This is a genomic window from Actinomadura barringtoniae, from assembly GCF_017573505.1.
GTDB lineage: Bacteria > Actinomycetota > Actinomycetes > Streptosporangiales > Streptosporangiaceae > Spirillospora > Spirillospora barringtoniae.
The window spans coordinates 1-114,010 of sequence record NZ_JAGEOJ010000004.1 but is presented as its reverse complement, the minus strand read 5'-3'; the positions used below and the strand labels follow the sequence as shown (position 1 = coordinate 114,010).

Here is a 114,010-nt window from a genome sequence, read left to right as displayed (position 1 = left end):
CGGCGTCGGCGGCGCGTTCGGCGGGCGCGAGGACCTGTCGTTCCACATCCACGCCTGCATGCTCGCGCTGCGCACCGGCCGTCCGGTGAAGATGTCCTACAACCGCGAGGAGTCGTTCTTCGGGCACGTGCACCGGCACCCCGCCCAGATGAGGATCGAGCACGGCGCCACCCGCGACGGCCGCATCGTCTACATGACCGCGCGGCTGGTGCTGGACGGCGGCGCCTACACCTCGACGTCCCAGGTGGTCATCGCCAACGCCTGCTACTTCGCGGCCGGCGCGTACGAGGTGCCGCACGCCCAGATCGACGGCTACGCGGTCTTCACCAACAACCCGCCCTGCGGCGCGATGCGCGGCTTCGGCGCCGTGCAGTCCTGCTACGCCGTCGAGTCCAACATGGACAGGCTCGCCCGCGAGCTGGGCATGGACCCGCTCCGGCTGCGCGTCCGCAACGCCATGAGCCCCGGCACGATCCTGCCCACCGGCCAGGAGGTCGACGGCCCGGCGCCGGTCGCCGAGCTGCTCGAACGCCTCGCCGCGATGCCGATGCCCGACGACCCCGGCCACCACCGCGACCCGCGTTCCTGGCCCGGCGGGCTCGGCAACGTCACGCGCGGCGAGTCGCTGCGGCGCGGCGTCGGCTACGCGGTCGGCGTCAAGGCGATCGGCTACTCAGGCGGCGTCGAGGACTACTGCACGGCCCGCGTGACCGTGACCATCCGCGACGGGCGGCCGCACGCCGAGGTCTACTGCGCCGCGTCCGAGTGCGGGCAGGGCGTCGTGACCGTTCAGGCGCAGGTCGTCCGCACCGAGCTCGGCGTCGAGGACGTCGAGGTCCGCAACGCCGACACCCTGATCGGCGACTCCGGCTCGTCGTCGGCCTCACGTCAGACCTGGATGACCGCTGGCGCCGTGCAGGGGGCCTGCCGGGCGCTGGCCGCGCGCGTTCCCGACTTCGCGCTGCTGTCCGAGGGCGAGCAGGTCAGCGAGACCTTCGAATACCACCACCGGCCCACCCGGCGCATCGACGTAGAGACCGGCCAGGGCGACGCCCACATCGCCTTCGCGTTCGCCGCCCACCGCGCGGTCGTGGAGGTCGACACCGAGCTCGGCCTGGTCCGAGTCCTGGAGCTGGCCACCACCGAGGACGTCGGCAAGGCCATCAACCCGCGCGCCGTCGAGGGCCAGATCGAGGGCGGCAGCGCGCAGGGCCTCGGGCTCGCGCTGATGGAGGAGGTCCAGGTCACCGGCGGGGTGGTGCGCAACCCCTCGTTCACCGACTACCTCATCCCGACGATCCTCGACATGCCGCCCGTGCGGATCGAGCTCCTGGAGCTCCCGCACCCCGACTCCCCGTACGGCCTGAACGGCGTCGGCGAGCCGCCCACCCTCTCGTCCACCCCGGCCATCGTGAACGCCTTGCGCGACGCGACCGGGCTGGACCTGCCCCGCGTTCCCGTACGGCCGGACACGCTCGCCGGCCTGGAGGAGGTGACCGGTTCCTGACCTGGCGTAGGTACGGTCCGGGCGTCTAGGCGACACCTCAGGCGAAGGCGCGGACCGTGGCCGGCCACTGACATCTGCCCGAACGTCACGTGGCAAGAAGGGTCACCACATGATCATCGATACTCACATGCACCCGACCAACATCGTCGACCAGGCCTGGCGGCACGACGGAGACCCGTTCACCGGCGAGCGCACCCTGGCGATGATGGACGGCCCGTACATGATCAACGGCAAGCCGCGCCGCATCGACTACGGCTGCATCATGCCGCCGCCCGGCAACAGCGTCTGGCAGGACGGGATGCGGTCGGGCCGCGAGGGCATCCGCGACTACATGGCCTACATCACCGAGCTGGTCCAGCGGTACCCGGACCGGTTCATCGGCAACTTCATGTACAACCCGCGGTTCGGCCCGGAAAACGGCGCCAAGGAGCTGGAGTTCCACGTCAAGGAACACGGCTACAAGATGGTGAAGCTCCACGCCAACATGCACGCCTACCGCCCCGACCGGGCCCTGGACTGGCTGCGGCCGGTCCTGCGGGTCTGCGACGAGCTCGGCGTGGTGGTGCTGATCCACACCGGCGACGGGCCGTACTCCATCCCGACGCAGTTCTACCCGATCATCCGCGAGTTCCGGGACGTCAACTTCATCCTGGCGCACTTCGGCGTCCAGACCGGCGGCGTGTACTGCTTCGAGGCGCTCTACATGATCCTCGACAGCCCGAACGTCTACGGAGAGTCGGGCTGGCTGCTCCAGTCGCGGATCGTGGAGTTCGCCCAGCAGATGGAGAAGCACCAGCTGGTGTTCGGCACCGACTCCCCGCCGAACGAGCCCGGCATGTGGGCGCGCGAGCTGGAGGTCCTGTGCGGTCCGCCGCCCCAGGGCATGAACCTCAGCGAGGAGCACCTCGAGGGTTACCTGGGCAACAACATGGCCAAGCTCCTCGGCCTGAAGCCCACCCCGCCCCCGCGCACGCAAGAGGAGGCGCAGGCGCGCCTCAAGGACACCTACGCCGTCGTCGAGCCGTCGGCAGTCTCCACTCGATAGTCCGTTCGCCCGGCCGGGCCTCCCTCACCGGAGGCTCGGCCGGGTGGGGCGGACCCTATTCGGGGGACCGGAGGTGGCCGACGTGCGTGCGACGTCTGGCAATGAAGAATCCCTGTCCGCGACCAAGCCCGTGACCAAGCATCCCGTCGACGAGATGCCGCCGCCCCGGCGCCTCGTCCCGCTGGCGATCCAGCACGTGCTGGTCATGTACGCCAGCACCATCGCCGTCCCGCTCATCGTCGCCGCCGGCCTCGGCCTGCCCGCGCGCGACGTCGTCCACCTGGTCGCGGCCGACCTGCTGCTGTGCGGGATCGGCACGCTGCTCCAGTCGGTCGGCGTCTGGCGGATCGGCGCCCGGCTGCCGCTGGTGATCGGCGCCGCCTACAACGGCGTGGTCCCGATGGTGCTGATCGGCACCGAGTACGGCCTGCCGGTCATGTACGGCTCCATCATGATCGCCGGGGTCTTCATGGCCCTGTGCGCGCCGCTGTTCGGCCGGCTGCTGCGCTTCTTCCCGCCGGTCGTCGTGGGCACCACGATCACCCTGATCGGGATCACGCTGGTACCGGCCGGCGCCCGCATGATCTTCGGCGGCAAGCCGGGCGACCCCGGCTTCGGCGCCCCGTCCGGCATCGCGCTCGGCGGCCTGACCCTGCTGACCGTGGTGCTGCTCTACCGGTTCCTGCCGCCGCTGCTGGCGCAGCTGTCGATCCTGGCCGCGATGGTGATCGTCACCGTCGTCGCGGTGTTCACCGGCCATGCCGACTTCGGCGGGGTCGGGCACGGCGCCATCGCCGGGTTCCCCGAGGCGTTCCACTTCGGCGCGCCCTCGTTCAACCTGGTCGCCTGCCTGTCGCTCGTCCTCATCCAGTTCGTGCTGATGGTGGAGACGTCCGGGCAGGTGCTGGCCGTGGGGGAGGCGGTGCAGCGGCCCGCCTCCACTCGCGACGTCGCCGCCGCTCTGCGCGCGGACGGCCTGGTCAGCGCGCTCGGCGGGGTGTTCCAGTCGTTCGTCTACATCACGTTCACGCAGAACATCGGCGTCGTCACGCTCACCCGCGTGCGGAGCCGCTGGGTGACCGCGGGCGCCGGGGCGATCCTCGTGCTGATGAGCGTGTTCCCGGTGTTCGGCCGGGTGGTGGCCTCGGTGCCGAAGCCGGTGCTCGGCGGCGCCACGCTCGCGATGTTCGCCACGGTCGCGGTGATCGGCCTGCGGATCCTCGCCGACGTCAAGCGCGACACCTCCAACCTGGTGATCATCGCCGTCTCGCTGGCCGTCGGGCTGGTGCCGATGGCGCTGCCCGGCGCGTACGGCGAGCTGCCCGAGTCGGTGCGGATGTTCCTCGACAGCGGTGTCGCCGCCGGGACCATCACCGCCGTCCTGCTCAACCTGCTCTTCCATCATCTGCCGGTGCTGCGCTGGGAGCCCGCCGACGAGGAGGCCGCATGAACCGGCGACGGCTGGTGGTGGGGATCTCCGGGTCCAGCGCGCCGCAGTACGGCATCGGGTTGCTGGAGGCGCTGGCCAAGCTCGGCACGGTCGAGACGCACCTGGTCGTGTCCGCGGGGGCGCGCCGCACGATCGAGCTGGAGGCGCGCCGCGACCCGGACGAGATCTGCGCCCTGGCCGACGTCGTGCACGACGCGCGCGACCTGGCCGCGGCCGTGTCGTCCGGCTCGTTCCTCACGCTCGGCATGGCGGTCGTGCCGTGCTCGATGAAGACGCTCGCCGCCGTCGCGCACGGCCACACCGACGATCTGCTCAGCCGGGCCGCCGACGTGACGCTGAAGGAGCGGCGGCGGCTCGTGCTGGTCACCCGGGAGACCCCGCTCAGCCTGATCCACCTGCGCAACATGACCGCCGTGACCGAGGCCGGGGCGGTGGTGCTGCCGCCCGTCCCCGGCTTCTACGCCCGGCCGCGCACCATCGACGACCTGATCGCCCACACGGTCGGCAAGGTGCTCGACCAGTTCGGCGTCGAGCACCACCTGTTCCACCGGTGGGCCGGAGTCCCCGAGGAGTCCACGTGACCACACCGTCCGAACGCCAGGACCTGCACTCCTTCCTGGCCTACTACGGCGCGCGGCGCCCCGGCGACGTGCTGGTCGTCGATGAGGAGATCTCGGCGGAGGAGGACGTGACCGCGCTGGCGTTCGGCCTGGCCGCGCGCGGCCGGCACGAGATGATCCGCTGCCCCAAGGTGGCCGGGCTGGGCGTCGAGCTGGTCACCAACGTGTTCGCCTCGCGCGCCCGCGTCGCCTCGCTGTTCGGCGTCGGTGAACGCGGGCTGCACGCCGCCTACCAGGAACGGGCCCGGCGCGCGTGCGAGCCGCGGGTGCTGGCGGACGGGCCGGTGCTGGAGGAGATCCTGGAGCCCGACCTGGCGGCGGTGCCGATGATCCGGCACTTCGCCTCCGACCTCGGCCGCTACATCACCAGCGGCATCGTGGTCGCCGAGGACCCGGCCGGCGGCGCGGGCAACATGAGCTACCACCGGGCCACCCCGCACGCGCCGGACGAGCTGGCCCTCAGCCTGCACTCGCGCGGCGACCTGTGGCGGCTGCTCCAGCGTTCGGACGGGCCGCTGCCGGTCGCGATGGTGATCGGCGGGCATCCGCTGTTCATGCTGGCCGCGTCCGCCCGGGTCGGCGCCGACGTGGACGAGCGCGACATCGCCGGGGGACTGTTCGGCGAGCCGCTGCAGGTCGTACGGACGCCCCGGCACGGCATCCGCGTCCCGGCGACCGCCGAGTACGTCATCGAGGGTGTCATCGACCCCGGCGACCACGCGCCCGAAGGGCCGTTCGGCGAGTTCTCCGGCTACTCCTCGCATCGCTCCACCAACAACGTGCTGCGCGTCGACACGATCTGCCGGCGCCGCGACCCGGTGCTGCTGGACGTCGTCGCGGGCAACTCCGCCGAGCACCTCAACCTCGCCCGGATCCCGCGCGAATCGGAGATGGCCGAGCAGCTCATCACCCGCTTCCCCGACGTCACCGCGTTGCACTACCCCAACTCCGGCACGCACTTCCACGCCTATGTCTCGCTGCGGCAGCGCCGCCCCGGCCAGGCCCGCCAGGTGATGCTCGGCCTGCTCGGCTGGGACCCCTACCTCAAGACCGTCATCGCGGTGGACGAGGACATCGACGTCACCGACGACGCGGCCGTGCTGTGGGCGCTCGCCGCGCACTTCCAGCCGCACCGGGACCTGTTCCTGGTGGACGGCCTGCCCGGGAGCCCGCTCGATCCGTCCTCGGGCAGCGACGGCACCACGTCCCGGCTGGCCTTGGACGCCACGCGGGGGCCCGGCTTCGACGGCGAGCCCATCGAGCTGAGCGAGGCCGCCCGCACCCGCGCGGCACGCCTGCTCGACCAGATCGGAAAGGACTGACGCCCATGGAACGGCCCATCGAACACCTGCAGCCCACCAGCTGGGCCGAGGCGCTGGCCCTGCGGGCCGAACGGCCCGACGCCCGCCCCGTCGCAGGCGGCACGGACGTGATGGTCGAGCTCAACTTCGGGCGCACCCGGCCGCCCGCGCTGCTGGACCTGTCGCGCGTCCCCCAGCTCACCGGCTGGGAACGCGGCGACGGCGTCATCCGGCTGGGCGCCGCCGAGCCGTACAGCAGGATCGTCTCGGCGCTGAGCGGCCCGCTGCCCGGGCTGGCGGCGGCGTCCCGCACGGTCGGCTCGCCGCAGATCCGCAACCGGGGCTCGGTCGGCGGCAACCTCGGCTCGGCCTCGCCCGCCGGTGACGCGCACCCGCCGCTGCTGGCCTGCGGCGCCTCCGTCGAGGTCGCGTCGGTGCGGGGGAGCAGGCTCATCCCGGTCGAGGACTTCTTCACCGGCGTGAAGCGCAACGCGCTGGACCCCGACGAGCTGATCGGCGCCGTGCACGTTCCGGTCGCGCGCGGCCCGCAGCAGTTCGCCAAGATAGGCACCCGCAACGCCATGGTCATCGCGGTCTGCTCGTTCGGCGTCGCGATCGACCTGGAGGAGGAGACGGTCGGCACCGGCGTCGGCTCGGCCGCGCCGACCCCGCGCCGCGCTGGAGCGGCCGAACGGTTCATCACCGGGGAACTCGCGGCGGCCGGCCTCTGGCACACGCGCGCCCCGCTGCCCGAATCCCTCGCCCGCAAGTTCGGCGCGCTCGTCGCGTCCGCCGCCGTGCCCATCGACGACGTCCGGGGCACGGCCGCCTACCGCACGCACGCCCTGGCCGTCATCGCCCGGCGCACGCTCACCTGGGCGTGGAACGACCTTCGGAAGGAGACCCGCGGATGCGGATGTCATGCAATGTGAACGGTGAGGACCGGACCGCCGACGAGGTCCAGGTCCACGAGAGCCTGCTGTTCGTGCTCCGCGAGCGGATGGGCCTGCCGGGCAGCAAGAACGCCTGCGAGCAGGGCGAGTGCGGCTCGTGCACGGTCTATCTCGACGGCACCCCGGCCTGCGCGTGCCTGGTCCCCGCCGGGCAGGCGGCCGGACGCTCGGTCGTCACGGTCGAGGGGCTCGGCGACGACGGCGAGCTGGACCTGGTCCAGCAGGCGTTCGTCGAGGCCGGGGCGGTGCAGTGCGGCTTCTGCACGCCGGGGTTCGTCATCGCCGCGCACGCCCTCGTCCGCCGCGGCTACCAGCCGACCGACGAGGAGATCCGCGAGGCGCTGGCGGGCAACCTGTGCCGCTGCACCGGTTACGAGAAGATCCTCGACGCCGTACGGCTGGCGGCCTCCCGGTGGTGGTCCCGGGAGGCGGCGGAGACGTGAGCGGCCGGGGCGGGCCGACGCTGCGCCGCCTCGCCGGGCATCTCGGCCTGCGGGTGCTCACCGGCGACGACCTGCTCGACCGCCCGATCCGCTGGGTCTTCACCACCGACCTGCCCGATCCCGGCCGCTACCTGGCGGGCGGCGAGCTGGTCCTCACCGGGCTGATGTGGCGGCGCCGCGCCGCCGACTCCGAGGCGTTCGTCGCCGCCGTCGCCGCGCGCGGCGCGGTCGGCGTCGCGGCGGGCACAGCGGCGCTCGGCGAGGTGCCGCACGACCTGGTGACCGCCTGCGCCCGGCATGACCTGCCGCTGCTGGAGGTGCCCGCCGAGCTCTCGTTCGCGGTCCTGGCCAGACGCGTGCTGGCCGAACGGCCCCCGGACCCGGCCGGGCGCAGGCAGGAACTGCTCGCGGCGGTCGCGGGCAGCGGCGGCCTCGCCGCGCCGGTGGCGCTGGTCGCCGAGGAGCTGGAACGGCCGTGCTGGCTGCTCAGCCCGACCGGCCGCACGATGGCCGCGAGCGGTCCGCCGCTGCCGGCCGCGACCGCTGAGGCGATCACGACGCTGTTCCACGGCGGCGGGCGCCAGGCGCACCGGGCCAGGCTGGACGGCCAGAGGTTCGCGCTGTGCCCGCTGCCCTGCGACCTGCGGACGCCGCCGTGCTTCCTCGCCGTCGAGTCCGACGAGGACCTGGAGCTGGCAGACATCGCCGGTGACCTGGCGGTCGCGCTGGAGCACGACCGGGCCAGGTGCGACGACGGGTCGGCCATGTCCCGGGCGCTGGCCGAACGGCTGGTCGGCGGCCTGCTCGACGACGACCGTTCGCGCCGCGAGATCGGCGACCTGATGACCGACCTCGGCCTGCCCGCCGACCGGACCCCGGCCGCCGTCGCGATCGAGGTCACCGGCCCCGGTGGCTCGGCCGTCGCGAGGTTCCTCATCGAGGAGGCGGCCGGGCCCGCAACGGCCGTGGCCATCGGCGACCGTGAGGCCGAGACGCTCGCGCTGGCCGGTGCCGCGCCGCGCGAGCTCGCCGAGCACCTGCGCACCGCCGTACGGCTGCTCGGCGGCGCGCTGACCGGCCATCGCATCAGCGTCGGCGTGAGCGGTACCGCCTCCAGCGGGCTCGGCCCGCGCGAGGCGCTCCAGGAGGCCCGCAACGCCCGGCGCCTCGCCGCACTCGGCAGAGCGCCCGTCGCGGTCACGGCCGGCGACGAGATCGACTCGGTGGACCTCCTCATCGCCGCGATGCCGCGCGGCGTCCGGGACCGTTTCAGGAAGGGGCTCATCGGCGAGCTGGAGGCCTACGACGAAAGCCACGGCGCCCGGCTCCGCGAGACGCTGGCGGCCTTCCTCGCCCTCTCCGGTTCGTGGCAGCGCTGTGCCGCCGAGCTGCACGTCCACGTCAACACCGTGCGCTACCGGCTGCGCCGCGTGGAGGAGTTCACCGGGCGCGACCTCAGCCGCTTCCCCGACCGGGTGGACCTGTTCCTCGCCCTGCGCCTGGCCGACTGGGAGCGGGCCATATGATCACTTGGGTGAACGATGCCGACGCGCTGAAGACGCATCTGCCGCATTCCGCGCGCGTGTGGAACTACCTGCTGGGCGGCAAGGACAACTACCCGGCCGACCGCGCCGCCGCCGACAAGGTCCTCGAGGCCAACCCGCGGATGCTCGCCCAGGCGCGCGGCGACCGCGCGTTCCTCGGACGGGCGGTACGCGTGATGGCGGGCGAGGGCATCCGCCAGTTCCTCGATATCGGCACCGGCCTGCCGACCGCGGAGAACACCCACGAGGTGGCGCAGGCCATCGCACCCGAGTCGCGCATCCTCTACGTCGACAACGACCCGCTCGTCCTGGTCCACGCCCGCGCGCTGCTCACCAGCAGCCCGCAGGGCACCTGCGACTACATCCAGGCCGACCTGAACGACCCCGGGCACATCCTGGACGAGGCCGGCGCCCGGCTGGACTTCACGCGCCCCATCGCCGTCATGCTCGTCGGCATCCTGCACCACCTCGAAGACACCCGCGGCGAGGACACGCTCGCCATCGTCGAGCGGCTCAAGGCGGCGGTGCCCGCCGGCAGCATGCTCGCGATCAACCATCCGACCAGCGCCATCTACGGCGAGATCGCCGAGCGCAGCGCCCGGGAGTGGAACGAGTCCGGCGGGCGCCCGCCGGTCATCCTGCGCAGTCCCGAGGAGATCACCCGCTACTTCACCGGCTGGGAGCTCCTCGACCCCGGCGTGATGTCCTGCACGCACTGGCGCCCCGAGGCGCCGCCGGCCGAGCAGGTCGACGCCTTCGCCGGGGTCGCCCGCAAGATCTAGAACACGTCGATCTCGGCGCGGTCCCGCTTGGTGTGCAGCTCCCAGTAGAGCTCGGCGAGCTCGTCGGGGTCGCGGCGCGGCGGGGTCAGCCCGCGCCCGGCCGCGGCGTCGGCGTCGAAGAATCGCGCGGCGTCGCTGCGCTCGATCAGGACCCCGATGGTCAGCATGGCGACGTGGACGTTCGCCGCCGACAGCTCGGCGTTCATGGTGAGCAGGTAGTTGCGCAGGCCCGCTCCCGCGATGCCGTAGCCGCCGAGCGCGGACATCGGGACCTTGGCGGACGCCCCCAGGCCGAACAGCAGCGTCCCGGTTCCGCGCTCGCGCATCCCGGCGAGGACGGGCCGGATCAGCGAGAGCGGCGTGACCAGGGCGCCGTCCAGGATCTCGGCCAGGTTGGCCTCGTCGACATCGGCCATCGGCCTGATCAGCTCATGGTCGATCAGGTTGCTGAAGACGGCGACGTCGACCGGGCCGACGCGGCCCAGCAGCTCGGCATGGTGGTCGCGGTCGGCGAGGTCGGCGGTCACCGCCGTCACGGTGATGCCTTCGGCGGCCAGTTCGTCCCGCCAGCGGCCCAGCCGGTCGGAGCTGCGCGCGATCAGCGTCACGTCGAAGCCCTCGCGGCCGAACCTGCGGGCGGTGGACAGCCCGAGGCCCGGGCCGGTCCCGAAGACGGCAATGGTGGTCATGGCAACCACCTCCATAACTTGAGGAGAACCTCAACTTAGCCGAACTTGAGGGATGCCTCAAGTTGCTATCCTGTCCGCATGGCCACGACCGCCCGGCCGCTGCGACGGGACGCGCAGCGCAATCGCGAACTGCTGGTGACGGCCGCGCGCGAGATTTTCGGGCGCGAGGGCGTGGACGCCTCCCTGGAGGAGATCGCCCGTACCGCCGGCGTCTCGATCGGCACGCTCTACAACCGGTTCCCGACGCGCGGGGCACTCATCGAGGCGGCATTCCTGGGCACGCTGGAGCAGGTGGAGGCGGCCGGTGCGAAGGCCCTGGAGGAGCCGGAGGCCTGGGACGGGTTCGTCTACTTCGTGACCCAGTTCGGCGGGCTGCTGTCCACCGACCGCGGATCCGTCGACGTCTGCACCCGCGCTCTCCCGGACGCTCCCGCGCTGGGGGAGCTGAAAGGGCGGATCGGGGAGCTGATCGAGGCCGTCATCGGCAGGGCGAAGGACGCCGGCGCGCTGCGCGCGGACTTCGTCACCGAGGACCTCGGCCTGTTCGCGCGCGTCGCCAACGGTTCCTCTCCCGAGGAGTGGCGCCGCCAGCTGGGGTTCCTGCTGGACGGCCTGCGCGCCTAGGAGAGGTCGGCCACCAGGCCCACCAGCCGTTCGAGCGTCGCCAGCCGCCCCTCGGCTGGCCCGTCCAGCTTGACCAGCAGCGTCGTGGTGCCCGCCTCACGATGCAGCCGGAGCCGCTCGGCGATCATCTTCTCGGTGCCGAGCAGGTTGGTGCACAGCCCGATCTCCATGGGCACGGCGGCGGCCGCGGCGGCGCGGTCGCCCGCCAGCCACAGCCGCTGCACCTCGGCGACCGCGTCGCCGAAGCCCTGGCGGGCGAACGCCTCGTTGTAGAAGTTGCGCTTGCGCGAGCCCATGGCGCCGATCGTGAACGCGTAGCCGCCCGCGTGCCGGCGCCCCGCCTCCTCCACGTCGTCGGTGAACTCGACCGCCACCGGGATCGCCAGGTCGATGTCGGCGAGCGACCGCTTTGCCCGTTCGGCGCCCTCACGCAACGGCTTCAGGAACGCCCCGGCCTCCTCCGGCATGAACGCGTTGCCGATCCAGCCGTCGGCGAGCTCGCCGGTGAGCGCCAGATTGCGCGGGCCCATCGCGGCGACGTAGGCGGGCACCCGCACCGGCGGGGCGAAGGAGCGCAGCGCGCGCCCTTGGCTGTCGGGCAGGGGCAGCGTGTAGACCGTCCCGTCGTGCTCCAGACGTTCCCCGGACGCGACCTTGCGGACGATCTCGATCGTCTCCCGGGTCGCCTGCACCGGAGCCTCGAACCGCGTACCGTGCCAGCCCTCCATCACCTGCGGGCCGCTCACGCCGAGCCCGAGCAGGAACCGCCCGCCCGACAGCGCCTGCAGCGACATCGCCGACATGGCGAGCATCGCCGGGGTGCGCGCGCCGATCTGAGCGATCGCCGTACCGAGCCGGATCGTGGACGTCTGAGCGGCCAGGTAGGCGAGCGGTGTCAGGGCGTCGTACCCCCACGCCTCGGCCGTCCAGACCGAGTCGATGCCGAGCCGCTCGGCCTCCTGGATGAACGCGGTGTCGGCCGGGCCGAAGAACCCCTGGAACAGGCCGACCTTCATCGCGCGGCCTCCGCCAGGCCCTTGATGCCGGTGACGGTGGCCGTCATGTTCGCGCGGTGCTCCTTGAGCCGCCGGGCGACGATGCGGACCTCCTTGTCGGGCATGGCCTCGATGGCGAAGCTCAGCCCCGACCGCCCCGGGCCCATCCGCATCCACTGCGTCAGGCGCGTACCGCCGCCCTCCGGCGCCAGCGTGAACCGCCAGGCCGACGACGAGACGCCGGGCCCGTCGAAGCTCTCGACCTCGTAGCCGAAGACCTTCGCGACCTCGTAGTCGGTCAGCGTGCAGCGCGTCTCCCACGTGCCGATGGCCGGATGCTCGTTGCGGCCGACGAAGCAGACGCCCACGGCGGGCTCGGCCTCCTTGGCCTCCTCGGCCGCCCACCGTGCGCCGCGGAACTCGGAGCTGAACCGGGCCGGCATCGAGATGTCGGAGACCAGATCCCACACCGCGGCGGGCGGCGCGTCGATCAGGATGTCCACCTCGACGGTGGGGCAGTCGGCGTAGCGGGGCGCGTCCTCGGTCATGCCTCACACCGTAGAGAGGGTCAGTTCACTAGCGCAACTAATGCGGCCGCGCACCAGTTTTCACTCTGACCCCGGCTTTACCTTTTCTTCGCGTGATCTCTGGGAAAGTCGAGGACATGCAGAAGATGTCGCTGGACGCGCTGGCCCGGGAGCACCTGAAGAAGGCGGAGGCCGAGTCCACCGGACGCAGCTCCGCAACCGTCTACGGCGGGCACGAGTGCGTGCTCAGGCAGACCGTCATCGCCCTGGTCTCCGGCCGCAAGCTGGCCGAGCACGAGAACCCCGGCGAGGCGACCGTGCACGTGCTGCGCGGACGGGTGCGTCTGGCCTCCGGCGACGACGCCTGGGAGGGCCGCGCCGGCGACCTCATCGTGGTGCCGGACGCCAGGCACGGCCTGGAGGCGCTGGAGGACTCGGTCGTGCTGCTGACGGTGGCCAAGCGTCCCTAGGAGAGCGGCAGGTCGAGTCGCTTGCGGATCTCGGTCTGGATGGTCTGCTTGTCGGGGCGCGCGTCCACGGTGACCACGTACTCCTTGCGCCGGAACAGGTCCAGCACCGGGTCGGTCTTCTCGTGGTAGATGCGCAGCCGCTCGGCCAGTGCCTCCTCGGTGTCGTCCTCCCGGGCGACCAGCTCGCCGCCGCAGACGTCGCAGCGGCCCTCCTTCTTGGGCCGGTGCGCCATCAGGTTGTAGTCCAGGCCGCAGCGTGAGCACAGCCGCCGCGCGAGCACCCGGCGGCGCACCTCGCCGTCGGGCAGGTCCAGATGGATCACGCCGTCGATGTCGTAGCTCTCCAGGAAGAACTCGGCCTGCCGCCGGTTGCGGGGGAAGCCGTCGATGACGAACCCGTAGTTCCAGTCGTGCTGGTGCAGCCGGTCCTGGACGACGCTCTCGACGTGATCGTCGTTCACCAGCTCACCGGCCGCCACGGTCCGGCGCACGTACGCGCCGAGCTTGGTGTGGTTCTGCACGTGCCAGCGGAAGATGTCGCCCACGCTGATGTGCACGAGATCGAAATCCCTGGCCAGCATCGTGGCCTGCGTGCCCTTGCCGCTGCCCTGAACTCCGAAGATCACATACTTGCGCATGGCTGATTCCTACCCGATCGAGTGTCCCGGCCGATCAGGGCCCCGGGGCGTCGGTGCGCCACAGGCGCTGGCTCAGCCTCCGAATCCCGAACCGGTCGGTGGGTCTTTCGCCCTCCGTCAGGTTCTCGATGACCGACTGGACGGCCGGTGGGCCGACACAGACGAGCGTCGCCCGGGCGCGCCGGGCGCAGTGCAGCCGCACCGAGGGGCGCAGCAGACGGGAGAACGGGCCGCGCCCGCCGCGGCCCACCACCAGGATGTCGTCCTCGCGCGCCAGCCGCACCAGCGCCGCGCCGGGTTCCCCGACCAGCGCCAGCATCGAGGTCCGCACGCCGTAGGGCGTCCCGTCGGCGACGTCCTCCAGCAGCAGCCTGATCAGCTGCTCGCCCGCGCCCTGCAGGGCGTCGGTCACGCAGCCGAGCTGGCCCGCCGCCGCGACATGGGGCGGCAGCGCCGAGGCGTGCACGACGAGGAGAGGCAGGCTCCGGATCCGGGCCTCGCCGATCGCCCAGGCCAGTGCGCAGCGCGCTCCCGGCGAGTCGTCGACCCCCACGACAACCCGCGGGCCGCCCTCCGGTCTCACGATCACTTTCCCTCCTGGGGGGTGCCAACCGGGGTTGTGGCATCCAGGGTGCAGGCAACGGGCCCAGGATGGAAGTGTTTCGGCGGGTGGGTTGGCTGGTCAGCCGGTCGGCCGCCGGGGACGACTCTGACAGACTGCACCTATGACCACTTCGGACGAAACCGACCCCGCGTGCGCCGTCGCCCACGGCGACGTGCGGCCCGGGACCGGAGACCGGACGCTCGTCGCGGTGTTCGCCTCGCCGGTGGCGGAGTTCCTCGTGCGCTACGGCGCCGATCTCGGCTTCCGGACGATCCTGGTGGAGCCCGACAAGGACCGCGCCGAGGGCGACGCGGTGACCGTCGTTCCCGAGCTGGACGGGACGGCCGACGTCGTGGTGACCGACCACCACCGCGAGGAACTCGGCACGGTGCTGCGCGACGTTCTGGCCCAGCCGGTGCGGTGGGTCGGCGTGATGGGCAACCCGCGCCACCCGGCGCCGCACGTTCCGGCGCTGACCGCGCTGGGCGTGGCCGGGGAGGACATCGAACGGGTCCACCGCCCGATCGGCCTCAACATCGGCTCGCGGACGCCGGCCGAGATCGCCGTCGCCACGCTCGCCGGCCTGCTCGCCGAGCGCAACGGGCGGCCCGGCGGCTTCGAGTTCTGATGCGGGCTTGTTGATGCGGGCGGTCGTCTACGAGGCGTTCGGCGAGCCCCTGGAGCTGCGCGACGTCCCGGAACCGGCGGTGCCGCGTGGCGGCGTGGTGATTCACGTCGAGGCCACCGGCCTGTGCCGCAGCGACTGGCACGGCTGGATGGGGCACGACGCCGACATCACCGTTCTGCCGCACGTACCCGGGCACGAGCTCGCCGGGACCGTCGCGGAGACCGGGCCCGGCGTGACCCGCTGGAAGGTCGGCGACCGGGTCACCGTCCCGTTCGTGTGCGCCTGCGGGGTCTGCGGGCCGTGCGCGGCGGGCGACCAGCAGGTCTGCGAGAACCAGACCCAGCCGGGCTTCACGCACTGGGGCTCCTACGCCGAGTACGTCGCGATCGAGAACGCCGACGTCAACCTGGTCGGCCTGCCCGAGGACATGACGTACGAGACCGCCGCCGCGCTCGGCTGCCGGTTCGCGACCGCCTTCCGCGCCGTCCTGGCGCAGGGCCGGGCGTCGGCCGGCCAGTGGGTCGCGGTGCACGGCTGCGGGGGAGTGGGGCTGTCGGCCGTCATGGTCGCGGCCGCCGCCGGTGCCCGCGTGGTGGCGATCGACATCGCTCCCGCCGCGCTGGACCTCGCCCGGCAGTGCGGCGCGGCGGTGACCTTGGACGGGCGCGAGGCCGGGGACGTCGCCGAGGCGGTCCGGGACGTCACGGGCGGCGGTGCGCACGTGTCGCTGGACGCCCTCGGCAGCCCGGCGACCGCCGCCGCCTCGATCGGCGGCCTGCGCCGCCGCGGCCGACACGTTCAGGTGGGCCTGCTGCCGCCCGCGGCCGGGCGCGCCGACCTGCCGATGGAGCGGGTCATCGCCCAGGAGCTGGAGATCGTCGGCAGCCACGGCATGGCCGCGCACGCCTACGGCCCGATGATGGACATGGTGCAGGCCGGGACGTTGCGTCCCGGCCTGCTGGTGAGCCGGACGATCGGACTGGCGGACGTGCCGCGGGCTCTGGCGGCGATGAGCGGGGCCGGATTCACGATGATCCGGCCGCGCGGCTGATCAGCGATCCTGGAGCACCGGCTGCAGCTCGGCCTCGGCGTGCCCGGCCTCCTCGGTCTCGGCCGAAACGTTCTCGGTGGCCTGCGCCTCGCCGCCCGGCCGCTCGTGCCGCAGGGTGACGGCGGCCAGGATCGCCAGCCCGACGAACATCAGGCCACTGATCGCGGCGATGCTGTGCAGGCCGGAGGTGAACGCGCAGCGCGCGGCGTCGAGCAGGTCGGCGGCCTGGGCGCTCGGCAGCGTGCCTGCGACCCGCGTGGCGCCGGTGATGCCCTCCTTGGCGGCGTGCGCCGTATCGGCCGGAACGCCTGCGGGCATCGAGTCGCTCAGGTGGCCGCGGTAGAGCGCCGTGCCGAGGCTGCCGAGCGCGGCGACGCCCAGCGAGATGCCGAGCTCGGCGCCGGTCTCGGAGACCGCGGAGGCCGACCCGGCCTTCTCCGGCGGGACCGAGCCGAGGATCAGGCCGGTCCCGAGCGCCGCCGCCAGGCCGACCCCGAACAGGGAGACGATCAACCCGGTGACCAGCACGCCCTCGTTGCCGCCCGTGCCGACGCCGGTGAGGATGAAGAAGCCGAGGGCGGCGATGCCCATCCCGGTCGCGATGATCGTGCTCGGCCGGAACCGCTGCGCGAGCCCTGGGGCGATCTGGGAGGAGGCCACCATCGCCAGCGAGGAGGGCAGCAGCCACAGGCCCGCCTTCATCGGCGAGAAGCCCGCGACGACCTGCAGGTGCAGGGCGAAGAACAGGTAGCTGCCGCCCTGGATCAGGCCGAAGAGGATCCAGATGACCAGCGCGGACCGGAACGTGCGGTTGGCGAACAGGCGCAGGTCCAGCAGCGGGTCGGCGAGGCGGCGCTGGCGCCGGGCGAACAGCGCGCCGAAGGCCAGGCCGACCGCGATGGCGGCGGTCGGGACCGGCTCGAAGCCCTGCTTGGCCAGCTCCTTCAGCCCGTACACCACGGGAAGGATGGCGACCAGCGACAGCGCCACGCTCAGCGGGTCGAGCCTGCCGGCCTTCGGCGTGCGGTACTCCGGCAGCAGGAACGGGCCGGTCGCCAGCAGCAGGACCATGACCGGCACGCCGAGCAGGAACGCCGAGCCCCACCAGAAGTTGTCCAGGAGCGCCCCGCCGATCACCGGGCCGAGCGCGACGCCGCCCATGAACGCGCTCATCCAGACCGCGATCGCCCGGCCGCGCTGGCGCCCGTCGGTGAACATGTTGCTGATCAGCGCCAGCGTGGAGGGCATCAGGGTCGAGCCCGCGATCCCCATCACCGCCCGCGTGGCGATCAGCATCTCGGGGCTGGTCGAGTAGGCGGCGGCGACCGAGGCCACGCTGAACGCGCTCGCCCCGATCAGCAGCAGCCGGCGGCGGCCGATACGGTCGCCGAGCGTGCCCATCGTGACCAGGAAGCCCGCGATCATGAACCCGTAGATGTCCATGATCCAGAGCTGCTGGGTGGAGCTCGCGCCGAGGTCCTCACTGAGCCTCGGGAGCGCGAGATAAAGAACGCTCATGTCGAGCGAGAGCAAAAGGGTGGGGAGCGTGAGCACCGCCAGCCCGATCCATTCGCGCCGTCCTGCCCGGCCGTCCTTCTTCATGATCGTTCTCCGTCCGCATCCTTGTTCGTCAGTCGGAGGAGTAGACCGCAGGGCCGTCGAAAACTCATCGGCGAGGGGAAATTCGCAGGTAGAAGACGGTTCAAGTAATTGACAGCTGTTCTGTCGTAGGTGTGGCATACGTTCTTAGGCCAGAGCAGTTGAAGCGTTTCAGACACCGTGCCGTGCAGTGAGGTAAAGGATCATGGCGAACACCACCGCCGACGCCGAATTCGAGACGATCATCGACCCGTACCGGCGCGAGCTTCTGGCGCACTGCTACCGGATGCTGGGCTCGATCCACGACGCCGAGGATCTGCTGCAGGAGACCTACCTGCGCGCCTGGAACTCCTACGAGCGGTTCGAGGGGCGCTCCTCCCTGCGCACCTGGCTCTACCGCATCGCGACCAACGTGTGCCTGACCGCGATCGACCAGCGCGGCAAGCGGCCGATGCCGTCGGGCCTCGGCGGGCCGAGCGACCCCGACCGGCCCGTCGTCGCGCTCGACGACGTGCCCTGGCTGGAGCCCGCGCCCGACAGCGTGTTCGGCTCCGACGCCGTCGACCCGGCCTCGATCGTCACCTCGCGCGAGAGCACCCGGCTGGCCTTCATCGCCGCCCTCCAGCACCTGCCCGCCAAGCAGCGCGTCGTGCTGATCCTGCGCGACGTCCTCAAGTGGAAGGCCGCGGAGGTCGCCGAGCTGCTGGAGACCTCCACCGCCGCCGTCAACAGCGCGCTGCAGCGCGCCAAGGCGCAGCTGGAGCAGGTCGCCCCCGACCAGGACGCGCTCGCCGAGCCGAGCGACCCCGAGCAGCGGGAGCTGCTGGAACGCTACGCCACCCTCTTCGAGAAGGCCGACATCGAAGGGCTCGTCAAGCTCTTCAAGGAGGACGCGCACTGGGAGATGCCCCCGTTCCCCGAGTGGTTCGTCGGCGCGGAGAACATCGGCCGCCTCATCAGCAGGCAGTGCAACCCCGCCCCGGGCGAGCTCGTCCTGGTGCCGACGCTGGCCAACGGCCAGCCCGCCTTCGGCATGTACCGGCGCGACGAGGACGGCGTGCACCGCCCGTTCCAGCTCCAGGTGCTCAGCATCGACGACCGCGGCGAGATCGCCCACGTCGGCGCGTTCTTCGACACCACGCTGTTCGCGGTGTTCGGGCTGCCCGAGGTGTACGAGGGCTGAGCGGGCTCGCCCTGAGCAGGTCGGCCCTGGGCATGGGCGGGCCCGAGCAGGGTCAGCGCAGCGCCTGCTGGACGAAGAAGATGATCAGGGAGGCGAGGATCCCGGTCACGTACTGCAGGATCGCCCAGGTACGGATCGGGAGGGCGCGCTGCGAGCGGACGTTCCGGTAGACGTCGGCCGCCTCCTTGAGGCCCTTGTCGAGCATCAGGCGCGGCGGGGGCTGGGCGATCTGGGTCAGCAGCGGGCCCAGCGCCTCGGCCTGGTAGGCGCGCACCAGGCGCGACAGCGTCATGAACGGGAGGACGGCCGCGTACAGCGCCAGCAGGGCGGCCACGACCGGGAAGCCGTAGACGAAGAAGAGCAGCGGCAGCGGCGGGTCCTTCGCCGCCGCCGCGACGCCCGCGAGCTCGATGGTGATGACGCCGAAGCCGACCCCGGCCGCGATGAGGGCGAAGCATGCGCAGAGCCGCACCAGGCCCGGCGTGCTCGCCGGGTCCATCCAGGTGAGCCGCAGGTTCGAGCAGCGCCGCAGCCGGTGCGGCGTCCAGGCGGCGACCACGACCCAGTAGAGCACCCCGCCGCCCAGGAACCCGGTCCACGTCGCGGGCAGGTAGGCCAGCACCAGGTCCGCGTGATGACCGGCCGGGCGGCTCAGGTCCACGTACGCCCCGGTGACGCCGACCAGGAGCCCCAGCAGGCCGCACGCGACCTGCCAGCGCGCCCGCAGGCGGCGTTCGAGCCAGCCGCTGAAGCTGTCGCGTTCCGGCGAGGCGCACACCAGGTCGGCGACTCGGTCCGCGCTCCGCTCGGCGTACCGCCAGCCCGCCCACGCCATCGCGAGCATCAGCGCGCAGGCGAGGCTGAGCAGCGCCCCGTAGAGGTGGGCGCGGGGGCCGTGCATCGACACGTCGCGCGCCGCCAGCCCCGCGACCACGTTGACCAGGTAGGGCCACGAGGCGACCAGGCCCAGCGCCGCCATCGTCGCGATCGCCCCCGGCATCGGCCCCTGCCGGATGGGCACCGGCCGGACGAGCCGCAGCAGCAGCACCCGCTCGTACCCGAGCCGCATGACCGAGGCCAGCTCGTGCCGGAACTCGGCTCGCTGCTCGGGCGGGCACGACGCCTGGTCCGCCGCGACCAGCACGGTCCACGGCGGTTCTTCAGCCGCGGTTGTAAGGACGGACGCGCCGTCAGGCGTCTTCTGCTGCGAGACGGTCATGAGTCCCCCTGCGGCCCCCGATACCGGCCACTACATGGTGATGGGGTCCGGGCGGAGAGTCCACCGGTGACGGCGACGGGTTTCCGGTGAACGGAAACCCGCCATGATCGGTGTGAGGGGTCGCTGAGAGAGTGAGGGCATGGACAAGGTCGTGGCGTCGGCGGCGGAGGCCGTCGCGGGCATCGGAGACGGCGCCTCCCTCGCCGTCGGGGGCTTCGGCCTCTGCGGGGTGCCGGCGGTGCTGATCGGTGCGCTGTACGAGCTCGGACCCGGTGACCTCACCGTGGTCTCCAACAACTGCGGGCTGGACGGGCGCGGGCTCGGGCGGCTGCTGGCCGCCGGGCGGATCGCGCGGGCGATGGGCTCCTACGTCGGTGACAACAAGGAGTTCGCCCGCCAGTACCTGGCCGGTGAGCTGGAGGTCGAGCTGATGCCGCAGGGCACGCTGGCCGAGCGGCTGCGCGCAGGGGGAGCGGGCATCCCGGCGTTCTACACCCCGGCGGGCGTCGGCACGCTGGTCAGTGAGGGCGGCCTGCCGTGGCGGTACGCGCCGGACGGCAGCGTCGCGGTCGCCTCCCCGGCCAAGGAGGTCCGCGAGTTCGGCGGCCGCCACTACGTGCTGGAGGAGTCCATCACCACCGACTTCGCGCTGGTCAGGGCAGCCAAGGGCGACCGCCACGGGAACCTGGTCTTCGACAAGTCGGCGCGCAACTTCAACCCGCTCGCCGCGATGGCGGGCCGGGTGACGCTCGCCGAGGTGGAGGAGCTGGTCGAGCCGGGCGAGCTGGATCCCGACCATGTGCACCTGCCGGGGGTGTTCGTCCAGCGCGTCGTGCGCTTGACTCCGGAACAGGCGGCCGACAAGCCGATCGAGAAGAGAACGGTGCGCTGATGGCCTGGTCGAGAGACGAGATCGCGGCCCGAGCCGCGCAGGAACTGCCCGATGGGGCGTATGTGAACCTGGGGATCGGCCTGCCCACCCTCATCCCGGGCTTCGTCCCGGAGGGGCGCGAGGTCGTGCTGCACGCGGAGAACGGGGTGCTCGGCGTCGGCCCCTACCCGGACGTGGACGGCGTGGACCCGGACCTGATCAACGCCGGGAAGGAGACCGTCACGGCGCTGCCGGGCGCCGCCTACTTCGACTCGGCGCTGTCGTTCGGCATGATCCGCGGCGGTCACATCGACATCGCGGTGCTCGGCGCCATGCAGGTGTCGGCCCGCGGGGACCTGGCCAACTGGTCGGTCCCCGGCAAGATGATCAAGGGCATGGGCGGGGCCATGGACCTGGTGCACGGCGCCGGGCGGGTGATCGTGGTGATGGGCCACACCGACCGGTCCGGCACGCCGAAGATCGTGGACGAGTGCTCCCTGCCGCTCACCGGGGCGCGCTGCGTGGACCGGATCATCACCGATCTGGCCGTGCTGGACGTGACGGGGGAGGGACTCGTCCTGGTGGAGACCGCGCCCGGCGTGACCGCCGAACAGGTCAGGGCGGCCACCGAGCCGCCCGTGGCCGGCGTTCAGGAGAAGAGGGCACACGCATGACCCATCCCCCGTACATGTATCCCGAGTACAAGAGCACCGTGCTGCGCGCGCCCGCCCAGCCCCCGGTCATCCCCAAGCTCGGCCCGGACTCCGTCGAGCTCACCGCGCCCGTCTTCGGGCACGCCGAGCTCGGCGCGCTGGACGCCGACCTCACCCGGCAGAGCACCGGCGAGCCGCTCGGCGAGCGGATCATCGTGACCGGGCGAGTGCTGGACGCCCACGGCAGGCCGGTCCCCGGCACGCTGCTGGAGGTGTGGCAGGCCAACGCCTCGGGGCGGTACGCGCACGCCGGCGACCAGCATCCGGCGCCGCTGGACCCGCACTTCGCCGGGGCGGGCCGTTGCCTGACCGACGATCGCGGGTACTACCGGTTCGTGACGATCAAGCCCGGGGCCTACCCGTGGCGCAACCACCACAACGCCTGGCGGCCCGCGCACATCCACTTCTCGGTGTTCGGCAGGGCGTTCACCCAGCGGCTGGTCACCCAGATGTACTTCCCGGGCGACCCGCTGTTCCCCTACGACCCGATCTTCCAGTCGGTGCCGGACCGGCACGCCAGGGAACGGATGATCGCCCGGTTCGACATGGACGTGACCGAGCCGGAGTGGGCGCTCGGCTACACCTGGGACATCGTGCTCGGCGACACCCCGATGGAGGCGTGATGACCTGCTCATGGTCGCGGCTCCGCCGCTCCGGGTCATGGCGCATCGACGCCTCGTCTTCCCTCGTCGGTCGTTCCTCCCTCCTCAGTCCAGACAAGGCGGCGCCATGACCACCCCCTCGCAGACGGTCGGGCCGTTCTTCGGCGACGCGCTGCCGTACGAGGGCGGCCCCGAGATCGTGTTCGGCTGGCGGCCGGAGGCCATCAAGGTGCAGGGCCGGGTGTTCGACGGCGCGGGCGTCACCGTTCCCGACGCGCTGGTGGAGGTCTGGCAGGCCGACGAGGACGGCCGGATCCCGGCCAGGCCGGGCGGCCTGCGGCGCGACGGCCACGGCTTCTCGGGGTTCGGCCGGTGCGCGACCGACGTGGCCGGGGCCTACTGGTTCCGTACGGTGAAGCCCGGCTCGACCGGCCCGGGCTGCGCGCCGTACCTGTCGGTGCTGATCTTCGCGCGCGGCCTGCTGAAGCCGGTCTTCACCCGCATGTACTTCCCCGAGGACACCGCCGCGCACGAGAGCGACGTGCTGCTGAACGGGGTCCCGGTCGAACGGCGCGACACCCTGATCGCCGACGAGGGCTCCGACGGCTCCTACCGCTTCGACATCTACCTGCAGGGTGAACGGGAGACGGTCTTCCTTGCCTTCTGAGGCCGACGAAGTCGGGCCGGGGGGTGCGGGAGGTCGTCCCCCCTCGGGAAACGCTGAGCAGCCGGACGCCGGTCTGCTGTCGCCGGTGCGCGCCGGGACGGCGGCCGAGGCCGCCACCGGCGACCGGTCCTGGCTGCAGGCGCTGCTCGACGCCGAGGCCGCGCTGGCCCGCGCCCAGGCGCGCCTCGGCATGATCCCGCAGGACTCGGCCGACGCGATCGCCTCAGCGGCGCGGGCGGAGAACTTCGACCTGCCAGAGCTGGCGCGGCGCGCGCGGGGAGCGGGCAACCCGGTCGTTCCACTGGTCGCCGACCTGCGCGGCCTGGTGGGCGAGGCGGGGGAGGACGTTCATCGCGGCGCGACCAGCCAGGACATCGTCGACACGGCCGCCATGCTGGTCGCCGACCGTACGCGCGGCGGCATCCTGACCGCGCTCGATCGCGCGCTCGCGGCCCTGGCCGAGCTGGCCGAGACGCATCGCGACGTCCCCATGGTGGGCCGCACGCTCGGCCGCCAGGCGCTGCCCATCACGTTCGGGCTCAAGGCCGCCGGGTGGCTGATGGGCGTCCTGGAGGCGCGTGAACGGCTGGCCGCGGTACGCCTGCCCGTGCAGCTCGGCGGGGCGGCGGGCACGCTCAGCGACTACGGCGCGCAGGGCCTGGACCTGGTCGCCGCCTTCGCCGCCGAGAACGGCCTGGCCCAGCCGGATCTGCCCTGGCACACGCGCCGCACGCCGATCATCGACCTGGCCTCCGCCCTCGGCCTGGCCTCGGGAGCGCTCGGGAAGATCGCCACGGACGTCGTCCTGCTGGCGCAGAGCGAGGTGGACGAGGTGGCCGAGCCCGCCGCGCCCGGACGCGGCGGATCGTCGGCGATGCCGCACAAGCGCAACCCCGCGCTCGCGACGATGATCCGCGCCGCCGCGCTTCAGGTCCCGGCGCACGTGCAGATCCTGCTCGCCGCGCAGGCCACGCCGCACGAACGGCCGGCGGGGGAGTGGCACGCCGAGTGGGAGCCGCTGCGCGAGTGCCTGCGGCTGACCGGCGGCGCCGCCGAGACCGCCGCCGAACTGCTGGACGGCCTGGAGGTCGCCCCGGACCGGATGCGGGCCAACCTCGACGACCTGCTGAAGACCGTCGGCGCCGATCCCGGTCCCGGCGCGGCCCCGGAACTGGTGGACCGGGCGCTGGCCGCCTACCGAAGGAGCCTCGGATGATCCTCGCGCACCGCCTCGACGGGGCCGAGGACGCGCCCGTCCTGGTGCTCGGCCCCTCCCTCGGCACGACCACCGACCTTTGGCGGCACGAGATGCCAGCGCTCACCGAGCGCTGGCGCGTGCTGCGCTACGACCTGCCCGGGCACGGCGAGTCACCCGCGCCCGCCGAGCCGTTCACCATCGAGGACCTGGCGGCGGCGATCGCGGATCTGCTTGACCGGCTCGGCATCGGCCGCGTCGCCTACGCGGGCGTCTCGATCGGCGGCGCGGTGGGGACCGCGCTCGCGCTGAGCGAGCCCGACCGCGTCGCGAGCCTGATCCTGTGCTGCACCTCGCCGCGTTTCGGCCCGCCCGAGGGCTGGCACGAACGGGCCTCGCTCGTCCGCCGCGAGGGGACGGCGGCCCTGACGGGCGGCGCCGCCGCTCGCTGGTTCACCGCGGGCTTCGACGATTCCGCGCCGTACGTGGCGATGCTCGCCGCCGCCGACCCCGAGGGGTACGCGGCGTGCTGCGATGCGCTCGCCCGCTTCGACGCGACCGGGCGGCTCGGCGAGGTCGCCGCGCCGACCCTGGTCATCGCGGGCGCGGAGGACGGGCCGACCCCGCCCGCCGGGCACGCCGAGGTCCTGGCGGCCGGCATCCCCGGCGCCGGGCTGCTGGTTCTCGAGCGCGCGGGCCACCTCGCCGTCGCCGAACGCCCCGGCCCGGTCACCGCCGCCATCACCGCCCACCTGGACCGCACCTGGAAGGGACAGCCCGGATGAACGACGAGCAGCGGCACGCCGAGGGCATGAAGACCCGCCGCGAGGTGCTCGGCGACGCCCACGTCGACCGGGCCGTCGCGGGCACCGACGAGTTCACCGCCGACTTCCAGGACATGATCACCCGCTACGCGTGGGGCGAGATCTGGACCCGGCCCGGCCTGGACCGCCGGACCCGCAGCTGCATCACGCTCACCGCGCTCGTCGCGCGCGGCCACCTGGACGAGCTCGCCATGCACGTACGGGCCGCGCGCCGCAACGGCCTGACGCCGGAGGAGATCAAGGAGGTCCTCCTCCAGACGGCGATCTACTGCGGGGTGCCCGCCGCCAACGCCGCCTTCGCGGTGGCGCGGAGCGTGCTGGCCGAAGAATGAAGACCGTCGCGCAGAAGGTCATGGCGATCCTGGACGCGTTCGCGGCCGGGGACGTCCGCCTGAACCTGACCGAGCTGTGCCGCCGCACCGGATTGCCGCTGGCGACCGGGCACCGGCTCGTCGGCGAGCTCGTGCAGGGCGGGTTCCTGGACCGGGGCCCGGACGGCACGTACCGCATCGGCACCCGGCTCTGGCGGATCGGCAGCCAGGCCACGGCGGTGACCGGGCTGCGCGAGCTGGCGCTGCCGCACATGGAGGACCTGTACGAGGCGACGCACGATAACGTGCAGCTCGCGGTCCTGCGCGACGGGCGCGCGCTGTTCGTCGAGCGGCTGCGCGGCACCCGGTCCGTGCCGACCGTGACGCAGGTCGGCGCGGCGCTGCCGCTGCACGCGACCGGCGTGGGCAAGGTCTTGCTGGCGTACGCGCCCGACGCGGTCGCCGACCAGCTGATCGGCGGCGGCCTCACCAAGCACGCGGCCCGCACGATCACCGACCCCGACGAGCTGCGCCGCTGCCTGGCCGAGGTCCGCGCGAACGGCTACGCGGTCACCAAGGACGAGATGACGCTCGGCGCCGCCTCGGTCGGCGCGCCCGTGCGCGCGGCGGGCGGCTCGGTGATCGCCGCCCTCTCCCTAGTCGTACGGAGCCGTACGGTCGACGTCCGCAGGCTCCTCCCGCCGCTGCTCACGGCGGCCCGCGCACTTTCCCGCGACGTCACCGCGCACTGGCGCGGCGAGTCGGCGGGTCCCCCCGAAGAGGTCTAGGAGGCACCATGCGTACCCAGGTGGCGATCGTGGGCGGCGGCCCCGCGGGGCTCCTGCTCTCCCACCTGCTGCATCGGCAGGGGATCGCGTCCGTGGTGCTGGAGAGCCGCGACCGCGCCTACGTCGAGCACCGGCAGCGCGCCGGGATGCTGGAGCAGGGCACCACCGACGTGCTGCGCGAGAGCGGCGTCGGCGAGCGCCTGGACCGTGAGGGGCTGGTCCATCACGGCCTGGAGCTGCGGTTCGGCGGGGCCTCGCACCGGATCCCGCTGACCGACCTGACCGGCCGTACGGTGACCGTCTACGCGCAGACCGAGATCGTGAAGGACCTGGTCGCGCGGCGGCTGGCCGACGGCGGCGACGTGCGCTTCGAAGCCGAGGTGGTCGAGATCGACCCGATCGCGCCGAGCGTGACCTTCCGGCACGAGGGCGCGGTACGGACGCTGGAGTGCGACTACGTCGCCGGATGCGACGGCTTCCACGGCGTGAGCCGGCCCGCGGTGCCGGGCCTGCGCACGTTCGAACGCGAGTACTCGTTCGCCTGGCTGGGCGTGCTCGCCGACGTCGCGCCGTCCACCGACGAGCTGATCTACGCCGGCCACGAGCGCGGGTTCGCCCTGCACAGCCTCCGTTCGCCCAAGGTCAGCCGCCTCTACCTGCAGGTCGCGCCGGACGAGGACCTGGCCGCCTGGCCGGACGAGCGGATCTGGTCCGAACTGGCCGCCCGCTTCGCGACCGACGACGGCTGGAAGCTGCACGAGGGGCCGATCACCGACAAGGCGGTCACGCCGATGCGCAGCTTCGTCGCCGAGCCGATGCGCCACGACCGGCTGTTCCTGGCCGGGGACGCGGCCCACATCGTGCCGCCGACCGGGGCCAAGGGGCTGAACCTCGCGGTGTCGGACGTGACGATCCTGGCCCGCGCGCTGATCGAACGGTACGAGTTGGGCTCGGAGACACTGCTGGACGGCTACTCGGCGACCTGCCTGCGCCGGGTCTGGCGCGCCGAGCACTTCTCGTACTGGATGACCACCCTGCTGCACGCCGATCCGGCCGCCGACGACTTCGCCCGCCGCCTCCAGCGCTCCCACCTGGACTATGTCGGCGGCTCGGTCGCCGCCAAGACCTCGCTGGCGGAGAACTACGTCGGGCTGCCCCTGGAGTGACCAGGGATGATCGTCACTGAGGTGCAGATCACGCAATCTGGCAGCCCCTGAAACTTTGCGGGATGTGCAAGATTGACCTACGGTTGACCCATGACCGTTGAGATGGGCCTGCGCGAGCGCAAGAAGGCCCTCACCCGTGAGGCGCTCAGCCGTGCCGCCATGCGGCTGGCCGTGGAGCACGGCGTGGAGGGCGTGACGGTCGAGGCGATCGCGGCGGCGGCCGGGGTCTCACCCCGGACGTTCCACAACTATTTCCCCGGCAAGGAAGAGGCGATCGTCGCCACCCTCACCGACGGCGCGCAGTCGGTGATCGACGGCCTGCGGGTCCGGCCGGACGAGGAGCCGGTCTGGGACTCGCTGCGGCAGGTGCTGATCGAGGTGCTCCTGCCGTCGGAGTCACGGGACGAGACCATCGCGCTGATGCGGCTGGTCAAGCAGAACCCGGGACTCATCGCCCAGCAGCTGGGCGGGCTCGGCGAGATGCAGCGGCAGATCGCCGAGATCGTCGCGGCGCGTACCGGCACCGACGTGGCGCGGGACCTCTACCCGCACCTGCTCGCCGGTGCCGCCGGAACGGCCATGCGCGCGGCCGTCGACCTGTGGACCGAGGGCAAGGCCGACACCGACCTGCCCGACCTGGTCCGCGACGCCTTCGACCAGATGCGCGCCGGTCTGCCGCCTCCTGAGCGGCGTTAACACCCGCACCACCCCACCCCCCACCACCCCCCTGTTAGATCCGCCTGACGGCCGGCCCGTCGTGAGGCGATGTCCGCATGCCCTCGTGATCGATGGGATCTCCGTTTTGGCCACGTTCCTCTACCGGCTCGGCCGGTTCTCCTTCCGGCGCCGAAAGCTGGTCGCCGCGCTCTGGGTGGGGCTGCTCCTGCTGTTCGGCGTCGGCGCCGCGACCCTGTCCGGCCCGACCTCCAACGACTTCTCCATCCCCGGCACCGAGTCCCAGAAGGCGATCGACCTCCTGAAGGACCGGATGCCGCAGGCCTCCGCCGACGGCGCGACCGCACGCGTGGTGATCGCCGCCCCGAACGGTGGAACGCTCACCGAACCGGCGAACAAGGCCGCCGTCGAGCAGGTGGTCGGCAAGCTCAAGGCCCTGCCCGACGTCGCCGGCGTCGTCGACCCGTACCAGGCCAAGGGGGTCTCGCCGGACGGCAGGATCGCCTACACCCAGGTCACCTACAAGGTCTCGCCGATCGACCTCGAGCAGTCCGACCGCGACGCGCTGACCGCCGCCGGCCGGCCCGGCGAGGCCGCCGGGCTGACGGTCGAGATGGGCGGCAACGCGACCGAGGGCATGCCCGAGCAGAGCGCGACCGAGGTCATCGGCGTCGCGGTCGCCGCGATCGTGCTGGTCATCACGTTCGGCTCGCTGGTCGCGGCCGGGCTGCCGCTGCTGAACGCCATTCTCGGCGTCGGCATCGCCATGTCGGGCATCACCGCCGCGACGGGCCTGGTGAAGATGAGTTCCACGACCTCCACGCTGGCGCTGATGCTGGGCCTGGCGGTCGCGATCGACTACGCGCTGTTCATCGTCTCCCGCTACCGGCACGAGCTCGAGGAGGGCAGAACCGGCGAGGAGGCCGCCGGGAGGGCGGTCGGCACCGCCGGATCGGCGGTGGTGTTCGCGGGCCTCACCGTGGTCATCGCACTCGCCGGGCTCGGCGTGGTCGGCATCCCGATGCTCACCGAGATGGGCCTGGCCGCCGCGTTCGCCGTGGTCGTCGCCGTCCTGATCGCCCTCAGCCTGCTGCCCGCGCTGCTCGGCTTCGCCGGGCGCAAGGTGCTGGGCGGCTGGATCCCGGGCCTGCGCGGCGGCCGGAGCAAGAACGGCAAGCCGCCGGTGGGGGAGCGGTGGGCCCGCTTCATCGTCCGCCGCCCGCTGCCGGTGCTGCTGCTCGCCGTCGTCGGCCTCGGCGTGCTGGCCGCCCCGGCACTGGACCTGCGGCTGGGCCTGCCCGGCGACGAGGTCAAGGCGTCCGACACCACCCAGCGCAAGGCCTACGACATGCTGGAGAAGGGCTTCGGCCCCGGCTTCAACGGCCCGCTCATGGTGGTCGTCGACACCGGCGACGAGAACGGCGCCAAGGCCGCCGCGCAGCGGTTCAGCGGACGGGTCAAGGGGCTCGGCGACGTCGCGGCCGTGACCCAGCCGGTGGCCAACAAGGACGGCAACACCGCGCTGCTGTCGGTCGTGCCCAAGAGCGGGCCGAGCAGCAAGGCCACCGAGGACCTGGTGTCCAATATCCGGCATCTGCCCGCCTCAGGCGGCGCCGACGTCTCGGTGACCGGCAGCACGGCGATGAACATCGACATCTCGGCCAAGCTCAGCGGCGCGCTGCTGCCCTACCTCGGTGTGGTCGTCGGGCTGGCGTTCATCCTGCTCATGCTGGTGTTCCGGTCGATCCTGGTGCCGCTCACGGCGACGCTGGGGTTCCTGCTGACCGTCGCCGCGACGTTCGGGGCGGTGGTCGCGGTCTTCCAGTGGGGCTGGCTGGCCTCGCTGCTCGGCGTCGCCGAGACCGGGCCGATCATGAGCATGATGCCGATCTTCCTGATCGGCGTGGTCTTCGGGCTGGCGATGGACTACCAGGTCTTCCTGGTCACCCGGATGCGCGAGGAGTACGTGCATGGCGCCGAGCCGCGCGCGGCGGTGGTCACCGGGTTCCGGCACGGCGCCCGGGTGGTCACCGCGGCCGCCGTGATCATGATGGCGGTCTTCTCCGGGTTCATCTTCTCCGGCGAGTCGATGATCAAGATGATGGGCTTCGCGCTGGCCGCGGGCGTCCTTTTCGACGCGTTCGTGGTAAGGATGACGATCGTTCCGGCGTTGATGGCAGTGCTCGGCCGGTCGGCCTGGTGGCTGCCGCGCTGGTTGGACCGGATCCTGCCCAACGTGGACGTCGAGGGTGAGAAGCTTCGGCACGCCCTCGGTGACGACGCCGCGCCGCCCGCGGGCGAACGCGAGCTGGAGACGGCCCGCACCTGAGTCATCCCCCGGGCCGCCGGTCATCCAGATCGGCGGCCCGGGGGCTTCGTCCCGCCGGCACCGTGGCCGGCGGGCCGCCCACCCCCCGAAGGACCTGCTGCGATGAATCTGTTGGACACCCCTCGCCGGGGCCGGACCGCCGCCGCGACGCGGCGCGGCCTGGCGCTGCGCGGCCGGGTGCTGCGCCCGAACGGGGGACGGCCGCGGCCCGTCCCCGAGCTCGTGCTGATCGCCGTGCTGTTCGGCCTCTACAAGCTGGCGCGGCTGGCGGCCGACGGGCGGGTCGCCGAGGCGTTCGGCAACGCGCACCGGGTCTGGGACCTGGAACGCACGCTCGACCTGCCGAGCGAGGTCGACGTCCAGCACGGGCTGCTGCAGAGCCACGCCCTGATCCACGTGGCCAACTCCTACTACGCCTACGTGCACTTTCCCGCGACTGCGCTGTTCCTGCTGTGGGTCTACCTGCGGCGGCCCGGCCACTACCGGTGGGTTCGCTGGGTGCTCGTCGCCCTCACCGCCGCCGGGCTCGTGTTGCACCTGCTCCTGCCGCTCGCGCCGCCGCGGATGCTCGGCGTCACCGGCCTGGTGGACACCGCCAGGCTGTACGGGCCCTCGGTGTACGGCTCGCCACAGACCGACACGATCTCCAACCAGTACGCGGCGATGCCGTCCCTGCACATCGGCTGGGCGCTCATCATCGCGATCGGGATCATCGTCTGCGCCCGCACCCGGTGGCGCTGGCTGGCGCTGATCCATCCGCTGCTGACGATCGCCGTGGTGGTCGGCACCGCCAACCACTACTGGCTGGACGGCATCGCCGTGGGGGCCATGCTCGCCGTCATCCTGCTGGTGATCAGACCGCCTTCGCGCGCTCCGCTGGCCGCTTCCGACCCTGTGGCCGTTCCTGAACCTGTGGCGGCTCCTGAGCGTTCGTGACCTGGCGGGCGACGACCCTGGCGCGCTTGGCCGGGACCAGCGTCACATGCCTGACCTTGGGCCGTTCCGGAGCCGGGTCGACCGCGCGCAGATCGACGGCGCGCAGCACCTCGCGGGTGATGACGCGCATCTCCATCAGCGCGAGCTGCGCGCCGACGCAGTAGCGGCGGCCGCCGCCGAACGGCATCCAGGCCTTGTTGGCGCGGGCGGCGTCCGGGCCCAGGAAGCGTTCGGGCCGGAAGGCGTCCGGGTCGGGGAACGCCTCGGGATCGCGGTGGATGAGCATGATCAGCGGGGAGACCATCCAGCCAGCCTCGGCCCGGTGCCCGTTCAGCTCCAGGGGCTTGTCCAGCAGCCGGGGCACGTCGTAGACCACCGGCCGTGACCGCAGTGACTCCTTGACCACGGCCTCCAGGTAGGTCTCCTCCTCGCCCTCGGCCACCTCCGCGCGCAGGCGGTCCAGGACCGGCCGGTTGCGCAGCAGCCGCTCGAACGTCCAGGCCAGCGCGGTCGCCGTCGTCTCGTGCCCGGCCTCCAGGAGGGTGATCAGCTCGTCGCGCAACTCCTGGTCGGTGAGGCCGTTGCCGTTCTCGTCGCGGGCCGCCAGCAGCATTGACAGCACGTCGGTCGCGTCCGGGTCGGGCGCCATCCGGCGGGCGGCGATCTCGGCGAACAGGATGTCGTCCACCTCGGCCCGCACCTCGGCGAACCGGGTCGTCGGCAGGAACGGCACGCCGCGCGGGGCCCGCGCGGTGAGCATCCACTCCAGCGCGCGCGGCGGCATGAACAGCAGGGTCGGCCGCCCGGCGATCTCGATCAGCTCCGGGATCGCCGCGCGCAGCCGCGCGCCGCGCGGCGACTCGCGCATCCCGAAGACCAGCCGGACGATCACCTCCAGCGTGATCCGCTGCATCCGGTCGCGGAGCGGGAACGGCCGGTTCAGCGGCCAGCCGGCGATCTCGTCGGCGGCGATCTGGCCGATCTCGGCCTTCCAGCGGGCGATGGCGCGGCCGTGCAGCGGCGGGCTGATGAGCCTGCGGTGCCGCCACCAGGGCTCGTGGTCGAGGGTGAGCAGCGAGTGCCGGCCGACCAGCTGCTCCAGGAACTGGCGGCGGATCTCGCCGGCCCGCCCGCCCTCGGCGTCGGTGGCGTAGGCGCGTTCGGCCAGGTCGGCGGTGGTGAGGAACACCTCGGCGGGGAAGCCGGGGAACTTGATCATGAAGACCGGGCCGTACCGGCGCCGGGCGGCCTCCATCCCCTTCACCGGCTGGGCGAAGAAGCGGGCGGTGGAGAGGAGACCGAGTCCGCGGGGGCCTGGGGGAGGAGTCATGCGACGCTCCTGATCTATACGCTTGTGTAAGACGTACGTATATCTGTATAGCATGGGGTCCGTGCCAACGGAACGGCCCTCGGACGGGCATCGCGAAAAGCTGCTGGCGGCCGCACTGGTGTGCCTGCGCGACAAGGGCTACGCCCGCACGACCGCACGGGATCTGGTGGCGGTCTCGGGGACCAACCTCGCCTCCATCGGCTACCACTTCGGCGGCAAGGAGGCCCTGCTCAACGAGGCCATGGCCACCTGCATCCGGGACTGGACGGTCCGGGTCGAGAAGGCGATCTTCGAGACGCCCGCCGCGAGCCCGCGCGAGCAGCTCGAACGGGCGCTGGTCGCGCTGATCGACGTGTTCGAGGAGATGCGGCCGTATCTGGTCGCCGGGGTCGAGGTGTACGCGCCCGCGCTCCGCTCGGAGTCGCTGCGCGCCAAGCTCGCCGAGGCCTACGCCCAGGCCCGGCGCGAGGGCGCCGAGATGATCCGCCGCGCCGCGGCGGGCTTCGACATGGAGCTCCCGGTCGACCCCGAGGCCGTCGTCTCGGTGCTGATGGCCCTGTCCGACGGCCTGATGCTCCAGTGGCTGGCCGATCCGGCGAGCATCCCCGACGCCCGCGGCGTCCTGGACGTCCTGGCCGCCATGACGGTGATCGCGGCCGAGTGACACGCGGCCTGACCTGGCCGTCCGTTAGCGGTCGGCGCGGTCAGGGTAGATCATGTGAACGGAGCCCGCGAATCGAGGGCGGGCCGGACGCTCGGTCGGGGGACGGGGTGCTTGCCAAAAAGGTGATCCGCGCCGTCCCGACGGCGCTGTTCTGGTATCTGCGCCTGTCGGGCGTGGTCTCGATCCTGGCCTGGCTGTCGGCCGACCTGATCGAACGGCTGATCGACGTCTGGGCGCTGCGCTGGATCGGCTACTTCGGCTGGATCCCGAGCCTGCCGTACGGCGTGCTGCTGATCCTGCTGTCGTTCGGTATCCGGCGGCGCAAGCGGGCGGCCTGGCGGATCACCCTGGTGCTGCTCGCGCTGTTCTTCCTGTTCGGCGTGCTGGTCATGATCAGCCTGGCGACCGACCCCGAGGAGACCGTCGGGGCGGGCGAGTGGATCGCGGTGATCGGCTACGGCCTGGCGCTGGTCCTGCTCGCCCTGTCGCGCCGCGAGTTCGACATGCTGCCCGACCGGGCCAACCGGCGGCTGGCGCTGCGGGTCTTCGTGGCGCTGCTGGTGGTCAGCGGCGTCATCGGCACGACGCTGGTCTACTTCACCGATTCCAAACCGCGCGCCGAGCTGTGGGCCTACCCGCTGTACGTGGGCCTGCAGACGGTGCTCGGGGCGGGCGTCACCGGCCACACCCTGAGCATCAACGTGCCCACGTGGGTGGACCTGGTCCTCGGCGTGATCGGCACCGGCCTGCTGGTCGTGACGATGTGGGCGCTCTTCCGGCCCGGCCGCGGCGACGCCCGGCTGCGCTTCGACGAGGAGACGCAGGCGCGGCGCCTGCTGGCCGAGTACGGCGACGAGGACTCGCTCGGCTACTTCGCGCTCCGCCGCGACAAGGACCTGCTGTCGGCCCCGAACGGCAAGGCCGCCATCGCCTACCGCGCGCAGGGCTCGGTGTGCCTGGCGAGCGGCGACCCGCTCGGCGACCCCGAATCGTGGGGCATGGCCATCGACGCCTGGCTCGCCGAGTGCCAGGCGCACGCGTGGACGCCGGGCGCGGTGAGCGTGGGGGAGCGCGCCGCGACCGAGTACCGGCGGCGCGGGCTGAGCGTTCTGGAGCTCGGCGACGAGGCGATCCTCGACCTCGCCGACTTCAACCTGGACGGCCGGGAGATGCGCCAGGTCCGCCAGGCCGTGCGGCGCGTCGAACGGGCGGGCTACACCGTCCGGATCCGGCGTCACGCGCAGATCGACGAGCAGGAGATGGCCGGCATAATCCAGCGCGCCGACCAGTGGCGCGAGGGCGAGACCGAACGCGGCTTCTCGATGGCCCTCGGCCGCCTCGGCGACCCGACCGACGGCCGCTGCGTGATGGTGGAGGCGTTCGACGCGCAGGGCGAGCTGCGCGGCCTGCTCAGCTTCGTGCCCTGGGGCCGTACGGGACTGTCGCTGGACCTCATGCGCCGTGACCGCGACGCCGAGAACGGCCTCAACGAGTTCATGGTCGCCAAGCTCGCGGAGAAGGCGGCCTCGGTCGGCGCCAAGCGGATCTCGCTGAACTTCGCCATGCTGCGCGGCGTCTTCGAACGCGGCTCGCAGATCGGCGCCGGCCCCATCGTGCGGCTCGCCTACAGCGTGCTGTCGTTCGCCTCGCGCTTCTGGCAGCTGGAGTCGCTCTACCTCGCCAACGCCAAGTACCACCCCGAATGGGAGCCGCGGTACATCTGCTTCCACAGCGGCGGCAGCCTGATCCGGATCGGGCTCGCCTACGCCAGCGCCGAGGGCTTCGTGCCGAGCTTCAACCGCCGCCGCCTGGACCGCGCGGCGAACGCGGCCCCCGGGCCCGAGCTGGTCGCGGCGGTCGCCGAGATCGACGCGACGGCCGACAACGGGCGGGCGCCGCTGCGCCGCCTGTCGGAACAGGAACGCGTGCGGCACGACAAGCTGGAGCTCATCCGCGAGGCGGGCGTCGAACCGTACCCGCTCGGGTTCGACCGCAGCGATCTCGCCGCCGACCTGCGCGCGCTCTTCGGCATGCTGCCGCCCGACACCCGGACCGGCAAGCGCGCCGCGATCGCGGGCCGCGTGATGCTGGTCCGCGCGCACGGGAAGCTGATCTTCGCGACGCTGCGGGACGAGACCGGCGACCTGCAGGTGATGCTGACCGCCGACTCGGTCGGCACGGACTCGCTGGACCGCTGGCGCACGATGATCGACCTCGGCGACCTGGTCGGCGTCGAGGGCGAGGTCATCACCACCCGCCGGGGCGAGCTGTCGGTGCTCGCCTCCACCTGGAAGCTCACGTCCAAGTGCCTGCACCCGCTGCCCGACAAGCGTTCGGGGCTGGCCGACCCGGAGACCCGGGTTCGCCGCCGCGCGGTCGACCTGATCGTGAACGACGAGTCGCGCGGGCTGCTGCGGATGCGCGGCGACGCGGTGAACGCCGTCCGCGACGTGCTGCGCGACGGCGGCTACCTCGAGGTCGAGACGCCGATGCTGCAGCCGATCCACGGCGGCGCGACGGCCCGGCCGTTCACCACCCGCATCAACGCCTACAACATGCGCCTCTACCTGCGCATCGCGCCCGAGCTCTACCTGAAGCGCCTGCTGGTCGGCGGGCTCGGGAAGGTGTTCGAGCTGGGCCGCGACTTCCGGAACGAGGGCGTGGACGCCACCCACAACCCCGAGTTCACGATGCTGGAGGCCTACGAGCCCTACGGCGACTACGACACGATGGCCGCGCTCACCCGCGACCTGGTGCTCGCGGCGACGCGGGCGGCGCTCGGCACGACGATCGTCGTGCGGGACGGCGTCGAGATGGACCTCGGCGAGCCGTGGACCGACATCACCGTCTACGGCTCGGTGTCGTCCGCCCTCGGCGAGGAGATCACGCCCGACACCCCGATCGGCGTCGTCCGCGAGCACGCGGAACGGGCGGACATCGAGCCCGACCCCGAGTGGGGCCAGGGCCGCCTCGTTCAGGAGCTGTACGAGGCACTGGTCGAGGACCACATCAGGACCCCGACGTTCGTCCGCGACTACCCGGCCGAGACCTCGCCGCTGACCAGGCCGCATCGCAAGGACCCGCGGCTGGCCGAGAAGTGGGACCTCATCGTGTGCGGGATGGAGCTCGGCACGGCCTACTCGGAGCTGATCGACCCCGTGCTGCAGCGCCAACGGCTCACCGAGCAGTCGCTGCTGGCCGCCGGGGGAGACCCGGAGGCGATGGAACTGGACGAGGACTTCCTGCGGGCCCTGGAGTACGGCATGCCCCCGGCGGGCGGCATGGGCATGGGCATCGACCGCCTGCTGATCACCCTCACCGGCCGCAGCATCCGCGAGACGATCGCCTTCCCGCTGGTGCGTCCCGGTCGCTGAACTCGGCGTCGGTGCTGAACTCGGTGTCAATAGCGCCTGCGACGCGGCGTCAGGACTGTGCGATGCTGTGGTCGTGACTGCGCTCGGGCCCGCCGACGCGCTCGAAGCCGCGTCCGCGCACTACCTCGATGGCGAGCCGATCGACATGTCGGCGCTGGCCGCCGAGCTCGGCGTCGGGCGCGCCACCCTCTACCGCTGGGTCGGCAGCCGCGAGCAGCTGCTCGGGATGGTGCTGGCGGAGATGACCGAGCGCACCTACCGGACCGCGGTACGCGGGGTCGACGGTGAGGGTCCGGAGCGGATCATCATTGTCCTGGACCGCTTCATGCGCGCCGTGGTGAACGCCGTACCGCTGAAGGCCTTCACCGAGCGCGAGCCCCGGCTGTTCGTCCGGCTGGCCACCATGACCGGCCCGATCGAGGCGCGCGCCATCGCGCTGCTCACCGCCGAGCTGGAGGGCGAGATCGAGCGCGGCGCGATGCGCGCTCCACTGCCGACCCGCACGCTGGCCCAGGCGATCGTCCGGATCTGCGACTCGTTCATGTACGCCCATTACCTGGGCGCCAGCCGGCCGGAGATCGAGACGGCGCTGGAGGTGATCGAGCTGCTGCTGCGCTCGTGCGCCCCGGACGGCTCGATCGGCGCGACCGGTGACGCGACCGGGATGGGCGAAGCCGACAAAAGTGTTGTAACGAGGGAATGATGTCCCCATGAACAACGTCCCGCACCCCCATGAGTAAGGTGCGGTTGTTGGACATGGCGTCGAACACAGTGGAACGACAGTAGGGACGGTCAGGCCTTGAGCGACATCCCCCGTCGTGCGGTCACCCGCACCGCCAAACTGGCGACCCTGCCCCTCGGGTTCGCCGGGCGCACCGCGGTAGGCCTCGGCAAGCGCACGATCGGGCGCCCCGCCGAGGCGGTCGCGCTGGAGGTCCAGCAGCGCACCGCCGAGCAGCTGTTCAAGGTCCTGGGCGAGCTCAAGGGCGGCGCCATGAAGGTCGGGCAGCTGCTGTCGATCTTCGAGGCGGGTCTGCCCGAGGAGATCGCCGCGCCGTTTCGCGCGAGCCTGACCAAGCTCCAGGAGGCGGCGCCGCCGATGCCCGCCGCGACCATGCACAAGGTGCTGGCGGAGGGGCTGGGCGAGGACTGGCGGGACCTGTTCGAGGAGTTCGACGACCGGCCCGCCGCGGCCGCCTCGATCGGCCAGGTGCACAAGGCCGTCTGGCACGACGGCCGCACGGTCGCGGTCAAGGCCCAGTACCCGGGCGCCGGCAAGGCGCTGATGAGCGACTTCAACCAGATCGCGCGCGTGAGCCGGCTGATGACCCCGCTGTTTCCCGGGGTCGAGGTCAAGCCGCTCATCGCCGACCTGAAGCGGCGCCTGGAGAAGGAGCTCGACTACGTCGACGAGGCCCGCGCCCAGACCGCGTTCCATGAGGCCTTCGACGACGACCCCGAATTCCTCATCCCGGCCGTGGTCGCCCAGTCCGGCAACGTGCTGGTCACCGAGTGGATCGACGGCACGCCGCTCTCCAAGGTCATCGCCGAGGCCGACCAGGAGGAGCGCGACCGCGTCGGCATGCTCATGCTCCGCTTCATGCACTCGGGCCCGCGCCGCTGCGGCATGATCCACATCGATCCGCACCCCGGAAACTTCCGGGTGCTGGACGACGGCAGGCTCGGCATCCTGGACTTCGGCGGCGCCGCCCACGTGGCGCCCGAGCTGCACTGGACGATCGGCCGCCTGCTGCGCATCGGCACCCTGGGCAGCGGCGAGGAGATGGTCCAGGCGGCCAAGGAGGAGGGCTTCCTGGCCCCCGACGCGCGCGTCGACCCCGACGAGGTCGCCGCGATCGTCGCGCCGCAGGCCGAGCCGTTCATCGAGGAGCGCTTCAAGTTCAGCCGCGAGTGGATGCGGCAGGAGACCAACCGCGGCATCGGCCTCGCCACCGACATGCGCCCCGGGAGCCTCGTACGGCAGATCAGGCTCCCGGCCCAGTTCCTCGCGGTCAGCCGCGCCCTCGGCGGATGCGGCGGAGTCCTCTGCCAGCTGGAGGCCGAGGGCGAGTTCCGCGCACTGGCCGAAGAGCTGCTCCCCGGCTTCGTCGAGGACGACGACCCCGACGAAGCCGAGAGCGCCTAGGCGAGGGCCTTGGCCTCTTCCTCCTCGACCTGGCGGTTCCAGTCGCGCTTGGACGACTGCCAGCCGTCCTCGTTGCGCCCGCGCCGCCAGTAACCGGAGATCGACAGCTGGTCCATCGGCAGCCCGCGCTCGACCCGCAGGTGGCGCCGCAGCTCCTTCACGAAGTTGGCCTCGCCGTGCACGAAGGCGTGCACCGTGCCCTTGGGGAACTCCAGATCCCGTACGGCCCGCACCAGGGAGTCGCCCACCTCGCCGCCGTTGCGGTGCAGCCAGACGATCTCGGCGTCTCCCGGGGTCTCCAGCGGCTGCTCCTCCTCGGGCCCGGAGACCTCGACGAAGACGCGCGTGGGCGCGCCCGCGGGCACCCGCTCCAGCGAAGCCCCGATCGCCGGCAGGGCACTCTCATCGCCCACCAGCAGGTGCCAGTCCGCCTCGGCCTTGGGCGCGTACGCGCCGCCGGGCCCTTGGAAAAGGATCTCGTCACCGGGCTCGGCGTTGGCCGCCCACGGCCCGGCCAGGCCCTCGTCGCCGTGGTAGACGAAGTCCAGGGTCAGCTCGACCGCCTCGGGGTCCCAGGCGCGCACCGTGTACGTCCGGGTGGTCGGCCACTGGTCGCGCGGCATCTCCTCCCGGATCCGGTCCATGTCGAACGGCTCCGGATAGCTCACGCCCGGCAGCGGGAAAAGGATCTTCACATAGTGATCAGTGAACGCGCCCGCGCCGAACCCGGCCAGGGACTCGCCCCCGACCACCACCCGGATCATGTGCGGGGTGATCTGTTCCTTGCGCAGGACCCGCCCCCGGTTGAGGGGCCTGGACCTGCGAGCCGGTTGTGGAGCCGCTTCCTCCGCCATTCGATCCCCTTCGAAGACATGAGTTAATTAGGTAACCCTAACCTCTCCGAAGCCGATCCTGTTCCACGATCTTGGAAAATCAGTGGGCCGCGGCCCGCCGGGTGCGGGCGACCTCGGCGGCCACGGCGTCGAAGGCGGCGTCGCTCTCCTCGTCGCCGACGACGGTCGCGAGGGTCGACTTGACGATCACCACGCCGTACCTGGGGGAGACGTAGATGTGCTGGCCCGCCAGGCCCTGGGCGGAGAAGGCGCCGTCGCTGTCGAGCCACCACTGGAAGCCGTAGTTCTGGTTGAACGGGGCGGAGGGCCTGGTGGACTGCTTGACCCACGAGGCGGGCACGACCTGGTGGCCGTTGGCCTTGCCGCCGCGCAGGTAGAGCAGGCCGAAACGGGCGAAGTCGCGGTCGGTGGCGTAGAAGCAGCAGTAGCCCATGTTGTCGCCGTTGGAGTCGTTGCCCAGGTAGACGGTCGACTCCATGCCGCCGGGCTTCCACAGCTTCTCCTGGACGAAGCGGTGGAAGGGCATCTTGGCGACGCGGCTGACCACCCAGGAGAGCACGAAGCTGTTCATCGACGTGTACTCGAACTTGCTGCCCGGCTTCCAGCCGCGCTTCTGCTGCGCGGCGAGCTTGGTGAGCGGGTAGCCGAGGCTCGCGGCGACGTGCACCGGCGGGACGCTGAACGTCTCGGTCCAGGCGATGCCCGAGGACATGCGCAGCAGGTTGCGGAGCGAGACGCCGTCGTAGCCCGAGCCGCGCAGCTCGGGGAGGTACCTGGTGACCGGGTCGTCGATGGAGTGGATGAGGCCCTCGTTGAGGGCGATCCCGAACGCGGCGGAGGTGAACGACTTGGCCATCGACCACGACTGGAAGCGGGTGTCGCGGGCGGCGAAGTTGTACTTCTCCATGACGACCTTCTGGCCGTCCAGGACGACGAAGCCCTGGGTGTTGGTGCGCGCGAGGAAGTCGTCGAGCGTGTGCTTCTTGCCCTCGTAGGTGTAGGTCACCGAGAGCTTGCGCGGGGCGTTGCGCAGGACCACCGGGTGGCCGGACGGCTTGACCAGGTCGAAGGAGCGGGTGTTGTCCTTCAGCGGGGCCTGCGGCGGGGAGGGGGCGGGGTCCGCGCCGGCCGGGAGCGCCCCGGTGGTGAGAGTCGCCGTCGCGACGATGGCGCCGGCGGCGAGGTTACGGCTGCGCATGGGGACCTCCGCGGGGGTGGGGCTGCACGGGGTGGCCCCCAGATCGTGAACGCCCGGCGCGGCGGTGTAAATGTATAAATAGACAATGTTGTCTTCAAAAATCCGCGCCTGGTCACAGATGGCCTGTCTGGATACGTTCGGGGCATCGTGCGGGGGTGTTCCCCTGCCTCGCCGCCCGGAGGAGCCATGTCCCTGCTCGCGTCCCTGACCGCCGCCCTCTCCGACGGGTCGATCGAGGTGGTCGACCTGACCGCGCCGCTGTCGGAGGCGACGCCGATCCTGCAGCTCCCCGAGCCGTTCGCCAACACCCGGCCGTTCGCGCTGCGCGAGATCAGCCGCTACGACGACCGCGGTCCCGGCTGGTACTGGAATGACATCGAGACCGGCGAGCACGTCGGCACCCACTTCGACGCGCCGGTGCACTGGGCGACCGGGCGCGAGGGGGAGGACGTCTCGGAGGTGGCGCCGCGCAGGTTGGTCGCGCCTGCGGTCGTGCTGGACTTCGCCGCCGAGGCCGCCGCCGATCCCGACTTCCTGCTGGAGATCGACCATGTCCGGGAGTGGGAGAAGAACCACGGCCCGCTGCCCGAGGGTGGCTGGCTGCTCTACCGGACGGGATGGGACGCCCGTTCGGCTGAGAGTGAGGCGTTCCTGAACGCCGATGAGACCGGCCCGCATTCGCCCGGCATCTCGTCTGAATGTGCGCGATGGCTCGCCGAGGAGACGCCGATCCTTGGGCTCGGGGTCGAGACCGTCGGGACCGACGCGGGCGCCGCGCACGGCTTCGACCCGCCGTTCCCGTGCCACTCGTTCTTCCTCGGCGCCGGCAAGTACGGCCTCACGCAGCTGCAGAACCTCGCGAGCCTCCCGGCGCGCGGCGCGGTGCTGCTCGCCTCGCCGCTGCCGATCGTCGGCGGCTCGGGCAGCCCCGCCCGGATGCTGGCCCTGGTCGAGCGATGAACATCGCCGAGGCCGTCGGCGCCACCCTGGCCAGGCTCGGCGTCGACACGGTGTTCGGCGTCGTGGGCAGCGGCAACTTCCACGTCACCAACGCCCTGGTCGCGGGCGGCGCGCGCTTCCTGCCCGCCCGCCACGAGGGCGGCGCGGCGACGATGGCCGACGCCTACGCCCGGGTGAGCGGCGGCCTCGGCGTCGTCTCGGTGCACCAGGGGCCCGGACTCACCAACGCGCTCACCGGCATCACCGAGGCGGCCAAGAGCCGCACGCCGCTGCTGATCCTGGCGGGCGAGGTCGCGGCGTCGGCCGTACGGTCCAACTTCCGCATCGACCAGGCCGCGCTGGCCTCGGCGGTCGGCGCGATCCCCGAACGGATCCACTCGCCGGAGTCGGCGCTGGTGGACGTCGTGCGGGCCTGCCGGACCGCCGTCGCCGAACGCCGGACCGTCCTGCTCGGCCTGCCCCTGGACGTCCAGGCCGCGCCGCACGCGGGACCGGTGACCATCCCGGAGTACGGCGCGCCCGGTTCGCCGCTGCGGCCGTCGGCCGTGCTGCCGCTGCCGGTGCCGCCGCCGAGCGCGATCGCCCGGCTGGTCGAGGCGCTGACCGCCGCCGAACGGCCCGTGTTCGTCGCGGGCCGGGGCGCGCGTGCGCAGGGCGCGGCCGACGCGCTGCGCGTGCTCGCCGACCAGTGCGGCGCGCTGGTCGCCACCTCCGCCGTCGCACGCGGGCTGTTCAAGGACGACCCGTTCGACCTGGACGTGAGCGGCGGCTTCTCCACGCCCGTCGCCGCCGAGCTGATCGCCGACGCGGACCTGCTGGTCGGCTGGGGCTGCGCCCTCAACGGGTGGACGCTGCGGCACGGCGGCCTGGTCGGCAAGAACACCACGGTCGTGCAGATCGACGTGGACGCACAGGCGCTCGGCGCGCACCGCCCGGTCGACCTCAGCCTGATCGGCGACGTGGCCGAGACCGCGCGGGCCACCGGCGCGGCGCTGACGGCCCGCGAGCATGTGGCCGAGGGATACCGTTCACCCGAGGTGGCCGGGCGGCTGGCGCGCGGGCGGCTCTGGCGCGACGTCCCCTACGAGGACGACTCCGAGCGCGACCGCATCGATCCCCGCACCCTCTCGATCGCGCTGAACGACCTGCTCCCGGCCGAGCGCACGATCGCGGTCGACTCGGGCAACTTCATGGGCTACCCGGCGATGTTCCTCGATGTGCCCGACGTGGACGGGCTGGTGTTCACCCAGGCGTTCCAGTCGATCGGGCTGGGGCTGGCGACCGGGATCGGCGCGGCCGTGGCCCGCCCCGACCGGCTGACGGTCGCCGCGCTCGGCGACGGCGGCGCGCTGATGTCGCTCGCCGAGCTGGAGACCGCCGTACGGCTCGGACTGGACCTGCTCGTGGTGATCTACGACGACGAGGCCTACGGGGCCGAGGTGCACCACTTCGGCCCGGACGGGCATCCGCTCGACACCGTGACGTTCCCGCCCGCCGACCTCGCGGCGATCGGCCGCGGCTTCGGCTGCGAGGCGGTCACCGTCCGGCGCGCCGAGGACCTCGGCGCGGTCGCGGAGTGGCTGGCGGGCCCCCGCGACCGGCCGATGGTCGTCGACGCCAAGGTCACCCGGAAACGTCCTGCTTGGTGGCTCGAGGACGCCTTCCGCGGCCACTGACCGAGCCCCGGCCGCCGCCGCCCGCCGGACGGAACTCGATGGCGGTGAACAGCAGCGCCGCCACCGCGCAGCACGCCAGCAGGATCAGCCCGATGAAGTACGAGCCCGTCGAGTCGTACACGGCGCCCATGAGCAGCGGCGGGAAGTAGCCGCCGAGGCCGCCCGCCGCGCCGACCAGGCCCGTCACGCTGCCCACCTTCGACGGCTCGACGGTCTGGCCGATCAGGGCGAACACGCCGCCGGTGCCGAGCCCCAGCGCGAACGCCAGCAGCACGAACGAGGCGCCCGCGCCGAACTCCGGCGCGGGCTTGGCGGACACGATGACCGCCATCACCGCCGCCAGCCCGAACGAGCCCATCAGGACCGTCCGCGGCCCGATCCGGTCAGAGAGGGCGCCGCCGAGCGGCCGGGCGATGACCGCCGCCAGCGAGAACCCGGCCGTCCGCATGCCCGCGTCCACCGCGTCGAAGGAGTAGACGTTCTTGAGGTAGGTCGGCAGATAGGTCGAGAACGCCACGAAACCACCGAAGGCCAGCGCGTACAGCAGCGAGGTCTGCCAGGTCGTCTTGATCTTCAGCGCGGCGGCCAACCGCGGCATGACCGGCTCGGTCGACGGGCTCCACTCGGGCGAGTCCTTGGCCATCATCAGCACCACCACGCCGGTCACCGCCAGCGCCGCCGCGACGATCAGGTAGGTGGGGGTGCGCCCCATCCAGTCGGCCATCCGCGGCGTGAAGAACGCCGACAGCGCCGTGCCGCCCATGCCCGCCCCGAACACGCCGGTCGCGAAACCGCGCCGCGACTTCTCGTACCAGGCGTTGCAGAACGGCACGCCGACCGCGAAGGCCGTGCCCGCGATGCCCAGCACGAACCCACCGACCAGCATCAGCCCGTACGACGAGCCGACCATCGCCACGAACAGCACCGGGATGATCGACAGGAAGCTGACCACGGCGAACATGATCCGCCCGCCGTAGCGGTCGGTGAGCGCGCCCACCGGGATCCGGCCGAGCGACCCGACCAGCACCGGGATCGCGATCAGCATCGAGGTCTGGAACGACGACAGATGCAGGTCCTTGGAGTAGGCCGTGGCCTGCGGGCCGATCAGGTTCCAGGCCCAGAAGTTGATGGCGAACGTCCAGGTGGCCAGCGCCAGGTTGCGCGTTTGGCCGCGTTTCAGCGCGCTCTCGCCCATCGATTCCCCCCGTTGTGAGCGAAACGTCGTTGCTTATGTACCCAGACTCGGGGGAATGATCGCTGTCAGCGATCGCATTGGGGGGTGTGATGAGCGAGGCTTTGCTGCGCACCGGCCGGTTCTTCCAGAGGACCGAAACGTCGTCCGACCTGCGCGCCGTCTACAAGAAGGGCGGCCGCGAAGGTGACGTGTTCTACCGGGACCGCTGGGCTCACGACAAGGTCGTCCGCTCCACCCATGGAGTGAACTGCACCGGGTCGTGCTCCTGGAAGGTCTACGTCAAGGACGGGATCATCACCTGGGAGACCCAGGCCACCGACTACCCCTCGGTCGGCCCGGACCGCCCCGAGTACGAGCCGCGCGGCTGCCCGCGCGGCGCCGCGTTCTCCTGGTACACCTACTCGCCGACCCGGGTGCGCTTCCCGTACGCCCGCGGCGTGCTGCTGGAGATGTACCGCGAGGCCAAGGCCCGGCTCGGCGACCCGGTCGCCGCCTGGGCCGAGATCACCACCGATCCGCAGAAGCGTGCCCGCTACCAGTCGGCGCGCGGCAAGGGCGGCCTGGCCCGGCTGGGCTGGGACGAGGCGGTCGAGATCGTCGCCGCCGCCCACGTTCACACGATCAAGGCCTACGGCCCCGACCGGGTCGCGGGCTTCTCGCCGATTCCGGCCATGTCGATGGTCTCGCACGCGGCCGGCTCGCGGTTCGTGTCGCTGCTCGGCGGCGCGATGCTGTCGTTCTACGACTGGTACGCCGACCTGCCGGTGGCCTCGCCGCAGGTGTTCGGCGACCAGACCGACGTGCCCGAGTCCGCCGACTGGTGGGACGCCGCGTACCTGATCCTGTGGGGCTCGAACGTCCCGGTGACCCGCACTCCCGACGCGCACTGGATGTCGGAGGCGCGCTACCGCGGCCAGAAGGTCGTGGTGATGTCGCCGGACTACTCCGACGCCTCCAAGTTCGCCGACGAGTGGCTCGCGCCGCATCCCGGCACCGACGGCGCGCTCGGCATGGCGATGGGGCACGTGATCCTCAAGGAGTCCTTCGTCGACCGGCAGGTGCCCTACTTCACCGACTACGTGAAGAAGTTCACCGACCTGCCGTTCCTGGTCACGCTGGAGGAACGCGACGGGACCACCGTCCCCGGCCGCTTCCTCACCGCCGCCGACCTGGGCGACCAGGGCGAGGACGCCGCCTGGAAGACCGTGCTGCTCGGCTCGGCGACCGGCGAGCCGGTGGTGCCGAACGGATCGCTGGGCTTCCGCTGGAGCGAGAGCGGCAAGGGCAACTGGAACCTGGACCTGCGCGGCGTCGACCCGCTGCTGACCGTTCAGCGGGACGGCGAGACGGCGGAGGCGACTGAGACCGCCGAGGTGACGCTGCCGCGCTTCGACGCCGCCGACGGCTCGGGCGGAACGCTGCGCCGCGGCGTCCCGGTCCGCGAGGTGCACGGGCACAAGGTCACCACCGTCTTCGACCTGATGCTGGCCCAGTACGGCGTCGCGCGGCCCGGCCTGCCGGGGGAGTGGCCCTCCTCCTACGACGACACCGCCTCGCCCGGCACGCCCGCCTGGCAGGAGGAGATCACCTCGGTCCCGGCGGCCGCCGCCGTACGGATCGCCCGCGAGTTCGCCGCGACGGCCGAGAAGTCCGACGGCCGCTGCATGATCATCCTCGGGGCCGGGACCAACCACTGGTTCCACTCCGACACGATCTACCGCACGTTCCTGTCGCTGCTGATGCTGACCGGCTGCCAGGGCCGCAACGGCGGCGGCTGGGCGCACTACGTCGGCCAGGAGAAGGCGCGGCCGTTCACCGGCTGGGCGCAGCTGGCGTTCGGCCTCGACTGGATCCGGCCCACCCGGCAGATCCCCGGCACGCCCTACTGGTACATGCACACCGACCAGTGGCGCTACGAGAGCCACTCCGCCGACGCGCTGTCGTCCCCGGCGGGCAAGGGGCTGTTCGCCGGGCGCGCCACCAAGGACCTGCTGACCGAGTCGGTGAAGCTCGGCTGGATGCCGTTCGCGCCGGCCTTCGACCGCAACCCGCTCGACCTCGCCGACGAGATCGGCGACGGCGACGCGGGCGCCTACGTGGCCGAGAGGCTCGACGACGGGTCGCTGAAGTTCGCCTGTGAGGATCCCGACGCCCCGGCCAACTGGCCGCGCGTGCTGAGCGTCTGGCGGGCCAACCTGCTCGGCTCGTCCGCCAAGGGCAACGAGTACTTCCTGCGCCACCTGCTCGGCACCGACTCCAACCTGCCCGCCGAGGGCGATCCGGACGCGCCGCGCGGCAAGCTCGACCTGCTGCTGTCGCTGGACTTCCGGATGACCTCGACGACGCTGATGTCCGACATCGTGCTGCCGGCCGCCACCTGGTACGAGAAGCACGACCTGTCCTCCACCGACATGCACCCGTTCGTGCACGCCTTCACCCCGGCGGTCGACCCGCCCTGGGAGGCGCGCAGCGACCTGGCCGCGTTCCAGGCCATCGCCCGCCGCTTCAGCGAGCTCGCCAAGGACCACCTGGGCGTACGGCGCGACCTGGTGGCCTCGGCGCTCCAGCACGACACACCGGGTGAACGCGGCGCCCCGTACGGCACGGCCGGGGGCACCAAGCCCGCGCTGGCCGTCGTCGAACGCGACTACGGGGCCGTCGGCGAACGGATGGCCACCCTCGGCCCGAAGGCCGCCGCGGCCGGTCTGCCGATCAAGGGAGTGTCGTTCAAGCCCGACCGCGAGGTCGCCTGGCTGCGCGAGCGCTGCGGCACCGACGCGCACGGCAACCCCAGGCTCGACACCGACGTGAAGTGGTGCGAGACGATCCTGGCGTTCTCGGGCACCAGCAACGGCCGCCTGGCCGCCGACGGGTTCCGGCAGCTCGGCGAACGCACCGGGACCTCGTTCGAGACCCTGGCCACCGAAGGCATGGAACGCCGCGTGACCTTCGCCGACACCCAGGCCAGGCCCACGGCGGTCGGCCCCTCGCCCGAATGGTCGGGCATCGAGGCGCCGAACCGCCGGTACTCGCCGTTCACCATCAACGTCGAGCACCTGAAGCCGTGGCACACCCTCACCGGCCGCATGCACTTCTTCCTCGACCACGACTGGATGACCGAGGTCGGCGAGCAACTGCCGGTGTTCCGCCCGCCGCTGGACATGAACCGGCTGTTCGGCGAGGCGGCGCCCGGTACCAACAAGGACGGCGCCGAGCTGACCGTCCGCTACCTGACGCCGCACTCCAAGTGGTCGATCCACTCCGAGTACCAGGACAACCTGTTCATGCTGACGCTCTCGCGCGGCGGACCGACCGTGTGGATCAGCGTCCTGGACGCCGCGCGGATCGGCGTGAAGGACAACGACTGGGTCGAGATGGACAACCGCAACGGCGTCGTCGTCGCCCGCGCGATCGTCTCGCACCGCATGCCGCGCGGCACCGTCTACTACCACCACGCACAGGAACGCGTCATCGACGTGCCCAAGACCGAGCGCACCGGCCGCCGCGGCGGCATCCACAACTCGCTGACCAGGCTCCTGGTCAAGCCGACCCACATGATCGGCGGATACGCGCAGCTGTCGTACGGCTTCAACTACCTCGGGCCGACCGGCAACCAGCGCGACGAGGTCACCGTGATCCGCCGCCGCTCCCAGGAGGTGACCTACTGATGAAGGTCATGGCTCAGCTCGCGATGGTGATGAACCTCGACAAGTGCATCGGGTGCCACACCTGCTCGGTGACGTGCAAGCAGACCTGGACCAACCGGTCGGGCATGGAGTACGTCTGGTTCAACAACGTCGAGACCCGGCCCGGCCAGGGCTATCCCAAGCGCTACGAGGACCAGGAGCGCTGGCAGGGCGGCTGGACGCTGGACCGCAAGGGACGGCTGAAGCCCAAGGCGGGCGGCCGGGTGCGCAAGATGTTCACCATCTTCTCCAACCCGCTGCTGCCCAACATCAAGGACTACTACGAGCCCTGGACCTACGACTACGAGACGCTGACGACCGCTCCGCTGCAGGACGACTTCCCGGTGGCCAAGCCGTACTCGCTGATCAGCGGCGAGCCGATGAAGGTCGAGTGGAGCGCCAACTGGGACGACGACCTCGGCGGCGGTCCCGACGCGGCCGGCCACGACCCGATCGTGCAGAAGATCTCCAGCTCGATCCGGCTGGACTTCGAGCGGGCCTTCATGTTCTACCTGCCGCGGATCTGCAACCACTGCCTCAACCCGACCTGCGTCGCGTCCTGCCCGTCCGGCGCGATCTACAAGCGGGCCGAGGACGGCATCGTGCTGGTCGACCAGGACGGCTGCCGCGGCTGGCGGATGTGCGTCACCGGCTGCCCGTACAAGAAGATCTACTTCAACCACAAGACGGGCAAGGCCGAGAAGTGCACGTTCTGCTACCCGCGCGTCGAGGTGGGCCTGCCGACGGTCTGCTCGGAGACGTGCGTCGGGCGGCTGCGCTACATCGGCGTGCTGCTCTATGACGCCGACAAGGTGACCGAGGCCGCCAGCGTCGAGGACGACCAGGACCTCTATGAGGCCCAGCTGAGCGTGCTGCTGGACCCCGATGAGCCCGAGGTCCGCGAGGCGGCCCGGCGCGATGGCGTCCCGGACGCCTGGATCGACGCCGCGCAGCGGTCGCCCGTACGGGCCCTGATCAGCCGCTACAAGGTGGCGCTGCCGCTGCATCCCGAGTACCGCACGATGCCGATGGTCTGGTACATCCCGCCGCTGTCGCCGGTCGTGGACGCGCTGCGCGACACCGGCCACGACGCCGAGGACTCGGGCAACCTCTTCGGCGCCATCGACACCCTGCGCATCCCTGTCGAGTACCTCGCCGAGCTGTTCACCGCCGGGGACACCGCACCGGTCGTGCGCTCTCTGCGCCGGTTGGCCGCGATGCGCTCGTACATGCGCGACAAGAACCTCGGTGACACGCCCGACGTCGGCAAGGCGTCGGTGGTCGGGATGGCTTCGGGCGACCTGGAGGACATGTACCGGCTGCTCGCCCTCGCCAAGTACGACGAGCGGTACGTGATCCCCACTCAGGCCGCCGCCGAGGCGGCCGCGCTGGAGGAGACCGTCTGCCCGGTCGACTACGACGACCACGACGAGGACGGCCCGTTCGGGGAATCGTCCGGACGCCACCAGGAGCCCGCCTCCGTGGAGAGCTTCCACGCGCTCAAACAGCGCCAGACCAGCGGCGCCCTGACCGACCCCAAGGACCGCAAGGGCCGCGTCAACCTGCTCAACTGGGACGGCAAGGGCCACCCTGACGGGCTCTTCCCGCCCACGGCCGGAGGGACCGTCTGATGGACGAACGCCTGGTCTGGCAGGCCGCCTCGCTCCTGCTCAGCTATCCCGACGAGGAGCTGTACGAGCGCCGCCCGATGATCCGTTCCGCCCTCGGCCAGGGGCCCGCCGCCGAACGCCTGGCGGCCTTCCTCGGCCACATGGACGCGACGCCGCTCGGCGAACTCGCCGAGCACTACGTCGAGACGTTCGACCGGCGCCGCCGCTGCTGCCTCTACATGACCTACTACCGCGACGGCGACACCCGCCGCCGCGGCGGATCGCTCGCCGCCCTCAAAGGCCGCTACCGCGAGGCGGGGCTGGAGCTGGACAGCCGCGAGCTGCCCGACTTCCTGCCGATCGTGCTGGAGTTCGCCGCGCTGCACGACGGCGCCGACCTGCTCACTGAGTACCGCCCCGGCCTGGAACTGCTGCGCCTGGCCCTGCTCGACCGCCGTTCGCCCTACGCGGCGCCGGTCGAGGCAGTCTGTGCGTCCCTGCCCGGCCCGTCCCCGCGCGACCGCGCGGAGGCGATGAAGCTGGCCCGCTCGGGCCCGCCCGGCGAGAACGTCGGCCTCGAACCGTTCGGCCTGGGCCTGGAAGTGGTGACCCGATGAATCTGCTGCTGTGGGTGGCGCTGCCGTACGTGTCGGTCGCGATTCTGGTCGCCGGGACGATCTGGCGGTACCGGTACGACAAGTTCGGGTGGACGACCCGGTCGTCGGAGCTGTACGAGAAGCGGCTGCTGCGGATCGCGAGCCCGCTGTTCCACTACGGGCTGATCTTCGTGATCCTCGGCCACGTGATGGGGCTGCTGATCCCCGAGAGCTGGACCAAGGCGCTCGGGGTGTCGGAGGACACCTACCACTGGACGTCGCTGATCGGCGGCGCGATCGCGGGGATCGCGGCGCTGGTGGGGCTCGGGATGCTCATCTACCGGCGGCGGACGACCGGGCCGATCTTCTCGGCGACCACGCGCAACGACAAGCTGATGTACGTGCTGCTCGGCGGGTCGATCCTGCTGGGCGTGCTCGTCACGATCGTGGAGAACGGGATCCTCGGGCCCTACGACTACCGGCAGACGGTGGCGCCGTGGTTCCGGGGGATCTTCACGCTGCGGCCGGATCCTGACCTGATGACCGGTATCCCGTGGCTCTACAAGTTCCACGTGCTGTTCGGGATGCTGCTGGTGATCCTGTTCCCGTTCACCCGGCTGGTGCACGCGTTCGCGGCGCCGGTGAAGTACCTGTTCCGCCCGTACATCGTCTACCGGACGCGTGGGGACGCGGGGCCGGGCGCGCGCGAGCCCGCACGGGGCTGGGAGCCGGTCACCCGGGCTCGTCGCTGACGCGGAGCCTGCGCAGCGCGCCGATCGCGACGACGGCCCACACGACGACGGCGGGCCATAGCAGGACCTTGCCCAGCGTCGTGAAGGCCGGAATCTTGAGGGTGGTGCCGGAGAACAGGCACGCCACCGAGGTCATGCCGAGCGGGAAGACCGTGGACCAGCGGCGGGCGTCGAAGCGCAGGCGCGGCCAGCGGACCTCGCAGACGAGCAGGACGGCGTACCAGGCGAGCGCCATCGCCACCAGGATCAGCGTGACGACGCGGAGCACGTCGTGGTCGTGGGTCGCCGCGGTCAGCTTGGCGGCGGCCAGGGCGGAGATCGCGATCGCGCCGCCCGCCACCCAGTGGTCGCCCGCGCCGGTGCGCAGCTGCTTGAAGTCGAAGTGGGCCAGGACCAGCCCGTACAGCAGCAGACCCAGCACGAACAGGCAGATCGCCGGCCACTTGAACCGCTGTGCGGGCAACGCCACCGCGAGCGTCGCCGACAGGACCACCAGCGACTGCGTCGACACGCAGACCAGGTAGGCCGCGCCCGGCACGGCGCCGCGCAGGTGCCCGACCACGACCGGGAGCAGCACCGCCCACAGGACGGCGGCGATCACGAGCGCGCCGACCGCCACGTTCTGCCGGCCGAAGAGCGAGAGCCAGGTGCCGAGCACGTCGGTGGCGGCGATCGCGGTGAGCGCCCCGGGCGTGATGGCGTCGGCGTTCCAGCGGGCCCGGTCGGCGGCCAGCCGCGCGACGAACACCGCCGCCAGCCCGGCCCAGATCGTCACGCCGATCGCGAACAGGCCGCGGGACGGCCAGTCCGCTCCCACCAGGTGCAGCCCGATCGCCACGATGCCGGTCGCCATCGCCGCGGCGCCCCAGACGGGCGTGACGGACTCGGTCTTCTCCCTGATCACGCGCATGCCCACCATCGTCGCGGCCGGGCCGCGCGGTCGCCGGAGGGACACGCTGAGCACCTCCGAACGCGACAGAAGTGGATCTTGGCGACCAAGATCAATACCCGTGTTCGGCTCACCCGACGCACCCCGGAAGTGCCAGGTCCGGGGCCTCGAAATCGTCACCACTTACCGGTTGACCGGTCCGTTTCCCGTACTTACCGTCACGACAGCCAGGTCTCACGTCAACCCCGTCCGAGGAGGACACATGGCGGAACGACTGAGATTGCCCCCGCTCGGCCGCGAGATGGCGGCCGAGTTCGCCGGGACCATGATCCTCATCCTGTTCGGGGTGGGGGTGGTGGCCCAGGTCGTCGCCGGCGGCATCGGAAACCACGACAGTATCGCCTGGTCCTGGGGGATCGGCGTGACCGTCGGGGTGTACGTGTCCGCGACCATCAGCGGCGGCCACATCAACCCGGCCGTGACCGTCTCGCTCGCGGTGTTCAAGAAGTTCCCGTGGAAGAAGGTCGGACCGTTCATCCTGGCGCAGGTCGCCGGGGCGTTCGTGGCGGCCCTCATCGTGCGCTGGAACTACACCGAAGTGCTCGCGAAGGCCGATCCCGGCCACACGATCAAGACCCAGGGCGTGTTCACCACACTCCCGGGAAATGGAACGCTCCCGGTCAGCATGTGGGGCGGTTTCCGCGACCAGATCATCGGCACCGCGATCCTGCTGTTCGTGGTGCTCGCGCTGATCGACCTCAAGAACGTGCCGACCCTGGGCAGCCTCACCCCCGTCGTGATCGGCCTCCTGGTCGTCGCGATCGGCATGGCCTGGGGAACCGACGCGGGCTACGCCATCAACCCGGCCCGCGACTTCGGGCCGAGACTCGCCCAGTACTTCACCGGGTACGGGGGAGCCTGGAAGGATCAGAACGGTGATCCATATTGGTGGGTTCCGATCGTCGGACCGCTCATCGGCGGTGTCGTAGGAGCGGCGCTGTACGAACTCCTCATCGGCAGGCAGCTGCCCAACGGTGAGGCAGAAGGCCCCGGCTCGGGCGTCGCGGCCGAGGCCGCGGCGGGCGAGGCGGAGTCCGCGACCAGGACCGACGTTCAGCCCTGACGGGACCCCCGTCCGACAGGAGACAAGATGGCCGACTTCGTGGGTGCGCTCGACCAGGGCACGACGAGCACCCGATTCATGATCTTCGATCACGGCGGCAACGAGATCGCCCGCCACCAGCTCGAGCACGAGCAGATCCTGCCGCAGGCCGGCTGGGTCGAGCACAACCCCACCGAGATCTGGGAGCGGACCAGGGCCGTCATCCAGACCACCCTCCGCCAGGCCAACCTGACCCACTCCGACCTCGCCGCGATGGGCATCACGAACCAGCGTGAGACCACCGTGGTGTGGAACAGGCGGACGGGCCGGCCCTACTACAACGCGATCGTCTGGCAGGACACCCGTACCGACCGGATCGCCGCCGCCCTCGAGCGGGACGGCAGGGGCGAGACGATCCGGCACCGGGCCGGGCTGCCGCCCGCCACCTACTTCTCCGGCGGCAAGATCCAGTGGATCCTGGAGAACGTCGACGGGGTGCGCGAGGCGGCCGAGAGCGGCGAGGCGATCTTCGGCAACATCGACACCTGGGTGCTGTGGAACCTCACCGGCGGCGTCGACGGCGGCGTGCACGTCACCGACCCGACCAACGCCAGCCGCACCATGCTGATGGACCTGGAGACGCTGGACTGGGACGACCAGCTGCTCTCCTTCTTCAACATCCCCCGCGCGATGCTGCCGCAGATCCGGCCGTCGTCGGCGCCCGACCCCTACGGCGTCACCCGCGCCGACGGGCCGGTGGGCGGCGAGATCCCGCTCTCAGGGGACCTCGGCGACCAGCAGGCGGCGACGGTCGGGCAGGTGTGCTTCTCGCCCGGTGAGGCCAAGAACACCTACGGCACGGGCAACTTCCTGCTGCTCAACACCGGCGGTGAGCTGGTCCGCTCCAAGGCGGGGATGCTGACCACGGTCTGCTACCAGCTCGGCGACGCGGCGCCGGTCTACGCGCTGGAGGGCTCCATCGCGGTGACCGGGTCGGCGGTGCAGTGGCTGCGCGACCAGCTCGGGATCATCTCGGGCGCGGCGCAGAGCGAGGCGCTGGCCGCGCAGGTCGAGGACAACGGCGGGGTCTACTTCGTGCCCGCGTTCTCCGGCCTGTTCGCGCCGTACTGGCGCAGCGACGCGCGCGGCGCGATCGTCGGGCTGTCGCGCTTCAACACCAACGCCCACCTGGCGCGGGCCACGCTGGAGGCGATCTGCTACCAGTCGCGGGACGTCGTCGAGGCGATGCGCGAGGACTCCGGGGTCTCCCTGGACGTGCTCAAGGTCGACGGCGGCGTCACGGCGAACGAGCTGTGCATGCAGATGCAGGCCGACATCCTCGGCGTGCCGGTGTCGCGTCCGGTCGTGGCCGAGACGACCGCGCTCGGCGCCGCGTACGCGGCGGGCCTGGCGGTCGGCTTCTGGAACACGACCGAGGAGCTGCGGCAGAACTGGAACGAGTCCAAGCGCTGGAACCCCCAGTGGGACGAGTCCCAGCGCGAGACCGGTTACGCCGGCTGGCGCAAGGCCGTAGAGCGCACCTTCGGCTGGGTCGACGTCGAGTGACCCCCGCAGAGGAGTGACACCCCGCCGATCTTGCTCTCAGCGCCCCGTCAACCCCCGTCAAAGGGCGCTGAGAGCAAGATCGGCGTTGTCATGCCGAGTGGGGGCGGCGGGCCAGGATGAAGGCGCACGCGGCCGCGACCACGGCGGCGCCCGTGAGGGCCCAGCCGGTGCCGTACTCGGCGTGGCGGGTGGAGTGGGAGCTCTCGGCGAGGCTCAGGAACAGCGAGCCGATGGTGGCGATGCCGATCACCTGGCCGAGCTGCATGACCGTCAGCAGCATGCCGCTGGCGTCGGGGGCGTCCTCGGCCGCGACGCCGGCGAGCGCGATCGTCATGACGGCGGTGGTGACGCCCAGGCCGAGGCCGATCACCGCGGTGAGCACCTCGTAGACGACGCCGCCGCTCGCCAGCGGTCCGAGGACCAGGTAGCCGGCGGCCGCGAGCAGGAACCCGGCGGGCATCATCGGGCCGTGCAGGCGGGCCGGGAGGCGCCGCCAGTTGAGGCCGACCAGCGCGAACGCCGCGACGCACGGGATGAACGCCAGCCCCGACTTCAGCGGGCTGTAGCCCAGGTCGCCCTGCAGGTGCAGGGTGGTGGTGAACAGGAACGCGGCCCAGGTGGTCGGGCCGAGCATGAGGGCCAGCAGCCCCCAGCCGAGTCCGGGCGTCCGCAGGACGCGCACCGCGACCAGGGGACGCCCCCCGGAGGCGGCCACGTGCCGTTCCACCAGGACGAACGCCGCGAACAGCACCGCGCTCGCGGCGAGCGAGAACCAGCCCCACAGCGGCCAGCCGAGCTCGTGGCCGAGGATCAGCGGCAGCACGAACAGCAGCACCGCCGGGGTCAGCGTGATCAGCCCGAGCGGGTCGAGGCCGCCGGTCGTGCGGTGGTCGTCCCTGGGCAGCAGCCGGGGTGCGGCGATCAGCAGCAGTACGCCGATCGGCACGTTCACCAGGAAGACCATCCGCCAGCCGCCGCCGAGCACGTCCCCGCTGACCAGGATGCCGCCGGCCGCCTGGCCGACGACGATGCCGCCCGAGATCACCGCCGAGAACAGGCCGAGGGCGCGGACCCGCGCCTGGCCGGTGAAGCTCAGCTGGATCAGGCTCATCACCTGCGGTGTCATCAGCGCCGCGCCGATGCCCTGGGCGAAGCGGAAGGCGATCAGCGAGCCGGTCGAGGGCGCCGCGCCGCAGGCCAGGGAGGTCACGGTGAAGATCGCGAGGCCGGTCAGGAACATCCTGCGGTGCCCGAGCAGGCCGCCGAGGCGGGCGCCGGTGACCAGCAGGACGGCGTAGGCGATGGTGTACCCGGCGACGACCAGCTGGAGCCCGGCTCCGGAGGCGTGCAGGTCGGCCCGCATCGTGGGCAGCGCCACGTTGACGATGCTCACGTCCAGGATCGCCATGAACTGCCCGACCAGCAGGAGGGCCAGGATGAGGCCGGCCGGGCGTGGTCGGTGACGCTGGCGCTCCCGTGGAATGGGATCCAGGACGGCGTTGGTTGTCTGTGTCATGTCTTCTAGGGTGGTTCGAGGCTGGTACCAGTAACAGGAGCCCCTTGATACTGGTACTGACAGCACCTGGATAGCCGGGGCAGGGTGGGGGAGGCTGGGGGCGATGACGGAGACGACGCAGACAGCACAGAACGGGCGCCGCAAGCGGACCGAGCTGGCCGCGTTCCTGCGGTCCCGGCGGGAACGGGTCACCCCGGCCGACGTCGGCATGCCGCCGGGCCCGCGGCGCCGCACGCCGGGCCTGCGCCGCGAGGAGGTCGCCCAGCTCGCCGGGGTCGGCGTGACCTGGTACACGTGGCTGGAGCAGGGGCGGCCGATCAACGTCAGCGTCCAGGTCCTGGACGCGGTGGCGCGCAGCCTGCGGCTGGACGAGGCCGAGTGGGCGCACCTCTACCGGCTGGCCGAGGTCCCCGATCCGGGCGTCGCGGGCCTGTGCGTGGACCTGCCCGAGGACATGCAAGGAATCCTGGACGGCCTGTCGCCCAAGCCCGCCTCAGTGGTCAACGGGCGGTCGGACGTCCTGGCCTGGAACGACGCCTACGCGGCCGTCTTCCCGCAGCTCGTGCAGGCCCCCGACGGATGCCGCAACAGCCTGTGGGCGGCGTTCACCCTGCCCGACTGCTGCAACCCGCTCGGCAACATGGAGACCGAGGCCGCGCTGCACGTGGCGGTGTTCCGGTACCGCTACAGCAGCCACCTGAACGAGCCGCGCTGGCGCGACCTGGTGCGGCGGCTCAGCGAGGCCAGCCCGCGCTTCGCCCAGCTCTGGGCGACCCAGGACGTCGCGCTGCCCGGCCCGCGGATCAAGGTGTTCCAGAGCCCGGCGGCCGGCGAGATCAAGACGCGGACCACCAGCTTCGACGCGACCGCCGACCACGACATGCGGATGGTCGTCTACACGCCCGCCGACGAGGACAGCGCCAAGCGCATCGACTGGCTGCTGCACAACCCGCAGGAGGCGGCCGGGGCGATCTGCCACCAGGTCGCCGGACGGGCCTGCGATCGGGCTTGAGGAAGGGCGGACGGCGGCCGCAGACGCCGGCCCGCCTGCGCGCCTCGGCTCACGTCGAGGTCGCGCAGGCGGGCTGGGACGTCGACTACTCGGCCGCCTTGGGCGTGTAGGTGGCGACGATGACGCCGCTCTGCAGCGTCCTGGTGCCGGCGAGGTCGAACTTGGCGACGGCACCGGCGACGCTGATCACGTCCTCGGGCGTGCGGGCCCCGGCGAAGACCGGGTGGATCCACAGGCGCAGCTCGTCCAGGAGGCCGTTGTCGAGCATCAGCTTGGAGACCGAGCCGAAGCCGTACTGCATGATGTCCTGACCCGGCTCCTCCTTCAGGGCGCGGATCCGCTCCACCACGTTGTCGCTGATCACGGTGGTGTTCTTCCACTCGGGGTCCTTCAGCGTGGTGGACACCGCGTACTTGGGCATGGTGTTCATCCGGACGCCGAAGTCGCCGGTCTGCTCCTCCATGTGCGGCCAGGCGGCGGCGAAGCCGTCGTAGGTGGCGCGGCCCATGATCAGCGCGTCGCTGGCGAACACCTGCTCGGCGGCGAGCTCGCCGGCCGTCTCGTCGAAGAAGGTGGCGGTCCAGTTCTGCGGGTCCTGGATGACGCCGTCGAGGGTGATGTAGGTCGAGTTGATGATCTTACGCATGACATTCTCCCTTGCGATGTGGTGGTGTTCAGATGGTGGTGTTCAGCTTGCGTACGGGCGCCGGTGCCGTGCGTCGCGGAGGGCGTGGGCCCACCATGACAGCTGGTCCAGCGTGGTCTTGAGGTCGGTGTTGCAGTCGGCCGTGGCCTTCGGCCAGGTGCCGTCGGCCGCGAACTGTTCCCAGTAGCGGGCAAGGGAGATCCCGTCCCGCACGGTGACCGCGTGCAGCTCGCCGAAGATCTGCCGGAGCTGGTCGGCGGCGTGGCGCCCGCCCGACTCGCGGCCGTAGGACACGATCGCGACCGGCTTGGCCCGCCACTCGTCGTAGAACCAGTCGATGGCGGTCTTCAGCGGCGCCGGGAAGCCGTGGTTGTACTCGGGCGTGACCACGACGAAGGCGTCGGCGGCGGCCAGCCGGGTCGCGAGGGACGCGACCCGGGCCGGGAGCGGCTCGTCCTCGCCGGTGAGCGTCTCGGGGAGGCGCGTCTCGGCGAGGTCGACGACCTCCACCGCGAGGTCGGGGCGGCGGCGGGCCGCGGTGGCGAACCAGCCGGCGACGGTCGGGCCGAACCGGCCTTCCCGCGTGCTGCCGATGATGATCACCATGTTCAAGGGGCCGATCCCGGCCATCTCGCCCTCCCTTCCGGCCATGTCGCGCCTCCCTTCCTGCGTGTTCCGGCTGACGTGTCCTACTGTGCGGGGACCGGATTACCGTTTTCTTACGGTGGAGATATGCGCTTTGGAGTGCTCGGCCCGCTGGCCGTGTGGACCGACGACGGCACGCCCGTCGCGGTGCCCGGCCTGAAGGTCCGTGCCCTGCTCGCGGCCCTGCTCGCGAACGAGGGGCGGCCCGTTCCCGCGGACCGGCTGATCGACGACCTGTGGGGCGAGTCGCTGCCCGGCAACCCCGGCGCCTCGCTGTCGGTCAAGGCCTCCCAGCTCAGGAAGATCTTGGACGACGCCGAGCCCGGCGGCCGCGGCCTGATCGCGTCCCGGCCCGCCGGGTACCAGCTGGCCGCCGCCGTGGGTGCCGTGGACGCCGAACGGTTCGGCGCTCTCACGGGCGAGGCGCGCCAGGAGACCGACCCGGCGGCGCGATCCGAACGGCTGGCCGAGGCGCTGGCCCTGTGGCGCGGGTCGGCGTACGCCGACTTCGCCGACGAGGCGTTCACCCAGCCGGTGATCGTGCGGCTGGAGGAGCAGCGCCTGGTCGCGCTGGAGGAGCACGCCGAGGTACGGCTCGCTCTGGGCGAGCACGGCGAGCTGGCCGGGGACCTCGTCGCGCCCGTCGCCGACCACCCGTTCCGCGAACGGCTCCGCGCCGCGCTCATGCGCGCCCTCTACCGGTCCGGCAGGCAGGGCGACGCCCTGGCCGCCTACGACGACCTGCGCGAACGGCTCGCCGACGAACTGGGCCTGGACCCGAGCGCCGAGCTGGTCGCCCTGCACCAGGCGATCCTCACCCAGGACCCCGCCCTGGACGCGGACGAGCCGAAGACCCGGCGGCCCAGGACCAACCTGCCCGTGCCGTCCACCGCCCTTATCGGGCGCGACGATGCGGTGGCGGGCATCCTCGCGCGGCTGGAGACCGACCGGCTCGTCACGCTCACCGGGCCCGGCGGGGTCGGCAAGACGCGGCTGGCGATCGAGGCGGGACGGCGGCGGGCGGACTCCCGTGCGGGCGCCGTCGACGACGGCGTGTGGATGGTCGAGCTGGCCGGTTTCGAACCTTCGGCGACCGGTTCCCTGAGCGACGTCGTGACGGCCGTCCTGGACATCCGGGAGGCGCCCGGTGCGTCCGGCACCGAGCTCGACCGGCTGGCGTCCTCGCTCGGGCCCCGGCGGATGCTGCTGGTCCTGGACAACTGCGAGCACGTCATCGAACGGGCCGCCGAGCTGGTGGACCGGCTGCTGCGGACCGCGCCGGGCCTGCGCGTGCTGGCGACCAGCAGGGAGCCGCTCGGCCTCCAGGGCGAGACCGTGTGGGCCGTACCGCCGCTGGAGGTGCCCGCCCGCGGGGCTGATCTGGACCCGGCGTCGCTCGCGGACTCGGCCGCCGTGCGGCTCTTCACCGCCCGTGCGTCCGCCGCCGCCCGGGGATTCGAGCTCAACGGCGGCAACGCGGCGGGCGTCGCCGTGCTGTGCCGCCGTCTGGACGGCATCCCGCTGGCGCTGGAGCTGGCCGCGACGCGCGTACGGGCGCTCGGCGTCGCGGGACTGGTGGCGCGGCTCGACGACCGGTTCCGGCTGCTGGCCACCGGCCACCGCGGGGCGCCGCCGCGCCAGCAGACCCTGATGGCGATGATCGACTGGAGCTGGGAGCTGCTGTCGGAGGAGGAACGGGCCGTGCTGCGGCGCCTGGCCGTGCACGCCGACGGCTGCTCGCTGGAGGCCGCCGAGGCGGTGTGCGGCGGTGACGCCCTCGACACCCTCGACCTGCTGATCCGGCTCGTCGACCGGTCGCTGGTGGTCATGACCGACGCCGGGCTCGACGGCCCCCGCTACCGGCTGCTGGAGTCGGTCGCCGCGTACTGCGCCGACCGGCTCGACGAGGCGGGCGAGCACGAGGAGCTCAAGCGGCGCCACTACCGCTACTACACCGACCTGGCCGAACGCGCCGAGCCGCGCCTGCGCGGCGGCGAGCAGCAGACCTGGCTGCGGACCCTGGACGCCGAGTCGGGCAACCTGCGTTCGGCGCTGGACTGCGCGGTCGCCGAAGGGGACGGCGCGCACGCCCAGCGCATGGCGTCCGCGCTCTGCTGGTACTGGTTCCTGCGCGGCCGGCCGACCGAGGCGATGCGGTCGCTGAGCACCGTGCTGGCGATGGACGAAGCGCCGTCCCCGGCGCGGGCGCGTGCCGCCGCCTGGCAGACCGGTTTCCGCCTCCTGCAAGGTGACGACACGGACTGGAAGGTCAGGCGCGAGGCCGCCCTGCGAGGGTTCGAGGAGGTGGACGACCCGGCGGGCCGGGCGCTCGCGGAGTGGCTCATGGCCTACATCGGCTTCGAGGTGGAGGACCAGGCGATCGGCGAGGCGCTCGTGGACCGCGCGGTGGCGACCTTCCGGGAACGGGGAGACCGCTGGGGCGAGGCGACCGTGCTGGTGCTGCGGGCCAAGTACGGCCATCATCGCGGGGACGTCGCCGCCGTCGATGCCGCGGGTTCGCGCGCCGTGGCCCTGTTCGAGGAGGTCGGCGACCTCTGGGGGCAGCTTCAGGGCGCCGACTGGCTCGCCGCGGCGGCCGAGTTGGCCGGTGACTACGACCGCGCCGACCGCCTCACCCGCGACGGCCTGCGCATGGCCGAGGAGCTCCACCTCTGGCCGGACGTCACCTCGCGCCTGGCGTGGCTGGGCTGGACCGGCTACTCGCGCGCCTCCTACGCCGAGGCGCGGGCGTTCTGCGAGCGCGCCCTGCGGCTGACCGCCGAGCAGGGGAATCTTCCGGCCGCGATCCTCGCCGAGCTCGCCCTCGGCTTCACCGCGCGCAAGCAGGGCCACCTCGACGAGGCGGAGGAAGTGCTCGGCCGGCTGGTGAAGGACGTCCCGGCCGACGAAGGGCCGCCGCCCTACCTGACGACCGTCCTCGTCGGGCTGGGCTATGTGTCCGAGCGGCGCGGTGACGTGGCGACGGCACTGCGGCGCCACCAGGAGTCCCTGGCGATCGCGATGGCCTTCGACGGCCCGCGGGACACGGCGTTCGGCCTTGAGGGCGTGGCCGGAGCGCTGGTCCTGGCCGGCGGCCACGCCGAGGCGGCGCGGCTGCTCGGGACCGCAGGCGCCCTGCGCCGGTCCAAGGGGCTGACGCCCGGCCCGGCGGAGGAGGACGACATCGGCCGTGCCGCCGGGGCCGCACGCGCCGTGCTCGGCGACGACGCCTACGCGGCCGAGTTCGCGCGCGGCGCCGTCCTCACGCCGAAGGAATGCCTGGCGAGCGCCGCGCATCTCCTCCAGAACGGGTGAATCCCGCTCGCCCGCGTTCCGCCCATGCTCAGGCATGAGCGCATATCCGGCCATCGAAGACCATGGACTGATCGGCGACCTGCAGACCGCCGCGCTGATCGATTCGGACGGCAGCGTCGACTGGTTCTGCAGCCCGCGGTTCGACTCGCCGAGCCTGTTCGCCTCGCTGCTGGACCGGGAGCGGGGCGGGCGGTTCCGCATCGCGCCCGAGTCCGGCGACTACGTGTCCAGGCAGCTCTACCTGCCGGGCACCGCGATCCTGATCACGAGGTTCATGACGCCCGACGGGGTCGGCGAGGTCGCCGACTTCATGCCCGTCGCGGGCGCCGCGGCGAGCCAGCGGCACCGGATCGTCAGGCTGGTCAGGGTGGTCCGCGGCCAGATGCGCTTCGCCATCCACTGCGAGCCCGCGTTCGACTACGGGCGCCGCGACCACAAGACCGAGGTCACCGAGAACGGCGTCGCGTTCCACGGCGACGCCATGAGCGTGAACCTGTCGATCGTCCGGGACCACGACGTACCGCCGCGTGAGGGCGCCGAGCTGCGGGTGGACGAGCGCGGCGGCGTGCACGCGGTCGTTACCGCGTCGGCGGGCGAGGCCGGGGGAGTGGTGCTGGAGACGGCACCGGACGGCCCGCCACGGCTCTGGTCACCCGACGAGGCGCTGCGCCTGCTCACCGACACCCGGGACTTCTGGCGCGGCTGGATCGGGCGGTCGCACTACCGCGGCCGGTGGCGCGAGATGGTCGAACGCTCGGCCATGACGCTGAAGCTCATGACGTACGCGCCGACCGGGGCGCTGGTCGCCGCGCCGACCGCGGGCCTGCCCGAGCTGGTCGGCGGCGAACGCAACTGGGACTACCGGTTCACCTGGGTGCGCGACGCGTCGTTCTCGGTGCACGCGCTGCTCGGCCTCGGGTTCGAGGAGGAGGCCGAGGCGTTCCTGGTCTGGCTCGGCGACCGCGCCCGCGAGGCGGTCGAGCAGGGCTCGCCGTTGCAGATCATGTACCGGATCGACGGTACGGGCGACCTCAGTGAGGAGTCGCTGGAGCATCTGGAGGGCTACCGGGAGTCGCGGCCGGTCCGCATCGGCAACGGCGCGGCCACCCAGGTGCAGCTGGACATCTACGGCGAGGCCCTGGACTCGGTCTACCTCGCCGATGGGCACGGGCTGCCGGTCGGCTACCAGGGCTGGACCGACCTGTCGCGGATCGTCGACTGGCTGTGCGGCCACTGGGATCAGAAGGACGCCGGCCTGTGGGAGACGCGCGGCGGCCCGAAGGACTTCGTCTACGGACGGCTGATGTCGTGGGTGGCGCTCGACCGCGCGATCCGCCTCGCCCGCGAGCGGGGCCGCCCCGCCGACCTCGTCCGCTGGACCGAGGCACGCGACGCGATCTACCAGCAGATCATGCGACGGGGCTGGAGCGCCGAACGCGGCGCGTTCATCCAGCACTACGGCGGCGACGTGCTCGACGCCTCGCTGCTCTACATGCCGCTGGTCGGCTTCATCGCGCCCAGGGACCCGAGATGGCAGTCCACGCTGCGGGCGATGGACGACGAACTGGTGTCCGACAGCCTGGTCTACCGGTACGACCCCGGGGCCTCGCCGGACGGGCTGCGGGGCTCGGAGGGCACGTTCTCGATGTGCACGTTCTGGTACGTCGAGGCGCTGGCACGTTCGGGGCGGCTGAACGACGCGCGCCTCACGTTCGAGAAGATGCTCACCTACAGCAACCGCCTCGGCCTCTACTCCGAGGAGATCGGGCCGACGGGCGAGCAGCTCGGCAACTTCCCGCAGGCGTTCAGCCACCTCGCCCTGATCACCGCGGCCGTGAACCTCGACCGTCGCCTCGACCGGTAGGGCCTCAGGTCAGGTCACCTGTCCGGTGCGTCGCGGCCTTGGCGCTCAAGGCCGCGACGGACCGCTTCGACGAGGATGCGCGCGGCCAGGCCCACGATGACCAGGTCGCCGATCATCTGCACCATGGTCAGGACCCGGGCGGGCGTCGAACGCGGCACGATGTCCCCGAAGCCCACCGTCGAGAACGTCGTGAGCGTGAAGTAGAGGGCGTCGGTCCGGTTGAGCGGCTCGGAGAAGGCGCCCTGCGTGGTGTTGTCCATGAGGCTGTAGGCCAGCGCGAACATCAGCAGGAACAGCGACACCGAGGTCACCAGCGCCTCGATCGCCCGCAGCCGCGGATGCTCCGAACGCACGATCGACCGCGCGTGCCAGGTGAAGCTCGCGGCGAGCGCGACGAGCGCGCACAGCAGCAGGACCGCCGTGGTCACGGTGAACGTTCCGTCCAGCGGAAGCAGGTAGTAGGTGACCAGGAGGAACGTCGCGGTCAGCGTCGGCCGCACCACCGCCCGCACGGCCAGCCTGCGGCGGGTCGCACGATCCGGCGCCGCCACCGTCACTCCGGCTCAGCCCGCTTCGGGATCAGCAGCGCCACGATCCAGCCGATCACCGTGATGACCAGCATGGTCGCGAGGGCGAGCGCGAACGGCTTCTGGCCGGGATGGGACGCGGCGACCAGCACCGAGCCCGCCAGCGCCGTGCCGAGCGACGAGCCGAGGTTGGACACGCTGCGCGAGACGCCGGAGATGTCGCCCTGGTCGGACTCGGGGAAGGCCGACTGCACCACGTTCACCGAGGCGGTCAGCATGATCCCGACGCCGAGGCCGATCGCGAGCAGTCCCGGCGCGAACAGCAGCACGTTCGAATGCGGCCGCACCAGCAGGAGCAGCAGCGCGAAGCCGGCGATCACGGTGCCGAAGCCCGCTCGGATGAGGCGCCGCTGCGAGTGGCGGCCGGCCATCCGTTCGGCGGCGGCCGAGGCGATCAGGATGCCCGCGGTCGCGGGCACCAGGGTCAGCCCGGTCTGGATGGCGTTGAACCCGCGTTCCTGCTGCAGGAAGACCGAGATCACGAAGAAGGTGCCCTGCATGGTCAGCCACTGGATGGTCTGCGTGGTCAGGCCCAGGTTGGAGATGCGGTTGCGGAACAGCCTGATCGCCACCAGCGGGTCCTTGCCGTGCAGCTCGCGCCGGCGGACGTGCCAGAAGAACCAGCCCAGGACCAGCGCGCCGAGCGCGATGGAGATCCACACCGGCGAGATGCCGCCCTTGGGGATCAGCTCGGTGTCGCCGACCTTGACGGCCTTGCGCGCGCCGAGCCAGCCGTAGGTGCTCGACATCAGCACGCCGAGGACGACGAGGAGCAGGCCCGCCGCGGACAGGACCGCGCCGCCGATGTCCAGGCGCGGCCGGGAGGCGCTGCGCGGCGGGTCGACGATCCTGCGGGTCAGGACGAGAATCCAGGCCACCGCGAGCACCTGCGCCAGGAACGAGGCACGCCAGCTGATCGTGCTGGTGATGAGGCCACCGACCAGCGGGCCCGCCGCCGAGCCGAGACCGGCCGCCCCGCTGACCACCCCGAAGTACTTGGCGCGAGACCTGGTGTCCTCGAACAGCACCGTGATCAGGATGTAGATGGGCGGGATGAGCAGTGCCGACCCGACGCCCTCCAGCACCGAGTAGCCGACGATCATCAGGCCAAGGCCCTGCGCGAGCGTCGCCAGCAGCGCGCCCGCCCCGTACACCGCCAGCCCCGCGACGAAGCAGACCTTCCGGCCGAAGATGTCGGTCAGCTTGCTCCCGACGATCATCAGCGCCGCCATCGTGAGGGTGAACAGCGTGATCGTCGTCTGGATGCCCTTCACCGACGTGCCGAGGTCGTCGGCGATCGTGCTGATCGCGACGTTCATGTTCGTGGCGGCGTAACTGCACACGAACTGCGCGAACGCCAGCGGGAAGACCATCGCCCGCGCCGGATGGGGCGCCTGCGCCGTCGTCGCGGCGGCGGGTGTGTCGTCCATCGTCACAGAATCGGCGGCGGCCCCCGCGGCCAGGCTCATCCGTCGCGGGTGATACCGGACGCCGCCGACCGGGTGAAGCTGTGCTTCGTCGAAGGGAGGCACCGCGATGACCACTGAACGCCCCGCGGTGGGCTACACCAAGAAGGACAGCTGGTCCCTCGGCCTGGCCGTCTTCGCCGGAATCATGATGCTGATGATCGGGATCCTGCAGGTGGTCGCCGGGATCGCCGCGGTCGCACATGACGGCTTCTACGTCACCACCCGCCATTACGTCTTCCAATGGGACACCGGCGCGTGGGGCTGGCTGCACATCGCCATCGGGATCGTCGTCGGTCTCGCCGCGTTCGGCGTCTTCGCAGGTCTGACGCCCGCGCGCTGGATCGGCATCGCGGTCGCGGGTGTCAGCGCGATCGCCAACTTCATGAACATTCCCAACTACCCGCTCTGGTCCATCGCGCTCATCGCCCTCGACGTGGCCGTGATCTGGGCCCTGGCCGTCTACATGCGCCCCTACCAGGACGCCTGAACCAGGAGGTGTTGAGATGTCGGACCAGATGTCCGCACGGCGCCGGAACACCGACCCGGACCACGAGCCGACCCCCAAGTGGCTCGTCGGGTTCGCGGTCTTCGGAGCCGTCATGATGGCGCTGATCGGGACGTTCCAGGCCATCCAGGGCCTGGCGGCGATCCTGAAGGACGAGTTCTTCGTCGTGACCAAGGACTACGTCTACAACGTCGACGCCACCACCTGGGGCTGGATCCACCTGTTCCTCGGCATCGCGGTGGTGGTCGTCGGATTCGTGGTGCTCACGGGGGCGCTGTGGGCCCGGATCCTCGGGATCTTCTTCGTGTGCCTGAACATGATCAGCCAGTTCCTGTTCCTGCCGTACTACCCGATCTGGAGCATCATCATGATCGCTCTGGACGCCGTGGTGATCTGGGCGCTGTGCGTCTATGACCGGCGGACCGCGGAGCAGTCTGGACTCTGAGCACGGGGGACCGGTGGGCGGCCCCAGCCCGGCCGTAGTGCTGGGGCCGCCTACGCTTGGGGGTGATCGGATGGAAGCGCTGGTCATTCTGGCGGTGATCCACCTCGCCGGTCTGATCACCGGTTTCGGCATGATCCTCCTCGGCCGCCGCAGGGCCGCCAGGGCGCACCAGTGGGCGCTGCGCAACGCGATCCTGCGGAGCCCGGGTGCGCGGACCTGCGCACACGACGCGGGAGTGGCGGTGGACGAGGCGGCGTGGGCGGAGATCGTCGAACGGCTCATAAAGACGTCGGGCAGCTGATCGGGCGCCCGCGTCTTAAGGGGCATTGGGGCGTCGGATGAGACTCGACTCGTTTCTGCTGCTCGTCGTACTGGCCATGGCCCTCGCGCTCAAACCCTGGTCCATCCTCACCGCCGTGCTGCTGGCGGCGGCCAAGGGCGGGATGACCAAGGCGACGGCGTTCCTGGTGGGCTGGGTGACCGTCCTCGCGGCGATCGGGGCCGCGTCGGTCGTGCTGCTGCCGCACTACGAACGCAATCACTCCCGTTCGACCTTCACCCCCTACGCCTGGGTCGATGTGGCGCTGGGCGCGGCTCTCGCGGTCTTCCTGCTCTGGCGATGGCGCAAGCCGTACGACGCGCAGAAGAAGAACCAGAACCCGGGCTGGGTCGAACGCCTCGACACGATGCCGGCGCCGCTGGCGTTCGCCCTCGGCGCGTTCATGCCGAGCTACCTGCTCGTCGCGGCTGCGGTCAACCAGCTCCTGGAGACGGGCTGGACCGGCGCGGGCCTGGCCGTCACGATCGCCCTGTTCGTCATCCTGGCCTCGGCCGGCGTCGCGGCGCCGGTGATGGTCCCGCTGTTCAAGCCCGACCAGGCGGCCGACATCCACGAGCGGTGGCGCACCTGGCTGCTGGAGCACCGGCGCGTACTGGCGTACGGGCTGAGCGGCATGATCGCCGCCGTCCTCATCTTCAAGGGCCTGGCCTCGGCTCTCCTGTGACCGCCGGCGCCCCCGCTGACTTCTTAGGTTGGACTCTGAGCACGCGGAACGGGCGGTCCCGAGGCCCCAGCCCAGCGGAACCGCCCGTCGTCATGTGGCTCTCAGCGGCGCCTCTCCACCCGGCGTGCCGTACGCCGGGACGTGCGCCGTGCCACCCTGCGGGCTCCGAACATCACTGCCTCCTCGCCGTGGTCTCCAGGTCGTGCAGCTGCCGCGCCTCCTCGGCGGTGTGCAGCCCGATCGCGACCAGGTCCAGCGGGCTGATGAACCCGTCGCTCAGCCGGAACCCGCCCGCGCGCATGATCGCGTCGCGCAGCGGCACGGCCCAGTGGTGCTCGATGAGCAGGAGCGCCGCCGCCGTGTCGGGCGGGATGTCCTCGATGACGTCCCAGGCGTCCTCGGGCTCGGGGAAGACGTGGACGCCCTCCGCGGCCGCCTCGGCCCCAGCGATCGCCCCGGAGACGACGCCCTCCTCGCCCTCGATGCCGAGCCCGATGAGCGCGCCGACCTTGCTGCCGAACTCGATCGCCTCGTCCTTGGTCAGGTTGCTGAGGTGCTCGACCTCGATCTCGCCTTCCTTGTCCTTGTAGACGGCCAGGGCGTCGATCACCTTGATGGTGTCGCTCTCGCGCAGCCGTTCCAGCTCCGCGATCACCTCGCCCTGGAAGTTGGGGTGGTTGAATCCCAGCACGATCAGCTGAACCGGTCCGATTGCCATGTGCCCACCTCCACACTCGGTGCCAGCCAAGCTGCCACGGCGTACCTGCGCCGCCCTCCTCCGCCATGGGTGATACGCGGATCGTCGGCCCTCCCGGACAGTTGGCTTCCATGGACGTGGCCGTGCAGAGCGAGCGAGTGGAGCGAGTCGACTACGCCGGAGCCGTCTACGGCTCCCTCCTGGCCGCCTCCGTGGTCGTGGGAAGCGCGCCCCGCCACACGCCCACGCCGGCGCTCTCCCTGGTGGTCCTGCTCCTGGCCACGGGGGTCGTCTTCTGGCTGGCCCACGTGTACGCGAGCCTTGCCGGAGACCGGGAGAAGGGCGCGCCGCTGACCAAGCAGGAAGTGCGCCAGGTAGGCAGCCGCGAATGGCCCCTGGCCCAGGCCGCCGTTCCGCCAGCAGCCGCAGCGGCACTCTGCTGGCTGCTGGGCCTCTCGAACGCCACCGCCGCCTGGTGCGCCCTCTTCGTGGCCCTGGCAAGCCAGGTCGGCTGGACCGTGGTGGCAGGCACCCGTTCCAACGCCAAGCCCCTGCTCATCGTCGTCTCGGCTGTCGTCAACCTGCTCCTGGGCCTGGTCATCGTCATGCTCAAGGTCGTCCTCACCCACTGACTGTTCGGCGGGATGGTTTAGCTCCGCTCAACCTGGCCTTACACATCGCGCCTTGTTCAGGGGATCGCCGGGTGTCAGCGTGAAAGGACCTTCCTTCCCCTTCCCAAGGAGTCCTCTTGCCTCGGTGTGAACAAGTGCGCTTCGCCGGTGATACGGCCGAGCTCGCCGGGCACCTTTTCCTGCCTGACCCTGCCGCCACCGGCCAGGGCGGTCCGGTGGCCGGTGTCGTGGTCGCCGGGACCTGGACCAGCGTCAAGGAGCAGATGGCCGACCGGTACGCCGAGGAGCTGGCCCGGCGCGGTTATGCGGCGCTGTCGTTCGACTTCAGCGGCTACGGCGAGTCGGATGGCGAGCCGCGCGACTACGAGTCGCCGGAGCTGAAGGTCCGCGACATCCGGGCCGCAGCCGACTTCCTGATCGGTCATCCGGCGGTGGAGGGCGAGTATGTGGGCGCGTTGGGGGTGTGCGCCGGAGCGATGTACGCGAGCGCGTTCGCCGCCCAGGACGCGAGGGTGCGGTCGCTCGCCCTGGTGGCGCCGTGGCTGCACGATCGCCGCCTGTGCGAGGAGAACTACGGCGGGGCTGAGGGCATCGACGCCAAGAAGGCAGCCGCGGCCCTGGCCCGGCAGCGGTACGAGCAGACCGGAGAGGTCGCCTACGTGCCGGTGGTCAGCGGCAGCGACCCCGAGGCGGCCATGCCGTTCGACATCGACTTCTACCTCAACCCGCAGCGCGGCGGGATCGCGCAGTGGCCCAACCGCTTCGCCGTCATGGCCTGGCCCGGCTGGCTGGACTTCGACGCCGTCGCCCTCGCGCCGCAGGTGACCGCGTCGGTGCTGCTGGTGCACAGTGAGGACGCGGCGATCCCGGACGGCGCCCGCCGCTTCCACGACGGTTTGGCGGGCGAGCGGACGTTCCTGTGGACCGACGGCGTCCAGTTCGACTTCTACGACCAGCCACGGCAGGTCACCTTCGCCGCGGACGCGGCCGCCGAGCACTTCGCTCGCACGCTCTGACCTGCTCCGTACCCGCACACCCAGACCCCGCCAGGAGTTCACCTCGCCATGCCCACATCCTTTGACGTCGCTCAGACCTGCACCCGGATGGCCGTGTACGCCGACCGCCGTGAGTGGGAGCGGTTGCGCGGCTTGTTCGCCGACAAGGTGCTCCTTGATTACACGAGCCTGAACGGCGGCGAGCCGGTCTGGCTCGCCCCGCAGGAGATCGTGGACGCCTGGGCGGCGACGCTCGGCGGTTTCGACGCCACCCAGCACCTGATCGCCAACCAACTGGTCGAGATCGACGGGGACCGTGCCGTCTGCACCGCGTCCTTCCAGGCCACCCACCGCTTGGCCACGCCGCATGGGGCTCCGCTGTGGACGCTCGGCGGCGACTACCGATGGGAGCTGATCCGTACCGGCGGCAGCTGGCTGATCACCTCCGTGGTGATGACAGCGACCTGGGGCGACGGCAACCAGGACCTGCCCGCGCGGGCAGCGGGCTGACCTGATGACATCATTGCTCAAACCCTCGGCCGCGGACGCGCCACCGGAGTCCGCCCGGAGCGGTTCCTCAGTGGTGCTCGGTGCCGCCCTGTTGGGCTTCTTTCTCATCTCGCTGGACGCATTGATCGTCACCGTCGCACTGCCTGACATCGGGCGGAGCGTGGGCGGCGGCATGTCGGGTCTGCAGTGGGTGGTGGACGGCTACACGCTGATGTTCGCCGCCCTGATGCTCTCGGCGGGCGCCCTGTCCGACCGCATCGGAGCCCGGCAGGCGTACGGCGGAGGGCTGATTCTCTTCGCTGTGGCCTCGGCCGCGTGCGGATTCGCGCCCGGACTCGGCGTACTGGTCGCGGCCCGGCTCGTTCAGGGAGCCGCGGCGGCCGTCATGATGCCGGCGTCTCTCGCGCTTGTCCGCCAAGGGTTTCCCGACCAGGCCAAGCGGGCCCGGGCGATCGCGGTCTGGACCGTGGGCGGCGCGGTCGCGGTGGCGGCCGGACCGGTGCTCGGCGGCGCACTGACCGCCTCGGTGGGCTGGCGATGGATCTTCTTCGTCAACCTGCCCGCGGGCCTGCTGGCACTCGCCCTCCTCTCCCGCGTACCGGCCTCGCCGCGGTTGCCCGCACGGCTGGACGCGGTCGGGCAGGTGACGGCCGTGGTCACGATGGGCGCGTTCACCTACGGCGTGATCGAGGGCGGCGCCAAGGGCTTCGGCACACCACTGGTCGTGGCATCACTGCTGGTGGCCGTCGTCTCGGCGGTCGCGTTCCTGGCCGCGCAGGCCAGGGGCGCGCACCCGATGCTGCCGCTGCCGTTGTTCCGCTCGCGGGTGGTGGCTGTGTCGCTGGTGGTCGGGTTCATGCTGAACGCCGCGTACTACGGCGGGGTGTTCATCTTCAGCCTGTACCTGCAGCAGGAACGCGGGCAGTCCGCGCTCACCGCGGGTCTGATGTTCATCCCGATGACGGCACTGGTCGCCGTGGTGAACCTGGCCTCAGCGAGACTGGCCGCCCGGTTCGGCCCACGGGTGCCGATGGTGGCGGGCCAGCTGGTCGGCACGGCCGGGCTGCTGTCTCTGCTCACGGTCAGCGCGCACACCAACGTCTGGGTCGTGGCGGCGCTGATGGTGCCGGTCGGGCTCGGCGGTGCGCTCACGGTGCCGGCGCTGACCGCGATGCTGCTCGACGCCGTGCCCGCCGACCGGGCAGGCACCGCAGGCGCCGTACTCAACACCGGCCGCCAGGTCGGCGGAGCGATCGCGGTCGCGGTCTTCGGAGCGCTCCTGGCAGGCTCCGACACGTTCCTGACCGGAATGCGCTGGAGCATGCTGCTCGCCGCAGCCGGCCTCATCCTCACCGCGAGCGCGACGCTGACACTGCCGCGAAACGGGCATCAGAGCTCGGAGGCGTGAGGCCTTTCCGGTCAACTAAGCGGGAGCGGAGTGCCGATTCCCGGAGCGACCGGCCGTCTCAGGAGAGAACTCGCGGACGGTCTGCACGAACTCCCGGAGCCTGGCGGTGTCGCCCGCATCGCGCCACATCAGCGCGTAGTCCAAGGGCGGTGTGTCATCGAACGGGACATAAGCAACATCAGGTCGACCGTGGTAAAGCCCCGCTCGGAGGGGAGCCACCGAAGCACCCTTGCCTGCCCCGACCAGAGCGAGTGTCTCCTGCCAGCCGCTGGCGGCCGGTCCCTGCGGAATGGTACGGCCCTGGGGAGTACGGAGCAGGAAGTGGGCGTCCTGCCAGGCGTGGGACATCCCGGCACCCATGATCAGCGGCAGGACCGCGAGCTCCTCCAGCGAGACCGCTCCCCGTGTCGCAAGGGGGTGGTCGGCGGGCACGACCAGGGCACGTGGTTCGGAGAACAGAACGGGGCCCACGGTGATGGCCGGTTCTTCGACGGGAGGCACGGTGATCACCAGGTCCACGTCCTCGTCCCGCAATGCTGTGACGGCCGCGTTGTATGTCAGCTCCTGCAACTGGACGGTGCACCGAGGATGGCGCGAGTTGAACGCCTCGACGGCTCGAAGGAAGAGGGCGCCGGACCATGGCGTGGTGAACCCCACGCGCAGCACACCGCTGATCCCGGCGAAGGTGGCCGACGCGTTGTCCAAGGCACGCTGGATCTGCTGGTGCGCGGGCAGCAGCTCCGCATGCAGCTGCCGGCCGACCGGGGTGAGGTCCACGCGGCGGCTGCTGCGTTCGAACAACGGGCCGCCGAGACGGCGCTCCAACGTCTTGATCGTCTGGCTGACCCGGCCGGGCGACAGGCGCAGGCGTTCGGCGGTCCGCGCGAAATGCAGCTCCTCGGCCAGCGTCAGGAATGTCTCGATCTCGTACCGCTCCACCAGTCTCCCGCCCGGTCACGCGTCGTTCCAGGTCATCGCCCTGCTGGACAATAGGCGGTGGTGCCGGGCGGATCCAAAACGGCCGGAGGGAGCACCCTCCGCGAGGGTCATCCGTTGCGGGTGATGCCGTGCAGGTGGGCGCCGCATTCCCTGGGGGTGTCACCTCAAGGGATCAGGAAGGACGGACCGCCATGGCGGATCTGATCGCGATCGGCTACCCGGACGAGACCACGGCGACCGAGGCGGAGCGCGAGGTTCAGCGGCTGAGCCGCGATCTCATCATCCAGCCCGACGCGGTAGCAGTCGTCTCTCGCGACACTGAAGGCAAGTTCCACGTCACGACGAACCACCACGCGGTGGCCGGCGGCGCGACCTGGGGCATGTTCTGGGGGCTGCTCTTCGGCCTGCTGTTCTTCGTGCCGTTCTTCGGAATGGCGCTCGGCGCGGGCATGGGCGCCCTGATGGGCAAGATCGAGAAGTCCGGTATCGACAAGAACTTCCAGAAGGAAGTGCGCGACATGCTCCAGCCGGGCACGTCCGCGCTCTTCATCGTGGTGGAGAAGGTCACGCCGGACAAGGCCGTCGAGGCCATGAGCAAGTTCGGCGGCACGGTGCTGAAGTCCTCGCTCTCCAAGGAGACCGAGAACGCCCTGCAGGAGGCCCTGCACGGCCAGACCACCGCCTGATCGGACGCCGAAACTGCCCGCCCTCACACCGAGGGCGGGCAGTTGTGCGTTACCGGCTCCTGCGCAACGCCGCGTACTGCACCCCGGCGAAGCCCGCCACGACCACGGCCTGCATGATCGCCCACACGTTGCCCACCGTGTTGAGCGACAGCCACCCCGTCACCACCGCGACCACGCTCAGCACCGCCCAGACCACATTGGCCTCGATCACCGCGGTCACGGCCCACCGGTTCATCCGGCCGGAGATCGCCCACACGGCCGCCGCGTACACCAGCAGGAACACCCCCACGGCGACGCCGTACCCGGCATCGAGCCCGAGCAGATCCTCAAGCGGCTTGGCCAGCGCCAGATACGCCAGCCCGTTGGCGCCGGTGACCACCGCGTCCAGGCGCAGCGCCAGCCTCAGCAGCCGCCGCCCGTCGGCCAGGATCCCGCTGTTGGTCATGGTGGTCATCGGATGCCCCTTCCAGAGACGTCGTCCTCGATGTCTCCGACGCTATGAGCGAGGGGGTAGCCAAGGCGATTACCTGCGACGTAGGGCTAGTTGATCTTATTCGTGGCTACGACCGGCTCCCGAACCAGTCGAACGCGGGAGGGGCCCGTCGCCGCTTAGGCAGCGAATCGAGATGTGCGGTGAGCGGCGATCGATCTGCCGCTGGTTTCGCACCTGCTGCGGTTCCTCCCGCGCACCTTCATTCCACCGCGCCGCCGGTCACCTGCGCAGGGCCGAAGGTCCTCCATCCAAGTGACGGACGTGCTCAAGCAGCAGGCCGAACGCACCAGCGGTGATGACGAGATGCGGCCCGTGCGGCGCTTTGGAGTCCCTGACTCCGATCCCGCCCTCAAGCTGCGCTACCTCGATGCACGCCTCGTCGGTCGCGCTACCGCTGTAGCTGCTCTTCCGCCACGTCGTCATTGCGAGGCCTCCCAGTACTGATGAATCAGCGTCCGTGAATCATCCTCTGATAGAGCTTTGCCCCAATCCGTTCGTAATCTAGGCCATACTCGCGGGCCTCTGCGGAGGCCTCAACGAGCCGTCCGCCCCGATGAGCGCCCACGTAGACGACGTCGCGCGACTTGAGGCTCATGACCTGGAACGACCCGCCAAGGCCGACGTAGGCCCCTGCGGACTTCGGGACCACTCGAATGCTTACCCGTGGCAAGTCGGACAGCTCCAGAAGATGCTGGAGCTGGTCTCTCATGGTTTGCGCTCCGCCTATGGGGCGATCCAGCACGGCCTCGTCCAGCAGAACCCAAAGGAGTGCTGGCTGCGTACGCCCCAAGACCGCGTCCTTGCGCGCACGGCGACCGGCCACGGCTTTGTCGATGTCGTCGATATCCGCCGTGGTCTGAATCGCTCGGGCATAGTCCTCGGTTTGGAGGGGAACCGGGATGATCTGGCCCTGGTAGGCCCTGATGACATCGGCTTCGGACTCGTAGACCGTGTACTGGCGGAACCAGTCCGGGTCGTGCGTTGTGCGCGCGAACCAGAGCATCACCTGGAACAGCCTGCCGGTGCCACAGTGGTCATCGATGACCTTGGCCTGCGCGTCATCAATCTTGCGGCGGTTCGCCTCGATGTTGGAAACAGTGGAACGTGCGGCACCGATTATGCGTCCCCACTGGGCGAGTGAGAGACCGTGCTGCTCGCGGACGAACCGCAGCTGATAGGCCAGGAAGTGCCAGAACGAGGCCGTGGGGTCGAGGGGCTCGCGGGTGATCGCCATTGATCCTCCGGTGTATCCAGTAGTCGCGGGTACATCGCGACGTTAGATCAAAGCGGTGAGTCTGGTGACAGAAATCGAAAACTCTGTCACAGGCGGTGATCGTGATGAATCCGGACGGGCTTCGGATGAGCTTGCTCGCCTCGGCCGCCGCACCGGGGCTGGTCCGGACGCTCGTCGAGCAGCGGCTCCTGAAATGGGATCTGCTGCACCGGGCGGACGACGCGCTACTGGTCACCGGCGAGCTCGTCACCAACGCCGTGAACGCGGCGCCGGGGCGCGAGCTGTGGGTGCGCTTCACGCGAGAGGCCACAGGGTTGCTGCTGGAGGTGTGGGACCCCAGCGGCCGCGTCCCTCAGGCCAGGCCTGTCGAGCTCGATCTCGACGACGGTGAGTTCGACGGCATCGGTGGCTGGGGGTTGCACATTGTTCAAGTGCTGAGTCTGGAATGCGGGTACGCCCTAGGTCCGGACGGTGGCAAGACGGTCTGGGCGCTTCTGGAGGCGTAGTGGTGCGACACTGCGCTTTGTGGAGAACGAGTTCGCGGGGGAAGCCTTGAACGTTGTTCAAGCGCGTGACATCCACGGTGATGTGGTGTTCAACGCGCCGCGCGAACGGCCTCCCGCGCCGGCCATGGCGCCTGCTCCACCGCGCGGGTTCGTTCCCCGGGCCGACATCCAGGAGCCACTGATCGCCGCACTTCTGGAACGGCGCGATGTGGCGCTACGGGGCGCCGGGGGATTCGGGAAGACCACGCTGGCCTGCTGGGTGTGCCGGATGCCCGAGGTTCGTGAGGCCTTTCCGGGTGGCGTGCTCTGGGTCGAGCTTGGGCAGAACCCGAGTCTTCAGAAGGTCGCAACGTCGCTGGCGGGTCTGGCGGCCGTTCTCACTGGCGAGTCTCCTGGGACGTACGCCGACGTGCCCTCGGCAGCGGCGGCTTTCCGGAACGCGCTGTCGGACAAGCCGGCGCTTCTGGTGGTCGACGACGCTTGGAGCTCCGCGGACGTCGCGCATTTCTCCGGGCCGAGCACGCTGCTGGTGACTTCGCGGCGCTCGGGAGTGCTGGAGGGGACTGAGATCGCGGTCGACGCGATGAGCGACGCGGAGGGGGCCGCGCTCCTTGAGGGCGATCCCGGCGTGCTGCGGCCGCTGGTCGACCGTGCCGGACACTGGCCGCTCGCGCTGGTGATGTTGTCAGGTCTCTTGCGCAGCCTTGGCGAACGGCACGGGATGACAAGCGAGGAGGCCGTGGCCTCGCTCATGAACGAGCTGGACCGGTACGGCATCGCGACTCTGGACGAACTGAGCGACGCCGACGTGCTGCGCGGCATCTCCCGGACGCTGGATCTGAGCCTGGACGAGCTGGGGGACAGCCGCGACCGGCTGGTGTCGCTGGCCGCCTTCCCTCAGGGACAGGTCGTCCAGTACGAGACGTTGCGGCGGCTCTGGGACATGAGCGATCTGCGGGTACGAGCCGTGGCCGACCGATTCGTGAGCCGGTCGCTGGCATCCGCGCCCGGTCCCGATGGGCTGCGTTTGCACGACGTGACGCGCGAGGCCCTCAGACACATGGCACCGGAAGTGATGCGGGACGTCAGCATGCGGCTGCTCGAGGGCATGCGACCGGCAGATGACGGAAGGGTCTTTCATCTGTGCCAAGCCGGACGGATGGATGAACTCCCGGCTCTTCTCAGGGACATGAGATACATCTCCGCGCGGCTCGCCGGCGCCGGGCCTCTCGCACTGGCATCCGATCTCGCCCTGGCCCGGACCGAGGACGCTTTCGCGGAGGGGCTGACGAAGCTGCTCAGGCTTGAGGGGCACATCTTCGTCGCCGGCCTTTCGGAGACCGACATGGCCCTCACTCTGGAGAGCCGTTTGCTGAACCGCCCAGGGCTTCTGGAGGAAGTGCACCACGTTACGGAGGCCAGGCCCGATGGCGGGCTGATCGCGCTGCATCCAATGCCGGACGTCGACGGGAGCGCGCTGGAGCGGTCGGTCGTCGTTCACCCTGACGGCGCGAGCCAAGATGTGGACTGGGATCCGCGGGGGAGGCTGCTCGCGACCGTGGGCTATGGGCCGCCCGTTCAGATCGTGGACACCGGCAGCTGGGAGAGCACGGCCTGGCCGGTCCCGTACAGTGCGGTCGTCAATGGTGTCCGGTGGAGCCCGGACGGGGCCAAGCTCGCGTTGCTCGGGGACACCAGTCGATTCAGCCCGGTGTTCGATTACTACGACGAGCATCCGCCTCAGCTCCATGCGCTGTCGGTTCATGACGCGGCCACCGGGGTCGAGATCGATGTGGCGGCCTTTCGCGGCGCCGCCATCAGTTTCCCGCCCGGGATCAGCTGGGGGGCGGACTCCGAGCACCTGGCCATCGGAGGGATGGAAGGAGTGTTCCTCTGGCGATCAGGCTCCGGCACGGGTCCGCTCTGCCTGGCACGTAAGGATCGGCTGGGCTCCGACACCGATGTGGACTGGCACCCGGAGCTCGGTCTCCTCGGACACGCGACCGAAGGCGATGTGGGGATTCTCCGCCATTGGGCCGATCCCATCGCCGGCGGAGAGCCCAGAGTGTGGACCGACCGTGATCTCAGGGGGGCCGGGCGTGGGCTGTGGTGGCGTCCCAGGGGAGGTGTCGCCGTGCTCGCCCTGCCGCGATCCACCCTGCTCGTCGACCCGGTGGCTCAGCGGGTGCTCTGGCGGCTGGATCACCGGGTGAGCCTGCCTCGCTGGTCTCCGGACGGTGGCCGCCTGGCGTTCCTGCGTTCGGGTCGGCTTCTGGAACTGTGGGACGTGCCGGGCGACGGCGAACTGGAGGCAGGGGCGTCCCCCCGCGCCGCCGCGGAGATCGACATCGGCTCGCATCAGGGAACACGCCAGTCGCTGGCGTGGCGCCCCGACGGAGCCAGGGTCGCCATCGTCCGCGACTCGGCGGTCGTGAAGCTCTGGAGGCCGGAGCAGTCCACCGAGCGCCCCACCCGGGAACTGCGCCATGTGATGTGGAGTCCCGATGGGGGCACCCTGGCCGTCGGAGGCTCCAGGGAGCGTTGGTTTGCTCTGGACCCGCTCGACCTGGACGCCGCGGCGGTCGAATGCGCTCCGCACCCGTTCTCCGGCAGGGACCCGGCCGGCAAGAGGAGCTGGCTTGACGAGGTGGGCGCACGCCGTGAGTGGGAGTCGGGGCACGAACCCCGGACGTTCGTCGAGTTCGCGCCGGGGGAGCAGGCGTGGATCGTGGCTCGCTGGTTCGAGCCGCTGAGCCTGTGCCGGCGGAACGGCGCCGAGACGGTCCTGGTTCCCGGATACGACGGGCGACGCTGGGGTGGAGCATCCTTCACGCCCTCGGGCGATCGGGTCGTCGCCGTGAGCGGCTACGGCCCGTTCGAGAAGACCGACTTCACTCTCTGGCCGGTCACGGAGGCGGCACAAGGGGAACCGGCGGCGCGATGGACGACGCTGGTGGAGCCTGACGTTCGGCACGTCTGGCGGGTCACCGCCAGCGAGACGCATGCGGTGATCGTCGCGAATCCGGGGCTGATCGGGCTGTTCGAGCTGGACGGGATGCGGAACGTTTGCTGGATTCGGACCAACGCGACAGCGCGGGACGCGGCGTTCGATCCTGAGGGGCGGCGGCTCGCCGTTGTGGGGGATGCGGGGGTGTATCTCTTCGAGGTCACCCCGGCTGGGTGATGGGGGTGGAGGGGCGGGCGCGTTCCGATGGAGTCCGCCCCCGGCGCCGTGCCGTGGGGATGTGATGGGAGGTGTCCGCATGGCGCGCTCATCGGGATCGTCGGCGAGCGGCTGGGCCGTGGGGTTCGTGCTCTTCGCCGGGATCATGATGATCATGAGTGGCGTGTTCGAGGCGCTGGCGGGGTTCGCGGGGATCCTTGAGGACAAGTTCTACGTGGTGACCTCGGACTACGCCTACGAGTTCGACGCGACGACGTGGGGGTGGATCCACCTGGTGGTGGGGATCATCGTCGCGGCGGCGGGGGTCGGGGTGATGTCGGGGCGGCTGTGGGCGCGGGTCATCGGCGTGGTCGTGGCCTCGGTGAGCGCCGTCGCCAACTTCTTCTTCATCCCGTACTACCCGTTCTGGTCCGTGCTGCTGATCGCGCTCGACGTGTTCGTGATCTGGGCGCTGTGCGTGTACGGGCGGGAGGAGGCGCAGAGCTCCTTCCGGTAGTCACTGCCCTCCGGCGCCCCGGGAGTAGGCCGTCTGCGGCAGCATGGTCATGATCACTATGCCGATGCACAGGTTGATCAGACCCGTCGCGACCTGGCTGGACACCGGGGCGTCCGTGGTGAACGGGACGACGGCCAGGCTGAGGGTGACCAGGCCGACGATCCACGAGAAGAAGCTCAGCGGGTTCGGCGACAGGGTGATCAGCAGCTGCAGGATCAGCGTCGCGACCAGGGCGCCCATGAACGCGGCCACCACATAGCCCGCTGTCGAGGCGTTGCCGACCGTTCCCTCGCGCTTGGGCGAGAGCAGCGCGATGTCGAAGATGCCTCGGGCTATCAGCATGCCGACGAACGCGACCAGGGCCGCGACGCAGGCCGTTGCGAGGCCGCCCGCCCACAGCTTGCTGGACTGCGCGGCCTGGGTCCGCCGCTCGCTGTCCTGGTACATCGGTCCGGTCATGACGGCCTCCTCTGGTGTCGTTCCGCAACCTAGGTGCGGCGCCGCGGCGGCTGACTCACCCCGCGGGGGTGATTGCCCGGGGCGCGGCACGGGGTGGACTTGGCGGGATCAAGCGACCGAGGACGGTGCCATGACGAACATCCAGGAATCTCCGCGCGAGGGCGGGAGGAAGCTCCGCGTCATGCTGGCGGGCGGGGCGCTCATCGGCGTCGGCGGGCTCATCATGATGACCGGCGCGACCGTGGCCGGCTCGGCGCTGGTCGCCGCCGCGCGGCAGCGCGTGCGTGACATGGAGACCCCGCCGCGCGACCTGGCCAGGCTGCGGTGGTCGCAGGCCAAGGCGGCGGCCATGGCGGGCGCGGACGCGTGGCAGAAGACCGTTCCGCCCGCGCGGTCCACGCGCGTGGTGGTGGAGAACAGCTCCGAGCCGGTGTACGCGCCGTAGCGGCGACGTGGTCTGCTGCGCCGGGGCGGACCGGCGCAGCAGACGCCCGTGCGCGGGCGGGCACAAGCCGACATCGCGAAGGCGAGGACGCCGCCGAGGACCCCGGTCCCGGCGGCGTCCTGCTGCCTGCGGTGCCGCCCACCACGGCCCTCGTGGGCGTGGTGGGCAGCGGCCACGGCGGGGGTCTCACGCCCCCTCCTCTTCCTCTTCGGGCGGCGGCGGCAGCTTGCGCACTTCGATCAGCTCGAAGCCGAGGGACTGGATCCTGGCGAGCACGCCGTACAGCGCGGCCTGATCCAGACCCGAGCCGCGCAGCACGGTCTCGACGGGGTTGAGGGTGACCGTGAGATCCTCGAAGGCGCCGTGGAAGGTCTCACTCACACGACCCTTGATCCGTATCTCGTAGGCACCGGATCGCTCGCCGGACTGCCCCTCGGGAAATTTCTTCACATCCCCCCCTCGGCGGCTGGCGCCATAGGCGCGAGGAAATCTCAAGCATTGACGTGATGGACGACCGGCGAGTCACTCATGGCGGGTGATTCCGGCGGGGCCACCGCAACGGACGCTGTGGCCATGGACGACGCGACGAAAGAGAACTGGGCTCTCGGGCTGGCGATGTTCGCCGGCATGATGCTGATCATCATCGGGCTCTTCCAGGCCATCGTCGGCGGGAGCGCGATCATCAACGACAAGTTCTACGCGGTGACCCGCCACTACGTCTTCGAGTGGGACGCGACCGTGTGGGGCTGGATCCATCTGGTGGTGGGCGTCGTGCTGTTCGCCGCCGGGTGGGCCGTCTTCGCCGGGGCGACGTGGGCCCGCTGGGCCGGCATCGCCGCGCTCTCGCTGAGCGCGGCGGCCAACTTCATGAGCCTTCCGCACTACCCGGCGTGGTCGATCCTCATCATCGGCCTCGACGTCGTGTGCATCTGGGCTCTTGCGGTCTACATGCGCCCCTACGCCGAGGACTGACGGGCGGGCAGCCACACGGCCAGCTCGTACAGCGCGAGCAGGACCACGATCACCAGCAGCCCGGTCCAGGACGAGACGAGCAGCGCCAGTACGGCCGCCACCACGACCCCGGCGATGCGCAGCACGTCGGTGTGGGCGGCGACCCACTGGCGCAGCTCGCTGCTCGTCGCCACCCGCTCGGTCGTGGTCGCGGTCCACTTGGCGCCGTTCACCACCTGCTTGCGCAGCCAGACCGGCAGCCGCCCGGGCCCGACCAGGTAGGCCAGGACCGCCAGCACGATGCCGATCCACAGCAGCCAGTCGCCCCAGACCCGCAGGTCGGTGAGCGCGTGATGGATGGCGGCCGAGGCGCCCTGGCGATAGACGCCGTCGGGCACCAGCGCAAGCAGATGATCTCGAAGGGCGCGCAGCACGTTCGACAGCACGAGGGTCGCGATCGCGAGCCACACACCGAACTGCAGGATGGTGCGGCGCCGCCCCGGAGAGATCCAGATCGCCAGGCCGAGGGCCAGGATCGTGCCGGCGACGAGCAGGACGACCCCGCGCTTGAACAGCAGCACGGCCTCTTGCACCTGGCTGAGCTTGTGCCTGTTGTAGAGCTTGATCTGGGCGAAGTTGGCCGGCAGCGTCACGCCGAGAGTCGATTCGATGCGCTGCTTCAGGTTCGGCGGGATCTCACCCGAGCTGAGCGCCGGCAGGTCGAGCTTCTTGCCGAACAGTGTCGGCAGCCGGCCTTCGAGCATGACGAGCAGGTTGTTGACGATCGGCAGCAGGTTCAGGGTGACGGTGCTGCCTTCGACCGACACCGTCTGGCTCTTGTTCTCCAGGATCGCCAGGATCCGCGAGTGCGCGAACCTGTTGGCGGCCTCCCACTGCTGCTGGAACTGCTCGGTCTGCATGAACTTCTGGATCGTGGTCCGCACGTAGTCGTGCACGGGACCGGTCACCGCGCCCGACAGGAACGCCGCCTTGGGCGGCAGCGCCTGGGCCAGCCGCTGCTCCACGTTCAGCGAGGTGAAGATCTCGTCGGTCAGGTACTGCGACACCGCCGCGGCCACCGCGGGATCGCGTGGCAGCGGCCCGACCGTCTCCACCCAGCGGTCGGTCCTGAGCGTCGTACGCGCGCCCCAGACGCCGATCGTCGAGCACACCACCCCGAACCCGGCGAGCGCGACCAGGATGGCCGCGATGACGCGCCGTACGGAGATCCACCGGCTCTGCCGGCGCTCGCGGGTGTCGAGCCTGCCCTGCAGGGTCGCCACCTCGGCCCGGAGCCGATCGAGCTCGGTCCGTTCGGTCGTCGCCGCGGAAGGGCTCTCCTCGCTCGCGCCCTCAGAAGGTGGGCTCTCCGCGGACGGGCTCTCGGCGGACGGGCTCTCCGTGGGTGGGCTCTTCGAGGGGGTGCTCTCGGTGGACGAGCTCTCCGGGGACGGGCTCTCCGCGTTCGCGCCTGCGTTGACTTCTCCGCTGGTCATCGACGCCTCCTCGCACGAGCACGGCGTGGCGCCGTACTGGAGGAGATGGTCGGACGGGAGGCGGACGGGCGGCCTCACACCTCGTGGGTGAGGCGGCAATCACGATCAGCGGCTCGGGGCCCACGGATCCCGGGGTGACGTTAGCGCAGGTTGGCACGGCGATGGAGTGAAACAGGTGACACGGAGTGAATCTCACCCGGGTGAGAGCGGAGGGTGGGTGATGCGCCCTCACCCGGAGGCGAACAACTCTGACGGTGCTGACCAACAACGCCCTCCCGCCCTCGCGACTAGGGGAGAGGCCATGTCGACAACCCCAGCCGGAACACCGGACAACGCGACCGCCATCCCCACGCGACCCGAATGGATCATCGAGCGACCACGGCTCGCCGCCCGGCTGGACAAGGGTGTGCGAGGGCCTCTCACCGTGGTGACCGGCCCGCCCGGCGCGGGCAAGACGGCCCTCGTGGCGACATGGGCGCACGCGAGGGAGCACGCCGGCGCACCGCCGCCGGCGCCTGCCTGGGTCACCTGTGACGTGGGCATGGAGCCCGGCCCGTTCTGGTCCCGGGTCGTACGGGCGTTGACCCGCGCGGGGGTGCTCGGCGACGACTTCGTCGCGGTCGAGCATCGGCCGAACGGCGCGGACGATCTCTTCCTCGCCGACGTGGCGGCGGCGTTGACCGGTCGGCCGGACCGTACGGTCCTGGTGCTGGACGATTTCCAGGCTCCCCTCAGCCCGGTGGTGATCCACGGCCTCGCCTCGCTCGTCGAACTGGCGCGGCCCTCGCTCCGCCTGGTGCTGGTGGGACGGCACGATCCGCCGCTCGCGCTGCACCGCTACCGGCTCGCGCAGGAGCTCACCGAGATCCGCCGCGACGCGCTGGCGTTCGGGCACCGCGAGACCCAGGCCCTGCTCGCGCAGCACGATGTGGCGCTGTCTCCGGCGTCGCTGGAGGCGCTGCACCGCCGGACCGAGGGCTGGGCCGCCGGGCTGCGGATGGCCGCGATGTCGATGGAACAGCACCCCGACCCCGAGGCGTTCGTCGCCCACTTCGCCGGTGACGACCAGGCGGTCGTCGGCTACCTCGTCGAGCAGATCCTGGACGCCCAGTCGACCGAGGAACGGCACGTCCTGCTGCGCACCAGCCTGCCCGACCGGATCACCGCGGACCTGGCCGCCGAGCTGGCGGGCGCCGAGGCCGGGCGGCTGTTCCCCGTGCTGGTCAGGCAGAACGCGTTCGTCCAGCCGCTCGGCGGCGGCTGGTACCGCTACCAGCAGATGTTCGCCGAGGCCCTGCGCCTGGTGCTGCGGCACGAGATGCCGGGCGAGGTCTCCGCGCTGCATTCGCGCGCCGCGCGCTGGTTCGGCGACGCGGGCCTGCTGACCGAGGCCGTACGGCACGCGGTGCGCGCCGGGGACTGGCCGTACGCGTGCCGGCTGGCCGTCGACAGGCTGGCCGTCGGCGAGGTGCTCGGGATCTCGGGGGACCACGCGCTGGCCAACGCCTTCCGCGGCCTGCCCGTCGCGATGGTGACCGCGGGCGACGACCCGGCGCCGGCGCTGATGTCGGCGGCCGAGGCGCTCGGGCGCGGCGACGACCGTGCCTGCGCGCGTGCGCTCGGCCGGGCCGAGGCGCTGCTCGGCGCACACACGGGCGTCGACGGGCCGCGGCAGGCGGCGGCGCGGCTGACCGCGACGATCATCCACATCGTGCGGTCCGCCCCGGGCGACGAGGCCTCGCTGCGCGTCATGCTGGCCGACGCGGACGTGGCGCTGGCCGGGTTCCCCGACGAGCTGACCGCACTGCGCCCCGAACTGCACGCGCTGGTGAACGGCACGCGCGGGCGGATGGACTTCCGGGCCGGGCGGCTGTCCGAGGCGGCGGTGTCGTTCGGCGCCGCCGTCCAGGCCTGGACGGACTCGGGCGCCGACTACGAGCGCCGGACCGACCTCGGCTACCTCGGGCTCGTCGAGGCGCTGTCGGGCCGGTTCAGGCGCGCCGCCGACCTGGCCGTGAAGGCAGCCCGGATGCCCGACGCCGCGGGCCCGACCGCCGGCAGGCTCGCCGCGCCCGCGCACCTGGCCCGCGCCTGGGCGTGCCTGGAGGCCTACGACCTCGCCGCGACGCGCAAGGAGCTGGACCGTGCCGACCTGGCGATCCGTGAGTGGTGCGAGGGCGCGGGACGGCTGTCGGAGTCCTGTCTGACCGGCCTGCACGGTCTGGTGAGCGGCCGCGCCGAGCTGGCTTCCGGGCGCGCCGACCGTGCCATCGAACGGCTGCGCGCGGCGCAGCGGGTCGCGCCTCCGGAGTGGTTGTCACGTCGCATCACGGTCGCCGAGGCCGAGGCCCTGGTCACGCGCGGCGAGGGGCAAGAGGCCTGCGACGTTCTGGAACGTGCGGGAGGGGAGAGCACGGCCGAGGGACGGCTCGTGCTCGCACGCGCGCAGCTCAGCGAGGGCGCTCCGGCCACGTCGGCAGGGACCCTGCGTCCCCTCCTGGCCGAGTCCACGGCCGTGCCGCCGAACACGCGGGTGGAGGCCTGGCTGCTGGAGGCCTGCCTGGCGTACGCCTCCGGCGACTGCTCGCGCGGACGCCGTTCCCTGGACCGTGCGCTGCGGCTGGCCGAACGCGAATGGGTGCTGCTGCCGTTCGCGATCGCCGCGGGCTGGCTGCGGCCGGTGCTGCGGCGGGACGGTGAGCTGAGGCGGGTCCACCGGCGCCTCCTCACCCCCGTCGGCCTGGGCGGCGAGCCCGCCGTGACAATGCCCGGGGACGACGAGGCCGACATCGTCGGGCACCTGAGCGCCCGGGAGCTGGAGGTGCTCGGACACCTCGCCGGGATGCTGACCACCGAGGAGATCGCGCAGGAGATGTACGTCTCCATCAACACGGTCAAGACCCACCTGAAGAGCATCTACCGCAAGCTCGCCGTGACCCGCCGCGGCGACGCCGTCAGGCGCGCCCGCCAGCTCTCGCTCCTCTGAGCGGTCCGCTCACCGCTACTTGAGGATGCCGCGCTCGCGGGCCCGCTGGATCGCCTCGTCCCGCGAGGACGCGCCGAGCTTGCGGTAGATCGCGCGCGTGTGCGTCTTGATCGTGTTGACCGAGACGAAGAGCCGGTCGCCGATGTCGCGGAGCGAGAGCTCGCCGGGGAGCAGCCGCAGGACCGTCTCCTCGCGTTCGGTCAGCGACTCGGCGGAGGCGCGCTCGGCGTGGGACGGCTCGGCCAGGCCGCGTTCCAGGGCGGTGAGCCGCTCGCGCAGCGCGTCCTGCTCGCCCGCCAGCGGAGCCAGGATCTCCCGCGCCTGGTCGACCAGGACCCGGGCCTTGCAGTCGTCACCGACACCGATCTCCAGGTCGGCGAGGGCCAGCAGGCCGTTCAGCGTCGGCCACGGCGACAGGCCGACCGTCCGCCACCGCACGCGCAGCGACCGCTCCAGCTCGCCGCGGGCCTCGCCGAGATTGCCCGCGCGTACGGCGGCGACGCCGAGGGCCGTGGACACCAGCGAACCCTCCGGGGCGTCCCCGAGACCGCGGTCGTCAGCCGCCCGCCGCGCCGCCTGCGCCAGCTCGTCGGCCTGCGCGACCCGGCCCAGCTCGCCCTCGGCCAGCGACAGGACGGCCAGCGCCAGGATGCGGACCAGCGGCATCGCGGCGTGGCTCTGGGCGGCCTCCTCCAGCGGCGGGATCGAGTGGTGCGGCTCCCCGCTGAGGTAACGGCCGTAGCCGAGGTTCAGCCTGGCCTGCGCGAACCAGGGAGACGACGGGTTGGTCTCGATGGACGCCGCGACCTCGGCCGACTGGACCATGTCCGGTACGCCGTCGAAGCCGAAGTCGCTGCGGACCAGCGCGATCGCCGACTCCAGCGACCGGGTCCCGTCCGGGAGCGGCCCGTCGTGCCCGAGCTTGCCGGCGACGTCCAGCCAGCGCCGGGTGCCGTGCCGGTCGCCGACCATCGCCGCGACCCGCGCCGCGCACAGCGCGGCGACCGCCGTCGTCTCGATCCGGTCGTCGCCGATGGCCTCCAGCCAGCTCTGGACCATCGCCGGGCGGCCGGTCGCGGCCAGCTCGGCGAAGCCGCGGGCGATGAGGCCGAGCGCCCGGTCGCCGTCGTTCGCCGCGAGTGCGTGCTCGATGGACGGCACGGCCAGGCCGTGCCGCTCGCACCAGTCGCTCGCGCGGCGGTGCAGGCGCGGGACCAGGCCCGGGTCGGTGGCCACCAGCTGGTCGAGCAGGAAGTCCCTGAACGCGTGCTGGTAGCGGTACCAGGTGCGGCTGTCGTCCAGCGGCACCAGGAACAGGTTGGCGCGTTCGAGGCGTTCGATCAGCATGGTGGAGCCCGACGTGCCCACCACGGCGTCGCACAGCGGCCCGCAGAACCGCTCCAGGATCGACGTCCGGGTGAGGAAGCCGCGCACGTCCAGGGGGAGCGATGACAGCACCTCCTCGGCCAGGTAGTCGATCAGGTGCCGGTTCGTGCCGCTGAACCCGCGGACCAGCCCGCCCGGGTCGGCGGCCTCCCGCAGCGACAGCGCCGCCAGGTGGATCGCGGCCGGCCAGCCCTCGGTGTAGTCCAGCAGCCGTTCCAGGTCGGACCGCCGCAGCCGGATGCCGCCGACGCGCTGGACGAGGCGGTCGGCCGCCTCCATGTCGAAGACCAGGTCGCCCGTGCGGATCTCGGCCAGCTCGCCCGAGATCCGGTAGCGGCCGAGCGGCAGGACGGGCTCGGCGCGGGCGATCAGGACGAGCTGGAGCAGCGGCGGCGGCTCGGCGATGAAGTCGGCGATCTGCGCCAGCACGGCGGGGCTGCGGATCGCGTCGAAGCCGTCCAGGACGAGCACGAGCGGCTCGTCGTCGGCGGCGCCGACCTCCCCGAACCCCTGCTCGACCGCCGCCCAGAACGTCTCCGGCGAGTCGTCGGCGTGGTCGAGCGTGATCCACACATGGCGCCGGGACTCCTCGGCGCTTTCCAGCCACTGCGCCACCGCCGTGCGCTTTCCGTAACCGGGCGGTGCGCATACGAGCATGAGGCGAGCCGTGCGCCGGCTCGCCAGCAGACGCACCAGAGCCGGCCGTTCGATCCACTCCGAACGGCGTTCCGGTGGCCGGTGCCTGGGTGTGACGCCCTTCTCCGCTGCGTGCAAACGACTGCGTCTCATGGCCAGCCCGACCTTCTAGCCGGATCTTGGTATGCGTCGATGTTCTGTGCGGTTTCCCGCACCGTCAAGGCGCGTGACCGTTTCTGGGGCCGTTCTACCCCCATATCGGGTCGCCTGTGGCTCCTCCGCCGCGGGTGATGCCGGGGCACGGTCCGGCGCGCGACCGTTGCCGCACCGATGGGAGGCAGCGCATGTCCGAACAGCAGGAGCACCAGCAGACGCAGCCGCCACAGACGCCCCCGCAGGCCGAGCCCCAGGAGCCTCGCGAGCCTCAGGCGGCCGAGCAGCCCGCTCAGCCCCAGCAGCACGACGCCACCGCGGCCTGGGTGCACGGGCTTTCGATGTTCGCCGGCGTCATGCTGATCTTGATCGGCGTCCTCCAGGCCATGGAGGGCCTGGCCGCCGTTCTGAACGACAAGTTCTACGTCGGGACGCCGAACTACGTCTTCGAGTTCGACGTGACGGCCTGGGGCTGGTCGCAGATGCTCATCGGCGTCATGCTCGCGGTCGCGGGCTACGGCGTCCTCGACGGCCGGTTGTGGGGCCGCGTGATCGGGATCATCGTCGCCGTGCTGAGCACGGTGGCGAACTTCCTCTACACCCCGCACTCCCCGGTGTGGTCGATCCTGATCGTGCTGCTGAACATCGCGGTGATCTGGGCCCTGTGCGTCCATTCGCGCTTCGCCGAGGACGCCTAGGGCCCAGATCGGGGCCCGTTCACGCGCCACGAGACTCGACCGCGAAGACGTCGGCACCCCAGGCGGGCATGTCGACATAGAGCCCCGGGTCGCGCAGCTCGTCGCCATCACGGTCGTACGACGCGCCGCTCAACACGTCGCGCAGCCGCCAGGAGCCGCCGTCGAGGCCGGTCCACGGCAGCGGGATGCGGGCCTGGGCCGGCCGGTCCAGGAGGTTCACCACGACCAGGTGGTGTGCGGGCCCGCCGGTCCAGCACCACGACACCATGCCGAGGTGCGTGGGGTTGTCGGGCCAGCCGTGGCACTCCAGCAGCTGCCACTCACCGTCGCGCATGCCGCTGTCGTGCGCCGCCGTCATCAGCCGACGGTGGAAGTCCGACAGGCCGCCATCGGGTTTCTCGTCGGCGCGGCGGGACAGGAACACCGGCACCCGTGACCTGCGTCCCTCCAGCTCGCCCTCCTGCCACAGCGTCGCCCCGGGCAGCGTCGCGATCGCCACGGCCGCGGCCCGTTCCTGCTCCGGCCCGAACGTGGCGGCGGCGCGCGGCTCGTCGTGGTTCTCCAGGAACCGCACCAGCCGCCGCTGGTAGTCGACGTCGGCCCGCAGATGGTCGCGGACGGCGGCGGGGTTCCCCGACACCAGCCGGTCGTAGAGCCGCTTGTCGTAACAGAAGTCGAAGCCCTGCTCCTGGAGGTTCCACTCCAGGTCCCAGTAGGCCTCGGCGACGAACGTCATCCCCGGATGCCGCTCCCTGACCTGGCCGATCACCTCGGGCCAGAACTCCCCGGCGGGCGCGGGCCCGACGTGCTTCCCCCAGGTCCGGGCGAAGACGTCGTTCATCATCAGCATGGCCATGTCACAGCGGACCCCGTCGCACTGCGCGCCGATCCCCGACAAGATCTCGGCGGTCGCGGTCCGCACCCGGGAGTCGAAGGCGTTCAGCTGCACGACGTCGGGCCACGGCGGGAAATAGGGGTCCCGGCCGCGCGCGAAGACGTTGCCGCCGATCGAGATGTAGGCGGCCGGGTCGCGCTCCTCGTCCTCGATGCCGTCATGGACGAAGTACTCGGGGTGCTCGGTCAGCCAGAAGTGGTCGGGCGCGACATGGTTCGGCACGTAGTCCAGGAACAGGCCCGCCCCGCGCCGGTCCAGCTCGGCACGGGCGGCGGCCAGGCCCGGCGGACCGCCCAGCCGGTCGTCGGCGACGTAGCGGCGGACGCAGTACGGCGACCCGGCGATCTCCTCCGAGGAGTAGCCGGGCACCGCGTCCTGGAACGAGTCGAGCAGCTCGCGGTTGGTCAGGGCGATGCCGCGCCCCGCCGGGCTGCGCTGCCACACGCCCATCAGCCACACCGCGTCGATGCCCGGGACGACCAGCTCGTCCCAGGCCTCCTTCGGAACGTTGCGCAGGTCGATCCGCCCGCCGTGCCTGCGCTGCACGTCGGTCAGCCAGACGAGCGTGTTGACCTCGTAGATCACCGGCTCGCTCATGACGAGCTTCCGCGCGTGTTGACGCCGCTCAGCAGGTCGTCGGCGGTCAGGTTGCCGTACAGGACCATGAACGCGGCGACCATGGCCGTCCACCCGGTCTGGTGAGAGGCCCCGATCCCGGCACCGTTGTCGCCGTGGAAGTACTCGTAGAACAGGACCAGGTCACGCCAGTGCGGGTCCTCCTGGAAGGTGCGCTGGCCGCCGTGGACGGGACGATGCCCGTCCTCGCCGCGCAGGAACAGCCCGGCCAGCCGCGAGGCCAGCTCCTCGCTCACCTCGTACAGCGTCATCTGCCTGCCCGAGCCGGTCGGGCACTCGACGGTGAACGAGTCGCCGTAGAAGGCGTACAGGTTCAGCAGCGCGCGGATGATGAGCGAGTTCATCGGCACCCACACCGGGCCGCGCCAGTTGGAGTTGCCGCCGAACATGCCCGAGTCGGACTCGGCCGGCAGGTAGCCGACCTCGTAACACTGGCCGTTCGCCCAGAAGTCGTAGGGGTGCTCGGCGTGCTCGCGCGACACCGACCGGATGCCGTGCGGGCCGAGGAACTCGTTCTCGTCCAGCATTCGTACCAGCACGCGCCGGAGCTTGTCCTCGTCGAGCAGCGACACCAGCCGGCGCCCGGCGACGCCGGGGCGGTCGGCGGCCGACAGCCGCGCCGACAGCTCGGGGTGCCGGTCGGCGAACCCGCGGATCCGGTCGAGCAGATCGCGGCGCTCGCCCTCGGGCCTCGGCAGGAAGACTGTCGAGGCGAACAGCGGCAGCAGCCCGACCAGCGAACGGACCTTCAGCCGCGTCGCGTTCCCGTCGGGGGTGCGCAGGACGTCGTAGAAGAAGCCGTCGGCCTCGTCCCACATCTCGTCCTTGATGTCGCCGGTGCGGTCCATGGACGCCGAGATCCACAGGAAGTGCTGGGCGAACCTGACGGCCATCTCCTCGTACACCGGGTTGAGGTCCGACAGCTCCGCGGCGATCTGCATCATGCCCTGCGAGTAGAACGCCATCCACGCCGTGCCGTCGGCCTGGTCGAGGGTGCCGCCGGTCGGCAGGGGCGCGCTGCGGTCGAACACGCCGATGTTGTCCAGGCCGAGGAACCCGCCCTGGAAGACGTTGCGCCCGTCGGGGTCCTTGCGGTTGACCCACCAGGTGAAGTTGAGCATGAGCTTCTGGAACACCCGCTCCAGGAACTCGCGGTCACCCTGGCCGGTCTGGCGTTCCTCCAGCGCGAAGATGAAGCGCGCGGCCCAGGCGTGGACCGGCGGGTTGACGTCGCCGAAGTTCCACTCGTACGCGGGGATCTGGCCGTTGGCGTGCAGGTAGCGCTCGTCCAGCAGCAGCTCGATCTGGTTCTTGGCGAGGTCGAGGTCGACCGTGGCGAGCGCGACCGCGTGGAACGCCAGGTCCCAGGCGGCGAACCAGGGGTACTCCCACTTGTCGGGCATGACGATGATGTCGTCGGCCATCAGGTCGTACCAGCCGTGGTTGCGCGAGTTCGACGGCGTCCACGGGTCGAGGTGGTGCTCCTCCAGCCAGGTCTCGACGTCGTAGCCGTAGTACTGCTTGCTCCACAGCAGCCCGGACAGCGCCTGCCGCAGCACGCGCGCCTGGTCCTCGTCGAAGCCGGCCGGGGTGAGCTCGCCGTAGAACGCGTCCGCGTCGGCCCGCCGCTCGCTGATGATCGCGTCCAGCGCGGTGCCGAGGGGAGCGGCGACGTCCTGGCTGGTCAGGCGCAGCCGGATCGTCGCCTGGCCGCCGCCGGGAACGGTCAGCCGGTAGTGCGCGGCCGCCTTGGTACCCGTACGGTCGGAGTTGACCGCGCCCTGCTCGCCCTGCACGACGCGGCGCGTGAAGGCGTCCTTGACGTAGGGGGAGCGGTTCTGCGAGCCGAACACCCGCTGGTAGTTCGTCTCGTTCTCGGTGAACAGGAGCTCAGGGCCGTCGTCTCCGGCGCCTTCGCAGTAGAGCCGGTACGTGCCGAGATCACGGTGGTCGGCCCTGATCGTCGCGTCGTCCTCGGCGCGCATCACCGGTTTGTAGCCGTCGCCGCCCCACGACCAGGTGTTGCGGAACCACAGCGTCGGCAGAACGTGAAGAGTCGCCTCGTCGGGCCCGCGGTTGGCGACGGTCACCAGGACCGCGATGTCCTCCGGACCGGCCTTGGCGTACTCGGTGAAGACGTCGAAATAGCGGCCGCCGTCGAAGATCCCGGTGTCGAGAAGCTCGTACTCCATCCCGGCCCGCCCGCGCTCGCGGTTGGTGGTGATCAGGTCCAGGTAGGGGTACTCGGCCTGCGGGTACTTGTAGAGGTGGCGCATGTAGGAGTGCGTCGGGGTGCTGTCGAGGTAGAAGTAGTACTCCTTGACATCCTCACCGTGGTTGCCCTCGCCGTTGGTGAGGCCGAACGGCCGCTCCTTCAGGATCGGGTCGCGCCCGTTCCAGAGCGCCAGCGACAGGCACAGGCGCTGCTTGTCGTCGCTGACGCCGGCGATCCCGTCCTCGCCCCACCGGTACGCGCGCGAGCGCGCGTGGTCGTGCGGGAAGTAGTTCCAGGCCTCACCGTCGCCGCTGTAGTCCTCGCGGACCGTGCCCCACTGCCGTTCGCTGAGATACGGGCCCCACCGTCGCCATGGCGCGTCCGGAGCCGCCGATTCCCGGAGTCGTTCTCGTTCAGCGTCCATGCTCGCAGCCTCGCTCTCGCGGCGGGAGGCAGGCTCATCCTCAGCGGGTGATGCCGCCGCACGCAAGGGCGACCACCGTGTGCAGCCAGGCCACGATGGGAGGACACCATGGTCTCGGACGCCTCAGGGGAAGCCCCCGCCCAGCCGGTCACGGGTACCGGCGTGACCACCCGCTTCCTGAACGCGGCATGGGGCGTCAGCCTCGTGGCCGGCATCCTGACCCTGGTCCTGGGCATCGTCCTGGTGGCCTGGCCCGAAGCCACCATCAAGGTCGTCGCGGTCCTGTTCGGCCTGCAACTGCTCATCCTCGGCGTCCTGCGGGTCGTGCAGGCGATCATCGCTGACGACAGCGGCGGGACGCGTGTGCTCTTCGCGCTCCTCGGCGTGCTGTCGGTGCTGGTGGGCGTGCTGGTCCTGCGGCACCTGCTGCAGACCGTCGTGGTGCTGGCGCTGCTGCTCGGCATGTTCTGGCTGATCGGCGGGATCATCGAGTTCGTCCACGCGGTCGGCGACACCGGCAGCGGTAGCCGCGGCTGGGGCATCGCCCTGTCGCTGCTCACCGCAGGCGCCGGGATCGTCCTGCTGGTCTGGCCGGGGATGACGCTGCTGACCCTGACCGTCATCACCGGCATCTGGTTCATCACCTGGGGGCTCATCGTCACGGGCATGACCCTCTACCTGCGCTTCGCCCACTAGAGCCCAGGGGCCGGGCCGGGCCAGGACGGGTCTAGGGGCCCGGCTTCAGGCGGGTGAAGCCGTCGGCGAAGCGGGCGAACAGGCGGGCGAACTCGGCGCGCTCATCCGGCGTCCAGTCGCCCGTCACCCGTTCCACGACGCTCTGCCGGAAGCGGTGCGCCTCGTCCACCATCGCCTGCCCGTCCGCCGTGAGGAACAGCAGCGTGCGGCGCCCGTCGGCCTGATCGGCCTCCCGGCGCGCCAGCCCGTCCGCGACGGCCTGCGCGACGAGCTTGCTGGCGCGCGGCTGGTCGACGCTGAGCGACGTCGCGACGCCGCGCACGTCGACCGGCGCCTCGGCCTCGATCACGTCCAGCACGTCGAACGAGGCGCCGCGCGGCACCTCACCGCCGCGCAGCCGCTGCAGCGTGCGCCGCCGCTGGCTGCGGCGCAGCGCCACCATCGCCCGCTCGATCGCGGCCACCTCGGGGCTGTCGTCCACCGGACTCTCCATGTATGTTCTTTAGCAAGTAGTTGTCATCCTACATGGAGATCTCGATGGCGTCATCGCAGAAGCCGATCGGCTACTGGCTCAAGCACCTCGACAGGTTGATCAACGCCCACTTCGACCGGACCCTCGCCGACTTCGAGATCGGCCGCCGGCACTGGCAGGTCCTCAACACGCTCGCGGGCGGCCCCCGGTCCGGCCAGGACCTGGAGACCGCCCTCATGCCCTTCTGGGAGGAGGGCGCCGTCACCCTCACCGAGATCCTCGACGACCTCGCCTCACGCGGCTGGGTGAACGGCGCCGGGGTGAACCGCGCCGGGGAGCCGAGCCTCACCGACTCCGGCACGCGCGCTCACGCGCACATCGCGGCCCGGATCGGTGAGGCCCGGCAGCTGATGCTCGGCGGCCTGACCGCCGACGACTACCTCCGCACCGTCGAGGTCTTGGAACGCATGTCGTCCAACGTCGAGGCCGCCCTCACCCCCTGACCGGCACGGCTCGGCAGCGCGAACCCGGCCAGCGTGCCGACGACCGACAGGATCGCCGCGGCGCCGAAGGCCGCGACGAACCCGTCACTGAAGGCCTGCGGATTCGCATAGTCGCCCGAAGAGGCGAAGACGGCGGCCATGACGGCCACGCCGAAGGCGCCGCCGAGCTGCCGCATGGTGCTGAACGTTCCGGAGGCCTTGCCGATGTCGGCCGGTGCGACCCTGCTGGTCACGGCCTTGGTGCTCGCCGGGATCGCCAGGGCGGCGCCGGCACCGGACAGCACCATCGGGAGGGCCAGCTGGATGTAGGCGACGTCGGTCGAGGCGGCCAGGCTGATCCAGGCCATGCCGGCGGTCTGCAGGGCCAGCCCGGCGGCGACCAGCGGCCGTTCGCCGATGCGGTCGGCGAGGGAGCCCGCCAGCGGCGCCAGCAGGGACGGCGCGACGCCCCAGGGCAGCAGGGCCAGGCCCGCCACCAGCGAGTCGTGCCCGGCGACCTCGTGCTGGAACTGCGCCATGAAGAAGATCGCGCCGGTCATCGAGGCGTTCAGGAAGAAGACCGCGAGGTTGCCCGCCGAGAAGGCACGCGAGCGGAAGAGGCGCAGCGGGAGCATCGGCGCGGGAGCGCGGCGCTCCCAGATCGCGAAGCCGGCCAGCAGCACGGCGCCGCCGACGAACGCGACGAGGATCTCCGCGCTGGACCATCCGGCCCGGTCACCGCGGACGAGCCCCCAGGTCAGCCCGAACGCCGACAGCGTGACGAGCGCCAGCCCCGGCAGGTCGAACCGGGCCGGGGGACCGAACGCCTCCTTCACGCGGGTGAAGACCAGCGGAATGGCGACGGCGGCGATCGGGACGTTCAGCCAGAAGATCCACTGCCAGCCGAGCCCCTGGGTGACCACGCCGCCCAGCAGCGGCCCCAGCAGCACGCCCAGCGCGGTGATGCTGCCGTAGATGCCGATCGCCCAGCCCCGGCGCTCGGGCGGGAACGCGCCGTTCAGCAGGCCGAGCGCCACCGGCATGATCATCGCTGCGCCGACGCCCTGCACGGTGCGCGCGGCGATCAGCGTGCCCACGTCCGGCGACAGCGCACAGGCCGCGGACGCCAGGCCGAACAGGGCCAGCCCGGCGGCGAAGATCCGGCGCCGCCCGAATCGGTCGCCGAGCGCGGCGGCGGTCATCAGCAGTACCGCGAAGCTCAGCGAGTAGGCGTTCACGGTCCATTCGAGATCTTGAAGGCTCGCCCCGAGGTCGGCGTGGATGGCGCTCAGGGCGGTCGCGACCACCAGCATGTCCAGGACCACCATGAACGAGCCCACGGCGGCCAGGCCGAGCACCCACATCTGCTCGCGTTTGGTGTGCGTTTCAACGTTCATGCCGGTGCAGACACCGGGGCGCGCGAGAAGTGGGCGCCGTGAGCGACCATTTTCCGGGCCGCGCGGGGTCTCTATAGATGTGCTGCACACAGATGAGGTACTGACCAAGGCGCGGGGCGGCGACCGCGACGCCTTCGGGGTGCTGGTCGAGCCCTACCGCCGCGAACTCCACGTGCACTGTTACCGGATGCTGGGGTCGGTCCAGGACGCCGAGGACGTCCTCCAGGAGACCCTGTTCGCCGCCTGGCGCGGGCTGGAGCGCTTCGAGGGGCGCTCCTCGGTGCGGTCGTGGCTCTACCGCATCGCGACCAACCGCTGCCTGAACGCGCTGCGCGACGGAGGCCGCCGCCCCGACACGCGGCCCGCGACCCCGCTGCCCGAGCCGACCCGGATCGGCGAGCCGCTGTGGCTCCAGCCCTATCCCGACGCGCTCTTCGAGGACACCGAGCCGGGCCCCGAGGCCCGCTACGAGAGCCGGGAGGCGATCTCGCTGGCGTTCGTGTCCGCGCTGCAGCGGCTGCCTGCCCGCCAGCGCGCGACGCTGGTGCTGCGGGACGTGCTGGGCCTCCCGGCCGAGGAGGCCGCGCAGATGCTCGGCACCACCCGGGCCGCGATCAACAGCGCGCTCAAACGCGCCCGCGCTGGGCTGGAGGCCCGGCTGCCCGCGGGCGACCCGCCGCCGCTGCCCGGCTCGGCGCGCGAACGCCGGGCCGTGGCCGCCTTCGTCGAGGCGTTCGAACGGGGCGACGTCGACGGGATGGTCGCGCTGCTCACGGGCGACGTGCTGCTGACCATGCCGCCGCGGCCGCTGGAGTACGAGGGCCACGGGGCCGTCGCCAGGTTCTTCCGCGACTACGTGTTCGGCGCGGACCGCCGCTTCACGCTGGAGCTCACCCGTTCCAACGGCCAGCCCGCCTTCACCTACGCGACCGGCGGCGACCTCACCACGCCGCACGGCACGATCGTGCTGACGCTGGCGGGCGACCGGATCTCCGCGATCACCCGCTTCCGGCCGCTCGAACAGCGAGAGGAACGGGAGGAGCGGGAGGGACGAGAGAAGCGGCGCGAGCTCAGGCCGCGGGGCGTTCCCGCCGGATGATCGTCGGCTCGAGCCCGTCCTGGACGCAGCCGCGGTCGACCACGACCCGGGCGACGTCCTCCAGGCTCGGCACCTCGAACATCACGTTCTGCAGGACCTGCTCGACGATCGCCCGGGTGGCGCGGGCGCCGGTGCCGCGCGCCAGCGCCTGCTCGGCGATCGCGGTGAGCGCATCCTCGGTGAACTCCAGCTCGACGCCGTCGATCTCCAGGAGACGCTGGTACTGCTTGACCAGGGCGTTGCGCGGCTCGGTGAGGATCCGTACCAGCGCCTCCTGGTCCAGCGGCGCGATGGTCGTCACGATCGGCACGCGGCCGATGAACTCGGGGATCAGGCCGAACTTCAGCAGGTCCTCGGGCATGACGCCGGGCAGGGCGTCCGCCGCCTCGCCCTTGGAGCGCAGCGTCGCGCCGAAGCCGATGCCCGAGTGGTCGGTGCGGTGCTCGACGATCTTCTCCAGGCCCGCGAACGCGCCGCCGACGATGAACAGGATGTTGGTCGTGTCGATCTGGATGAGGTCCTGCTGGGGATGCTTGCGGCCGCCCTGCGGCGGCACCCCCGCGACCGTGCCCTCCAGGATCTTCAGCAGGCCCTGCTGGACGCCCTCGCCGGACACGTCGCGGGTCAGCGAGGGGTTCTCGCTCTTGCGGGCGACCTTGTCGATCTCGTCGATGTAGACGATGCCGCGCTCGGCCTTGGCGACGTCCCAGTCGGCGGCCTGCAGCAGCTTCAGCAGGATGTTCTCGATGTCCTCGCCGACGTAGCCGGCCTCGGTGAGGGCGGTGGCGTCGGCGATCGCGAACGGGACGTCCAGGCGGCGCGCCAGCGTCTGGGCCAGGTGCGTCTTGCCGCAGCCGGTGGGCCCGATCAGCATGATGTTGGACTTGCCCAGGTCGGCCTCGCCGATCCGCTTGTAATGGTTGTAGACCGCCACCGCGAGGATCTTCTTGGCGCGGTCCTGCCCCACGACGTACTCGTCGAGGAAGTCATACATTTCTCGCGGTTTGGGCAGCTCCTGCAGACCCTCGGTCTCCAGCAGCTCCTCCTCGAGGAGCTCGGTGCACAGCCCGACGCACTCGTCGCAGATGCAGAGCGCGCCCGGACCCGCGATGAGCCTCCTGACCTGGTCCTGCTTCTTCCCGCAGAACGTGCATTTCAGCAAGGCGACGACTCCTCGATGTGCAGACCTTATGATCTCATCATCCGGCTGGTCAGAGTACCCCGACGAACGGCCTGGACCGCACATCGCGAGTTCGGGGGCGCGTCAGCGCCCCTCAGCCGCGGAGCTCGCGCCTGAGGATCTTGCCGGTCGGGTTGCGGGGGAGCTCGTCGAGGAAGATCACCTCGCGCGGCACCTTGTAGCGGGCCAGATTGGCCGACACGTGCCGCTTCACCTCGTCCTCGGTGAGGTCGCCTGAGGCCACCACGAACGCGCGGAGCCGCCGCCCGAACTCCTCGTCCGGCACGCCGATCACGGCCGCCTCGCGGACCGCCGGATGGAGCGAGAGCAGCTCCTCCACCTCGCCCGGATAGACGTTCTCCCCGCCGGAGACGATCATGTCGTCGGCCCGGCCGTCCACGAACAGGCGGCCGCCCTCGTCGACATGGCCGAGATCGCCGACCGCCATCAGGCCCCCGACCTCGGCCTTGCCGCCGCCACCGGTGTAGCCGCCGAACTTGGCCGGGGTGTCCACGTGGATCTGGCCGGTCACACCCGGCGCGACAGGGCGGCCCTCGCCGTCCAGGATCGCCACCGTCGTGCCGACCGGCGGGCGGCCGACGCAGCCGGGGGCCGCCGCCAGGTCGGCCGGGGTGGCGATCGTGATGCACGAGGCCTCGGTGGACCCGTAGAAGTTGTAGAGCTTGGGCCCGAACGTCTTGATCGCCCGCCGGGCCAGCGGCGCGTCCAGCGGCGCGCCGCCGGTCATGATCACCGAGAGCCGGGACAGGTCGTGGGAGGGCAGCTCGCGCAGCGCCATGATGCGGCTCAGCATGACCGGCACCGTGATCAGGGCCGTGCAGCCGTGCCGGGCCACGGCCTCCACCACCTCGCCGGCTTCGAAGCGGCGGCGCAACACCAGCGTCGAGCCGAGTCCGAGGGCCAGGAGCGCCGCGCTCAGCCCGAGGCCGTGGAAGACCGGCGGCCCGATGAACACCGCCTCGCGGGACCGCAGCGGGATCTTGGACAGGATGCCGCCCGGCAGCGCCATCGACCGCGACTGCGGGCGTGCGGCGCCCTTGGGCTTGCCTGAGGTGCCGCTGGTCAGGATGACCATGGCGCCGTGCCGGGCGGGCGCGGGCGGCGGGGCCGGATCGCCCTCGGAGATCAGCCGGTCGAGATCGGACTCGCCGGCGTCGCACCAGGCGGTGTAGGTCCCCTCGGGCAGGTCGAGGCCCGCGACGATCCCGGTGTACTCCTCGTCGTGGACCAGGGCCGTGACGCCCTCGCGGGCGACCGCGTCGCGCAGCTGCGGTCCGGCGAAGTCGGTGTTGAGGAACAGCACCGAGGCCCCGGTCTTGGCGGCGGCCGACATCGCCTCCAGCAGCCCCCGGTGGTTGCGGCACAGGATGCCGACCGTGCCGCCCACCCCGAGTCCGCGCTCCAGCCAGGCGTTGGCGAGCGCGTTGCAGCGCTGTTCCAGCTCGGCGAACGTGACGGCGCCCCGTTCGTCCACCAGGCCGGTCCGGCCGGGGAAGCGGCAGGCGGGCAGCGTGGTGGCCGCCCCGAGCGGCCCGTACGCGCGCAGCGCCCGGGCGGTCGCCTTGAGGACCCTCGGCGGGACCGGACCGATCATGCCCGCGCGGACGACCGCGCGCAGACCGTTGAGCTCCGCCGAGATTCGGGTGAACGGCACCATGCCGGAAAGCGTAGGAGGACCTGCAACAAAAGCACAAGAAGTGTTCATCGGTTCCGGTCCGTCCAAGTGCCCCGGGGAGGCGTGACAGACCCGGATTCGTGGCAGGAAGATGCTGAGCGTCCGGTCGGGTCATCCGGCCGAGGCGACGCGAGGACAAGGAGGTCCCCGGTGGTTACGCTGCGCAGCTATGTGTCCGGTTCCTGGCGCGCCCCGGCGGGCGAGGGCGCGCCGCTCCTGGACGCGGCGACGGGCGAGGAGGTGGCCCGGATCTCCGCGGCGGGGGTCGACCGGGCGGCCGCCCTGGACCACGGGCGCACCGTGGGAGGGCCTGCCCTGCGGGAGCTGACCTTCCACCAGCGCGCCGCTCTGCTGAAGTCCCTCGCGTCCTACCTCCGAGAGCACCGGGAGGAGCTCTACGCCCTGTCGGCGCGTACGGGGGCGACCCTGGGCGACTCCAAGTTCGACATCGACGGCGGCATCGGCGTCCTTTTCGGCTATTCGAGCAAGGGCCGCCGCGAGCTGCCCAATGACACCGTCCTGGTCGAGGGCGACGTCGAGCCGCTGGGCAAGGGCGGCACGTTCGTCGCCCAGCACGTCTGCACGCCGCTGCGCGGGGTCGCGGTGCAGATCAACGCGTTCAACTTCCCGGTCTGGGGGCCGCTGGAGAAGTTCGCGCCCGCGTTCGTCGCCGGGGTGCCGAGCCTGATCAAGCCCGCGAGCCAGACCGCCTACCTGACGGCCCGGCTGATCGAGCTGATCGTGGAGTCCGGGCTGTTGCCCGAGGGCTCCATCCAGGTGCTCTGCGGCGAAGCTGGCGACCTTCTTGATCATCTGACCGAGCAGGACCTGGTCGGCTTCACCGGCTCGGCCTCGACCGCGCAGCGCCTGCGCACCCATCCCGGCGTCGTCGGCCATGCCGTCCGCTTCAATGCCGAGGCGGACTCGCTGAACTGCTCGATCCTCGGGCCCGACGCCACGCCGGGCACCCCTGAGTTCGATCTCTACGTCAAGCAGCTGGTCAACGAGATGACCGTCAAGGCCGGGCAGAAGTGCACCGCGATCCGGCGCGCGTTCGTCCCCGCCGCGCTGATGGACCAGGTCGCGGACGCGGTGGGCGAACGGCTCGCCAAGATCACGGTCGGCAACCCGGCGAACCCCGACGTGCGGATGGGCGCCCTGGCGAGCTTGGACCAGCGCGAGGAGGTCCGCCGGTCGCTGAAACCGCTCATGGACGCCGGACGGGTGGTCTTCGGCGACCCGGACCAGGTCTCGGTGGTGGACGCCGACGCCGAACGCGGCGCGTTCATCTCGCCGATCCTGCTGCGCGCCGACGACCCGGAGCGGGCCGAACCGCACGAGGTCGAGGCGTTCGGGCCGGTCAGCACGCTGATGCCCTACGAGAGCGCCGAGCAGGTCGTCGAGCTGGCCGCGCGCGGCCGGGGGAGCCTAGCCGGATCCGTCGTCACCTCTGACGCCGCCTTCGCCCGTGAGGTCGTGCTCGGCGTCGCGCCCTGGCACGGCAGGCTGCTGGTCCTGAACTCCGAGGACGCCAAGGAGTCCACCGGGCACGGCTCTCCGCTGCCCGCCCTCGTCCACGGCGGGCCCGGCCGCGCCGGCGGCGGCGAGGAGATGGGCGGCGTACGGGGCGTGGTGCACCACATGCAGCGCACCGCCCTGCAGGCCGGTCCGGCCATGATGACCGCCCTGACCGGGCGCTGGGTGCCCGGCACCGACCGTACGGTCACGGGCGAGCACCCGTTCCGCAAGCACCTGGAGGACCTGCGGGTCGGTGACACCGCCGTCGGCGGGCCGCGCGCGGTGAGCCTGGAGGACGTGGAGCACTTCGCCGCGTTCACCGGCGACACCTTCTACGCCCACATGGACGAGGAGTCGGCCAGGGCCAACCCGTTCTTCAACGGGCGGGTCGCGCACGGTTACCTGATCGTGTCGTTCGCCGCCGGGCTGTTCGTCTCACCGGAGCCCGGCCCGGTGCTGGCCAACTACGGCCTGGAGAACCTGCGCTTCCTGACTCCCGTCTACCCGGGCGATGAGCTGACGGTGACCTTGACCGCCAAGCAGATCACCCCGCGCGAGGGAACCGAGTACGGCGAGGTCCGCTGGGACACCGACGTCACCAACCAGGACGGGGCCTCGGTCGCCAAGTACGACGTGCTCACACTGGTCGCGAAGAGGTCCGGCTGAGCCTCGCCGAGGGGCTCGGGATCGCGCACGGGCGCCGCCTCCTATACTCGTTCGGTAAAGCGAACGTAAGGCGAGGAGGGCGCCCGTGAGCGCGTCGGGTGATTCGGTACGGGACATGCTCGCGGTCAATCTGCGGCGCGCCCGGCTGGAGCTGGGGCTCTCGCTGTCGGAGCTGTCCCGCCGGTCCAAGATCGGCAAGGCGACGCTCTCGCAGCTGGAGGCGGGCGCGGGCAACCCCACGATCGAGACCGTGTTCAGCCTGTCGCGCGCGCTCGAGGTGCCCATCTCCGACCTGCTCGACCAGCAGCAGCCCTCCGGCCTCACGGTCGTGCGCGCCGCCGACGTCGAGGTGCTGAGCGGCGAGGGCGTGGACCTGCGCCCGCTGCGCGGCATCGAGTCCGGCGGCGCCATCTTCGAGGTCTACGACCAGCAGGTACGCGCCGACTCGCGGCAGGACTCGCTCGGCCACGTCGGCACCGAGCACACGATCGTGCAGGCGGGCCGGCTCGGCGTTCGGGTGGACGATCGTGAGGTCGAGCTCGGGCCGGGCGACTACGTCGGCTTCGACGCCCGGCTGCCGCACGCCTACACGGCCCTGGCGGGGCCCGTGCGGTCGGTGCTGCTCCTGCAGTACCGCTCTGACCAGCGCCTTCACTCGGCGCCGGCGCAGCCGCCGTGCCTGGCCGAAGCACCGTGACGCCGATCTCATTCCACCGTTGACATCGTCCGGGACGTCGCCATAGATTCGGAATCGTTCGGTTTAACGAACGATGACTGGAGGGTGACGTTGTCCGTGACGCGGGTGCTGGTCTGTGGTGCCGGGATCATCGGTGCGGCGTGCGCCCGCGAGCTGGCCCGGGCCGGGTTCGCGGTCACCGTCGTGGACCGGGGCGGTCCCGCCGGGGCGACCACCGCCCACGGCGAGGGCAACGTCCTGGTCTCCGACAAGGGCCCGGGCCCCGAGCTGGAGCTGGCCCGGCTGTCGCGGCGGCTCTGGCCCGAGATCCTGGACGGTCTGCCGAACGCCGAGACGGTCGAGTGGGAGCCCAAGGGCGGGATCGTCGTCGCGACCACCACCGCCGGAGCCGAGGCACTTACCGCGTTCGCCGCGAGCCAGCGGGAGGCGGGCGTCGTCGCCGAGCCGATGGACGCCGCCGCACTCGCCGCGGCGGAGCCGCACGTCACCAGGGACTTCGCCGCCGCCGTCCACTACCCCGAGGACGCCCAGGTGCAGCCCGCGGGCGCGGCGACCACCCTGCTCACCGACGCGATCCGCGCGGGCGCCACGCTCCGCACCGGCTGCGAGATCCTCGGCGCGATCACCGAGGGCGGGCGGATCACCGGCGTCCGTACGTCCGTGGGAACGTTCCACGCCGAGGTGGTGATCAACGCCGCCGGACCCTGGTCGGGCGAGGTCGCGGGCCGCCTCGGCGCACCGATCGACGTGCGGCCCCGGCGCGGCGAGGTGCTGGTCACCACGCCGATGCCGCCGACCGTCTTCCACAAGGTCTACGACGCCGATTACGTGGGCGCGGTCGGCAGCGGCGCCGAGGAGCTCCAGGCGTCGGCCGTGGTCGAGTCGACCCGCGCCGGGACGATCCTGCTGGGCTCGTCGCGGCGCCGGGTCGGGTTCGACGAACGGATCCGCCCCGAGGTCCTGTCGGTCATCGCGGGCAAGGCGCTGAAGCTCTTCCCGATGCTGGCGGGCGTCCAGACCATGCGCGCCTACGGCGGCTTCCGCCCGTACGTGCCCGACCACCTGCCGGTCATCGGCCCCGACCCGCGCCTGCCGGGGCTCTGGCACGCCTCCGGCCACGAGGGTGCCGGGATCGGCCTTTCGGCCGGCACCGCCGCGCTCCTGCGCGACCTGCTGCTCGACAAGCCGCCCGAGATCGACGCCAAGCCGTTCCGCGTCGACCGTCCCGCCGTCCTAGGGGAGACCGCCTGATGAGCCCGAGACTCGTCCGCAGCCAGGACGACGCCACCGGCCGCCGCCCGGACACGCCCCTGCAGATCACCATCGACGGCGACGCCATGCCGGGCGTCCAGGGCCAGACCATCGCGGGCGTGCTGCTCGCGGGCGGCCGGCACGCCTGGCGCGAGGGCCCGTCCGGAGCGCCGCGCGGCGTCTTCTGCGGCATCGGCGTCTGCTTCGACTGCCTGGTCACCGTCAACGGCGAACGCGACGTGCGCGCCTGCCGCCGCCGCGCTCACGACGGCGACGTGGTCACCACCCAGTCCCGCGCGCAGGAGGCACGATGAGCCGCTCCGCTCGCCACGTCGTCGTCATCGGCGCCGGGCCCGCCGGTCTGGGCGCCGCGGCCGCCGCGCTGCGCGCCGGAGCGCGGGTGAGGCTGGTCGACTCGGCCGAGCAGCCCGGCGGCCAGTACCACCGGATGCTCCCCGACGCCTACGACGCCGCCCATCCCGAACGCCTCCACCACGGCTGGGGCGGGTTCGAGCGGACGCGCCGCCGCGTGCTCGGCCATCCGCGCTGCGACTGGTGGGCGGAGAGCGCCGTGTGGGCGCTGGACCGTGTCGATGACCGGCCGCCGCTCGTTCACGTGGTCCGGGGGCAGGCCGACGGTGCCGGACGGGAACGGCACGTCCTCGAACCCGATGCCCTCGTGCTCGCGCCGGGCGCTCATGATCGCGTCCTGCCGTTCCCCGGCTGGGACCTTCCCGGCGTGTTCACCGCGGGCGCCGCGCAGGCCCTCGCCAAGGGAGAACGCCTGGTCATCGGCGACCACGTCATCATCGCGGGCTCCGGGCCGTTCCTGCTGCCCGTCGCCGCCTCCCTCCTGGAGGCCGGATCCACGGTCCTGGAGGTCCTGGAGGCCAACACCGCAGCCACCGTCGCGCGCGGGTGGGGGAGCAGGCCGTGGGAGCTGGCCTCCCAGAGCGGCAAGGCGGCCGAGCTGGCCGAATACACCTCGCTCCTCGCCCGCCGCCGCGTTCCGTACCGGACCGGCCGCACGGTCGTCGAGGCGCGCGGCGAGGACCGGGTCGAGGAGGTCGTGACCGCCCGGCTGCGCGCCGACTGGTCGATCGTCCCCGGCACCGAACGGACCGTCGTGGTCGACGCCGTCTGCGTCTCCCACGGCTTCACCCCGCAACTCGAACTGCCCGCCGCCGCGGGCTGCGCCATCGACGGCTTCGTCCGCGTCGACGACGACCAGCTGACCACCGCCCCCGGCGTCTACGCGGCAGGCGAGATCACCGGCATCGCAGGTGCACCGGCGGCCCGTACCGAAGGACTGCTCGCGGGCTGGCTCGCCGCCGGGGGAGGGCCCGAGGCGCCCGAGATCCGGCGCCTGCGGCGCCGCCGCGACCAGGGCCGGGCGTTCGCCGCCAGGCTCGCCGCCGCCCACCCGATCGGCGACGGCTGGACGAGCTGGCTCCGCCCCGACACCACCGTCTGCCGCTGCGAGGAGACCACCTACGGCGCGCTGTGCGCGGCGGCGGGATCGGGCCGTTCGGTACGGCTCGAGACTCGCGCCGGGCTCGGCCCCTGCCAGGCCCGCATCTGCGGGCCCACCGTCGCCGAGCTGCTCGCCCGCCGCGGCATCACGACCACCCCCCACAACAGGCCGATCGCCCAGCCGCTGCGGCTCGGCGAGCTGGCATCCCCCACCAGAGAAGAGAGCGCCAGATGAGCAAGAACAGGATCGAGAGTCTCGGGGGCGTCATCGTCGCCACGGCGCTGCCCTACTACGCCGACGCCTCGGCCCCCGCCGGGCTGGCCGTCGACTACGACAAGTTCGCCGAGCACTGCCGCTGGCTGGTCGACAACGGCTGCCGAGGAGTCGGCCCGAACGGCTCGCTCGGCGAGTACTCCTCGCTGACGGGCGACGAGCGCCGCCGCGTCGCCCGCACCGCGATCGAGACCGTCGGCGACGACGGCGTCGTGGTCGTCGGCGTGCACGGCCCCGGCTCGCACCAGGCCAGGCACTGGGCCGAGCTCGCCGCCGAGGACGGCGCCGACGGCGTGCTGTGCCTGCCGCCGACGATGTATCGCGCCAACCGCGGCGAGGTCCTCGCCCACTTCGAGGCCGTCGCGTCGGTCGGGCTGCCGGTCATGGTCTACAACAACCCCATCGACACCAAGGTCGACCTCACCCCCGACCTGCTCGCCGAGATCGCCCAGATCGACAACGTGGTCGCGGTCAAGGAGTTCTCCGGCGACGTCCGCCGGGTACTGGAGATCAAGGAGAAGGCCCCGGGCATCGAGGTGGTCGCGGGCGCCGACGACGTGACCCTGGAGGCGCTGCTCATGGGCGCGACCGGCTGGTTCGCCGGCTTCCCGAACGTCTTCCCTGCCGAGTCCGCCAAGCTCTACGAGCTGGCCACGGCGGGCAAGCTCGACGAGGCCCGCGCGCTGTACGAGCCGCTGGTCGCCGCGTTCCGCTGGGACTCGCGCACCGAGTTCGTCCAGGCGATCAAGCTCGGCATGGAGCAGGTCGGCCGGTACGGCGGCCCGTGCCGCCCGCCGCGCGGCCCGCTCACCGACGAGCACCGCGCCCAGGTCACCGCCGACATGGCCCGCGCGATCTCCGCCCTGGAGCAGCGGAGGGCCGCCTGATGCGCTCGGTCCGCACGATCACCGCGGTCGACTCCCACACCGAGGGGATGCCGACCCGGGTCGTCACCGGCGGGGTGGCGCCGATCCCCGGCGCCACCATGGCCGAGCGGCGCCGGTACGCCATGGAGCACCTGGACGGGCTGCGGCGCTTCCTCATGGACGAGCCGCGCGGCCACCCCGCGATGAGCGGCGCGCTGCTGCAGCCGCCGATCGACCCGCGGGCCGACTGGGGCGTCGTCTACATCGAGGTGAGCGGGTTCCTGCCGATGTGCGGGCACGGCACCATCGGCGTGGCGACCGTCCTCGTCGAGACCGGCATGGTCGAGGTGACCGAGCCGGAGACCATCGTGCGGCTCGACGTCCCGGCCGGGCTGGTCGAGGCGCGGGTGGCGGTGCGCGACGGGCGGGCCGAGCACGTCACGCTGCGCAACATCCCCTCGTTCGCGCTGGAACTGGACGCCGCCGTGGACGTGCCGGGCCTCGGCGAGGTCCGCTACGACATGGCCTACGGCGGCAACTTCTACGCCATCACCGACCTGGACAAGCTGGGCCTGCCGTTCGACCGGGCACGCAAGGACGACATCCTGAAGGCCGGGCTGGCGATCATGGAGGCGATCAACGAGCAGAACCGCCCGCAGCACCCGGCCGACCCGCTGATCGGCGGCTGCAAGCACGTCCAGTTCATCGCGCCCGGTTCGGACGCCGCCCACTCGCGCAACGCCATGGCCATCAGCCCCGGCTGGTTCGACCGGTCGCCGTGCGGTACCGGCACCTCGGCCCGGATGGCCCAGCTGCACGCGCGCGACGAGCTGCCCCTGGTCACCGAGTTCGTGAACGAGTCGTTCATCGGCACCCGCTTCATCGGCCGCCTCACCGGCACCACCGAGGTCGGCGGGCTGCCCGCGGTCGTCCCCGAGTTCTCCGGACGCGCCTGGATCACCGGCACCGCCAACTACCTGCTGGACCCGAGCGACCCCTTCCCTGAGGGCTTCGTTCTCTAGTCCACAGCTCGCCCGGTCCTGACCGGTCACACCCCCTTTTCACACCCCGCACCCACCGGGAGGGACCTTCATGTCCCAAGTCATGCCAAAAACAGGTTCGAAACCGCCGACGTTCTCGCGCGGCGGCATCTTCCGCCTGAAGCCCGTCGACTCCTCCGAGGAGGAGACCTCCGGCGGCCTGAAGCGCACCATGGGCCTGTGGCAGCTGGTCGCGCTCAGCCTCGGCGGCCTGGTCGGCGCCGGCGTCTTCTCGCTCGCGGGCGTCGTCGCCCACGAGGACGCCGGGCCCGGCGTGATGATCTCGTTCCTCATCGCGATCGTCGCCAGCTGTGCCGCCGCGCTCTGTTACGCCGAGTTCGCCGGCATGATCCCCAAGGCCGGCTCCGCCTACACCTACTCCTACGCCGCGCTCGGCGAGGCCGTCGGCTGGGCGATCGGCTGGGACCTGCTGCTGGAGTACACCGCGATCGTCGCCGTCGTGGCCATCGCGATCTCCGGCTACCTGTCCTACCTCGCCGACCAGATCGGGCTGAACCTGCCCGACTGGATGCTCGGCGCGCCCGGCACCGGCTCGGGCCACAAGGTCGACCTGTTCGCCGCTGCGCTCTGCCTGCTGCTGGCGTACGTGCTGTCGCGCGGCACCCAGGGGACGGCCCGGTTCGAGACCATCCTGGTGGTCATCAAGCTCGGCATCGTCGCCCTGGTGATCGTCGCGGGCGCCTTCCACATCTCGGGCGGCAACTACAGCCCGTTCCTGCCGTTCGGCATCTCCGGCGCGATCTCCGGCGCCGCGACGACCTTCTTCGCGGTGTACGGCTACGACGCGATGAGCGCCGCCGCCGAGGAGAGCGCCGAGGCCAAGAAGGTGCTGCCGAAGGCGATCATGATCTCGCTGGGGATCGCCGCGCTGATCTACGTCGCCGTCTGCATCGTGCTGCTCGGCATGCAGAACTACCAGGACATCAACACCAAGAGCCCGTTCTCCAGCGCACTGTCGTCGGTCGGGCTGGCCTGGGCCGGGACCGTCGTCGCGGTCGGCGCCGTCATCGGCATCACCACCTCCGCGCTCGCCAACATGCTCGCCGTCACCCGCGTGTGGTTCTCGATGAGTCGCGACGGGCTGCTGCCCGCCTGGTTCGCCAAGAACGACGCCAAGCGGCACGTCCCCACCCGCGTGATCTGGCTGGTCGGCATCGGGTCGGCGATCATCGCCGGGTTCCTGCCGATCCGCGAGGCCGCCGACCTCACCAACATCGGCATCCTGATGGCGTTCATCGTGGTGGCCGTCGCCGTCACGGTCATGCGAAGGACGCGGCCGGACCTGCCGCGCTCGTTCCGCACTCCGCTGGTTCCGCTGGTGCCCTTGATCGGCATAGCGTTCTCGATATGGCTCATCGCCAACCTCGACTGGGTCACCTGGGTCCGGTTCGCGGTCTGGATGGTGCTGGGCCTGATCGTCTACGCGTTCTACGGATACCGGAACTCCGCGGAGAACGACCGCGGTCCCACCGAGGAAGGAACAGCTCATGACAGCGCCTGAGCAGGCGGTGCGGGCGGCCGTCGAGGCCGCACGCGACTGGGCCGAGGCGGCGCCGGGGAGCCGGGCCCAGACCCTCACGGCCGTCGCGGACGCCCTGGAGGCGGCCCGCGCCGAGCTGGTCGAGCTCGCGGACGCCGAGACCCACCTCGGCGAGACGCGGCTGAACGGCGAGCTGACCCGCACCACCTTCCAGCTCAGGCTGTTCGCCGAGCAGGTGGAGGCCGGGGCGTTCTACGACGCGCGCATCGACGCCGCCGACCCGGACTGGGCCACCGGCCCGCGCCCCGACCTGCGGCGCTACCGCGCCGCGCTCGGCCCGGTGCTGGTCTTCGCCGCGAGCAACTTCCCGTTCGCGTTCAGCGTCGCGGGCGGCGACACCGCCTCCGCGTGGGCGGCGGGCTGCCCGGTCGTCGTGAAGGCGCACCCCGGCCACCCGCGCCTGTCCCGCCGTACGGCCGAGATCATCACCGGCGTCGTCCCGGCGGGCGTGTTCGGGCTGATCGAGGGCGAGCAGGAGGGCGTCGAGGCGCTCAACCACCCCGGCATCGCGGCGGCCGCGTTCACCGGCTCGGTGCGCGGCGGCCTGGCGCTCGCCCGGATCGCCGCCGAACGGCCGGTGCCGATCCCGTTCTACGGCGAGCTCGGCAGCGTCAACCCGGTCGTGGTGACGCCCGGCGCCGCCAAGGCGCGCGGCGAGGAGATCGCCAAGGGCTACGCCGGCTCGCTCACCCTGGGCGCCGGGCAGTTCTGCACCAACCCCGGCCTGCTCTTCGCACCCGCGTCGCTGGTCGACCCGATCGCCGAGCAGGTCGGCGCCGCCGCCACGGCCCCGATGCTGAACGACCGCATCGAGTCCGGCTACCTGTCGGGCGCGTCCAGGCTCGGCGAGCTGCCCGGCATCCGCAAGGTCGTCTGGCCGGACGAGGGCACGGCGGCGCCGCGCCTCCTGACGATGTCCCTGGAGGCGTTCGACGCCGATCGGGAAGCGGCGGGGGAGGAGTGCTTCGGCCCGCTCGGGCTCGTCGTGACCTACGAGCGGCTGGAGGACGTCGCGGGAGTGCTGGCCGAGCTTCCGGGGCAGCTCACCACCTCGCTGCACGCCGAGCAGGACGAGGCGCCGGGTCTCGCCGATCTGGCCGAGGCGCTCGTGGAGCGCAGCGGCCGGGTCCTGTGGAACCAGTGGCCCACCGGGGTCTCGGTCACCCACGCGATGCAGCACGGCGGCCCGTTCCCCGCGACCACGACGCCGGCCACGACCTCGGTCGGCACCGCCGCGATCGAACGGTTCCTGCGGCCGGTCGCCTACCAGAACTGGCCGCAGGAACTCCTGCCGCCGCCGCTGCGCGACGACAACCCGTGGGGAGTGCCTCAGCGTCACTGAAGCGAGGTCGACTTGGGGCTTTACCCGTAGTTGGTCTTGGTGTCTCCTATTGGCAGAACGGTCGCAGCGGAACCGACGCAGACCGGTGTCACGGTCACGGCAGCAGGCTCCGCACAGTCCTCGGGGGACTGACCGCCAGGAGGCATTCGTGCCGTACGACCCCGCTCCCACGTCGCTCCTTCGGCTGACCCGCCGATGGCCGCTCGCCGCGGCGGCCGTGCCCACCCCGGACCACGTCGTCGTGGCGGTGTTCGAGAACCACGCCTACTCCCAGGTCATCGGCAACTCCAGCGCCCCGTACCTCACCTCGCTGGCGAACGGCGGCGCCAACTTCAGCAACTTCTTCGCCGAGACGCATCCGAGCGAGCCCAACTACTTCGCGATGTTCTCCGGCAGTACGCAGGGCATCACCGACGATGCCTGCCCGCCGCCCGGCTCCCCGTACAACAAGGCCAACCTGGGCGCCGAGGTCATCGCGGCCGGCCGCACCTTCGGCAGCTACAACGAGGGCCTGCCGTCGGAGGGCTCCACGACGTGCAGCACCGGCAAGTACGCCCGCAAGCACAACCCGTGGTTCTCCTTCAGCAACCTGCCCGCCTCGACCGGGCACACCTTCGCCCAGTTCCCCACCGACTACACCCAGCTGCCGACCGTGTCGTACGTGGTCCCCGACCTGTGCAACGACATGCACGACTGCTCGGTGAAGACCGGTGACACCTGGACCAAGAGCAAACTGGACGGCTACGCGCAGTGGGCCAAGACCCACAACAGCGTCCTGATCATCACCTTCGACGAGGACAACCGGCTGGCCGGCAACAAGATCCCGACGCTCTTCTACGGCGCGCACGTCAAGGTCGGCGGCTACACGACCCAGTACAACCACTACAACCTGCTGCGCACCGTCGAGGACATGTACGGCACCACCCACGCGGGCAACGCCGCCTCGGCCTCCCCGATCACCGAGGCCTGGCAGTAACCGTGTACCTGTCGGCGACCCGTTCCGCCGATGCCGCCGCCGGAACGCCCACGGGCGCCTGGCACCGGACGCTCCGGCTGGTCGCGCCCAACGTCGTCGCGCTGGGCGCGGTCAGCCTGATCACCGACGTCTCCTCGGAGATGGTGACCGCGGTCCTGCCGCTGTACCTGGTGGCCGGGATCGGGCTGCCTCCGCTGGCGTTCGGCTTCCTCGACGGCCTGTACGGCGGCGCCACGGCGTTCGTGCGGCTCATCGGCGGCCAGTTCGCGGACCGTCGCCAGCGGCACAAGCTGGTCGCCGGGACCGGCTACGCCCTGTCCGCGCTGTGCAGACCCGCGATGCTGCTGGCGACCTCGGTGCCCGCCATCGGCGCCGTCCTGGTCGCCGACCGCGCGGGCAAGGGCCTGCGGACCGCGCCCCGCGACGCGCTCATCTCGTTGTCCAGTCCTGCGGACGAGCAGGGGCGCGCGTTCGGCGTGCACCGCGCCATGGACACCGCGGGCGCTCTGCTCGGCCCGCTGGTGGCGTTCTGGGTGCTCACCGCCACCGTGCAGCAGTACGACGCGGTCTTCGTGGTCAGCTCCTGCTTCGCCGCGCTCGGCGTGCTGGTCCTGGTCATGTTCGTACGCGACCAGCGGGGCAAGACCGGCGGCTCGGTGCGGATGACGCTGTCGGCGCTGCGCCGCCCGGCGTTCGCGCGGATCTGCGCGTGCGCGGTGCTGCTCGGGGTGGCGACGGTCAGCGACTCGTTCGTCTACCTGCTGCTCCAGCACCGGCTGGACTTCTCGGCGCGCTACTTCCCGCTGCTTCCGGTCGGGACGGCGTCGGCCTTCCTGCTGCTGGCGGTCCCGATGGGCCTGGCGGCCGACAAGGCAGGCCGGTGGCGGATCTTCCTGGGCGGCCACGTCCTGCTCCTCGGCGTGTACGCGCTTCTGCTCTCGCCCGTCGACGGCGCCGTTCTCGTGGCGGCGGCGCTGGCCTTGCACGGAGCGTTCTACGCGGCCACCGACGGGGTGCTGATGGCGCTCGCCGGGCCCTTGCTCGCGCCCGAGACGCGGGCCGGGGGACTGGCCATCCTGCAGACCGGCCAGGCCGCCGCACGGTTCGGCTGCTCCCTTCTCTTCGGCGCGGCCTGGACGTGGTGGGGGCCCTCGTCCGCGGTCTGGGCCGCCGTGTCGCTCCTGGTCGTCGCGGGGGCGGCCGCCACCCTGATCCTGCGTCCCCGCGAGGCCTGATGCTCAAGACCCGCCTGACCGTCCTGCTCGCCGCCATCATCGTGCTGGCCGTGATCGCGACCGGTTACACGATGCACGCCGCCGGACGGCAGGACTCCGGCGGCGGGCGCAGCGGCGCGTTCAACCTGCGCACACCCGGGCAGCTGGTGTTCCGGGACACCGAGATGGGGCCCAACAAGGACCACCTGGCCGCCGTGCCCGCGAGCGATCCGGGTGCGGCGCGGGCGGTGTCCGACGTCGCCTGCGCGCGGTTCTACGCGGCGGCGGGAACGGGCGTCTGCCTGCGCAACAAGCCCGGCCTCACCCCGGCGTACGAGGCGGTCATCCTCGACGCCTCCCTGCACGAGACGCACCGCTACCCCGGCACGGGCATCCCGTCCCGCGCCCGGGTCTCGGCCGACGGCCGGATGGCGGCCTGGACGGTCTTCGTCAGCGGAGACTCCTACGGCGGCCCGTTCTCCACCCGCACGAGCATCCTCGACACCCGCACCGGCCACCTCATCTCCTCCCTCGAGGACTTCTCCATCACCAAGGACGGATCGTCCTACCGTTCACCGGACGTGAACTACTGGGGCGTGACGTTCGCCGACGACGACCGCTTCTACGCGACGCTCGCGACCAAGGGCAAGACCTACCTCGTGCAGGGCGAGGTGGGCGCGCGCCGGGTCCGCACCCTGCACGAGAACGTCGAATGCCCGTCGCTGTCACCCGACGGCACCCGCGTCGTCTACAAGAAGAAGGTCAGGTCGGTCTCCAGCGGCAGCCCGTGGCGCCTGTACGCGCTGTCACTGAAGACCATGAAGGAGACCCCGCTCGCCGAGCCGAGGAACATCGACGACCAGGCCGTCTGGCTGAACGACACGAGCGTGGTCTACGCGCTCCCCGGCGACTTCGGCACCGACCTCTGGACGATCCCCGCCGACGGGACCGGCGCGCCCCGCGAACTGGTCGGCAGGGCGCTGGCGCCCGCGCTCAGCTGAATTCGTTGCCGTTTGGTGGGTAAGGGGGATCTATGAAGAAGTCCGAACTGCCTGAGGCGTTGGAAGGAAACGTCACGCTCGCCGGGCAGGTCGTTGACGCGGCCCAGCGCGAGATGGCGGACAAGGCGCGGCTGCGCGTGCCCGCGATCAGGATGGGCGCCCTCGCCGGTGTGCTGGGCGCGTGCGCCACCGCCGCGTCGTACCGGACGAGCGTGCTCATGCTGGAAAAACACCTGCCGCCGGAGATCGCGTCGTTCGTCGCGGCCATCGCCTACGGCGGCGGAGCGGGCTGTGCCGCGCTCGTCGCATCGCGCAAGTGGAAGGGGTTGCCGGCGCCGCTGCCGACCGAGACGGCCGGGAAGGTCGTCAGCGTCCTCGCCGACAAGGCCGGCGA

Annotated in this window: 105 protein-coding genes (1 of these 105 cut by a window edge); 73 read left to right on the top strand and 32 right to left on the bottom strand. The window is 71.5% G+C overall.

Annotated elements, in window-relative coordinates; all coding sequences use genetic code 11:
- The 9 genes from J4573_RS10395 to J4573_RS10355 form a co-directional block, all read left to right on the top strand.
- Positions 1-1,507, top strand: partial view of a xanthine dehydrogenase family protein molybdopterin-binding subunit gene (locus J4573_RS10395; protein WP_208255605.1) — the 3' portion only. Its footprint begins 695 nt before the window's first position; the window shows 1,507 of its 2,202 coding nt (coding positions 696-2,202); the start codon falls outside the window, past its left edge; it ends in the stop codon at positions 1,505-1,507.
- 109 nt (positions 1,508-1,616) lie between these two features.
- Positions 1,617-2,552 carry an amidohydrolase family protein gene (locus J4573_RS10390; RefSeq protein WP_208255142.1) on the top strand — a complete coding sequence of 312 codons (936 nt, stop codon included), beginning with the start codon at positions 1,617-1,619 and terminating at the stop codon, positions 2,550-2,552.
- 82 nt (positions 2,553-2,634) lie between these two features.
- Entirely contained in the window at positions 2,635-4,002 is a 1,368-nt protein-coding gene (locus J4573_RS10385; RefSeq protein ID WP_208255141.1) for a nucleobase:cation symporter-2 family protein, read from the top strand.
- On the top strand, positions 3,999-4,583 hold the full coding sequence (locus J4573_RS10380; protein WP_208255140.1) for a UbiX family flavin prenyltransferase: 585 nt from the start codon (positions 3,999-4,001) through the stop codon (positions 4,581-4,583). Before J4573_RS10385 ends, J4573_RS10380 begins: the two co-directional genes overlap by 4 nt.
- Positions 4,580-5,944, top strand: a complete 1,365-nt coding sequence (locus J4573_RS10375; protein ID WP_208255139.1) for a UbiD family decarboxylase — start codon at positions 4,580-4,582, stop codon at positions 5,942-5,944. Before J4573_RS10380 ends, J4573_RS10375 begins: the two co-directional genes overlap by 4 nt.
- Positions 5,945-5,961: 17 nt before the next feature.
- Positions 5,962-6,855, top strand: a complete 894-nt coding sequence (locus J4573_RS10370; protein ID WP_208255604.1) for an FAD binding domain-containing protein — start codon at positions 5,962-5,964, stop codon at positions 6,853-6,855.
- The gene (locus J4573_RS10365) at positions 6,834-7,319 is read left to right on the top strand and encodes a (2Fe-2S)-binding protein (protein ID WP_208255138.1); all 486 of its coding nucleotides are present in this window, start codon (positions 6,834-6,836) and stop codon (positions 7,317-7,319) included. The genes J4573_RS10370 and J4573_RS10365 overlap by 22 nt, the downstream gene beginning before the upstream one ends.
- The gene (locus J4573_RS10360; RefSeq protein WP_208255137.1) at positions 7,316-8,845 is read left to right on the top strand and encodes a PucR family transcriptional regulator; all 1,530 of its coding nucleotides are present in this window, start codon (positions 7,316-7,318) and stop codon (positions 8,843-8,845) included. Before J4573_RS10365 ends, J4573_RS10360 begins: the two co-directional genes overlap by 4 nt.
- Positions 8,846-8,853: 8 nt before the next feature.
- Complete coding sequence (locus J4573_RS10355) at positions 8,854-9,645, top strand: SAM-dependent methyltransferase (RefSeq protein WP_307796588.1); 792 nt, start codon at positions 8,854-8,856, stop codon at positions 9,643-9,645.
- Here J4573_RS10355 and J4573_RS10350 read toward each other — a convergent pair.
- Positions 9,642-10,334: an SDR family NAD(P)-dependent oxidoreductase gene (locus J4573_RS10350; RefSeq protein WP_208255135.1), complete on the bottom strand. Its 693-nt coding sequence runs from the start codon at positions 10,332-10,334 to the stop codon at positions 9,642-9,644. The two genes, J4573_RS10355 and J4573_RS10350, sit on opposite strands and share 4 nt — an antisense overlap.
- 78 nt (positions 10,335-10,412) lie before the next feature.
- Here J4573_RS10350 and J4573_RS10345 point away from each other — a divergent pair, with 78 nt between their 5' ends.
- Positions 10,413-10,958 carry a TetR/AcrR family transcriptional regulator gene (locus tag J4573_RS10345; RefSeq protein ID WP_208255134.1) on the top strand — a complete coding sequence of 182 codons (546 nt, stop codon included), beginning with the start codon at positions 10,413-10,415 and terminating at the stop codon, positions 10,956-10,958.
- On the opposite strand, the gene J4573_RS10340 is transcribed toward J4573_RS10345, so the two are convergent.
- Both J4573_RS10340 and J4573_RS10335 read right to left on the bottom strand, forming a co-directional pair.
- Positions 10,955-11,974: an LLM class flavin-dependent oxidoreductase gene (locus tag J4573_RS10340; RefSeq protein ID WP_208255133.1), complete on the bottom strand. Its 1,020-nt coding sequence runs from the start codon at positions 11,972-11,974 to the stop codon at positions 10,955-10,957. The two genes, J4573_RS10345 and J4573_RS10340, sit on opposite strands and share 4 nt — an antisense overlap.
- The gene (locus J4573_RS10335; RefSeq protein ID WP_208255132.1) at positions 11,971-12,501 is read right to left on the bottom strand and encodes an SRPBCC family protein; all 531 of its coding nucleotides are present in this window, start codon (positions 12,499-12,501) and stop codon (positions 11,971-11,973) included. The genes J4573_RS10340 and J4573_RS10335 overlap by 4 nt, the downstream gene beginning before the upstream one ends.
- A gap of 116 nt (positions 12,502-12,617) precedes the next feature.
- Here J4573_RS10335 and J4573_RS10330 point away from each other — a divergent pair, with 116 nt between their 5' ends.
- Positions 12,618-12,950 carry a cupin domain-containing protein gene (locus J4573_RS10330; RefSeq protein ID WP_208255603.1) on the top strand — a complete coding sequence of 111 codons (333 nt, stop codon included), beginning with the start codon at positions 12,618-12,620 and terminating at the stop codon, positions 12,948-12,950.
- Here the strand turns inward: J4573_RS10330 and J4573_RS10325 are convergent.
- A complete protein-coding gene (locus J4573_RS10325; protein ID WP_208255131.1) occupies positions 12,947-13,588 on the bottom strand; it encodes an adenylate kinase family protein in 642 nt (213 codons plus the stop codon). The two genes, J4573_RS10330 and J4573_RS10325, sit on opposite strands and share 4 nt — an antisense overlap.
- Before the next feature lie 34 nt (positions 13,589-13,622).
- Positions 13,623-14,177 (bottom strand): universal stress protein, encoded by a 555-nt coding sequence (locus J4573_RS10320; protein ID WP_208255130.1) that lies wholly within the window; start codon positions 14,175-14,177, stop codon positions 13,623-13,625.
- Positions 14,178-14,313: 136 nt separating this feature from the next.
- On the opposite strand from J4573_RS10320, the gene J4573_RS10315 reads away from it, so the two are divergent.
- Together J4573_RS10315 and J4573_RS10310 are read left to right on the top strand one after the other, a co-directional pair.
- Positions 14,314-14,820, top strand: coding sequence for an XdhC family protein (locus J4573_RS10315; RefSeq protein WP_208255129.1), 507 nt, complete (start codon positions 14,314-14,316; stop codon positions 14,818-14,820).
- A 13-nt stretch (positions 14,821-14,833) separates the two neighbouring features.
- Positions 14,834-15,871: a zinc-dependent alcohol dehydrogenase family protein gene (locus J4573_RS10310; protein WP_208255602.1), complete on the top strand. Its 1,038-nt coding sequence runs from the start codon at positions 14,834-14,836 to the stop codon at positions 15,869-15,871.
- On the opposite strand, the gene J4573_RS10305 is transcribed toward J4573_RS10310, so the two are convergent.
- Entirely contained in the window at positions 15,872-17,473 is a 1,602-nt protein-coding gene (locus J4573_RS10305) for an MFS transporter (RefSeq protein ID WP_208255128.1), read from the bottom strand. It lies immediately after the preceding gene.
- Positions 17,474-17,675: 202 nt separating this feature from the next.
- Here J4573_RS10305 and J4573_RS10300 point away from each other — a divergent pair, with 202 nt between their 5' ends.
- On the top strand, positions 17,676-18,653 hold the full coding sequence (locus J4573_RS10300) for a sigma-70 family RNA polymerase sigma factor (RefSeq protein ID WP_208255127.1): 978 nt from the start codon (positions 17,676-17,678) through the stop codon (positions 18,651-18,653).
- A gap of 52 nt (positions 18,654-18,705) precedes the next feature.
- Here J4573_RS10300 and J4573_RS10295 read toward each other — a convergent pair whose 3' ends face one another.
- Positions 18,706-19,872, bottom strand: a complete 1,167-nt coding sequence (locus J4573_RS10295; protein WP_208255126.1) for a hypothetical protein — start codon at positions 19,870-19,872, stop codon at positions 18,706-18,708.
- Between the two features lie 139 nt (positions 19,873-20,011).
- Here J4573_RS10295 and J4573_RS10290 point away from each other — a divergent pair, with 139 nt between their 5' ends.
- From J4573_RS10290 to J4573_RS10235, 12 genes are all read left to right on the top strand, one after another.
- Positions 20,012-20,764: a CoA transferase subunit A gene (locus J4573_RS10290; protein WP_208255125.1), complete on the top strand. Its 753-nt coding sequence runs from the start codon at positions 20,012-20,014 to the stop codon at positions 20,762-20,764.
- Positions 20,764-21,417, top strand: a complete 654-nt coding sequence (locus tag J4573_RS10285) for a CoA transferase subunit B (RefSeq protein WP_208255124.1) — start codon at positions 20,764-20,766, stop codon at positions 21,415-21,417. Before J4573_RS10290 ends, J4573_RS10285 begins: the two co-directional genes overlap by 1 nt.
- Positions 21,414-22,079 (top strand): protocatechuate 3,4-dioxygenase subunit beta, encoded by a 666-nt coding sequence (gene pcaH, locus J4573_RS10280; RefSeq protein WP_208255123.1) that lies wholly within the window; start codon positions 21,414-21,416, stop codon positions 22,077-22,079. Before J4573_RS10285 ends, pcaH begins: the two co-directional genes overlap by 4 nt.
- A gap of 106 nt (positions 22,080-22,185) precedes the next feature.
- Complete coding sequence (gene pcaG / locus J4573_RS10275; protein WP_208255122.1) at positions 22,186-22,725, top strand: protocatechuate 3,4-dioxygenase subunit alpha; 540 nt, start codon at positions 22,186-22,188, stop codon at positions 22,723-22,725.
- Positions 22,726-22,810: 85 nt separating this feature from the next.
- On the top strand, positions 22,811-23,941 hold the full coding sequence (gene pcaB, locus J4573_RS10270) for a 3-carboxy-cis,cis-muconate cycloisomerase (RefSeq protein ID WP_307796587.1): 1,131 nt from the start codon (positions 22,811-22,813) through the stop codon (positions 23,939-23,941).
- On the top strand, positions 23,938-24,705 hold the full coding sequence (gene pcaD, locus J4573_RS10265; RefSeq protein WP_208255121.1) for a 3-oxoadipate enol-lactonase: 768 nt from the start codon (positions 23,938-23,940) through the stop codon (positions 24,703-24,705). Before pcaB ends, pcaD begins: the two co-directional genes overlap by 4 nt.
- On the top strand, positions 24,702-25,076 hold the full coding sequence (gene pcaC, locus J4573_RS10260) for a 4-carboxymuconolactone decarboxylase (protein ID WP_208255120.1): 375 nt from the start codon (positions 24,702-24,704) through the stop codon (positions 25,074-25,076). Before pcaD ends, pcaC begins: the two co-directional genes overlap by 4 nt.
- A complete protein-coding gene (locus J4573_RS10255; protein WP_208255119.1) occupies positions 25,073-25,843 on the top strand; it encodes an IclR family transcriptional regulator in 771 nt (256 codons plus the stop codon). Before pcaC ends, J4573_RS10255 begins: the two co-directional genes overlap by 4 nt.
- Before the next feature lie 8 nt (positions 25,844-25,851).
- Positions 25,852-27,009 (top strand): 4-hydroxybenzoate 3-monooxygenase, encoded by a 1,158-nt coding sequence (locus J4573_RS10250; RefSeq protein WP_208255118.1) that lies wholly within the window; start codon positions 25,852-25,854, stop codon positions 27,007-27,009.
- Positions 27,010-27,099: 90 nt separating this feature from the next.
- Positions 27,100-27,705, top strand: a complete 606-nt coding sequence (locus tag J4573_RS10245; RefSeq protein WP_208255117.1) for an acyl-CoA-like ligand-binding transcription factor — start codon at positions 27,100-27,102, stop codon at positions 27,703-27,705.
- An 85-nt stretch (positions 27,706-27,790) separates the two neighbouring features.
- Entirely contained in the window at positions 27,791-30,013 is a 2,223-nt protein-coding gene (locus J4573_RS10240; RefSeq protein ID WP_307796586.1) for an MMPL family transporter, read from the top strand.
- A 102-nt stretch (positions 30,014-30,115) separates the two neighbouring features.
- Positions 30,116-30,949 carry a phosphatase PAP2 family protein gene (locus J4573_RS10235; RefSeq protein ID WP_208255116.1) on the top strand — a complete coding sequence of 278 codons (834 nt, stop codon included), beginning with the start codon at positions 30,116-30,118 and terminating at the stop codon, positions 30,947-30,949.
- Here J4573_RS10235 and J4573_RS10230 read toward each other — a convergent pair.
- The gene (locus J4573_RS10230) at positions 30,867-32,279 is read right to left on the bottom strand and encodes a cytochrome P450 (RefSeq protein ID WP_208255115.1); all 1,413 of its coding nucleotides are present in this window, start codon (positions 32,277-32,279) and stop codon (positions 30,867-30,869) included. The two genes, J4573_RS10235 and J4573_RS10230, sit on opposite strands and share 83 nt — an antisense overlap.
- 61 nt (positions 32,280-32,340) lie before the next feature.
- On the opposite strand from J4573_RS10230, the gene J4573_RS10225 reads away from it, so the two are divergent.
- From J4573_RS10225 to J4573_RS10210, 4 genes are all read left to right on the top strand, one after another.
- On the top strand, positions 32,341-32,943 hold the full coding sequence (locus J4573_RS10225) for a TetR/AcrR family transcriptional regulator (RefSeq protein ID WP_208255114.1): 603 nt from the start codon (positions 32,341-32,343) through the stop codon (positions 32,941-32,943).
- Positions 32,944-33,050: 107 nt separating this feature from the next.
- Positions 33,051-36,317 carry a bifunctional lysylphosphatidylglycerol synthetase/lysine--tRNA ligase LysX gene (gene lysX / locus J4573_RS10220; protein ID WP_307796585.1) on the top strand — a complete coding sequence of 1,089 codons (3,267 nt, stop codon included), beginning with the start codon at positions 33,051-33,053 and terminating at the stop codon, positions 36,315-36,317.
- Between the two features lie 73 nt (positions 36,318-36,390).
- Positions 36,391-37,020, top strand: a complete 630-nt coding sequence (locus J4573_RS53845) for a QsdR family transcriptional regulator (RefSeq protein WP_208255113.1) — start codon at positions 36,391-36,393, stop codon at positions 37,018-37,020.
- 96 nt (positions 37,021-37,116) lie between these two features.
- The gene (locus J4573_RS10210; RefSeq protein ID WP_208255112.1) at positions 37,117-38,463 is read left to right on the top strand and encodes an ABC1 kinase family protein; all 1,347 of its coding nucleotides are present in this window, start codon (positions 37,117-37,119) and stop codon (positions 38,461-38,463) included.
- On the opposite strand, the gene J4573_RS10205 is transcribed toward J4573_RS10210, so the two are convergent.
- The gene (locus tag J4573_RS10205; RefSeq protein WP_208255111.1) at positions 38,460-39,317 is read right to left on the bottom strand and encodes a siderophore-interacting protein; all 858 of its coding nucleotides are present in this window, start codon (positions 39,315-39,317) and stop codon (positions 38,460-38,462) included. The two genes, J4573_RS10210 and J4573_RS10205, sit on opposite strands and share 4 nt — an antisense overlap.
- A 79-nt stretch (positions 39,318-39,396) precedes the next feature.
- On the bottom strand, positions 39,397-40,515 hold the full coding sequence (locus J4573_RS10200) for a serine hydrolase domain-containing protein (protein WP_208255110.1): 1,119 nt from the start codon (positions 40,513-40,515) through the stop codon (positions 39,397-39,399).
- A gap of 186 nt (positions 40,516-40,701) precedes the next feature.
- On the opposite strand from J4573_RS10200, the gene J4573_RS10195 reads away from it, so the two are divergent.
- The gene (locus tag J4573_RS10195) at positions 40,702-41,475 is read left to right on the top strand and encodes a cyclase family protein (protein ID WP_208255109.1); all 774 of its coding nucleotides are present in this window, start codon (positions 40,702-40,704) and stop codon (positions 41,473-41,475) included.
- Positions 41,472-43,151 (top strand): thiamine pyrophosphate-binding protein, encoded by a 1,680-nt coding sequence (locus J4573_RS10190; protein ID WP_208255108.1) that lies wholly within the window; start codon positions 41,472-41,474, stop codon positions 43,149-43,151. The genes J4573_RS10195 and J4573_RS10190 overlap by 4 nt, the downstream gene beginning before the upstream one ends.
- On the opposite strand, the gene J4573_RS10185 is transcribed toward J4573_RS10190, so the two are convergent.
- The gene (locus J4573_RS10185; protein ID WP_208255107.1) at positions 43,099-44,346 is read right to left on the bottom strand and encodes a nitrate/nitrite transporter; all 1,248 of its coding nucleotides are present in this window, start codon (positions 44,344-44,346) and stop codon (positions 43,099-43,101) included. The two genes, J4573_RS10190 and J4573_RS10185, sit on opposite strands and share 53 nt — an antisense overlap.
- Positions 44,347-44,435: 89 nt before the next feature.
- Here J4573_RS10185 and J4573_RS10180 point away from each other — a divergent pair, with 89 nt between their 5' ends.
- From J4573_RS10180 to narI, 4 genes are read left to right on the top strand one after another with little or no spacing between them, the layout of a single operon-like run.
- Positions 44,436-48,014 carry a nitrate reductase subunit alpha gene (locus tag J4573_RS10180; RefSeq protein WP_208255106.1) on the top strand — a complete coding sequence of 1,193 codons (3,579 nt, stop codon included), beginning with the start codon at positions 44,436-44,438 and terminating at the stop codon, positions 48,012-48,014.
- On the top strand, positions 48,014-49,663 hold the full coding sequence (gene narH, locus J4573_RS10175) for a nitrate reductase subunit beta (RefSeq protein ID WP_208255105.1): 1,650 nt from the start codon (positions 48,014-48,016) through the stop codon (positions 49,661-49,663). The genes J4573_RS10180 and narH overlap by 1 nt, the downstream gene beginning before the upstream one ends.
- Positions 49,663-50,259 carry a nitrate reductase molybdenum cofactor assembly chaperone gene (gene narJ, locus J4573_RS10170; RefSeq protein ID WP_208255104.1) on the top strand — a complete coding sequence of 199 codons (597 nt, stop codon included), beginning with the start codon at positions 49,663-49,665 and terminating at the stop codon, positions 50,257-50,259. Before narH ends, narJ begins: the two co-directional genes overlap by 1 nt.
- Positions 50,256-50,990 (top strand): respiratory nitrate reductase subunit gamma, encoded by a 735-nt coding sequence (gene narI / locus J4573_RS10165; RefSeq protein WP_208255103.1) that lies wholly within the window; start codon positions 50,256-50,258, stop codon positions 50,988-50,990. The genes narJ and narI overlap by 4 nt, the downstream gene beginning before the upstream one ends.
- Here the strand turns inward: narI and J4573_RS10160 are convergent.
- Positions 50,971-51,945, bottom strand: a complete 975-nt coding sequence (locus tag J4573_RS10160) for a tellurite resistance/C4-dicarboxylate transporter family protein (protein ID WP_307796583.1) — start codon at positions 51,943-51,945, stop codon at positions 50,971-50,973. The genes narI and J4573_RS10160 overlap by 20 nt on opposite strands.
- Before the next feature lie 196 nt (positions 51,946-52,141).
- Here J4573_RS10160 and J4573_RS10155 point away from each other — a divergent pair, with 196 nt between their 5' ends.
- Together J4573_RS10155 and glpK are read left to right on the top strand one after the other, a co-directional pair.
- Positions 52,142-53,002, top strand: a complete 861-nt coding sequence (locus J4573_RS10155; RefSeq protein WP_208255102.1) for an MIP/aquaporin family protein — start codon at positions 52,142-52,144, stop codon at positions 53,000-53,002.
- Between the two features lie 27 nt (positions 53,003-53,029).
- Positions 53,030-54,547, top strand: coding sequence for a glycerol kinase GlpK (gene glpK / locus J4573_RS10150; RefSeq protein ID WP_208255101.1), 1,518 nt, complete (start codon positions 53,030-53,032; stop codon positions 54,545-54,547).
- A gap of 88 nt (positions 54,548-54,635) precedes the next feature.
- Here the strand turns inward: glpK and J4573_RS10145 are convergent, their stop codons facing one another.
- A complete protein-coding gene (locus tag J4573_RS10145; RefSeq protein WP_208255100.1) occupies positions 54,636-56,063 on the bottom strand; it encodes an MFS transporter in 1,428 nt (475 codons plus the stop codon).
- Positions 56,064-56,166: 103 nt separating this feature from the next.
- Between J4573_RS10145 and J4573_RS10140 the strand changes: the two genes are divergently transcribed.
- On the top strand, positions 56,167-57,075 hold the full coding sequence (locus tag J4573_RS10140) for a helix-turn-helix transcriptional regulator (RefSeq protein ID WP_208255099.1): 909 nt from the start codon (positions 56,167-56,169) through the stop codon (positions 57,073-57,075).
- Between the two features lie 85 nt (positions 57,076-57,160).
- Here J4573_RS10140 and J4573_RS10135 read toward each other — a convergent pair whose 3' ends face one another.
- Complete coding sequence (locus tag J4573_RS10135) at positions 57,161-57,721, bottom strand: dihydrofolate reductase family protein (protein WP_208255098.1); 561 nt, start codon at positions 57,719-57,721, stop codon at positions 57,161-57,163.
- 42 nt (positions 57,722-57,763) lie between these two features.
- Positions 57,764-58,372: an NADPH-dependent FMN reductase gene (locus J4573_RS10130; protein ID WP_243772806.1), complete on the bottom strand. Its 609-nt coding sequence runs from the start codon at positions 58,370-58,372 to the stop codon at positions 57,764-57,766.
- Positions 58,373-58,453: 81 nt separating this feature from the next.
- Between J4573_RS10130 and J4573_RS10125 the strand changes: the two genes are divergently transcribed.
- Positions 58,454-61,681 carry an AfsR/SARP family transcriptional regulator gene (locus J4573_RS10125; protein WP_208255097.1) on the top strand — a complete coding sequence of 1,076 codons (3,228 nt, stop codon included), beginning with the start codon at positions 58,454-58,456 and terminating at the stop codon, positions 61,679-61,681.
- A gap of 34 nt (positions 61,682-61,715) precedes the next feature.
- Positions 61,716-63,545, top strand: coding sequence for a glycoside hydrolase family 15 protein (locus J4573_RS10120; protein WP_208255096.1), 1,830 nt, complete (start codon positions 61,716-61,718; stop codon positions 63,543-63,545).
- Between the two features lie 14 nt (positions 63,546-63,559).
- On the opposite strand, the gene J4573_RS56000 is transcribed toward J4573_RS10120, so the two are convergent.
- Entirely contained in the window at positions 63,560-64,096 is a 537-nt protein-coding gene (locus tag J4573_RS56000; RefSeq protein ID WP_208255095.1) for a potassium channel family protein, read from the bottom strand.
- A 2-nt stretch (positions 64,097-64,098) separates the two neighbouring features.
- Complete coding sequence (locus tag J4573_RS10110) at positions 64,099-65,562, bottom strand: MFS transporter (RefSeq protein ID WP_208255094.1); 1,464 nt, start codon at positions 65,560-65,562, stop codon at positions 64,099-64,101.
- A gap of 106 nt (positions 65,563-65,668) precedes the next feature.
- Between J4573_RS10110 and J4573_RS10105 the strand changes: the two genes are divergently transcribed.
- The 4 genes from J4573_RS10105 to J4573_RS10090 all read left to right on the top strand — a co-directional run bounded on the left by J4573_RS10105 (position 65,669) and on the right by J4573_RS10090 (position 67,555).
- Positions 65,669-66,088 (top strand): DUF7144 family membrane protein, encoded by a 420-nt coding sequence (locus J4573_RS10105; protein ID WP_208255093.1) that lies wholly within the window; start codon positions 65,669-65,671, stop codon positions 66,086-66,088.
- 16 nt (positions 66,089-66,104) lie between these two features.
- Complete coding sequence (locus J4573_RS10100) at positions 66,105-66,551, top strand: DUF7144 family membrane protein (protein WP_208255092.1); 447 nt, start codon at positions 66,105-66,107, stop codon at positions 66,549-66,551.
- Positions 66,552-66,621: 70 nt separating this feature from the next.
- Positions 66,622-66,852: a hypothetical protein gene (locus J4573_RS10095; RefSeq protein WP_208255091.1), complete on the top strand. Its 231-nt coding sequence runs from the start codon at positions 66,622-66,624 to the stop codon at positions 66,850-66,852.
- A gap of 37 nt (positions 66,853-66,889) precedes the next feature.
- The gene (locus J4573_RS10090) at positions 66,890-67,555 is read left to right on the top strand and encodes a GAP family protein (RefSeq protein WP_208255090.1); all 666 of its coding nucleotides are present in this window, start codon (positions 66,890-66,892) and stop codon (positions 67,553-67,555) included.
- A gap of 172 nt (positions 67,556-67,727) precedes the next feature.
- Here J4573_RS10090 and J4573_RS10085 read toward each other — a convergent pair whose 3' ends face one another.
- Positions 67,728-68,273, bottom strand: a complete 546-nt coding sequence (locus tag J4573_RS10085) for a hypothetical protein (RefSeq protein ID WP_208255089.1) — start codon at positions 68,271-68,273, stop codon at positions 67,728-67,730.
- Between the two features lie 110 nt (positions 68,274-68,383).
- Between J4573_RS10085 and J4573_RS10080 the strand changes: the two genes are divergently transcribed.
- The 4 genes from J4573_RS10080 to J4573_RS10065 all read left to right on the top strand — a co-directional run bounded on the left by J4573_RS10080 (position 68,384) and on the right by J4573_RS10065 (position 71,797).
- Positions 68,384-68,884 (top strand): hypothetical protein, encoded by a 501-nt coding sequence (locus tag J4573_RS10080; protein ID WP_208255088.1) that lies wholly within the window; start codon positions 68,384-68,386, stop codon positions 68,882-68,884.
- A gap of 134 nt (positions 68,885-69,018) precedes the next feature.
- Positions 69,019-69,900 (top strand): alpha/beta hydrolase, encoded by an 882-nt coding sequence (locus J4573_RS10075; RefSeq protein ID WP_208255087.1) that lies wholly within the window; start codon positions 69,019-69,021, stop codon positions 69,898-69,900.
- A gap of 48 nt (positions 69,901-69,948) precedes the next feature.
- A complete protein-coding gene (locus J4573_RS10070; protein WP_208255086.1) occupies positions 69,949-70,389 on the top strand; it encodes a nuclear transport factor 2 family protein in 441 nt (146 codons plus the stop codon).
- Positions 70,390-70,480: 91 nt separating this feature from the next.
- Positions 70,481-71,797 (top strand): MFS transporter, encoded by a 1,317-nt coding sequence (locus J4573_RS10065; protein WP_372442830.1) that lies wholly within the window; start codon positions 70,481-70,483, stop codon positions 71,795-71,797.
- Between the two features lie 15 nt (positions 71,798-71,812).
- On the opposite strand, the gene J4573_RS10060 is transcribed toward J4573_RS10065, so the two are convergent.
- Positions 71,813-72,736, bottom strand: a complete 924-nt coding sequence (locus tag J4573_RS10060; protein WP_208255084.1) for a LysR family transcriptional regulator — start codon at positions 72,734-72,736, stop codon at positions 71,813-71,815.
- A gap of 191 nt (positions 72,737-72,927) precedes the next feature.
- Between J4573_RS10060 and J4573_RS10055 the strand changes: the two genes are divergently transcribed.
- Complete coding sequence (locus J4573_RS10055) at positions 72,928-73,422, top strand: DUF1269 domain-containing protein (RefSeq protein WP_208255083.1); 495 nt, start codon at positions 72,928-72,930, stop codon at positions 73,420-73,422.
- Positions 73,423-73,471: 49 nt separating this feature from the next.
- Here the strand turns inward: J4573_RS10055 and J4573_RS10050 are convergent, their stop codons facing one another.
- The 3 genes from J4573_RS10050 to J4573_RS10040 form a co-directional block, all read right to left on the bottom strand.
- Positions 73,472-73,876: a hypothetical protein gene (locus J4573_RS10050; RefSeq protein WP_243772804.1), complete on the bottom strand. Its 405-nt coding sequence runs from the start codon at positions 73,874-73,876 to the stop codon at positions 73,472-73,474.
- A gap of 258 nt (positions 73,877-74,134) precedes the next feature.
- Complete coding sequence (locus J4573_RS10045) at positions 74,135-74,338, bottom strand: DUF397 domain-containing protein (protein ID WP_208255082.1); 204 nt, start codon at positions 74,336-74,338, stop codon at positions 74,135-74,137.
- A gap of 25 nt (positions 74,339-74,363) precedes the next feature.
- Entirely contained in the window at positions 74,364-75,149 is a 786-nt protein-coding gene (locus tag J4573_RS10040) for a helix-turn-helix domain-containing protein (protein WP_208255081.1), read from the bottom strand.
- A 104-nt stretch (positions 75,150-75,253) separates the two neighbouring features.
- On the opposite strand from J4573_RS10040, the gene J4573_RS10035 reads away from it, so the two are divergent.
- From J4573_RS10035 to J4573_RS10025, 3 genes are all read left to right on the top strand, one after another.
- Positions 75,254-75,655 (top strand): ATP-binding protein, encoded by a 402-nt coding sequence (locus J4573_RS10035; RefSeq protein ID WP_243772840.1) that lies wholly within the window; start codon positions 75,254-75,256, stop codon positions 75,653-75,655.
- Between the two features lie 19 nt (positions 75,656-75,674).
- Complete coding sequence (locus tag J4573_RS10030; RefSeq protein WP_208255079.1) at positions 75,675-78,839, top strand: NB-ARC domain-containing protein; 3,165 nt, start codon at positions 75,675-75,677, stop codon at positions 78,837-78,839.
- Positions 78,840-78,918: 79 nt separating this feature from the next.
- Positions 78,919-79,335: a DUF7144 family membrane protein gene (locus J4573_RS10025; RefSeq protein WP_243772803.1), complete on the top strand. Its 417-nt coding sequence runs from the start codon at positions 78,919-78,921 to the stop codon at positions 79,333-79,335.
- Here the strand turns inward: J4573_RS10025 and J4573_RS10020 are convergent, their stop codons facing one another.
- A complete protein-coding gene (locus J4573_RS10020; protein WP_208255077.1) occupies positions 79,336-79,794 on the bottom strand; it encodes a DUF6069 family protein in 459 nt (152 codons plus the stop codon).
- A gap of 130 nt (positions 79,795-79,924) precedes the next feature.
- Here J4573_RS10020 and J4573_RS10015 point away from each other — a divergent pair, with 130 nt between their 5' ends.
- Positions 79,925-80,239, top strand: a complete 315-nt coding sequence (locus J4573_RS10015; RefSeq protein WP_208255076.1) for a hypothetical protein — start codon at positions 79,925-79,927, stop codon at positions 80,237-80,239.
- 186 nt (positions 80,240-80,425) lie between these two features.
- Here the strand turns inward: J4573_RS10015 and J4573_RS10010 are convergent, their stop codons facing one another.
- Positions 80,426-80,689 (bottom strand): DUF8691 family protein, encoded by a 264-nt coding sequence (locus J4573_RS10010; protein ID WP_504740196.1) that lies wholly within the window; start codon positions 80,687-80,689, stop codon positions 80,426-80,428.
- A gap of 123 nt (positions 80,690-80,812) precedes the next feature.
- Between J4573_RS10010 and J4573_RS10005 the strand changes: the two genes are divergently transcribed.
- Positions 80,813-81,211 (top strand): DUF7144 family membrane protein, encoded by a 399-nt coding sequence (locus J4573_RS10005; protein WP_208255074.1) that lies wholly within the window; start codon positions 80,813-80,815, stop codon positions 81,209-81,211.
- Here the strand turns inward: J4573_RS10005 and J4573_RS10000 are convergent.
- The gene (locus tag J4573_RS10000) at positions 81,196-82,686 is read right to left on the bottom strand and encodes a hypothetical protein (protein ID WP_208255073.1); all 1,491 of its coding nucleotides are present in this window, start codon (positions 82,684-82,686) and stop codon (positions 81,196-81,198) included. The two genes, J4573_RS10005 and J4573_RS10000, sit on opposite strands and share 16 nt — an antisense overlap.
- Before the next feature lie 301 nt (positions 82,687-82,987).
- Between J4573_RS10000 and J4573_RS09995 the strand changes: the two genes are divergently transcribed.
- On the top strand, positions 82,988-85,672 hold the full coding sequence (locus tag J4573_RS09995) for a winged helix-turn-helix domain-containing protein (RefSeq protein ID WP_208255072.1): 2,685 nt from the start codon (positions 82,988-82,990) through the stop codon (positions 85,670-85,672).
- Between the two features lie 15 nt (positions 85,673-85,687).
- On the opposite strand, the gene J4573_RS09990 is transcribed toward J4573_RS09995, so the two are convergent.
- Entirely contained in the window at positions 85,688-87,715 is a 2,028-nt protein-coding gene (locus J4573_RS09990) for a winged helix-turn-helix domain-containing protein (RefSeq protein WP_208255071.1), read from the bottom strand.
- Positions 87,716-88,038: 323 nt separating this feature from the next.
- Between J4573_RS09990 and J4573_RS09985 the strand changes: the two genes are divergently transcribed.
- On the top strand, positions 88,039-88,545 hold the full coding sequence (locus J4573_RS09985) for a DUF7144 family membrane protein (RefSeq protein WP_208255070.1): 507 nt from the start codon (positions 88,039-88,041) through the stop codon (positions 88,543-88,545).
- Positions 88,546-88,564: 19 nt separating this feature from the next.
- Here the strand turns inward: J4573_RS09985 and J4573_RS09980 are convergent, their stop codons facing one another.
- Both J4573_RS09980 and J4573_RS09975 read right to left on the bottom strand, forming a co-directional pair.
- A complete protein-coding gene (locus tag J4573_RS09980) occupies positions 88,565-90,037 on the bottom strand; it encodes an alpha-amylase family protein (RefSeq protein ID WP_208255069.1) in 1,473 nt (490 codons plus the stop codon).
- Positions 90,034-92,715 (bottom strand): MGH1-like glycoside hydrolase domain-containing protein, encoded by a 2,682-nt coding sequence (locus tag J4573_RS09975; protein WP_208255068.1) that lies wholly within the window; start codon positions 92,713-92,715, stop codon positions 90,034-90,036. The genes J4573_RS09980 and J4573_RS09975 overlap by 4 nt, the downstream gene beginning before the upstream one ends.
- A 108-nt stretch (positions 92,716-92,823) precedes the next feature.
- Between J4573_RS09975 and J4573_RS09970 the strand changes: the two genes are divergently transcribed.
- On the top strand, positions 92,824-93,411 hold the full coding sequence (locus J4573_RS09970; protein WP_208255067.1) for an HdeD family acid-resistance protein: 588 nt from the start codon (positions 92,824-92,826) through the stop codon (positions 93,409-93,411).
- A gap of 31 nt (positions 93,412-93,442) precedes the next feature.
- Here J4573_RS09970 and J4573_RS09965 read toward each other — a convergent pair whose 3' ends face one another.
- A complete protein-coding gene (locus tag J4573_RS09965; protein WP_243772802.1) occupies positions 93,443-93,904 on the bottom strand; it encodes a MarR family winged helix-turn-helix transcriptional regulator in 462 nt (153 codons plus the stop codon).
- Positions 93,905-93,948: 44 nt separating this feature from the next.
- Between J4573_RS09965 and J4573_RS09960 the strand changes: the two genes are divergently transcribed.
- Positions 93,949-94,386 (top strand): MarR family winged helix-turn-helix transcriptional regulator, encoded by a 438-nt coding sequence (locus J4573_RS09960; RefSeq protein ID WP_208255066.1) that lies wholly within the window; start codon positions 93,949-93,951, stop codon positions 94,384-94,386.
- Here the strand turns inward: J4573_RS09960 and J4573_RS09955 are convergent.
- Entirely contained in the window at positions 94,320-95,762 is a 1,443-nt protein-coding gene (locus tag J4573_RS09955) for an MFS transporter (RefSeq protein WP_208255065.1), read from the bottom strand. The genes J4573_RS09960 and J4573_RS09955 overlap by 67 nt on opposite strands.
- Before the next feature lie 79 nt (positions 95,763-95,841).
- On the opposite strand from J4573_RS09955, the gene J4573_RS09950 reads away from it, so the two are divergent.
- Positions 95,842-96,861 carry an RNA polymerase subunit sigma-70 gene (locus J4573_RS09950; protein ID WP_208255064.1) on the top strand — a complete coding sequence of 340 codons (1,020 nt, stop codon included), beginning with the start codon at positions 95,842-95,844 and terminating at the stop codon, positions 96,859-96,861.
- On the opposite strand, the gene clpX is transcribed toward J4573_RS09950, so the two are convergent.
- Together clpX and J4573_RS09940 are read right to left on the bottom strand one after the other, a co-directional pair.
- Entirely contained in the window at positions 96,833-98,023 is a 1,191-nt protein-coding gene (clpX, locus tag J4573_RS09945) for an ATP-dependent Clp protease ATP-binding subunit ClpX (protein ID WP_243772801.1), read from the bottom strand. The genes J4573_RS09950 and clpX overlap by 29 nt on opposite strands.
- 112 nt (positions 98,024-98,135) lie before the next feature.
- A complete protein-coding gene (locus J4573_RS09940) occupies positions 98,136-99,719 on the bottom strand; it encodes an AMP-binding protein (protein WP_208255062.1) in 1,584 nt (527 codons plus the stop codon).
- A gap of 168 nt (positions 99,720-99,887) precedes the next feature.
- On the opposite strand from J4573_RS09940, the gene paaZ reads away from it, so the two are divergent.
- The 13 genes from paaZ to J4573_RS09875 all read left to right on the top strand — a co-directional run.
- Positions 99,888-101,921: a phenylacetic acid degradation bifunctional protein PaaZ gene (gene paaZ, locus J4573_RS09935; RefSeq protein ID WP_208255061.1), complete on the top strand. Its 2,034-nt coding sequence runs from the start codon at positions 99,888-99,890 to the stop codon at positions 101,919-101,921.
- A gap of 85 nt (positions 101,922-102,006) precedes the next feature.
- On the top strand, positions 102,007-102,618 hold the full coding sequence (locus tag J4573_RS09930) for a helix-turn-helix domain-containing protein (RefSeq protein WP_307796582.1): 612 nt from the start codon (positions 102,007-102,009) through the stop codon (positions 102,616-102,618).
- Positions 102,619-102,702: 84 nt separating this feature from the next.
- Complete coding sequence (locus J4573_RS09925) at positions 102,703-103,869, top strand: NAD(P)/FAD-dependent oxidoreductase (protein ID WP_307796581.1); 1,167 nt, start codon at positions 102,703-102,705, stop codon at positions 103,867-103,869.
- Complete coding sequence (locus tag J4573_RS09920; RefSeq protein ID WP_208255060.1) at positions 103,869-104,183, top strand: (2Fe-2S)-binding protein; 315 nt, start codon at positions 103,869-103,871, stop codon at positions 104,181-104,183. Before J4573_RS09925 ends, J4573_RS09920 begins: the two co-directional genes overlap by 1 nt.
- Positions 104,180-105,577: an FAD/NAD(P)-dependent oxidoreductase gene (locus J4573_RS09915; protein WP_208255059.1), complete on the top strand. Its 1,398-nt coding sequence runs from the start codon at positions 104,180-104,182 to the stop codon at positions 105,575-105,577. Before J4573_RS09920 ends, J4573_RS09915 begins: the two co-directional genes overlap by 4 nt.
- Positions 105,574-106,503 carry a dihydrodipicolinate synthase family protein gene (locus tag J4573_RS09910; RefSeq protein ID WP_208255058.1) on the top strand — a complete coding sequence of 310 codons (930 nt, stop codon included), beginning with the start codon at positions 105,574-105,576 and terminating at the stop codon, positions 106,501-106,503. The genes J4573_RS09915 and J4573_RS09910 overlap by 4 nt, the downstream gene beginning before the upstream one ends.
- Positions 106,503-107,504 carry a proline racemase family protein gene (locus J4573_RS09905; protein WP_208255057.1) on the top strand — a complete coding sequence of 334 codons (1,002 nt, stop codon included), beginning with the start codon at positions 106,503-106,505 and terminating at the stop codon, positions 107,502-107,504. The genes J4573_RS09910 and J4573_RS09905 overlap by 1 nt, the downstream gene beginning before the upstream one ends.
- A gap of 70 nt (positions 107,505-107,574) precedes the next feature.
- Positions 107,575-109,044, top strand: coding sequence for an amino acid permease (locus J4573_RS09900; RefSeq protein ID WP_243772800.1), 1,470 nt, complete (start codon positions 107,575-107,577; stop codon positions 109,042-109,044).
- Positions 109,031-110,425, top strand: coding sequence for an aldehyde dehydrogenase (NADP(+)) (locus tag J4573_RS09895; RefSeq protein WP_208255056.1), 1,395 nt, complete (start codon positions 109,031-109,033; stop codon positions 110,423-110,425). Before J4573_RS09900 ends, J4573_RS09895 begins: the two co-directional genes overlap by 14 nt.
- A gap of 148 nt (positions 110,426-110,573) precedes the next feature.
- The gene (locus tag J4573_RS09890; protein WP_208255055.1) at positions 110,574-111,401 is read left to right on the top strand and encodes an alkaline phosphatase family protein; all 828 of its coding nucleotides are present in this window, start codon (positions 110,574-110,576) and stop codon (positions 111,399-111,401) included.
- A 2-nt stretch (positions 111,402-111,403) separates the two neighbouring features.
- Positions 111,404-112,636 carry an MFS transporter gene (locus J4573_RS09885; RefSeq protein ID WP_307796580.1) on the top strand — a complete coding sequence of 411 codons (1,233 nt, stop codon included), beginning with the start codon at positions 111,404-111,406 and terminating at the stop codon, positions 112,634-112,636.
- Positions 112,636-113,616, top strand: coding sequence for a TolB family protein (locus tag J4573_RS09880; RefSeq protein WP_208255054.1), 981 nt, complete (start codon positions 112,636-112,638; stop codon positions 113,614-113,616). Before J4573_RS09885 ends, J4573_RS09880 begins: the two co-directional genes overlap by 1 nt.
- Before the next feature lie 32 nt (positions 113,617-113,648).
- A partial coding sequence (locus J4573_RS09875; RefSeq protein WP_208255053.1) for a phage holin family protein occupies positions 113,649-114,010 on the top strand: 362 nt, incomplete at its 3' end.

Bases quoted from the DNA above. Each gene is read 5' to 3' on its own strand.
- pcaC (WP_208255120.1), top strand. From the start codon at position 24,702: ATGAACGACGAGCAGCGGCACGCCGAGGGCATGAAGACCCGCCGCGAG.
- J4573_RS10295 (WP_208255126.1), bottom strand. From the start codon at position 19,872: ATGACCGTCTCGCAGCAGAAGACGCCTGACGGCGCGTCCGTCCTTACA.
- J4573_RS10050 (WP_243772804.1), bottom strand. From the start codon at position 73,876: ATGACCACCATGACCAACAGCGGGATCCTGGCCGACGGGCGGCGGCTG.
- J4573_RS10040 (WP_208255081.1), bottom strand. From the start codon at position 75,149: ATGGCGATCACCCGCGAGCCCCTCGACCCCACGGCCTCGTTCTGGCAC.
- J4573_RS10235 (WP_208255116.1), top strand. From the start codon at position 30,116: ATGAATCTGTTGGACACCCCTCGCCGGGGCCGGACCGCCGCCGCGACG.
- J4573_RS10005 (WP_208255074.1), top strand. From the start codon at position 80,813: ATGGACGACGCGACGAAAGAGAACTGGGCTCTCGGGCTGGCGATGTTC.
- J4573_RS10315 (WP_208255129.1), top strand. From the start codon at position 14,314: ATGACCACTTCGGACGAAACCGACCCCGCGTGCGCCGTCGCCCACGGC.
- J4573_RS09895 (WP_208255056.1), top strand. From the start codon at position 109,031: ATGACAGCGCCTGAGCAGGCGGTGCGGGCGGCCGTCGAGGCCGCACGC.
- J4573_RS10330 (WP_208255603.1), top strand. From the start codon at position 12,618: ATGCAGAAGATGTCGCTGGACGCGCTGGCCCGGGAGCACCTGAAGAAG.
- J4573_RS10300 (WP_208255127.1), top strand. From the start codon at position 17,676: ATGGCGAACACCACCGCCGACGCCGAATTCGAGACGATCATCGACCCG.
- J4573_RS10125 (WP_208255097.1), top strand. From the start codon at position 58,454: ATGCGCTTTGGAGTGCTCGGCCCGCTGGCCGTGTGGACCGACGACGGC.
- J4573_RS10350 (WP_208255135.1), bottom strand. From the start codon at position 10,334: ATGACCACCATTGCCGTCTTCGGGACCGGCCCGGGCCTCGGGCTGTCC.
- glpK (WP_208255101.1), top strand. From the start codon at position 53,030: ATGGCCGACTTCGTGGGTGCGCTCGACCAGGGCACGACGAGCACCCGA.
- J4573_RS10000 (WP_208255073.1), bottom strand. From the start codon at position 82,686: ATGACCAGCGGAGAAGTCAACGCAGGCGCGAACGCGGAGAGCCCGTCC.
- J4573_RS10255 (WP_208255119.1), top strand. From the start codon at position 25,073: ATGAAGACCGTCGCGCAGAAGGTCATGGCGATCCTGGACGCGTTCGCG.
- J4573_RS10025 (WP_243772803.1), top strand. From the start codon at position 78,919: ATGGCGCGCTCATCGGGATCGTCGGCGAGCGGCTGGGCCGTGGGGTTC.
- J4573_RS10100 (WP_208255092.1), top strand. From the start codon at position 66,105: ATGTCGGACCAGATGTCCGCACGGCGCCGGAACACCGACCCGGACCAC.
- J4573_RS09940 (WP_208255062.1), bottom strand. From the start codon at position 99,719: ATGGTGCCGTTCACCCGAATCTCGGCGGAGCTCAACGGTCTGCGCGCG.
- J4573_RS10365 (WP_208255138.1), top strand. From the start codon at position 6,834: ATGCGGATGTCATGCAATGTGAACGGTGAGGACCGGACCGCCGACGAG.
- J4573_RS10325 (WP_208255131.1), bottom strand. From the start codon at position 13,588: ATGCGCAAGTATGTGATCTTCGGAGTTCAGGGCAGCGGCAAGGGCACG.
- J4573_RS10020 (WP_208255077.1), bottom strand. From the start codon at position 79,794: ATGACCGGACCGATGTACCAGGACAGCGAGCGGCGGACCCAGGCCGCG.
- J4573_RS10130 (WP_243772806.1), bottom strand. From the start codon at position 58,372: ATGGCCGGAAGGGAGGGCGAGATGGCCGGGATCGGCCCCTTGAACATG.
- J4573_RS10070 (WP_208255086.1), top strand. From the start codon at position 69,949: ATGCCCACATCCTTTGACGTCGCTCAGACCTGCACCCGGATGGCCGTG.
- J4573_RS10285 (WP_208255124.1), top strand. From the start codon at position 20,764: ATGGCCTGGTCGAGAGACGAGATCGCGGCCCGAGCCGCGCAGGAACTG.
- J4573_RS10200 (WP_208255110.1), bottom strand. From the start codon at position 40,515: ATGCGCAGCCGTAACCTCGCCGCCGGCGCCATCGTCGCGACGGCGACT.
- J4573_RS10380 (WP_208255140.1), top strand. From the start codon at position 3,999: ATGAACCGGCGACGGCTGGTGGTGGGGATCTCCGGGTCCAGCGCGCCG.
- J4573_RS10090 (WP_208255090.1), top strand. From the start codon at position 66,890: ATGAGACTCGACTCGTTTCTGCTGCTCGTCGTACTGGCCATGGCCCTC.
- J4573_RS10180 (WP_208255106.1), top strand. From the start codon at position 44,436: ATGAGCGAGGCTTTGCTGCGCACCGGCCGGTTCTTCCAGAGGACCGAA.
- J4573_RS10310 (WP_208255602.1), top strand. From the start codon at position 14,834: ATGCGGGCGGTCGTCTACGAGGCGTTCGGCGAGCCCCTGGAGCTGCGC.
- J4573_RS10245 (WP_208255117.1), top strand. From the start codon at position 27,100: ATGACCGTTGAGATGGGCCTGCGCGAGCGCAAGAAGGCCCTCACCCGT.
- narI (WP_208255103.1), top strand. From the start codon at position 50,256: ATGAATCTGCTGCTGTGGGTGGCGCTGCCGTACGTGTCGGTCGCGATT.
- pcaD (WP_208255121.1), top strand. From the start codon at position 23,938: ATGATCCTCGCGCACCGCCTCGACGGGGCCGAGGACGCGCCCGTCCTG.
- J4573_RS10250 (WP_208255118.1), top strand. From the start codon at position 25,852: ATGCGTACCCAGGTGGCGATCGTGGGCGGCGGCCCCGCGGGGCTCCTG.
- J4573_RS10190 (WP_208255108.1), top strand. From the start codon at position 41,472: ATGAACATCGCCGAGGCCGTCGGCGCCACCCTGGCCAGGCTCGGCGTC.
- J4573_RS10155 (WP_208255102.1), top strand. From the start codon at position 52,142: ATGGCGGAACGACTGAGATTGCCCCCGCTCGGCCGCGAGATGGCGGCC.
- pcaG (WP_208255122.1), top strand. From the start codon at position 22,186: ATGACCACCCCCTCGCAGACGGTCGGGCCGTTCTTCGGCGACGCGCTG.
- J4573_RS10205 (WP_208255111.1), bottom strand. From the start codon at position 39,317: ATGGCGGAGGAAGCGGCTCCACAACCGGCTCGCAGGTCCAGGCCCCTC.
- J4573_RS09995 (WP_208255072.1), top strand. From the start codon at position 82,988: ATGTCGACAACCCCAGCCGGAACACCGGACAACGCGACCGCCATCCCC.
- J4573_RS09955 (WP_208255065.1), bottom strand. From the start codon at position 95,762: ATGAACGTTGAAACGCACACCAAACGCGAGCAGATGTGGGTGCTCGGC.
- J4573_RS10085 (WP_208255089.1), bottom strand. From the start codon at position 68,273: ATGGCAATCGGACCGGTTCAGCTGATCGTGCTGGGATTCAACCACCCC.
- J4573_RS09970 (WP_208255067.1), top strand. From the start codon at position 92,824: ATGGTCTCGGACGCCTCAGGGGAAGCCCCCGCCCAGCCGGTCACGGGT.
- J4573_RS10230 (WP_208255115.1), bottom strand. From the start codon at position 32,279: ATGACTCCTCCCCCAGGCCCCCGCGGACTCGGTCTCCTCTCCACCGCC.
- J4573_RS10345 (WP_208255134.1), top strand. From the start codon at position 10,413: ATGGCCACGACCGCCCGGCCGCTGCGACGGGACGCGCAGCGCAATCGC.
- J4573_RS10105 (WP_208255093.1), top strand. From the start codon at position 65,669: ATGACCACTGAACGCCCCGCGGTGGGCTACACCAAGAAGGACAGCTGG.
- J4573_RS09910 (WP_208255058.1), top strand. From the start codon at position 105,574: ATGAGCAAGAACAGGATCGAGAGTCTCGGGGGCGTCATCGTCGCCACG.
- J4573_RS10195 (WP_208255109.1), top strand. From the start codon at position 40,702: ATGTCCCTGCTCGCGTCCCTGACCGCCGCCCTCTCCGACGGGTCGATC.
- narJ (WP_208255104.1), top strand. From the start codon at position 49,663: ATGGACGAACGCCTGGTCTGGCAGGCCGCCTCGCTCCTGCTCAGCTAT.
- J4573_RS10145 (WP_208255100.1), bottom strand. From the start codon at position 56,063: ATGACACAGACAACCAACGCCGTCCTGGATCCCATTCCACGGGAGCGC.
- J4573_RS10185 (WP_208255107.1), bottom strand. From the start codon at position 44,346: ATGGGCGAGAGCGCGCTGAAACGCGGCCAAACGCGCAACCTGGCGCTG.
- J4573_RS09960 (WP_208255066.1), top strand. From the start codon at position 93,949: ATGGCGTCATCGCAGAAGCCGATCGGCTACTGGCTCAAGCACCTCGAC.
- J4573_RS10120 (WP_208255096.1), top strand. From the start codon at position 61,716: ATGAGCGCATATCCGGCCATCGAAGACCATGGACTGATCGGCGACCTG.
- J4573_RS09900 (WP_243772800.1), top strand. From the start codon at position 107,575: ATGTCCCAAGTCATGCCAAAAACAGGTTCGAAACCGCCGACGTTCTCG.
- J4573_RS10390 (WP_208255142.1), top strand. From the start codon at position 1,617: ATGATCATCGATACTCACATGCACCCGACCAACATCGTCGACCAGGCC.
- narH (WP_208255105.1), top strand. From the start codon at position 48,014: ATGAAGGTCATGGCTCAGCTCGCGATGGTGATGAACCTCGACAAGTGC.
- J4573_RS10035 (WP_243772840.1), top strand. From the start codon at position 75,254: ATGAATCCGGACGGGCTTCGGATGAGCTTGCTCGCCTCGGCCGCCGCA.
- J4573_RS10055 (WP_208255083.1), top strand. From the start codon at position 72,928: ATGGCGGATCTGATCGCGATCGGCTACCCGGACGAGACCACGGCGACC.
- J4573_RS09915 (WP_208255059.1), top strand. From the start codon at position 104,180: ATGAGCCGCTCCGCTCGCCACGTCGTCGTCATCGGCGCCGGGCCCGCC.
- J4573_RS09980 (WP_208255069.1), bottom strand. From the start codon at position 90,037: ATGAGCGAGCCGGTGATCTACGAGGTCAACACGCTCGTCTGGCTGACC.
- pcaH (WP_208255123.1), top strand. From the start codon at position 21,414: ATGACCCATCCCCCGTACATGTATCCCGAGTACAAGAGCACCGTGCTG.
- J4573_RS09990 (WP_208255071.1), bottom strand. From the start codon at position 87,715: ATGCTCGTATGCGCACCGCCCGGTTACGGAAAGCGCACGGCGGTGGCG.
- J4573_RS09920 (WP_208255060.1), top strand. From the start codon at position 103,869: ATGAGCCCGAGACTCGTCCGCAGCCAGGACGACGCCACCGGCCGCCGC.
- J4573_RS10340 (WP_208255133.1), bottom strand. From the start codon at position 11,974: ATGAAGGTCGGCCTGTTCCAGGGGTTCTTCGGCCCGGCCGACACCGCG.
- J4573_RS10305 (WP_208255128.1), bottom strand. From the start codon at position 17,473: ATGAAGAAGGACGGCCGGGCAGGACGGCGCGAATGGATCGGGCTGGCG.
- J4573_RS10045 (WP_208255082.1), bottom strand. From the start codon at position 74,338: ATGACGACGTGGCGGAAGAGCAGCTACAGCGGTAGCGCGACCGACGAG.
- J4573_RS09965 (WP_243772802.1), bottom strand. From the start codon at position 93,904: ATGGAGAGTCCGGTGGACGACAGCCCCGAGGTGGCCGCGATCGAGCGG.
- J4573_RS10290 (WP_208255125.1), top strand. From the start codon at position 20,012: ATGGACAAGGTCGTGGCGTCGGCGGCGGAGGCCGTCGCGGGCATCGGA.
- J4573_RS09985 (WP_208255070.1), top strand. From the start codon at position 88,039: ATGTCCGAACAGCAGGAGCACCAGCAGACGCAGCCGCCACAGACGCCC.
- J4573_RS10080 (WP_208255088.1), top strand. From the start codon at position 68,384: ATGGACGTGGCCGTGCAGAGCGAGCGAGTGGAGCGAGTCGACTACGCC.
- J4573_RS10140 (WP_208255099.1), top strand. From the start codon at position 56,167: ATGACGGAGACGACGCAGACAGCACAGAACGGGCGCCGCAAGCGGACC.
- J4573_RS09975 (WP_208255068.1), bottom strand. From the start codon at position 92,715: ATGGACGCTGAACGAGAACGACTCCGGGAATCGGCGGCTCCGGACGCG.
- J4573_RS10015 (WP_208255076.1), top strand. From the start codon at position 79,925: ATGACGAACATCCAGGAATCTCCGCGCGAGGGCGGGAGGAAGCTCCGC.
- J4573_RS10110 (WP_208255094.1), bottom strand. From the start codon at position 65,562: ATGGACGACACACCCGCCGCCGCGACGACGGCGCAGGCGCCCCATCCG.
- J4573_RS09905 (WP_208255057.1), top strand. From the start codon at position 106,503: ATGCGCTCGGTCCGCACGATCACCGCGGTCGACTCCCACACCGAGGGG.
- J4573_RS10095 (WP_208255091.1), top strand. From the start codon at position 66,622: ATGGAAGCGCTGGTCATTCTGGCGGTGATCCACCTCGCCGGTCTGATC.
- J4573_RS10135 (WP_208255098.1), bottom strand. From the start codon at position 57,721: ATGCGTAAGATCATCAACTCGACCTACATCACCCTCGACGGCGTCATC.
- J4573_RS09880 (WP_208255054.1), top strand. From the start codon at position 112,636: ATGCTCAAGACCCGCCTGACCGTCCTGCTCGCCGCCATCATCGTGCTG.
- J4573_RS10335 (WP_208255132.1), bottom strand. From the start codon at position 12,501: ATGACCGAGGACGCGCCCCGCTACGCCGACTGCCCCACCGTCGAGGTG.